Raw genomic sequence first — 82977 nt, 5'->3', positions numbered from 1 at the left:
GTGGTGAGGTTCGCGTTGGCGATGCCCATGAAGGACAACGGGCCGGTGAGTTCGGCGACAAGGCCGATCTTGATGGGTTTCTGATCCATTTGATTCTCCGATTCTGGGTTTTCTTCGGTTCTGCTTCCAAGGTGTTTCCGGGGCGCCGCTGCCGGACGGCAGGCGGCGCGCGGCGCGGAGGTCAGGCGTCGTAGTGGCCGAGCAGCAGTGCCGCCTGCGGCTTGCCGACATGGCCGGCTTCCTGCAGGATCGCGGGGACCTCCGGATCCGACACGAAATTCCTCCAGCCCTCCGCATCCCAGTCGAAGATCGCCCACACGCGGTCGGGCTCGCTGGGGTCGCGGAACACGGTTGCGCCGTTCGAGCCGTGCAGCCGGCGCTTGTCGGCGCCCTTGGTCGAAAAGATACGGATGAAGCGGTCGACGTCCGCCACCTTCGTCGTTGCAAGCAGCATTGGATTGCCCTCCTGTCGGTCGCGGCCACCATTGGTCGTCGACACGATCACGATGCGCGCCTCGCGGCGGGCGCACATGGGGTGTATTCCCTATGCCTGCGTTTCGCCCGGTCGGACCAGGCCGTGCTCGACCGCATAGAGCGCGGCGGCGGCGCGTGTGGTCACGCCGATCTTGGAATAGACGCTCTCGATATGATGGTCCGCGGTCTTGGGCGAGATATCCAGCTTCCGCGCCGCCTCCTTCGCCGTAAGGCCGGCGGCGATCAGGCGCAGCACCTCGATCTCCCGTGGCGTCATGCCGCCGAGCGCCCGGGGCGGCGCCCGGCGCGACGGCTGCCCGGCGAAGGACAACACGGCCTCGGCGGCGTCGGGGCAGATACAGCCGTCACGAACAGTTGCGCGCAACTGTGTCGCCGCAGCGTCGCTGGATAACGCCTTGCGGTGCGGCCGTTCCTCCCGCGACGTCTGGAACGCTTCGGCGGCCGCCAGGATCCTCGCCGCCGGCGACAGGTCGGAACCACTGACCTTGCGGTGATAGCCCGATCCGTCCAGGCGTTCGTGATGGCGAAGCACCAGCCCGGCCATAGCATCGCCCTGGCGACCGAACGAGGCCAGCGCCCGCTCGCCGTAATAGGCGTGCAGCTGAGCGGCGTCCCGCTCACGGACCGACAGCGGACCGTTGCGCATCCAGGTTGCCACCGGCACCACCAGTTCGCCGATGTCATGGATGCAGCCCGACCAGCGCAGCGCGCGGACGTCGGCGGCCGGCAGCCCGATCCCTGCCCCCGCTCCCTCGGCCAGTTCCGCCACCATCCGCGAATGGCCTTGCGTGAACGGCATGCGCATGTCGATCATGTCGGCGATGGCGAGGAAAGCCTCGTCACAAGCCGCTTCGTCCAGCGTCACCGGCGGATCGGGCTCCAGCGCCAAAATCGTCTCGCGGTCGACGGTCGCGCCGATGCCTTCCATCAGCGCCGTGGCGTTAGTGGAGACGAGCCGGGCCAGTTCCGCCTCGTATGGACCATCGCACCGGCTTGCGATGGTTTCGGCCATCGCGTCGATGCCCACGGCATCGCTGAGCGCAATGGCATCCTGCGCCAAAGTGATCAGGCGCACGGCCGGCAGGACGTTCTGGCCGCTCAGCCCGCGCGGCAGGCCCTTGCCGTCCCAGCGTTCGTAGATCTGTCCAAGATTGCGCCGGATCTCGTCGGACAGGCCCAGCCGCTCGCCGATCCGCTGCGCTACCTCGCAATGCGCGGTGAGGACCGGGCGGGCCACGGTAAGCGCCTGCGACATCGCGGCCTCGATTGCCTTGGCCTGCGCGTCGGGATCGAGATCGTAGTAGAGCCGCTTAAAGGCCTGCACGAAGACCCTGCCCAGTTCCGCACGGTTGCCCATGTCGAGACCGACGAGATCCTGACGGAGCGCGATTTCGTCGCCGAAGGTGGCCGACAGAAGGTCGGTGTCGGCATTGCAGCCGACATAGCGCAGCATCGACTGGTGGTAGGCATTGCGCCGAATCTCATCGGAAAGGCCGGCAAGCTCGGCGATCCGCATCGCAAGCACGCAGGATTTCAGCGCGAAGTCGCGAGAATGGCCAGTGGCAAGGTCCGAAGCATAGGCGAGGACCATCATGAAGTCCGCCCGGCGCATCGAGACTTCTGTCATCGCACACTCCCAATCCGCACACATGCTATCCCGGCGCGCCCCTAACACCTAGGGCAAAAGTCGCAAGCCGCCTGCTGCACAAAAGCAGCGACCCGTTTGGGGCCGTAAACGGACTGTCGGCTTTGCGCTGTGGTATGCCGAAAAGCGACATTTCAGGCTGGCTGGATTGGCGTCGAAAGCGGCGCGACCTCTTGTTCCAGCGCCCACTTGACTTGGTGCAATGGTCGAGAAATCTGGCTGTAGGATTTTCCTCATATTTCTAGAACTTCTGCCCATGCCAGGCGTAAGCTCCGCTTAACAACAACGGCAGTTTTTTCGGCGTTTACAATGTCCGGCCGAAGTCGGAAGTTGCCCTCAACAAGAGCATGTCCGCCGGTCGTGCCATCGCCAGATCGCCGCCGCCACGCATGCCAACGGAGGGTTTTCCTTATGAACAAGAAGCAGATGAAGCTCGGTCTCTCCATGCGGTACATGGGATACCATGTTGGCTCGTGGCGGCATCCGGATGTACCGGCGGATGGCGCCTCTCTCTTCCAATCGTTTCTGGAAGTGGCGCAGACAGCCGAACGCGCCAAGTTCGACATGCTGTTCCTGGCGGACGGTATAGGCGTCCGGCTGGACGACAAGCCCAAGGGATCGATGTGCAGATCGCGCCACAACGTGGAACTGGAGCCGCTGACGCTCCTTTCAGCCTTGGCCCCTCTTACCCGCAACATCGGCCTGGTAGCCACGGCGTCGACGACCTACAACGAGCCCTATCATATTGCGCGCAAATACGGCTCGCTCGACCAGATCAGCGGAGGCCGCGCCGCCTGGAATGTGGTGACCTCCTGGTCGGATCAGGAGGCTTGGAACTTCTCGATGAGCAAGCAACTCGATTACGACACCCGCTATGAGCGCGCGCACGAGTTCGTCGAGGTGGTCACCGGTCTCTGGGACAGCTGGGACGAGGACGCGTTTCTTCTCGACAAGGAATCCGGGGTCTTCTACGACGAAAAGAAAATGCATGTCCTCGACCACGTAGGCAAGCATTTCTCCGTCCGCGGACCGTTGAGCGTCCGACGCTCGCCGCAGGGTCGGCCGATCCTGGTGCAGGCTGGCGTATCGGAGCCCGGTCAGCAGATCGCGGCCCAGTACTGCGACATGGTCTTCATGGCCAAGAACGACCTCAAGTCCGCTCAGGACTACTATTCTTCCGTCAAGGACAGGTTGGAGCACTTTGGTCGCAAGAGGAGCGACCTCCTCATGATGCTCGGCCTGACACCCATCGTCGGCCGCACCCGCGAGGAAGCGCAAGAGAAATACGAACAGCTCGAGGCGCTCATCGATCCGATCGTTGGCCTTTCGATGCTCTACCGATCGTTTGGCGATCTTTCGCATCTGCCACTGGACGGCCCGGTGCCAAAGCCGGACCTTGACAAGGTCGGCCTCAGGAGCAGCGCTCAGATGTACTACGACCTCGCCCAGAAGCAGGGCCTGACAATACGTCAGCTCTACAAGAAGATCGGCATGGCCCAGGAGCACAAGACCATCGTCGGAACCGCGGCCGACGTCGTCGATGAGATGGAGTCCTGGTTCGAACAGGGTGCCGCCGATGGCTTCAACATAACGCCGAGCCTTCTCCCACACGGCATCAACGACTTTGTCGAACTGGTTCTGCCGGAACTGCGCAAACGCGGCCGTTTCCGCGATGAGTATGAAGGACGAACTCTCCGCGAGAATCTCGGCCTCCCGGTTCCCGCCAGCCGCTACGAGGGCAAGCCTCCCTTGGATGAGCGTCTCGCCAGCTAAGTTTGATTGGACGAGAATCGGATATGCAAACGAACACCAGCCAAGACACGCTCTTTACTGAGGACGCCGCTCGCCAGCCGATCGAGGAGGGCGATCCAGCGAACGATAGCCGTCTCTTCCGCAGGTGTCTCGGCCTTTACGGGACAGGTATTGCGATCATCACCACGGAGATGGAAGAGCAGCGGGCCGCCGTCACCGTCAACTCCTTCGCTTCCGTGTCACTCGATCCGCCGCTGGTGCTTTGGTCCATTAGTCGCGCCTCACGCAGCTATCCGTTGTTCACGAACAGCAAGCGCTTTGCCGTAAACATCCTCGCCTCGACGCAGATGAATGTCTCCAGACATTTCTCGAGCAAGGTCGAGGACAAGTTCGCGGATGCCTCATGGTCGACTGGCGAGTTCGGCTCCCCCTTGCTTCACGGTTGTCTGGCGCACTTCGAGTGCGAAACCTACTCGCAGGTCGAAGGCGGCGACCATACGATCCTGATCGGTCTTGTGCGCCGCGCCAGTCGCTTCGAGGGGGAGCCGCTGCTTTTTGCCCAAGGCCAGTACAGCGTCGCCTACTCTCACCCGGAGGTTTCGCCATCGCCTGAGGTCGGCGGCTTGACGCCCGAGACTTCCACCGAGGGAACGATCATTCCTCAGATATTCGAAGCGCACCATCTCCTTTCGGCCGTTTTCGACGAGCACCGCCATGCCGAAGGTCTCGATATCTCGGTGGCCCGGGTGATTGCCTGCGTATACGACATGCCGGGCCTGAAGACGGACCAGGTGGCGCGGGTCACATATCTCGGTCAGCGGGACACGGAGGACGCCTTGGCCACGCTTGTTGAGCGCGGGATGCTCGTCAGCTCGGCCGACGGCCAGTTGATCCTCACCGAAGCCGGGCGGCATAGGCGCGAGGCGATCCGGACGCGTTGGCAGAATTTCCAGAAAGATCAGCTGGAGGGCATACCGGAGGCGGACATTCGCGCCACCCTCCGAACTCTCTCGAAGCTGATTTCCCAGAACCGACCGGCGAGATGATGAACTGGGACTACATTGTCATAGGTGCGGGTTCGGCGGGCTGCGTGCTCGCCAACAGGCTGAGCGCTGACCCGTCGACAAAAGTACTGCTGCTGGAGGCCGGCGGCAGCGACAAGAGGTTGAACATCATCATGCCCGCGTTGGCGTTCAAGGCGATGGCCGACGAGCGCACCAACTGGAAGTTCATGACCGAACCGGATCCGACCCGGAATAACCGCCGGGACATGATGCCCCGTGGCAAGGGACTCGGCGGCTCCAGTTCGATCAACGCGATGTTCTATGTCCGCGGAAACCGAGGCGACTACGACCATTGGGCGCAACTGGGGAACCGGGGCTGGTCCTATGACGAAATCTTGCCTTATTTCAAAAAGGTCGAGGGCAACAGGGACGGCGTGACCGATATCTACGGTAAGGACGGCCCGGTTGTCATCAGCGCTGTCCGTAAGCCTCCCAAGCTTGCCTACGTCTTCGTCGAAGCCATGAAGGAACTAGGCTATCCGCACAATCCCGCCTACAACGCCGAACCCACCGACGGCGCGGCCATCATCCATGTCACGCAGCACATGGGGACTCGTTTCAGCGCGGCCAGAGGCTACCTTGACCCGATCAAGAAGCGGCCTAACCTGAGGATCGTAACAGGCGCGGTGGTGCGCAGGATCGTGTTCAACGGACGCCGCGCGGCGGGCGTCGAGTTCGATGCCGGTGGCAAGACGCGGATTGAGCAGTGCGTCGGCGAGGTCCTCCTGTCAGCGAGCGCGGTCAATTCGCCGAAGCTCCTGATGCTCTCCGGCATCGGTCCGCAGGAGCAGCTTCGGGAGCACGGCATCGAAGTGCTGCACGACAGCCCCGGCGTGGGCCGGAACCTCCAGGAGCATGCCAGCACGCAAGTGAAGGCCTACGTCAACGTCAAGACCGCGAACCAGGAGTTCAACCTCCTGGGAAAACTGAAATACGGCGCTCAGTTCCTCCTCGACCGCTCAGGTTACGCCACCTACACCTACACGGGCGTAGGTCTCATCAGGACCAGACCAGAACTCGAATATCCCGACATCCAGTACCATTTCGGGGCCTTTTCGGCGAACTACACCCATGATGGCATTGAGATGCAGAAGGAGGCCGCGATCAATCTCCAGCCCAACGTCAACAATTCGCGAAGCCGGGGCTATCTCGAATTGCGATCGGCCGACCCATACGAACAGCCCAAGATTCAGCTGAACCTTTTGAGCGACCGCTACGACATCGAGACGTTGATGGCTGGCGGCAGGATAGCCCGCGCCGCGCTGAACTCGAGAGCGTTCGCGCCATACGTCACCGGCGAGTTCAAGCCTGGCAAGGATGTGCAAACGGACGATGAGTGGATCGCCTATATGCGCGAGAACGCGAGCGGCAGCTACCATCCGTGCGGCACATGCAAGATGGGCATCGACCCGATGGCCGTCGTGACACCGGACCTCAAGGTCATCGGCGTGGAGGGCCTGCGCGTCGTCGATTCCTCCATCATCCCGCAGATACCGAGCTGCAATCTCAATGCCATCAGCATGGCGATCGGAGAGAAAGGCGCCGATCTGATCCTTCAGAAACAAGCCGCCTACGCGACGGCATGATTTGACAGGTGATTGGGGCACGGAAGCATGACCGCCGCTCCAGTTTCGAGTGATCTGACAAATGACCAAAGAGCCCGTGTCAAAGACCTTCGTTTTCTACATCGTGCCCGAATTCACCATGCTTGCGTTTGCGTCCGCGATCGAAGCGTTGCGTTTGGCGAATGCGGTCATGGGGGAAGAAGTCTATCGATGGCGGATCGTCACCGTGGACGGTAACCCCGTGCGATCCAGCTGCGGATTGTCGGTTTCACCTGATCGCTCTGTTGCTGCAGAGCGTTCGAGCACACGAGCGGAGCGGTCGAATATGATCGTGGTCTGCACGGGCTGGCACGTCGAGCATGCGGTGGACAAATCTGTCGCGGGGTGGCTGCGCCAAAGCCGGAATTTCGGCATTCCCGTGGCGGGAATCTGTACAGGTGCGCACATCCTCGCGAATGCTGGAATGTTGGCTGGGAGGCGCTGCACCATCCACTGGGAGAACCTTCCAATCTTCAGAGAGACGTTTCCGTCTGTCATTGTCGGCAGCGGCCTCGTCGAAAGCGACGACGACATCCATACCTGCGTTGGCGGGACGGCCTCCTTCGATATGATGCTCCACTTTATTGAAAAGGACTGCGGCCGACGAGTGGCGCTGGCGATATGCGAACAGGCAATTGTCGACCGTATAAGGGAGCCGTTTGAACGGCAGCCCAGTCCGTTGAGGACATTGGGCAGCGTTAACCCGCTTGTGCTGTCGGCCGTTCAGTTCATGGAAGACAGTATCGCGGATCAGACGGGTATCACGGCGGTGGCGAGGCACATCAACCTTTCCCGTAGGCAGATGGAGCGTCTTTTCGCCAGAGAGCTCGCGACATCTCCCTCCCGCTACTTTCTCGAGCTTCGACTGGATCGAGCACGGCTGATGCTCCTGCAATCAAACATGGCCATCATCGACGTGGCCGTAGCGTGCGGCTTTGTCTCAGGGTCCCATTTCGCCAAGTGCTACAAGGCATTCCATGGCGTCTCCCCGCAGCGGATGCGAACGCAGCGCCCACGAAGTGCCTACGTTCCTTCTCTCGGACGGGCTGGATCGCGCGCATCTTTGGGACGCATGGTATGACTGAACGCGCTCGACCGGTCCATTGCCGCGGAGCGCACTGGTCTACCTGGCGGCAATAGATCCGCGATGGTCGTTTTCTGCTCGGCTAACGTCGATCGCGTCGTCAACCGCGGCCGGGCTGTGACGGACGCGAAACACAGCGGAAAGGAGGCTGGCTCAATGGGAACCATAGTCGGAATCAGCGGTAATTTCAGCCGCCCTTCGAAGACCCGGAGAATGGTGGAGACGATTGTCGACGCAGCGGCGAGAGAATTGAATTGGGGCTCCCAGGTCTTCGACCTGGTGGATGCCGGACCGTCCCTTGGCGCCACTTTTGGAAGGAAGAACGCGCCGCCTGAAATCGACAGAATTTGGATGGCGATCGAAACATGTGATGCACTCGTGGTCGGGTCACCGGTGTACAAGGCATCCTACACAGGCCTGCTGAAGCATCTGTTCGATGTGCTGGACATGAACGCTCTTCGCGAGCGTCCGGTTCTGGTCGCCGCGACCGCCAAGGCACCGAGCCACGAATTGATGATCGACCACCAGTTTCGACCCTTGTTTGCTTTTTTTCGAGCGGTCGTCGTACCCGGGTCTGTCTATGCGCTGGACCACGATTTCGGGCCGGAGAACGAACCGACCGAGGGACTGCGTCAGCGGATCGCGGCGGCCGTGGGAACGCTTGTCGCCGCGGTGCGCTGAGCTCGAATGCTGGAACGGCTTGGCTCAGCCTTCATGAAGTCCGCCAATCGCTTTGACCTCGAGGAATGCCTCGAAACCGAATTCCCCGCATTCGCGACCGTTGCCCGACTGCTTGAAGCCTCCGAACGGCGCGGACGCATCCCAGGCCGGGTGGTTGATCATCACCTGTCCGGCGCGAAGTTTCGAGGCGACGCGTTTGGCCGCGCCGAGATCCTTCGATTGCAGATAAGCGGCGAGGCCATAGGGAGTGTCGTTGGTGATCTCGATCGCCTCATCGACGCTGTCATAGGGGATGAGGCTGACAACCGGGCCGAACATCTCCTCTCGAGCCACGGTCATCTCCTCCGTCACATGGCCGAACACCGTCGGCCTCACGAAATATCCTCGGTTCAGCGACGACGGCCTGCCGGACCCGCCGGTCACGAGGGTTGCGCCTTCCCGATCCGCGGATTCGATCAGAGAATTGACGCGCTCGAACTGTCGTTCGTTCATCACCGGGCCGAGCATGGTAGCCTCGTCGTTCACGTCGCCGATAATCACGGATTCGGCCGCCCGCTTCGCGATCCCGATTGCCTCGTCGTGCAGTTGCCGAGGCACGAGCATGCGCGTCGGCGCGGTGCATGACTGGCCCGCGTTGCGGTAAGCGCCGAGAACTCCCTTGGTCACGGCCGGCTCCAGATCGACATCCGGCATCAGGATGTTGGCGGAGTTTCCGCCGAGTTCCTGATGGACACGCTTGACGGTGTCGGCGGCGTTCCTTGCGACTTGAACGCCTGCACGGGTGGATCCCGTGAATGACACCATGTCGACATCCGGATGGCTCGACATCGCTTCGCCGACCGTGGGCCCGTCACCGTTGATCAGGTTGAAGACGCCGGGCGGCACGCCGGCATCGTGGAGCACTTCGGCAAACAGCATCGGGCTGATCGGCGCGTATTCGCTCGGCTTCAGCACGATCGTGCAGCCGGTCGCCAGCGCCGGCATTACTTTCGTGACGATCTGGAGAACCGGGAAGTTCCATGGTGTGATGAGAGCGCAGGCGCCGACCGGTTCGAACGCCAACAGCGTCCGGCCGGCCAGCCGCTCGAATTCGTAGTGCTCGAGAATGCGGATGGTATCGGCTATGTGCGCCCTCGACCCGGCGATCTGGGCCTGCCGCGCGAATGTGATCGGCGCGCCCATCTCGAGTGTCGTCAGTTGCGCAAACTCCTCGGCGCGCTCATCGAACAGCGCAAGCACGCGCCGAAGCATCTCCAGGCGTTCCTCGCGCGAAGAGTGACCATAGGTGCCGAAGGCTTTCCGGGCAGCTACGACTGCCGCGTTGACGTCCTCCGTTGTGCCCATCGCGATGCTTCCGGCGGGTTCTTCCGTCGCCGGGTTGATGACGACCCTCTGCGGCCTGTCTCTTGCAGGAACGAAGCGGCCGTCGACGTAGAAATGGTCGAGATACTTCAAGATCTCTGTGCCTCTTTGATTGCTCCTGCGGCCGCCGGCGGAAGGGCATGCCGGGGGACCAATGCCGTGAAGACGTCCTGCATTTTTATCAACCCGGCCGGAATGCCGTCCCTGACGACGACGAAGGTCTTGCTGAGATCGCCTTGCGAACGCGCCATCACCGTTTCGAGATTGTCGTCCACATCGACCTGCCCCGATGTGCCGGACTTGACGATGATACCCGGCACCATCACAGATTCCGCACGGAGCACGCGTGCCCGATTTATGTCGTTCACGAACTTCTCGATGTAAGCGTCGGCTGGATTGAGGATGATGCTCTGCGGCTCACCTTGCTGGACCACCACGCCGTCTTTCAGGATCACCAGGTAATCGGCGATCTTGAGCGCTTCATCCAGGTCGTGGGTGATGAAGACGATCGTCTTGGAAAGCTCTTCCTGAAGTTCGAGCAAAAGGTTCTGCATGTCCGTTCGCATGAGAGGATCAAGCGCTGAAAACGCCTCGTCCATAAGCATGACATCGGAATTGGAAGCCAGCGCTCTCGCGATTCCCACGCGCTGCTGCATGCCACCGGAGAGCTGGTGCGGATAGTGGTTCTCGAACCCCTTGAGGCCGAGCCGCTCCAGCCATTTGATCGCGTTGTGATGGGCATCCAACGCGCTGTCGCCTCTGACGCGTTGCGCCATCTCGACGTTCTGGAGAACCCGCATATGCGGCATCAGAGCGAAGTTCTGGAACACCATCGACATCCGAAACCTGCGCAGCTCCCGGAGCGCTGCCCCAGCGAGGCCCGCCACATTGATGCCGTCGAGGAGGATTTCGCCGGCGGTAGGCTTGATGAGGCCGTTCAGATGGCGGATCAACGTAGACTTTCCCGAACCCGAAAGACCCATGATCACGGTGATGTCGCCGCGGCGTATGTCAACGTTTATGTCCTGAAGCCCAATGACATGGTTGTGTTTCTCCAGAAGCTCGGCCTTGCTCATACCGCCCTGGACCTTGGACACCATGGACTGCGGATCGGTACCAAAGATCTTGTACAGGTTCCGGATGGAAATCTTCGGTTGCTCGGTCAACGGCTTTCTCCCCGGGGCTGGAGCGTTCCATTGACGCGTGCCATCGAGGCCTTGCTCACCCTGTCGAAATTGATGGCCAAGAGCACGATGCCGAGGCCCGCGACCAGTCCGACGCCTAGTTCGAGGTTGTTGATGCCGCGCAGGACGAGGACGCCCAGCCCCGGAGCCGACACCAGAGATGCGATCACGACCATCGAAAGCGCCATCATGATTGTTTGATTGACGCCCGCCATTATGCTCGGAAGCGCCAGCGGCATCTCCACCTTCGCCAGCTTCTGCCAGCGGTCCATGCCAAAGGCATCTGCGGCTTCGCCGACATTGCCGTCAACCATACGGATGCCGAGGTTCGTGAGCCGAATTACCGGAACGACGGCATAAAGAATGATGGCAATCCCGTAGAGCTTCGACTCGGTGACCGAGAAGAGGAAGATCAGTGGAATGAGGTAAACGAAGGACGGAAGCGTCTGCAGCATATCGAGGACAGGCAGCGAAAGCCGCTCAAACCGGTTGCTCTTCGCCATCAGTATGCCGATTGGTATGCCAATCAGGATGCAGATGAACGTGCAGGTGAAGACGATTGCCATCGTCTGCAGCGCGTAATGAAGGTGGTCGATGAAGCCAAAGAGCAACAAAGTCGTGGCGACCAGGACCAGGATGGACCATGACCGGGATACGAAATAAACAAGCAGCAGAAGCGCGATCACCAGCGCCCACCACGGGACGACTTCGACCACCCTGAGTGAGAAATCCAGAAGCCATGACAGTGGCTGCGTCAGCGGATCGAGCACCGTCTTCAACGCCACCCGCACGTGGAGGAAGCTGCTCTCGATGCCGGCAGTGAGGTCCCTGGTGCGCGGCACGGCGCGACAGGCGTCATGCAGTGCGTCGAGCGAAGGGAACGGAGCGTCCGCCGGAGCCTGCCCGCCCGCATTGGCTTCTTTGCTCTTCTTGAGCAATTCGGCCATGCTCATCGGACCTGTGGTGTCCGAGGCATCGCACCACCCACGAAGTCCGAGCTGATTGAAAAGTCCGTCGTAAAAAGCCATGGGGCGCCTTCAGTCTGGTGTCGGATTGGCGCGCAGCGCGATGCCATCTCGAAACCCAGGATCCACAACAACGGCGATGGGTTCGCAGACAGTATCTGCCCGCGAACCCGGAACGTTACTTCACGATGGCGGTAACCTTCGCCTTGGCGTCCTCGGACAGCCAATTCGGCCAAACGTCCTTGTATTTTGTCAGAAAATACACGGCTGTCTCGTCGGCGGTTGCTTTCTTGTCTTCCTGCCAGGCAAGAAGCTCGTTCATGATCTGGTTGGTGAAGCTCACCTTGCTCATGAGCGCGACCAGTTCAGGGTTCTTGTCATAGAAAGGCTTCGACATCGTGGTCAAAACCGTGGCCTTCGGCCAACCGGTCTTGCCTGGGGTCGGGCAATTGGCCGTGGCGTTGCACTTCGCCTTGTCCTTGTCGACGGGCCCCATGTCGACCTCTACCATCTTGTACTTTCCGAGGACCCCCGTGGGAGCCCAATAGTAGCCGAACCAAGGCTCCTTCGCGGTGTAGGCCGCGGCGATCGAAGCAGCAAGCGTCTCGCCTGAACCATGGTTGAAAACCTCGATCCCATGCTTCTCAAGTTCGAAGGCTTTGATCAGGTTGTCATTCGAGGTGCGGCAACCCCAACCGACCGGGCAATTGTTGAACCGGGCGCCCACGAGCTTCGGGTTGGCCAGGATGCCGTCGAGCGTCTTTAACTCGGGATGGGCTTCGGCGAGATAATCGGGTATCAGCCACGCATCGACGCCACCGTCGGAGAGAACGTCGCCCACCTTGACGATTTTGCCCTCCTTCTCGAGCTTGTAATAGATATCCGCGACGCCGGGCCAGACTTCGGTCAGGATGTCGGGCTGTCCCGTTTCGGCGAGCGAAGTGAGCGCCGGAACCGTGGAGGTAGGCACCTTCTTCACCGTGCAGCCATAGCCCTGCTCCATCAGGAAGCTCGAAACGGCGGTCACCACGGCGGCCGAGGCCCAGTTCATTTCGGTGATCGTCACCGTGCCACACGCGGCGCTGGCGGGCGATGCGCCTGCCAGAAAGCTCGCGCCGATCATGCCGACTGCTGCAAGAAGAGATTTCATTTCATTCCCCTTTGGCGAAGTTATGCCTGACCATTCGCGGCGAGCGGCATTGCTGCTGCCTCCCCGCGGCGCGCGATCAGGTCTTTTTTCGGCTTATTAAGCAGGAGGCAGATTACGTCCCGGCGGACAGTTGGCAAGTTGCTTAATTCCTACGCAATGGGTAAGCTGGGCTTTATGCAAAAACTTCGCCACAAGCTGCCGCCGCCCAATCTTCTAATCACCTTCGAGGCCGCCGGACGTCAGCTTAGCTTTACCAAAGCGGCGTCGGAGCTGAACGTTTCGCGTGTCGCGGTCAGCCAGCAGATTCATGCCCTGGAGAGATTTCTCGGTGTGCCGCTGTTCGAACGGCTGCAACGTTCGGTTCGGTTGACAAGGACAGGAGAGAGGTATCACCGCGCCATCTCCGAGGTCCTTGAACGAGCGCTGCGCGCGACGCTCGAAATCAGCCGGCGCTCCGACACCAACGTCGTCAATGTTGGCGCCACGCCGGGTTTCATGACCTATTGGCTATCACCGAGACTCGGTGAGTTCAGGGCGATCCACCCCGACATCGAACTGAGGTTTATCGTCTCAGACAGCAACTTGCAGTTCGAGGACAACATGGACCTCGCGATCCGGTACGGCTCCCCACCGTTTGATGACGCCGAGACGACATTCCTTGTTCGGCAAGAGATAAGTCCTACCTGCGCCAATACATTTCTTCCCGCGGGCACGATGCTCGAGCCGTCCGAACTCCTGACCTATCCCCTCATTCACCTGGAAGGTCCATATGACGAACATACCAGGTGGTCGACTTGGCTACGTGTTCACGGACTCGATTTGGCAAGAGCGAAGGCCGGAATAACCGTGAATTCCTATACGAACCTGGTTCAGGCCGCGCTCGAAGGTCAGGGATTTGCCTTGATCGGCCCGCCGCTGGTTCAGAGATTCCTCTCGAACGGGACGCTCATTCAACCCGTCAATGCCAGGCCCGTGATCCGTCATGCTTTTCACCTCTTGCTTCCCCGGCTATCAATCCCGTCCGCTGCCGCCCAGGCCTTCGCGGATTGGATCAAAGGTTCCTTCCCAGCGAGGAAGGCAGGCATTGAGGGGACGATTGAATTGGAGTGAGCCCAAGGGCCCGTCGCAGACTGAATTGCTGAAATTTGTATCGGCAGATCTAGAAACGACAATCAAAGTGGACGGCGTATCGCAGGAGGACGCGCTCGGCCGCCGGTCGCCGCGATCCCCTTCCACTTCGTCTGGTGGGCCTCAGGAGCCCGCCATAAGTCAACAAAATCAAAGCAATGCGCGGAGTTCGCCACCCTGGATCTGGCTAACGGAAGCAAGAAATATGCACTAAGTCATTGATAAATAACGGTCATGGTGGGCCCGGAGGATGTATAAAAATCTTTGATTTTATTGAGTTTCTCGCGGACGAAAATCAGAAATCCTCCCGTATCGTCCCGTATGGTCCCGTGACGCAATACAGTCGACTTTAGCTAACCCCGTCCTTTGCAAACATACGCGGCCTTTGAAGCCATAATCTAAAATGACCGCAATGGGCCGGGTAGTGTGCTGAGAGTTCTGCAAATTCGCTGCGAGAGGGCGGTCATGGCAGGCTGGTGATTGTTCACGTCACCGATTCCCGCGAAGGAACGCCACCATGACCAAGACTGAAGATAAATCCGCCATAGCCGCCGTCAAAGACATTCTGCTTTCGAACCCGGATGGATTGCACGAGGTGATCCGTGCGGTGATGCAGGAGGTGCTCGAGGCCGAGATGGACGAGGCGCTGGGTGCTTCGAAGAGTGAGCGCACGCCGGAGCGGCTCGGCTATCGCTCTGGCTATTACGGCCGCACCCTTGTCACCCGTGTCGGCAAGCTTGAGCTGCGGGTTCCGCAGGACCGGGCGGGCCGCTTCTCCACCGAATTGTTCGAGCGCTACCAGCGTTCCGAGCGCGCCTTGGTGGCCACCCTTGCGGAGATGTACGTGCAGGGCGTGTCGACCCGCAAGGTGAAGGCGATCACCGAGGAGCTGTGCGGTCATGCCTTCTCCGCCTCGGCGATCTCGGCCATCAACAAGCGGCTGGACGAGAGCCTGAAGGCCTTTGCCGAGCGGCCGCTTCAAGAGCCCTTTGCCTATCTCATCCTCGACGCTCGCTACGAGAAGGTGCGTGAAGCCGGCATCGTCACGAGCCAGGCGGTGCTGATTGCGGTCGGCATCGACTGGGACGGGCGGCGCCAGATCCTGGCTGTGGAGATGGCCAATCGCGAGAGCCGTTCGGCCTGGAAAGACTTTCTCGTGGCGCTGAAGGCGCGCGGCCTCAAGGGCGTCGAGCTGGTCGTGTCCGATGACCATGCCGGCCTCGTCGCGGCAATCGGCGAGGTGATCCCGGAAGCTGCCTGGCAGCGCTGCTACGTGCACTTTCTCAGGAACGCGCTCGATCATCTGCCGAGGAAGCATGGCGACGACTGCCTGCAGGAGCTGCGCTGGCTCTACGACCGGCGCGATCTCGCCGAGGCCAACGCCGATCTCGCCGCATGGCTGTCCAAATGGTCGGGCCGCTATCCAAGGCTGACAATGTGGGTGGAGGAGACCATCGAGCGCACGCTGACCTTCTTTTGCCTGCCGCGCCAGCACCACAAGCATCTCAAGTCCACCAACATGCTCGAACGCCTCAATGAGGAAATCCGCCGGCGCACCTATGTCGTACGCATCTTCCCCAACGCCGAAAGCTGCCTGCGCCTCGTCAGGGCGCTGGCCGTCGAGACCAACGAGAACTGGATGGAGGCCAACCGCTACATCAACATGGACGACCTGCGCGAGCACAAGAAGCTCGCTCTACGCCAAGCCGCATGACCAGCAACAGGGCCGCCCCTTTTTGCAGAACTTGACGCACACAACCGGGCCATGAGCGGACAGTCAGCTTTCGGGTCTTGGCGATTGGATAACTGCCGTGCGCGGCGGGCACTTCCGAATGGCAGGAAGCGCCCAATTGAAGACGTTCAGGTAGTCAATCCATGGTCCCGAAAGCAGCCAAAGCGCGCTCCCGACACCGTCGCGATAAAGGCTCGCAGGTCGGCCAGCATCAGTTCCGGCTCTTCCAGCGCGGCGAAATGCCCGCCCCGCGGCATGTCGGTCCAATGCACGATGTTGTAGGTTTTCTCCGCGAACGAGCGCGGCGGCGGCAAGAACACCGGATCAGGAAAGGCCGCAACGCCGGTCGGCACCTGGATGCGGGTGCCGGCCGGAAGCATCAGCGACCCCTCAATCCGGCTGCCGTAGTAGATCCAGGTTGCAGTCACGAACGATGCCGGCGCGATGTAGAGCATGATGTTGGTGAGGAGTTCCTCCTCGGAAAACTTGCTCCATATGTCCGGGGCGCCATCGGCGGTTGTCGGAAGATCGGCCCACTTGCCGAACTTTTCGAGTATCCAGCCCGCCGCTCCGACCGGGCTGTCGGCCATCGCGACGCCAAGCGTCTGCGGACGTGTTTCCTGCTCGTGAAAGTAGGCCCTCTCCCAATCGGCAATCGCGGCCCGCTTGGCGGCGAAGGACTTCTCCTCGTCGGTCGTCGGAGCGGCATCCTCCGCACGCACGGTCATCATGTTAATATGGATGCCGAGCAGAGCGTCCGGTCGATCATGCGCTGCCCAGGCCGCGATGCCGTGGCCCCAATCGCCCCCTTGAACGAAATACCGCGCGTCGCCGAACAGTTGGATCATCAGCCCATGCACGAGCGCAGCAGCCCGCCGCGGGCCGATCGGGCGCGTGATCGGGTTGGAGAACGCGAAGCCAGGAAGCGAGGGGACGACAACATCGTGCCCGTCCGCTGCGAGCGGCTGCAACAGCCGCTCGAACTCGAGATACGAGCCCGGCCAGCCGTGGAGAAGCAGTACGGGCGGCTTGGAGCCGTCACCCTTCACATGAACGAAGTGGAGGTGCTCGCCTTCCACGTCGGCCGTGAAGTTGGGCAGCGCGTTAAGGCGCCGTTCGACCGCACGCCAGTCGTAGCTGTCCCGCCAATAACCGGCGAGTCGCTTGAGGTCATCAACCCCGACCCCCGCCGACCAGCCTCCCGCATCCGGCAGCTGGCTCCAGTCATAAGCCTCGACCTTGGCTCTGATCGTGGCGAGCCGTTCGTCAGGAATGTTTATTATGTAGGGTGAAATCATGATGTTCTCCGCTTAAACGGCTGACGACGTTGACCGCCGAAGGGTAATACCGACTGAACTGAAAGCTGCGCACAACGTTTCCTGAAACGCCATCCTTTTTGCGAACGGCGCCACGGCAAAACGTCTGCTATGCAGGTCGGCGTTGCCGTAGGCGCAATGTCCGCTTTGCACCCTTTCCGGACTTCCCCCCAAGGCCAGAACAAACGTCCGCTTTTAAGATCTCCAACGGCGCATTCGAATGACCGATTTAGGCGCATTGCTGACGGGCAGCAGGGGCCGAAAGCGGGGCCGCCCGCTCGCTGCCGCTACGAGCTTAGAACGGCTTAGAACCAAGGCGGGGAATCTCTACGAAGTCGCCCCAGCGTCTTCCAACATCGCGAGGAATAACCGGTGTTTGTCAGGCACACCTTTGAGCACGCGCTCGCCCTGATCTGAGAAACGGAGGCCTGAGCCCGCTACCAAGTCCCTCACGGTCTGAGAGGTCAAAACCATTCCCCCCTCCGCTGAACTCATGATTCTTGCTCCCGTGTGGATAGCGAGGCCTGTTACGTTGGCCCCAACAATCGCACATTCCCCGACGTGGACACCCGCTCGAACGTCGATCTCAAGCTGCTTCACCGCGGCGGCAATGGTGAGGGCGCATCGTACCGCCCGCGCGGGTCCGTCGAACAGTGCCAAGAAGCCATCACCGGCAACCGTGAACTCCTCGCCGCGGTAGCGTGCGATTTCCTTGCGCACGATGTTGTAATAAGAGGTCAGCGTATTGCTCCATGACTGATCCCCGTCCCTCGCCAATTGGTCCGTCGATGACACGACGTCGAGGAACAGTATGGCGGCTAGTTTTCGGTCAGACGCAACCTCCGGCGTCACACCGGTCAGAAACGACTGAATGTCAGCCAAAATCGTATCCATATCCTTGGCGACAAAGGTGTGTGTGTCCCCGGGATACTCCTTCATCTCTGCTTGAGGTATGCGCCGCGCCATGTCGCGCGCGGCTTCAACCGATGCAACCGGATCCTGAGTCCGGTTCATGACCAGCGTTGGGACTGAAATCGTGGGAAGGATGTTCCGGATATCGATGTCCCGGTTCATCGCTTCGTAGGCTGCATGCGCGGACGGGCTTGCAGCGGCCCTCATATGACGAGCGAAGGCATCGACCACCGTTTGATCGACAGTACGCCCGAGCCCGACTCCTGCTCCACGGATGTATTCGTCTGAGGGGCCGTTCTCGGCCATATCCTTGATAAGCTGATCGTACGCCTCGGACGACATGCCCCATGGGTGATCATCCGAAGTACACCAACGAGCTTGCGTGCCCCAGACGATCAGCGATCTCACGCGGTCCGGGTTCAAGGCAGCGAACAAGCTCGTCATCGAGCCCCCCTCCGAAACACCGAAAAGGCTGGCGCGCTCCACCTTCTCCGCATCTATCACCGCCCGGATGTCGTCGGCCCGTTCCTCAAGTGTCGCCATTCGGATTGGGCGATCGGACAGCCCCGTTCCACGCTTGTCGAACTTGATGACCCGGCAGAACGCCCCAAGCTTCTCGAAAAACAGAGCGCGAAGTGGCATCTCCCATTCCAGATCGAGGTGGGATGCCGTTCCCGGTGCCCAGACAAGGTCAACTGGACCACTGCCCCAGACCTGATATGCGATGGCCACGTCTCCACTTCGCGCGTACTTCGTTCGGGGTGTCATCTCTTTGCCTTTTCGTGGAAAGGGGACACTTACTCACGCTGAGTCGCGGCCCCGGCGATCTGCAAATGTTGGCCCGCTCCTTTCGTCTTCCGGAGGGCGTTCGACCTGCTGTAGTGTGGCATAAGTTACCTTAGGTTCCCACTACATCGGGGGGTTTCCTCCAACGTAATCGATGGCAACGTCTGCTTTCAGGCGGTGTCAGAGCCTACTTAAATGGCCGACTTGCGGGCGCAAAGCGGTCGTTCAGTATCCGCAATGCTCAAAGCGGCCTCGGTTAATTGCGCTCTTGCGTTGAGGGTCCCCGCTCCGCGTCGACCACGCTGCGTGGAGACAGGCAAATTGCAGTCCAGTGGTTAGACGATTAGAAATTAAACTTATCGGATTCGGCTCAAATCCACGGCAAACACCCCCGCTCTTCCATTCAGGGAACCGTCATTGGCGAATAGTGTTCGGGAAACGAACCAATCCACAGAAATATTTTGTTGGTATTTTTGTTGGTTCGAGCTGCCACGAGACGATAGTCAACTATCTGGAAACAAAACCAAATTTCCTGTACTTGGATTCCGCCTCTGGCACCATTCCTTTTTTGTCCAGCCCGGAAGCTCCGGTTCTAGGCAGTGCGAAAGGGAGTTGGCACGCAATCCGTGTCTATCCCCGCATGATGCGATAGACAGTTGCATCACCCTCCACACCTCGAAGAGGCGCGTCAAAAGGCACGACACGAAGGCCGGCAAGCATTTCGCTAACCCCGGGCGCGGAATGGAGCGCCTCGGAAATGCAGACCTGTCCGGCTTCCGCCAAGGACTGCACGCGCGCGGCGACATTCACGGTCTGGCCGAAATAGTCGAGGTTGTCGTTGAGCGTCACGGCAATCGACGGTCCACAGTGGGCACCGATCTTCAGGATGATCCCCGGCCCGTCATGGTCGCCGTTGAAGCGATCGATTTCTTCAAAGATGTGGAGTGCAGCCGAAATTGCATCCGACGGCTGCGAGAATGCAGCCATCACCGCATCCCCAATCGTCTTGACCACCGCTCCGGAATGTTGCTGAACCGCCGCGTTGACCAGAGCGAAATGCTCGCGGACCAACGCATAGGCGTTGAGGTCACCCAGGCGCTCATACATGGCGGTCGAACCCTTGAGGTCCGTGAACAGGAAGGTGATCTGCCGGATACCGAGCCCCTCCTTCTCGTCGACACGTTCGGACCGGAAGAGCTGGCGGAAGGTTTGCCGCGCAAGCAGCGCTCCACCGGAAACATAAGGGTCGAAATCGAGCGCCGGCTTGTTAGTCAGCGCGACAAGCTCGGGCGGCCAGTTGATGGCAAGCAACGAACCTCGCACCGGCCCCCTGTTCGTTACCTCGATGACAATCGGACCAGGTGGCACGGCGGGCAACGCCGGCAAGAAGCGTTTGCCGTCATAATCAATCTTCAGAAGCGTCGGCGCCAATGCCGGATCACCTGATATCGGCACAGCGAATGCGGCCTGCGTCTGCACGTTGACGCCCGCAAGGGCGCCCGGTCCGAGGTCGGCGCGGAGCGCTGTGGTGGTGCCGGGCGGCAGAAACGTCATGCCCCGAACGAAGCCGCGCAGAACGTCAAGAAAGCGAAGCCCTTGTCCCGGTAGCCGCCCGTCAGGTCCGAAGTGGAGCTTCCAGTGAAAATCCTCGACAGAGAGCGACTCGGGATCATGGTGCGGCAGGCGGCGCAACTTCGGTGATATCGAGAAGGTGACCTCGATGAAGTCGTCGAGGTCGGTGTCGCCAGACACGTCGCACAGGCCACAGACGTAGTGGGTCTTCAGCGTCCGCAGGGCGCCGAAACTATCGAGCACCATCCCGGACTGGGGACAGAGCACATCCCAACTCATGTCGAACAAGCCACAGCGGGCGGCATGAAGGAAGAGGTCGATTGCTTCAGGCTCGGCAATTGCGCGGTCGCGAGCAAAGGCCAGCGGATTAACACGATAGAGCGAGTAGTCGTCGGCGCTCCTGATCAGCGTCTCGAATTTCGAGATGACGCGTGGACTCCAGGCTCGCGCCTGCTCCACCTTGGTCATCTTGCTTTCGAGAAGACGATCGTTGACTACCGTCACGTCGGATACCCAACCTTGCCTCGCGACAGCCTACTAAAAAACCAGCGCGATGCGAATGGGATTGAGTTTCTTTGTTGTATGACAGTCTTGACAGAGCAGTGCTGCCATCCGATGCCGTTATCCGTTTTCGACGTTCCGAAGCTCGATGATCCAGGACAATGCTCCCGTAAGCGTTGTGGTACCGATGGCCAATGCCAAGCAAACCATCGGCGCAACGCTTGCCAGCACCCGCCGGCAGATTTACCTGGCGCCGGAGATGGTTGTAGTGGACCACGGCTCGAGGGACGGATCGGGTTCGACGCCCGATGTCAGGCTATGTTTTGGGACTCTTGTTCTCCCTTCGAAGCAGGCGCGGGTAAGATAGCGTGGCGCATAATCCCTTGGTTTCAATAGTGGTTCCTGCGCACAACGCTGAGGCAACGCTGGCGCGCGCACTCGATTGCCTTCTCGATCAGGAAATAGCGGATTGGGAGGCGATCATCATCGATGACGCCTCCACGGACCGCACCCCCGCGATCATCGGGCGTTATGTGGAGCACGATGCCCGATTTCGCACGTTGAGCTCTTGCGCGCATAGCGCCGCCGGCGCGCGCAATAGCGGGATTTCGATGGCGCGCGGCCAATGGCTCATGTTTCTGGATGCGGACGATTGGGTGGATGCCAGCTTTCTTGCGAAAATGCTGGCCGCACTGAAAGCCGCTCCCGATGCGGTGGCCGCCTATTGCGGTTCTCGGCGCGTGATGCCCGACGGCGGACTCACCCCATCGAGCATCGCAACGGAAGTTGCGATCCAGCCCTTCGAAACATTCGCCCGCCGGTGTGCCGTCCGCGCTCACGCGCTGCTGGTCGACCGGAAGACTATTGTCGAGTTGGGCGGTTTCGATGTGTCGCTGCGCACTTGCGAGGACTGGGACCTGTGGCAGCGCCTCGCGCGTCTCGGCAAACGTTGGCTGATGGTCGACGAGCCGCTCGCTTTCCATCGGACCAACCCCAACGCACTCACCAGCAATTCGACGCAGATGCTGGCAGATGCGGAAATCGTGATCGCCCGCGGCTTTTCTCCTGATCCGAGGGTCAGGCACCCAGCATCGGCTCACGCCAATGGAGCGATCGACGCGAACGGCCGCACCGCTGCCGAAGCATTGGCGTGGTTCGCGCTATGGAACGCCGCGTCGGATTGTGGCCGCGGATCGCGCTCGATCAACCCGCAGTTCCTGCGCGCACTCCCGGCAGGACGTAAATGGGTGCGTGAGATCGCCAAGGTGGTCTTAGATGGCCTTATGGTAGGAAGCCTATCGGTGCCAGCGCAATTGGCTGCCAGGTGGGACAGGTTCGGCGGCGCCCTCACCGAATTGGTCATCGAACTCGGCAAGGTCTGGGACGACCCCGCAGCGGGTCGCCGTGTCCAGTATCACCTTGAGCAAATGCTTCTTGACTTAGACGACCTTGCTGCGCCGCGCAGATTGGCGCGGACGCTCGGAATTCGCGTCGAAGCTCGAAATCCGACCGCGATCGAATTGCCGGAAGGAATCGATCAAATTTATGCCTATCTGATGGTCGATGGCCGTATCGAGGCTCGCGTGCAGTTCGGCGCACTCGGGAAAGTGACAAGGCGTCATTGGATTGAATTGGCCTCACAGGGCGGCGGTGCCGACAAGTCAAACAGGTTTGCAGCCAACGCATCGTTGTCCAGAGCGGAACGCCGGTCTGATCGGGACAGCCACTTCGGCAAACTCGCGCTATTGGCCGCGGAAGCGCAGGGGCTGGTTCGGTCGAGCGCCGAACCTGCGGAGCCACTTGCAGCACCGCGCCGTAAACACGCCGCGGATGACCACGATAATGATCGCACGTCGTTCTGGAATCGCCATTTCGCGACCGAGGACCCCTGGAACTACGGTTCACCCTATGAGCAGGAAAAATATGAGCGCCAGCTCGAGATTCTGCCTGCCGGTCCCATCGGACGGGCGCTTGAGCTGGCCTGCGCGGAGGGCCACTTCACGCGGCAACTGGCGCCGCGAGTGGGCCATTTGACCGCAACTGACATCTCCAACGTAGCCGTCGAGCGGGCGCGCGCGCGATGCAGCGATCAGCCGAATGTCGAGTTCGGCGTACTGGATTTCTCCGCGGACACGCTTCCGCGTGAGATGGATCTGATCGTCTGCTCGGAAGTGCTCTACTACCTGGATGATCTCGCCGAGTTGCGCCGCGTCGCCAGAAAACTTGTTGAGCCGTTGGCGCCTGGCGGCAGTCTCATCAGCGCACACGCATTCGTGCTCCGAGACAATGTTGAAAGGACGGGCTTCGACTGGAACACATTCGGCGCACAAGCGATCTCGGAAACGCTGGCAGCGACCGAAGGCCTTGTCCTCGAGCAATCGATCCAGACCGAGCTCTATCGCATAGACCGCTTCCGCCGCCTGTCGCCAGACGACGTGGCGACGGAACCGATGATTGATCACGTGCCAATCCGTGCGCCCATCGGTATCGGGGTCGCGCGAAATATCGTCTGGGGCGGAGCACGGGCCTTGCGCCGCGACGTCGCGCGTACCGAACGGCGGCAGCGTATCCCCGTCCTCATGTATCACGGCGTCTCCGATGATGGTCCGGCAGCGCTCGCCCGTTTTCGGCTCACGCCCGCGGCATTCGCCAGCCAGATGGCATGGCTGCGCGCCAATGGCTTTCACGCGATCATGTCCGAGCAGCTGGAATGGTCCATCGCCAACCGTCAACCCTTCGCTGGCCGCCCGGTGCTCATTTCCTTCGACGACGGCTTCCAGAATTTTGCCGACCACGCCTGGCCGATCTTGCGCGCCAACGACCTGACTGCGGAAGTGTTCCTGGTGACGGACTTGGTGGGTCAAAGTGCGCAGTGGGACGCCGTCAGCGGTCCGCCAACGCAACTTATGGACGCCGGAACGGTGCGACGCCTCGCGGGCGAAGGTGCGTTCTTCGGAAGCCATCTGGCGACGCATCGCGCAATCGATGGTCTGTCGACCTCTGACTTGGCCGCCGAACTCTTGCGCTCTCGCATGTTCATCGAACGGTGGACCGGTCGGCCAATCGCGTCGTTCGCGGCGCCCTTCTCTGTCACCGACCGACGGCTTGGACGGCTGGCCAGGGAGTGCGGTTATCGGATCGGCTTCGGCGGCAGACACGGGCCGGCGAACCTCGAGTCCGATCCCATCGACCTTCCGCGCATCGAAATTCGTGGGGATCGCTCGCTCGCCGACTTTGTTGTCCGTCTCGAGGCCGCGCTCGAATGAGCGGTGAACTTGTCAGTCGGGTGCGTGCTGCCACGAGTGCGCGGGCATCGCCATTCTGGCTCACCGAGGCCTTGGTTCCGCTTTTTGTTCAGCGTCCTGCCCGTCACCTCGTTTGCAAGCCTATTGGGCGACTTGCGACACGGCCGACATCAGCTCCTGCGGGTTCGGCGCCGTAAACATGTATCGCCCACCCTCTGGAACCTCCGTGAAGCTCCAGCGGACCACCCCCTGCCGGTCGAGTAGGAACTGACCGATCAGTTGTCCGTGTCCGGTTGCCATCATCTGCTCGTCGGCTTCCGTCACTTCGTAATGGTCCTTCTTGTCGAGGAATTCGCTGGCCGCAAAAGGATCCATTGGACCGGGCAACTCGCCTGGTAAGTCGACCCGCATATCCTTTGCCGCTGCCATCGAGACCTTGTACGGCCAGTTCGTCTCGTCTTCGGTGAATTCGAGATTGGGCAGTCCAAAAGCACGATGTGAAGCGCGTTCAGGGTCGGAGGCCGCAAGCAGATTCGGCATCGGGTGGTAGCGGAAATAGAGACGCGCCCGCTCGATCGGCGTGTTGACCACCGTCAGGCTCCCCACGCCCTTTTCGCGCAGCTCCGGATCAAGTCGCGCCTGGGCAGCGATATGGCGCCGGCAAAACGCACAATGCAGACCTCGAAACAGGCCGACCAGCACCGGTCTTTGTCCGCGAAAGTCGTCAAGCGCGATCTTGCCTTCCTGGGTAATGGCGTCGAGCACCACGTTAGGCGCACGGTCGCCCGGTTGAAGTGGTATCAAGTCACTATGCGCCGACATTTCCAACCTCCCGCCCGGCTAGTCGAGAAAAGGCAGCACCACAAGCGCTTCCGGGTCGAGCCCGTGCTGGGCGCATATGCCCTGCGCCAGGGAAAAGTAGCGTTCGGCCTCGGCCAGATTGTCGAGGTCGAGATTAAGCGTTGCGAGACCATCATAGCACGGAAACAGCAGTTGGGGTTCGCCCGTTTCGCGGGCTACGTCGAGTGCTTCTTGGAACAAGCCAACCGCCAGTTCCGGATGGCCGCTGCACTGGTGGATCTGCCCGAGCACGATCAACGGCACCGGCAGGTGCTCGCGCTGGTCGAGCGCCCGGTCGATCTCGATGGCCTTCTCGGCAGCAGGCACGCCCTCCGTTGGACAGCGATCCGTGAAAGTACAACAAGCGACCGCCAGATTGGCGAGGAGGCGCGCCTGGAACCCCAGATCACCAACACGACGAGCCACTTCAAGACCGCGCCGACAGACCTCTATCGCCTGTGCAGGATTGATGGTCGTGTAAAGCACGCCGAGATTGGTGTAGCCGCGGCAGGCCGCGCCCAGTAGACCGGCGGCTTCGGCCAATTCAATGCTACGCTCAACCTGACGCACCGCTTCAAGGTTTCGCCCAAGGCGAGCCAGCGCAACAGCCTTGGTGTTGAGCGCCTCAGCGGTCACAAGAGTGGCTTCACGCCCTACCTCGGAGACATGCTCCGTTGTCAGAGTGCGTACGCTATCCAGCGCCGCGTCTGCCAATGTCGCCGCAAGAGCGTGATCTCCGCTTCGGAACGCGTGTCGGCCACGTTCTTGCCAGAGATGCGCCTGCTCGATCGGCGCATCCGCTCCATCGAGGAGCGCTGCCGCCTCAGCATAGCGGGATTCTGCCTTGTCCCGCTTGCCGATATCCCAGAGCAGCCGACCGATCTTGCGCAAAACTCGCGCCGAGGCGACACGATCGGCTGACTCGCGGTACGCCTGCAACACCGTCTCGTAGTGATGGTGCGCGATCTCGCGGCGGCCTGCCGGGCCGCTCAAATCGGCAATGCGCTCTGCAATTGCCAGTTTGAGCGGCGTTTGCCCGGTCGCATCCAACGCAGTCAGTGCTCGCTCGTAGAAACGAAGGGCGTCGTCATTGGCGTATATCATGCGAGCGCGATCGCCCGCCTCCTGCAGGTAGTGCGCGCCCTTCTCCCGCTCGGTGCTCTGTGCGAAATGATGACCGAGCACGGTCAAATCCTCGAGCCGTTCCGGCTTGTCGCCGCACAGTTGCTCCAAGGCAGCACCGACCCGCCCGTGAATGTCGGTCCGGCGTTGCAGGAGCAGATTCTGGTAGATCACGTCCTGCAGCAACGTTTGCGTAAAGCGGTAGCTTTGCGACGAGACTGAGCCTGATCCGGCAACCTCCTCGATGATTTCCGCATCGCAGAGCAATTCGCAGCCGGCTTCCAGGCGGCCGGGGTCGGCCGTCACGGCTTTCAGAAGGGTCGCGTCGAAGCGCGGGCCGATCACCGCGGCCTCCTGGGCCAACCGGCGCACCTCTTGGGGCAGCCGGTCGACCCGGGCAAGCAGCATTGCCTGGATAGTGGCGGGAATGCCGGTTGCAAATTCGCCTGTCACAGTCCGCCATCGCTGGCCCTCGCGTATCAGCACACCGCGATCGATAAGCCCGCGAACGATCTCCTCTACAAAAAGGGGATTGCCGCCTGCGCGCTCGAGGATCTGGTCGACAAGCCCTCCTGCGGACTTTACCCAGCTCTCGCCGAAAAGCGCCGCCAGCAGTCTGCGTCCGTCGTCACTGTTGAGCGGCGAAAGCCTGAGCGCTGTGTGACTGACCCGACTTGAGTCGAGCTGGTCGTTGTCCGGCGCCGGACGATGGGTGACCAGCAACATCAACCGCGTGCGTTCCAACCTGTCCATCACGAAACGGAGTGCCTCGAGCGACACGGCGTCGGCCCAGTGCAGGTCTTCGACGACAATCAACAGCGGCGACAACGCAAGCCGCCGTTCGACGATTGTACGGACTGCGTAGAGAATTTGTCGCCGCAGTTGCTCGGGCTCGACATGCTGCAAGGTGGCATCGGGGTCGCCAAGGCCGAGCACATGGTAGAGCAAAGGCATCAGCCGCCTCGCCTCCTCGCCCTGCAGGCCGAGCTCGGCAAGCAAACCTGCGAGCTTCCCCCGCATTTCGTCCCCATTGTCGTTTTGCATCATCCCCGCAGCGCTGCGCACCACCGCGCCCAAGGCGCCAAATGATTGTTCGCCCAGCGGTGAGCACGTGGCCTGCCGCACCGCGACGTTGCGAAAACGATCCTCGTCGCCGACGCGGGCGACGAACTCCTTCACCAGTCGCGATTTCCCGATACCGGCTTCTCCGACGAGGCGGACAAGTTGGGCCGCGCCGCCGCACGCCTGGTCAAGGCACGCCAGCATTCTATTGAGCTCCGCACCACGACCTATTATCGGCGCGCTAAGGCCGAGCGCCTCGAGCCCGCGCGCGGCACGCGGCGCCGCCAGCGGTGCATCCAGTCGATGGACGAGCACACTGCCGGCCTTGCCGCGAAGCATGACATCCCCCAGCGACTCGTAAGAGAAGGCATGCCGGGTCAGCCTGTGAGTGAGTTCGCCTACCAGCACCTCACCCGGTGCGGCCAGCGATTGCAGGCGTTGCGCCGTATTCACTGTGTCGCCGGTCACCGAATAGGATTTGGCGGTGCCGATGCCCAATCCGCCAGTGACGACCGGACCGGTGTTTATGCCTATGTGGAGTAACAGTGGCGAGCCGGAGCTGGGGGCCCTTTCGCCGAGCCGCGCCGTCCGGGCCATCATGTCGAGCGCGGCGCGAAGCGCACGTTCCGGATCGTCCTCATGCGCGACGGGAGCACCGAACAAAGCGAGCAGTGCATCGCCGATGAATTTGTCGACGAAACCCCCAAAGTTTCGCACGGCTGCCGTCAATTCCTTGAACAGTTCGTTCTGCAGTGCCTGCATCACTTCGGGGTCGAGCTGCTCGCTGAGTGTCGTGAAGCCGCAAAGATCGGCGAACAGGACCGTTACGGTCCGGCGATCGGCGTCTGAGGCGGGATGGAGCCCATCGCCTTCGATGTTCGCAAGCAGCGACGGAGTTCGCGAAGGCGGCACAACGGTCCGGCTTGGTGCCGGAGCAGGCCTTTCGACGGCTTTCGCGGGCGCACCGACGCTTGTCCCGCATTTCGGACAGAACTCGAAATCAGGTGCGCAGAGATAGCCGCAATTGGCGCATGGCACGGGCTGGCGCCTTCCGCACTTCGGACAGAAAGCGAAACCGCCCTCAACCTCGAAACCGCAGCCCGAGCAGTCCATCGAACAGACCTCGCTAGGGGCCGTGACGGCGTAATCCCGCTACGCACCTCACGGCCGGGTATTCACACAAGGATGAACCTATAGCCGTCGACCAGCAAGCGGCAGCGCAAATGGGCATCGAGCGATCAGCGTGGGTCCGGTGGCAGAACGCTGCCGATTGCGGGCGGGCTCGCCCGGCCGATCTTGCGCCATCGGGAGTCTTCGCGGACCAGGTTCAGGTCGTCGGTCGTCTCGGCAAGTGTCCGCAAACGATATTGCCGGAGCAGTTCCGGGAAGAGCGCCCCTTCCGGCAGGCCGGCAAGCTGCTCGCGGACCGAGATCCTTTCATCGATGACCCGCATGCCCCAGGCATTTTCGCGAACCTGCAGCTCCGCAGCCAGATCGCGCTCTTCCGGCGCGTTTTCGTCCAGCGCAGCCAGCAGGATCGAGTGGAAAAGCGCTACGTAGCCAATCTGTCTCAGGCCACCCACAACCCGTACGCGTGGCAATATGGCAAGGACGAGGAACATCAGGAACAAGTTCGGCAGCAGCACGCCGTCCAGCAGCGCCTGCCTGAGATGCGGCCGCTCAAACGGGATGGAAAGACCATGTGGCCTGTCAGGCTCGATCAGCTGCCCGTCCTCGAGGACGAGCTTGCGCACGCGTTCCTCGCGGATGCCCCAGAAATAGTCCGTGGCATTGGGCAGGAATCTGCCAAATGGGCCCGATGCGGCCTCTTGCAAGGCACGTTCGAGACGCTGGCGCCTTGCGGGCTCAATGAGCAGCCTGGAAAGAAGGCTGCCGTCATATTCCAGATGCCGCGCCATGGCAGCCGCGGCGAGCCTATCATCGATGAAAACCGGCAGGGCCATGCCGGAACGATCCCAATCGGCGACCAGATCCTCATTGAGGGCTGTCAGCGCATCGGCGGCGGTTCCAAACACCTTGTCCTGGCTGGCAAGCAGTGTGCCAAGCCAGCGGCTGGCATCCTTTTCATCGCCCACAGCTTCGAGCGCGCGCTTGTTGAGGGAGACAGGACCGGCCACGCAGGCGCTTTTGCGGCACAGTTTGTGGCGTCCCATGCCAAACAGGTTGACCTTGTCGTCGCCGACATCGAGCCATCCTGGCCCCTCCCGGCCGATTGTCTCCATGGTCATCGTCGTTCCCATGAAGTTGACGAAGGCCGACAGCCCGTTTTCGACCGCGCCGAGCCAGGCAAGCAGGAGGGCATCGAAGGTGATCCGGTCCATCAGAAGCAGGCAGTGCAGGCCGGACTGAATCACCGGTCTCTGCTCGAACTCTTCGAGGGCCTTGCCGATCTCCTCAGGCTGCATAATCACGCCGAGGCGCTGACGCAGGACGTCTCGCAGGATCGAGCGGGCAGCGATTGCCGGGCCCGATGCAGGCCTTGCCACCGGCCGCCACAGATGGCGGGCGTAATCGGAAACCGGTGCATTCCAGTTCTGCTCGATGTCGCGCGCGACTTCCGGGCAGAGCAGCGACAGCACGGCCAGAATTTCCATCGGAGGCGTAGGGGTTGGGTCAACTACGGCGGTCATTGGTCCCGTCTAGCGGCTTGCGGTGCAAACACCAACGGGGACCAGACTTCCTGAAGCGCTTGGCCCACGCAACTCGGTCAAATGGTGTGAGACGAAATTAACCGTATCCTACGGAGTCCTCCATCAGCAATCACCTGTTCGCCGACTCGGCACGAATTGTCAGATTGGCTGAACAGCCAAGGCCAAACAGCGGATCTCAGAACCGCAGCCGGGCCATGCTCAGGAGGTCGTGGTACTGCCCGTCGGTAAAACCGGCCTTCACATGCCGACCTTCGACCTCGAAGCCGTGGCTCGTGTAGAGACGGATGGCCGGTTCGTTGTCGGCATAGACGGTCAATTCGACCCGCTTCAGAGCGCGCCAGTTGTCGGCCACGTCAAGCAGCGCCTCAAGTATGGCAGAGCCGATGCCCTTGCCGACAAAGGCATCGTGAAGGCCGATATTGATCTCGCCGATATGCGAACGGCGCGGCGAACCCTGCATGACCAAGCTGCCGTGGCCGACGACCTTGCCCTCCAACTCCGCAACGATCCAGGTGGTTTCCTGGCCGGACTTGGCGATGCGCCGCTCCACCTGCTCCACCCTCTCGAAGGGCATCCTGAGCGTGCCCGAGCGGAAGCCCGGCATGTTGAAGATGGCGCAAAGCGCCTCCGCATCGCTTGGCCGGACAGGTCGGAGCCGCGGCTGGATTTTCTCGGAGGGTGGCGAGGTCTTGCTGGTCATGGCGTTCCCGGCGAAGGCAATCGGCCCGGCACGATGCACCCTACGTCACCTGAAAATCCAGCGGTCTCTGCAACCTATGATGCCGATTGCGAGCTGAAATACCGGGAGGCGGCGTAGAATTTGAAGACGCCGCTGAGGCCGATCCAGCCGAAAAGGGCGAGCCAGCACAATGTCCCGGTCGCCCTCCAGTCGATCCGGTGCACCGCAGCGTCGGTGATGACGAGGCCAAGGATGGCAAGCAGGCCAACCAGAAACTGCGCCAGGCCGAGCACCAGCAGCTCCTCGCGCGGCGCGCTTCTCAAGACGAGATATATCCCGCCCGCGCCGGCGAGGAAGATAGCGCTGTAGACCTGAGCGTGGAAGGCATCGACCGGCCATGGCCAGAAGCTGCTGAATGTCAGGGGAAACAGCAGCAGGCCGAGGCCATAGATCCCAAGGATCGCCGATTCCACCGGCAGGTAGCCGCGCCATGCGGGGTTCAAGGTCACGCCTTTTGCAGAAGGACGGGCCCTGGCCCGCCACAGGAACAGCCCGGATACCGCGACCGAGGCAAGATAGACCAGAAACCAGAGCCAGGGCGCTTTGCGCTCGAAGTTGAAATAGCCGAGATTGATGAACGAAGCCGCCGACACGATGACGGTGAAGATGAAGGCCATGACGAGCACGAGCCGGCCGGGCGACCAGCGATTCCAGAACAGCAAAGCCGCCATCACGACCATTTCGGCGGTGTAGAAGCCACCGAGGAAGCGGGCGTTGAACGGGGTGACGGCCCAAGGCCAGCGCGGCTTGACCAGCACGGGCGCGAAAAACAGGCCCGCGCCTACGATCAGGACGATGATGACCACCACAGAGAAAAGGCGCAGGGCCGCGGGAAATGGCGGGTTTTCGGATGTCGGCATGGGAGGGAGCCCCAAAGATGATGCCCATGGACCATCATAGTGCCGCTTGCGGCCGGTGAAAATCGGCCGAGTGGAAATTGGACTGTCACCAAGCCTATCTATTCGAATGGCCGCGCGGTTCGTTTCGAAGTAAAATGGAGCAGTTGGACCAAAGAGCGGTCCGGCTAACACGCCTGGGGCGCATTTTCCGGAGCCTGTACGATGAACGAAGGTCAGGATCTGTTCTCGCTTCTGCGGCAATCGACCGATGTCGATCCACAGGCAATCGACGCGATCGAGCGAACCATCGCGGAAGGCAAGGACCGCGAACTTTGCCGCATCAATGCGCTAGCCTTCGCCAGCAAGCATGGCCTCGGGGAGGAACGCGCCATAGGCGCCTTTCTCCATGCGGCGCGGGTGGGCATCTTCGACATTTCCTGGAATGTTCTATGCCCCGGCTGTGGCGGCGTGCTCGACACCAACGCCACGCTGAAAACCCTGCAGAAGGACGAATACACCTGCTCGCTGTGCGCCGAGGGCTATTCGCCGACCCTCGACGAGATGGTCGAGGTGACATTCACCGTCAGTCCCCGCGTGCGCAAGATTGCCGCCCACAATCCACACGAACTGCCGTTGGTGGAATATTTCCGCCAGATCTACTGGGCGTCCGGCGTCGATCTGCCGGAAGAGGATTTCGCCAAGACGATGGAAGCGTTCTCGCTGGAGGATATCGAGCTTGCGCCCGGTGAAAGAGCTGTTCTGCCCGTGCAGCTTCCGTCCGAATTCATCATCGTCTTCGAGCCGGTCACCCATTCAGTGCAGTTCATCGACGTCAAGGGCGAACCGACAAAGGAGCGCCGAAGCCTGTCCTTGGTCTTCGACCGCGAGCATATCCAGAGCCAGACGCTGGAGATGCAACCCGGCCCGTTGCGCATTTCGCTGGAAAACAGGACCGACACCCGCGTGCTGCCGACGGTCTTCATCGCCGGAAAGGAATTGCATGATCTCCTGGGCAAACGCCGGCCCTTCCTGACCGCCAAGCGCCTGCTCACCAACCAGACGTTCCGCGATCTCTATCGCACGGATACGCTCGACATCAACCAGCGCCTGAAGATCACCAGCCTGACCTTCCTGTTCACCGACCTGCGCGGATCGACCGAGCTTTACGAGCGGGTGGGCGACCTTTCAGCCTTCGATCTCGTGCGCGAGCATTTCCAGGTTCTGCACGAGATCGTCGCGGCGGAGGCAGGCGCGGTGGTGAAGACGATCGGTGATGCTGTGATGGCGACCTTCGCGACGCCTGATCGTGGGATTGCCGCGGCCCTCAGGATGCGCGATGCAATGCGTGCGCTCAATGAGAAGAGCGGGCGCGAGGATCTGCTGCTCAAGATCGGAGTCCATGCCGGCCCTTGCATCGCCGTATCTATGAACGAGCGACAGGACTATTTCGGCCAGACGGTCAACATTGCTTCGCGGGTCCAGAACCTAGCCAACGCACAGGCGATCTTCGCCACTCGTGCGGTGGTCGACGACAATCTCACCGCCGATCTGTTGCACAGGAACGCGCTGACGCCAGTGCCCCATGAGGTCTCGCTGCGCGGCATCGAGCGGGAGATAGCGGTCTATACGATCCCCTGAAGACTTCTCGCCCTTTCACACGCGCCTGCAGATAAAATAACGATCGGTGGGCACCGAGGGCGGCGGCGGGAGGCGTTGCAACTGCGGGTGATCGAGCGGCGTGCCGCTGACCGCGATGCCGCCGACGCGAAGCAGGCGCACGGTCAGATCGGGAAGCCAGGTAGCGGTCACTGCATCGAGATCTTCATAGCCGGTGCCGATATCGGCGTGAACAAGGGCGGCGTCGATGCCAAAGAACCTGCTCGCCGTCTCGCGTATTTCGCCGAGCACGAGGTTTTCAGCTTCGGGAATTGAGCTGGCGTGTGCGGCAAGTGCGCGGTCGAACGCCACGATCCGGCGTCCGGGCAAGCGCTCGCGCAGATGGTGGAACGTCCGGCCATTGCCGAGGCCGAGCTCGATCACCGGCCCCTCCATCTTCGCCACCTCGGCGCAGACCTGATCGAGGATATCGCGCTGTGCCGTCATCCTGCGGATGAAACTATCGAGGCGACTCATATGCGATTGTACGTCCTGAACCAGTCGATGAAATCAGCAACGCCCGGCGACCAGAACGGTTCGCGGGTGAAATCCGAGGGCGACTTATTACACCCCGATCGAGCATCGCCGCATATAGAGGCCAACGATGAACACTGCAACAACCGAACGGGCTGCCCGAAAAGGATCATACCGGGTGGAGTCGCCGGCCCGGCGCTCGGCGGCATAGCGATGTCGTCACTTGTAGGGGTCTGCGGCGTCCCGCAAGCCGTCGCCGAGGAAGTTGAACGCCAGGATGACGAGAATGACGGGCAGGATCGGCAAAAGCAGCCATGGATAGAACGCGATCACGCTGACGCTGCGCGCCTCGGTGAGCAGGATGCCCCAGCTGGTTATCGGCGCCCTCAGGCCGAGCCCGAGGAAGCTCAGCGCCGTCTCGCCCAGGATCATGCCGGGTATGGAGATCGTCGCCGTCGCGATCAGATGCGACATGAAGCCGGGAATGAGGTGACGCCGGATAATGCGGCCGCTGCTGGCGCCCATCAATTGCGCGGCCAGAACATAATCCTCCTCGCGCAACGCCAGAAGCTTTGAACGCACGGCCCGCGCCAGTCCGGTCCAGTGGAGCAGCCCGAGGATGACGGTGATGCCGAAATAGATCAGGATCGGACTCCAGGTTATCGGCATGATCGCCGCCAGAGCCAGCCACAGCGGAATGCTGGGGATCGATTGCAGAACTTCGATTATGCGTTGAACGATCAGGTCGAAGATACCGCCGTGATAGCCGGCCAGTCCGCCGATGACGATGCCGAGGAGGAAGCTGAAAGCGATGCCGACAAGGCCGATCGTCAGTGAAATGCGTGCGCCATAGATGATGCGCGAGAGCACATCGCGCCCCAGCCTGTCGGTGCCGGCCAGAAAGAGCTGGCCGTTTTCGGCCGGGCAGACAAGATGCCTGTCACCTTCGATCAGGCCCCAGAACCGGTAACTGTCGCCCTTGCAGAAGAAACGGATGCGCTGAACATCGTCCTTTTTGTCGATGTAGTTCCGCTTGAGCGTGTCCATATCCAGCGTCATCCGGCGGCCATAGACGAACGGCCCGACGAACTGGGCGTTGTGGAAAAGATGCACCCGCTGCGGTGGCGAATAGATGTAGTCCATGTTGCGCGTGTGCAGATTGTAGGGCGCCAGGAACTCGCAGATCAGTATCCCGAGATAAAGCGCTGCCAGGAATATGCCGGATATAAGGGCAAGCCGGTGCCGTCGGAATTTCCACCACATCAGCCGCAATTGCGACGCCTGAAAGACCTTCGACTGCTCCGCCGTCATCGCCTCTACCGACTGTAAGTCGAAGGGCGCGATGGAAACGTAGTGTTGCAATGGGGCACCCGGAGCGGGCAGCGGCGATTGCGTGTTCATTTGGTGCTGCCGCCCTGCAAACGAATTCGTGGATCAAGCAGCGCCAGCGCCAGGTCGGAAATCAGCACGCCGATGACCGTCAGGAAGGCGAGGAACATCAGGAACGACCCTGCCAGATACATGTCCTGGCTCTGCAGCGCCCTGATGAGCATCGGCCCGGTCGTTTCCAATGACAGCACGATCGCCGTGATTTCGGCGCCGGAAATGATGGCCGGCAGGATGGAGCCGATGTCTGAAATGAAGAAATTGAGCGCCATGCGCAGCGGATATTTGACCAGCGCCTTGAAGGGGTGAAGGCCTTTGGCGCGCGCGGTCACGACATATTGCTTGTGAAGCTCGTCGAGCAGATTGGCGCGCAGCCGCCGGATCATGCTTGCCGTGCCCCCGGTGCCGATGATCAAGACCGGGATCCAGAGATGGGCGAGGATTGACTTCGCCTTGGCCCAGCTCATCGGCTCGCCGAGATATTGCTGGTCCATGAGATGGCCGATGGACGTGCCGAACCAGATGTTTGCGAAATACATCAGGATCAGCGCCAGCATGAAGTTTGGAATGGCAAGGCCTAGAAGGCCGAACAACGTCAGGCCGTAGTCACCCCAGCTGTATTGATGCGTGGCGGAGTACATGCCGATCGGAAAGGCTATGAGCCAGGTGAAGATGATCGTGACGAAGGAAACCAGCACGGTCAGCCACATTCGGTCACCGATGACATCGCGAACCGGCAGCTCATATTCGAAGGAATAGCCGAAATCGCCGTGCAGCATTCCGCCGACCCAGTAGAAGTAGCGAATGACCGGCGGCTTGTCGAAACCATACTCCTTCCGCATCATCTGGATGCGATCGGAATCCACCGCTTCGCCCTGAGCCCGAAGCTCGGAAACATAGCTGTCGAAATAGTCGCCCGGGGGAAGTTCGATGATCGTGAACACCAGCGCCGATATGACCAGCAGCGTTGGAACCATCACGGCGATGCGCCAGACAATATATCGAAGCACGCTCAGGACTCTCCAAGCCAGAATGTGTCCGGCATATAGACACCGAAATAGGCGGTCGGGTCGTAGCCGTAGAGCGCCTTGTCAGGCAGATTGCGCAGCCGCGAGGACGCTAGAACCGGCTGATGCGTTCCGTTCACCGTGCCGATCGAAAACACCTGATCGGTGTAGATCGACAGCATTGAATTCCAGATTTCAGCGCGCTCCGTGGCTTCGGTCGATTCGTTCCAGCGCTTGAGCAAAGCCATCAACTCGACCACAGGCGGAAGGTCGGGCGCCTCGCCGACCGTGCCGTGAGACAAGTAGTGAGCACCCCAGAGCGGCCATTGCAACTGGTCGTCGATGGTGGGGGCCAACTGGTACGGGTTCATGTCGGCGGTCGGCACGCCATTGTCGATGCCCGACCAAATCGACATCATGATCTCGCCACCAAGCGCGCGGCTGCGGAAGATGTCTCGCTGCGAAGTCCGGACGAACAGGGCGATGCCGACCTGCCGCCAGTGATCGGTGATGAGTTCGAGCGCGTCGGTTTCCAGCGTGCTCTCGCCGGCCGTTTCCACGATGACCTGCGCCGGGCGTCCATCGGGAAGGATCCGCAGACCGTCATCGTCGCGCGTCTTAAGCCCGACCTCGTCGAGCAGGGCGTTGGCCCGGTCGGGATCGTGGGCGACCCAGGCTTTCGCGAATTCCGGCCGGTAGAGCGGGCTCTCCGGCAGGACAGTATCGGCACTTTCCTGAGCCAATCCGTAGAAGACGGCCAAATTGATCTCGCGCCTGTCCACTGCGAGCGAAAGCGCGCGGCGCACGCGTACGTCGCGAAGAAGGCCACGCCACACCGGGTCGGCACAATTCAGATTGGGCAGCAGCGCCAGCCGCGAACCCTGTGTGCGTTTCCACAGATGCATCTTCACCGGGTAGCGCTTCTCCGCGTCCTTCAGGAAGGCGTAGTCGCTGAAGTCAATTCCCATGCATTGCAGGTCGCTCTCGCCCGCACCGGTCTTGGCGGAAATGATCGCCGACGAGCTGACATTCATGACAACCCGGTCAATGTACGGCAGTTGCCGGCCATTCTCGTCTATTCGATGAAAGAACGGGTTCCGCTCGAAGACGAACTGCTCAGCCGGCGGCTTGGTTCGGTTCCGCCAGGGATCGAGCGTCGGCAGTTCCGGGTTCTCCGGGCGATACTGCCGCGACATGCGGATATGCAGGAGCGTCCATTTCTTGGCCCTGTTCTCCTCCATCAGGCCGGCGAGCCGGAACGGATCCTGGTATTTCTTGTGGAACTGCTTGAGATAGGCGGCCGGCAGGACAAGCGATAGCGGTGAAGCAGCAGCGAGCTTGGGCAGGAAGTCGGGATTGGGCGCATCCCAACTGTAGCGCACCGTCAACGGATCGACGATCTCAAAGCGCGGCGGCTTGCCGTCCGCCAGCAGGGCCGGGGCGAGCCCGCCTTGCGAAAGCTCATCGTTCAGCCAGACATCTTCCCAGCAATAGCGAAAATCCTCCGGCGTCAGCAGGCTGCCGTCAGACCATTTATGTCCTTCCCGTATCTTGAAAGTGAAGACCCGATCATCCGATACGTCGAAACTCTCGAGAATGTCGGGCTGCAGGTTGAGCTTTTCGTCATAGCCGACCAGGCGAGCATAGCCATAGATCGTCATCAGCCGGATATCTTTCTGGGTGCCGATAATCGTGCGCAGCGTGCCGCCATACTGGCCGGGCTGTCGGCCCATCGCAGCGAGATTCACCACGCGCGGGCTCTTGGGCAAGCGTTTGGCGAGTGCCGGCAGCGCCAGGGCCTTCAGCAGCGGCTGAAGAAATTCCGGCTCCAGATCGCCGGCGCGCAACGTGCTCGGCACAAATGCCGAAGCCATGAGTCCAAGGACGGTGCGCCGGCTGATCAATGGCGCAACTCGCTGAAATCGGCCGAACGCCGGGCCAGCACGAGGTGGCCGCCGCCAAGATCGAGCGGCGACAGCATATCCTCGCTGCCCTCGTCGCGGAATTGCGGTCCCCATGCGCTGGTGTCGGAAGCGCCGCTGAGCTTCAGCGTCCTGAAATCCATCGGCCTGTCGAGATCGGGGAAAGGCACTGCGGCGACCAGTGAGCGCGTGTAAGGGTGGATCGGTTTCCTGAGCAGGATTTCGCGCGGCGCGAGCTCGACGATACGCCCGCCGCACATCACCGCGATGCGGTCTGCCATGTAGTCCACCACCGCCAGGTTGTGGGATATGAACAGGTAGGTCAGACCCAGTTCCTTCTGCAGGTCCTTCAGAAGGTTCAGGATCTGCGCCTGGACAGAGACGTCGAGCGCCGAAACCGGCTCGTCGCAGATCAGCAGTTCAGGCCCCAGCGCCAACGCGCGCGCGATGCCGATACGCTGACGCTGCCCGCCGGAGAAACTGTGCGGGTAACGCTTGATGAAGCGCGGATCGAGCCCGATTGCCTGCATCAGGTTCTTGACCATGGCGAGTCGGGACGCGGCATTGCCGCGTTGATGTATTTCCAGCGGCTCGCTCAAGATGTTCTCCACCGTCATGCGCGGTGAAAGCGACGAAACCGGATCCTGGAAAACCATCTGGATTTTCGCGCGTAGCATGCGCAGGGCGTCTGCCTCGCCTTGCAAGACGTCGATCGGTCCGTCGCGGCCGTTGAAGATCACAGAACCGCCGCTGGGAGTGACAGCCCGCATGAGGATCTTGCTGACGGTGGTTTTGCCGGAGCCGCTTTCGCCGACCAGGCCCAGGCATTCACCTCGCTTGATATCGAAGCTCACGCCGTCCACGGCGCGAACAGTGGTTTGATGATCCCCGCCGAACCATCCGGACTTGCGGATGGTGAAGGTCTTTTTCAGATCCTTGACCGACAGCAGGATGTCGTCCGGCCCCTTCGATGCCGGCGCCGTCTGCTTGCCGAGCAGGTTCCCGACATTCACCGGCACCTCGCGGAGCGCCTTCAGCCTTTCGCCAGGCTTCAGGTCGAAATGCGGAACGGCCGCCATCAGGCCCTTCAGGTAAGGGTGGCCTGGCCGGCGGAATATCGCCTCGACAGGTCCCGCCTCCATGATCTCGCCATGGTACATGACCACCACCTCGTCGGCGACATTGGCGACCACGCCGAGGTCGTGCGTGATCAGCAGCATCGCCATGTTCAGCTTGGTCTGAAGCCCGCGCAGCAAGTGTAGGATCTGCGCCTGGATGGTGACGTCCAACGCCGTCGTCGGCTCGTCGGCGATCAACAATGCGGGCCGGCAGATAAGCGCCATGGCGATCATGGCGCGCTGACGCAACCCTCCCGAAAGTTCGAAGGGATACATGTCATAGGCGCGCTTGGGGTTGGGAAAGCCGACAAGGCTGAGCATTTCCTCGGTCCGCGCCTTGCGCTCCGCGCGAGCCATGGGCGTATGAATCTGCAGGGATTCGCTGACCTGGTTGCCGATCGTGTGCAGCGGCGACAGCGATGTCATCGGCTCCTGAAAGATCTTGCCGATGCGGCTGCCTCTCAACGCCCGGATTTCGGGTCCATCATGCGGCATCTTGAGGATATCCTGCGTCGTGCCGGGTTTTTCGGGATCGGAAAACAGGATACGGCCGCGAACATGGGCTGTGTTCGGCAAAATGCCCATCACGGCCTGACTCAGAACCGATTTTCCGGAACCTGACTCGCCCACAAGCGCGGTAACCTTGCCGGGCAGGACGCGAAGATTTGCGCGCCTGACGGCATGCAACGGTCCCCCGATAATGGCAAAGGAGATGCCAACATCTTCGATCCGCAGTAGATCAACACCCAAATTCATTCTCACACCAGCCCCACTCTGGCGGGTCCCAGAAAGCGAGACTAGCGCATTGCCAGCCTAGAGCAACTTGGATTCGAAACGGTCGCCGGTCCCCTGGCGGAACGGGTGACCGGATGCATGCCAAAGGCGTTCGGATCGGATCGTGGCGGTTACTGAAGCTTCGTCGGGTCGCCCGCCGACAGCCGCCCGGCATCGCGATGAAGCAGCATGACCTGCTCGGCGTCCGATCTTCGGTCGTAAATCGGCTCCAGCGTACCGTCTTCATCGACTGCGAGAGCACCCGACAAATCGGGTGAAAGCACCGTCAGCTTCTGCTTGATGCCAACCAGTTCTTCCTTGCCGAGCGTCAACCAGCCGTTGGCGCCGCAATAGCTGGCGAAGTGTTCGCTGGCGAGAACGCTGTGGGGATATTTCTTGGTCAGGGTCTGGAGGCGCTGAACCTCGTTTACAGCCGCGCCGAAGACAGAGAATGTAAGCCGGTCGGTAAGCCCGACATTGCCGAACATCACATTGCCGACATGCAGGCCGATACCAAATTTAATGTCGGACAACGCCTTTTCCTTTCTGCGCAGATTGAGATCCATCATCCGCGCGGTGGCCTTATGGGCTGCCGCGAGGGCAGCCTGGCAGGCGATCTCGGACTGTGAGCGGTGCCTTTCGCAAGGGTAGACGGCAATGAAGCCATCGCCGATGAAACTCATGATCTGCCCGCCGTTGCGATTGAAAGGTGCAGCAACGGCGTCGAAAAACTGGTTCAGCGTATCGATATAGATTTCGCGACCGGAGGTTTCGGCAAGCTTGGACGACCCACGCATATCGGCCATGACCAATGCGGCCCGGATTGTATCGCCCTCGCCGCGCTTGATCTGGCCGTCCAGCACGCGCCTGCCGGCGTCGCCGCCGAGATAGGTGGTCATCATGTTGTCGGCGAGCTTGGTGAGCACCGCCATCTTGGTGGCGATAGCGAGATGGCTCTGGATGCGCAGCAGCGCCGAAATCATACTTTCGCTGAAGCCTGCGGCGCTGTCGGTGGACCAAGACCCCATCATGCCCTGACTGGTGTTGCCGCTGAAGGGATGGACGAAAGCCATGTAATCAGTGACGCCCATAAGCTGCAGGTCATCGAAAACAGGAAACTCCGACAGCACCGACGGGTCGAGTCGACGTCGCAGATGGTCGAGCTTATTGCTGAGCAGATGGTAGTATGGGCTGGTCAGGAATCTGTCAGACGGCGCGCCGGCCTGCTTGCGGAAGCTTTCTACTTCGATGCCTTGGCCGCGAACCCAGGTGAAGCCAAGCGCGTCATAAAGCGGATGAAGCATCGAGAAGCTCAAATGCACCCGCTTCAGCGGCAGGCCGGCAGCAGCCAGCCGTTCGCAAAAGCCATTTACCAATGTTTCCAGGTCGTTGCCCGCCAGTGCCGAGTGGGTCAGCCAATCGGCAACCTTATCCATGAGAATGGTGGAAATTTCTGCTTGCGATGTGCTCATGCTATCTCGAAACCCGTCGAAGACGGAGCCATTATCCTCTGATCTGTCATAACACAGTCCGCCAACGACCCAGCGATAAGACACCCGAAGTCAACGAGGCCGGCTTCGGCGGCAAAAGCGGCGAAGAATTTCCCGGATGACTATCCTTGCTGCCAAGGAGAAGGCGTAAATGCATCTGTGTTTATGGCGTTATGTGGCGAGGCAGCCGGCGGAGTGCAACCACGATCCTGACACTGGGCAAAAAATTCGCCGGCTCAGACGCCGTCAGGCCTTCACCACCGTCTCTCGGACCAGCCCGAGGCGGCCAAAAACATTGCGTGTGTCGACGATCAGAAGGGCGTGATCGGCGATCGCCTGATAGTCGATCGCGTCGTGGTCGGTTGCAACGACGACAGCATCGAAATCCTTCAAGGCCGCCTCGCTCAATTCGACTGACCGACGCCCCTTGATCGCCATATGCTCCCGTGTGGTCGGAATTTCTCTAACGTGCGGATCGTGGAATTCCGCCTTGCCGCCCCATTCCTCGATGAGTTCAATGAGTCGCAATGAAGGGCTTTCGCGGATGTCGGGCACATTCTTCTTATAGGCGAGCCCAATGATGAGAATGCGCGAGCGGCTGAGCGCCTTGCCGCAGCGCCGATCCAGCGCCTTCGCCAGCTCATCGACCACATGACGCGGCATGGCCGTGTTGATCTCTGCCGCCAGCTCGATGAAGCGGGTCGGCAGTTCGTATTCGCGCGCCTTCCACGTCAGGTAGAATGGATCGATCGGAACACAGTGCCCGCCAAGTCCGGGACCAGGATAGAAAGGCATGTAGCCGAAGGGCTTGCTCTTTGCCGCCTCGATCACCTCCCAGATGTCGATGCCCATTGCGCCGAGCACGACCTTCAACTCGTTGACCAGGGCTATGTTGACCGAGCGGAAAATGTTTTCTGTCAGCTTGACCGCCTCGGCTGTCGCTGTGGTGGAAACCGGGACGACGGTCTTGACCACGCCTTGGTAGAAGGCCTGTACGAGCGCCGCCGCTTCAATGCCGTCACCCGCCACGACCTTGGGGATCGTCGCGACTTCAAAGCTGCGGTTGCCGGGATCCTCGCGTTCGGGCGAGAAGCCGAGGAAGAAGTCTATGTTCGACCGCAGGCCGGTTTCTTCCAGTATGGGCTTGATCACGTCGTCGGTGGTGCCGGGATAGGTGGTCGATTCCAGCACGATCAGCTGGCCGAGGCGCAGATACTTCGCGATGGTGCCTGCCGTGTTCCTGACAAAGGAGAGATCCGGCTCGCGGTTTTTCGTCAGCGGTGTCGGAACGCAGATGATGACGACATCGCAGTCGGCCAGTTCGGCAAAGTCCGCGGTGGCGCGGAACCGTCCGCTCGCCACCTGGCCGGCAAGGGCCGTCGACGTCACCGCCTCGATGTAGGAGTGGCCATTGTTCAGGCTCTCGACCTTCTGGGCTTCGATGTCGAAGCCGGAAACCGGGAAGCCGGCGCGTGCGATCGCAACCGCCAGCGGCAACCCGACATAGCCCAGTCCGATCACGCCGACTTGCGCAGCGCGCGTCGAAATCCGGTTCAGTAGACTGTCATATGTCGATCGTGAGGCGTCCAAAAATCTGCTTTCCGCCAATTCGGACAGGCTGTCCGCTTCCATGACGAGGCCACCCGTCCCAAGTACGCCGAGGCATATTGTGGAAAAGCGATTTCCGCAAGCCGTCGTCAGACCGGCACCTTCGCCTTCAAGCTCGCGGCAGCCATCGCATAGCCGCCGGCCGCACCATCGATGAAATGAAGGTGATCGCGCTGCAGCGGCGAAGCGACGAGGCATGTCATCAAGGCCGATTTCTGGCGGTGCAGGCCATAGTTGCAGATGCCCGCCTCTTCCGCCTGTCTCAGCCGGTTCTCGATCCGTCGCAAGACGTCCTCGTCAACGTCGATGGTCATCTTCAAGCCATCGTCGAACTTCCGGAAATCCGAATTGCTGGCGACGTCGCGTTTGTAGATCTTCGGATCGAACCTACCGATGGTCCAGCCAAACCTATCGGTGACAGCCGTGAGCGTCATCAGGAACACAACCCACAACTTCGCCAGCCACCGCCGTCCCGCCGGCGCCGTGGCCCGCGCCTCGATATCGAGGCCGGCGGGCAGTAGACTATAGTTCGGCCCGTCCGCCGGCACCGGGTGGCCATCGCGTTCCTGCCTGCCGGCAAGGGCGATGATGTCGGAAGCCAGAAACTGAAAACCGCGCGAATCGCGCGATGCTCCCGGTACGGCTATGATCGAGACGATTTCGCCATGCCGGGCTTCGATCGGGTTCCAGCGGCAGGAGAGGCCGGTCAGATCCGGACGTGCGCCGGCCGGCGCCGGATCGATGCGATAGCGCCCCGCCTTCATCTCGGCTTCCGCCCAACTGCCGCCGCCGCCGGCGAACATGGCATAGAGAACTGCTTCGGAGGCCTGGAACCTCACCACGCGAACGTCGAGGCCTTGCGCTCTTATGTCCTCTATCGGCACGATTGCGGCGCGCAAGATCAGGTCCAGTTCTTCCGCCACCCATCTCTGGACAGCGGCAAGCGCGTTGCGGGTTATCTCCAGCGCGGAGCCGGGAAACGCCACGAGCGCGCCGTCGCCGCCGAAGACAAAAGGAAGATCTTGCCGACCCAGCGCATTGAGTACAGCCGAAATGACGCTGGCGCCGGCCATATTGACGGTTTTATAGCGTCCGGCCTCGATCGCCTTGGTCGAGCCGACAATGTCTGCGGTCGCCAGCGCCCAGCCATCGGGGAGAGGCCGATAGTTGTCGATGTCGGCAACGCTTTCGAACTTTGCCAACACCGGCAAAGAAGCAACGAACGGGTCGGACGCGACAGCTGTTTCCATGGACATCAGATAGCACATTCCACTGCTTGAAGAGTGAAGTCGATCATGCTTCGAAATTGACTTGCGCCGGCATTCCGATGATAGGGTCCGGCGATGCGAATTGCCTTTTACGCGCCGCTGAAGTCACCCAATGATCCCGTTGCCTCCGGCGACCGCCAGATGGCGCGGACGCTGGTCAAGGCGTTGGAGCATGGAGGGCATAGCGTCGAGCTTGCATCCGAATTGCGCTTTTATCTACGCGAACCGGAGCCGAGAAGTTTCGATGCGCTCAAGATCGTGGCGCGAGAGGAAACCGCGCGGCTGACAAGGCTTTGGGATTGTGACGGCAAGCCCGATCTCTGGTTCACCTACCATCCCTATTACAAGGCACCCGACCTGATCGGACCCGAGCTGGCGTCGGCCTTTGCTGTCCCCTATGCAACAGCGGAAGCCTCCTATTCGAGGCGGCGTAACGCCGGTTTATGGGCCGATACGCAGGCGTTGGTGGCGCGAGCCGTCGGACAGGCAGCGCTAAACATCTGCTTCACACAGAGAGATCGTCAGGGACTTGCAGACGCGATTCCCGGCGCCGCTTTCGGCATGCTTTCGCCATTCATTGACACGGCGGCATACCGGGAAATGCCGGCACGGGGTTGTCCGACCCGCCTCGTTACCGTCGCCATGATGCGCCCGGGCGACAAAGTCGAAAGCTATCGCATGCTGGCGCAAGCGCTCGGTCCGATCAGCCACCTGCCCTGGACCATGTCGGTTGTCGGGGACGGGCCTGCCCGTGACGAGGTCAAAGCGCAATTCGCCGGCTTGCCCGCCGATCGTATCCAATGGCTCGGCGCGATTGAGCCTGCCGCCGTGCCGGATGTCCTCTACGGTGGCGGGATTTACGTCTGGCCGGGTTGCGGCGAGGCCTATGGCGTTGCCTATCTTGAAGCACAGGCGGCCGGCCTTCCGGTGGTGGCTCAAGACATCGCCGGCGTTCCGGAGGTCGTGCGGGATGGCCAGACCGGGATTCTCACCCCGCCGGGCAATGTGGGGGCGTTCACCTCCGCCATTGAAAGGCTTCTGGTCCGTGACGCCGAAAGAACCATCATGGCTGCGGAAGCCAGACGCTTCGTCCTCGCGGAACGTTCCCTCGATGCTGCGGCGGCGCGTCTGGCCGCACTCCTGGCGAAGATCCCGGTGTCATGACGTCCGATCAGATTTGGCAACCCTTGGTGGAAGAACTGGCGTGCCTGCAACGGATGGACCGTAAGGCAGAGTTCTGGCTGCGCGACGATGATGCCGTGGATCCGACGCCTGCGCTTGATCGGCTGCTCGACCTCACCGGTCAATTCGCGGTTCCGGTCACTCTCGCCGTCATTCCGGCCCTAACCGACGAGAAGCTTGTCGTCCGGCTTGACGAAGCGTCGCATGCCACGGTCGCAATCCATGGCTGGGCGCACCGAAATCATGCGCCAGAGGACCAGAAAAAGCAGGAACTCGGCGCACATCGGCCACGCGAAGCGGTGCTCGATGATCTGGCTCGCGGGCTGTCGCACGTAACGGGCCTGCACGGCGCACGTGCCGTTCCGATGCTGGTGCCACCCTGGAACAGGATCGACGCCGGCTTGGTATCCGACCTTGGGTCGGTAGGATTTGCGGCATTGTCGGTCTTCGGACCGCCGCAACCGGCTTCACTGGCGGTCATCAACAGCAATGTCGACATCATGGATTGGCATGGCACGCGCGGTTGCCGCGACCATGGCCTGTTGGTTCAGGCTATCATCGCGCAATTGCGGCATGCGCCCGGCGGCGGCGAACCGGTCGGCCTGCTCACCCACCATTTGGTCCATGATGAATCGGCCTGGCTTTTCCTCGAACGGCTGTTCACGGTGACCGCACGGACTGAAGCCTGCGCATGGCTTCCGATCAAAACACTGATCGGGCGCAGCGCCGGTAGACCAATTCCAGGAAAAGTGTGAGCGGTTTTCCGTCCGGAATTGCGTCAAAACAAGAAGATAGAGGAAAATAGCTCAGCGCGCTTTGCGCGATGAGGCCGGAAATTCGAGCGTCTGGCCATCCCGCGCGGCAAAAGCGCCGGCAAACCTCACCTTGGCCAATTTCTCGATCTCGTCCAGTTCATTGTCGGTGCGTGCCGGATCGTGGTGAAACAGCGCAAGCTTCCGCGCACCGGCCGCCTCGCAGAGCTTGACGCCCTGTTGCCACGTCGAGTGCCCGTTTCCACGGCGGTGTTCCATTTCCTCCTCGGTGTAGGTGCAATCGTAAATGACGAGGTCGGCATCTTCGATCAGGCCGAGCACCGCCTGATCGAGCTTGCCCGGCTCATGCTCGGTGTCTGTGATCACCGCCACGACGCGGCCGCCCCATTCGACCCGGTAGCCTATGCAGCCGCCCGGATGGTTGAGACTGCCCGTTCGGACCACCACCCCTTCGCGCGGCCGAAGCACGTCTCCGGATACAAAATCGCGGCAGTCGATAGTTGCCTTGCAGATATCGAGCCTCACCGGAAACCACGGCGGCCGCATGAATTCATCGACCATCTGCCGGGTCGTCGTGCGTCCTGCTAGGTGGCCGGACCAGAGCCTAACCTTGACGCTCCGGTCATAGATCGGCTTGAAAGCCGGCAGCCCAATGATGTGATCGTAATGGCAATGGGTGAAAAACAGGTCGAAATCGGTCACGCCCGAGGCCTGAAGCGCCCTGCCGGCAGGCCGCAGGCCAGAGCCCGCGTCGAACAGAAGCGTATGCCTGCCGCATCGCATCTCGATGCAGATCGTGTTGCCGCCATAGCGGGAGAATTCTGGCCCCGATACCGAAATGCTGCCGCGGACGCCCCAAAATCTGACCAGGAAAACGTCGTCGTCCATGCTAGCCCTTCACAGTCCAGTCGCCCATGGTAGCCGGTGTCGTCACTACGGCAAGGATCAAGCGCGCGTCACTCGTTACTTGGCGCTCCGTGCGTCGATTAGATCCGCGGTCGTATGGCTCAGGCGATCGGCGAGGACCCGCACCATCTCGATGGTCATGTCAGGGAACTCCCTCATAAGCCTCAGGAAATGATCCTTGCGGATTCTCAAGGCTTCCAGCGGACTTGCGGCTTTGACGGTGGCAGTGCGATTGCTGTTGCACAATATGGCGATCTCGCCAACGATCGAATTTGGCACCAGTTCGGCAACTTTTATCGGTCCGCTGTCGGAATCGACCAAAATATCCGCCTTGCCTGAAAGGATGACATAGGCGGCGTCTCCCTCGTCGCCCTGCCGGAAAAGAATCTGGCCGGCGCTGTAGCTTACGCGATCGGATGTGAACGCAAGCAGCTTGAGCTTTGCCGGCTCTATGCCGGAGAACAAGGGAACGCGTTGCAGCATTCCAACCTCATCCTTGAGCAGCATTGTCGCAAACCTTCCCAACATTCACGCCTGCGAGACTAGAACAACCGACGCCCAGATGGAATCAAATCTGCTTGCGGATAGCGGGACGAACCACGCGAAACGTGGCGAGCCCGATCAGCCGAAAACCATAATCCCTTGACCTTGCGGTAAGTTCCCACCGGCAGAATGATCCTCTCTGAATGTCCAATGCTCTATGACAGCAGTTCCTTGAAAATACCGTCCCCTGCCAAAAGTCCCTCGTGTGTTCCGTCTTCCACCAAACGACCCGAGTCGAAGACGACAACGCGATCGAACATCATCGCCATTGCCGGATTCGTCACGACCCACACAATTGCCGGCGAATGGCCGTCGCGTCTGGCTTCCTCGAGCACGTTTTGCAGCACCTTGTCCTGTACGCGCTGGTCGAGCGCAGACAGCGGCCGGTTGAGGATGAGAAAATCGGGACGCTTGAGCAGGGCCCGGGCAACATCGAGCTTCTGTCGCTGTCCACCGGTCAGCCGCCTGCCGCCGGCGCCGACGTTGAAGTCCAAACCGACATCCAGCAGTTCGGCATAAAGCCCCAGTTCATCGAGAATGTCATAGACGATGGAGCGTATTCGGTCCGGCGCGTCGGGGTGGTTGCTGCCCAGACGCCCGAACAGGACATTGTCCATGACGGTAGCCGCGGCAATGTATTTGGCAGGATCGTACCGTTCGACCGCGTTTTGCAACTCGGGCGGCAGGTCTTCATAGAACCGGTTGCGTGCGGCGACGATGTTGTTCATCAATTCGTCGCTCAGCAGGCCGAAGCGATGCCGGGGCTCGATATAGGCAAAGCTCAAGGTGACGATCATGGCGCGGTCGCTCTCCGAAACCGTCTCGTAGGGACGGTTCTTGAGCCGTTGCAGCAAGGTTTCGTAGGCGGGTATCTCCTCGGCGCTCATGAAGGTGAGTTGCTGGAAGAACGGGTGATCGGGCGGCAGGTCGGCAAACAGCTCGATCGCCTGTTCGGCGATCTCCATGCCCATTTCGTAGAGCGTGCGATCGAGGCCGGCTTGCCTCAGCACGGAAGCAAAATAGGGATTTGCCGCCAGAGCCCTGTCGGCCAGATCCGGGCCGGCGGCAGCGCCGAAGAGCAGGTTCTGGCCGATCGTTGCTTCCTTGTTGTAGGCGCCCGGTTCGAAAGGAACCACCAGTCCGCTCAGCCCTTCGTGTTCCAGCCGGGCTCGCAGCGCCGCGCGCAGTTCGACGATACGCCTGGCAAGCTCCGTGTGACGCGTGAGGTCGGCCGAAGAGCGCAAGCCAAGATCCAGAATGTCGCGTGACAGAACAACCGCGTCGAGCACGCGGCGCACGGCTTCAAAGAGGTCGTGCGGGCCGGTAGCGCCGGCGGAAGCATAGTTGATCCAGTCGCTGTGGATATCGAGATCCGGATTGCCCGACCGGCTCGCCTCGCTGATGTTCCAGCGGCGCTGGTCTGCGGCGACACCGTCATAAGTCACCGATGTCAGCGGCGCATGCTTCAACCCGTAGAGCAGGTTGTCGCGGAGGCTTGCCTGGAACAGGAAAACATCCGACGAGGCATAGGACATGCGCCGGCCGGTCACTGCCTCAGGGAGTTCAAGCAGGTCGTCGGCGCCCGAAGCGACCCTTCCGCCGTTCGGCCAGTTCAGTCGCGCGAAGGCCTCCGCAAGCGCCTCCGCGCCACCTGTTGCGGTGCTGACCAGCGCCACCGTCTCGCCCGGCTTGACCTGGAGGGAGACACGGTCAAGGAGCATTGCACCGCCATCGTCTGCCATGGACAGGCTGATCGCCGACAGCGGGTTGGTCATCGGACCGGGATCGTCGATCGTCAATGCCCCGATTCTCGGCGCAATGAGACCCTCGACCGTGAACTGTTCAACGACCTGCTGATATTTGACCTGGACATCCTGCCGGTCCTGATCCCAGTCGATCAGTTCCTTCATCGGTCCAGGCAGGTCCTTGTAGGCGCCGATCACGGCCACGAGCTGGCCGACGTCCAGCCGGCCCTGGATAACCAGATACCCGCCGACCATGTAGAACAGAAACGGCGTGACCTGCGCGAGGAAATTGTTCAGGAACTTCACCATGAATTTCCATTGGTAAAGATCGAAGCGGATCTTGAAGATGAGCCCGAGCCGGGCAGCTATGTCGGCGCGCTCGTAGTTTGATGTATCGTGGACGTGAACCGCGCCGATGCCGTCGACGATTTCGCCAACGCGGCCCGAAAGCGCGCGCGCCGTCAACTGCCGTTTGCGCCCGAGCACGATCAGCCGCCGCCGCATTCGCGGGATGAGCACGATCTGGATCGCCACGATCACGGCCGCTATCATTCCGAGCCAGAAGTTCTGGACCAGGATGAACAGCATGGCCGTCAGCGCCTGGCCACCGAGCAGCACCGGCTGCAGGAAGGCATCGCCGATGAAGCCGCCCAGCGGCTCGACCTCGTCCTTCACCATGGTTGCCACTTCGGCGGATTTCACACGCGTGAAGTAACGGGGCGGAAACCGCAGCACACGATCGACCAGATCGAAGCGGATACGCCGCAGCATGCGTTCGCCGAGCCGGCCCTTGTAGGTGTTGATGTAGAGTTTGAACAGGCCGTTGATGACGACCAGCAAGAGGAACACAAGGCTCAGGGCAAACAGCGTCGCCGTGCGGTCGAGCTGAAAACCGGAGAAGAACTGGACCTCTCCAATGAACGGCAAGTTATAGTGGAGCCTCATGAATGACTGGGTCGCGCCCGGTTGCTCGAAGCCTCTACCTTGGATCGGGCCGTTGACGATCAGCTTCGGCAGGTCAAAGGACATGAAATACGGGATCATCGAAAGCAAGACGATAATCAATATCCAGAGCTGCTGCTTCTTGGTGTGCGTCCAGATATAGCGGGCTAGGCTGGCTTCCATATGCGACTGCGGACCTTCAGTTTAAGGAACAAAGTAAAAGTACCAGCCGGTGAACGGCGCATCGGCAATCATCGCCGGCGACACGTTCGAAGCCTGCGAGGCGGCTTGGCGGGGCAAGATTGCGTTGTGTCGCCCGAAATCCCAACGTACAAGGCGAATATGATGGATGTTACGCAACCGCGCAATGCCGGCATGGACGGGCACGAGCAGGCCTTGGACCTCACGCGGGGGATTGCTGCCTATGTCAAACACCCTCTCGTGGCAGGGCTGGCGCGTGTCATCGCCAAGCATCCGAAGGCCGACATCGCCAACGCCTTTAACCACAAGCAGGTCGCCTGCAAGATGTGGGCGCTCAACAAACTGTTCGAAAGCTGCGGCGGCCGGTTCGGGCGCATATGGGTTGTGGGTGGATGGTACGGTATATTGCCGGCAATGCTTTTCAACGACGCCCGCTTCGACGTCGCGGCGGTTGACAGCATCGACATCGACCCCGAAGTCGCGCCGGTCGCCCGGACCCTCAACCGGGAAGCCGGCGACCGGTTCCGGGCGCTGACGGCAGATATGTACGCAGTCGACTATGCGGCCGGGCCGTCCGACCTGATAGTCAATACGAGCTGCGAACACATCGCAGATCTGCGCGCCTGGCTTACCCTGCTTCCGCGGGGTACGAATGTACTGCTGCAATCCAACGATTATTTCAGCGAGCCGACACACATCAACTGCGTGGCTTCACTCGCAGCCTTCGAAGCAATGGCGGCGCTACGGGAGATGCGGTTCTCCGGCGAACTGCCGACAAAAAATTATACGCGCTTCATGCTGATTGGAACTGTTTAAGCATTTCGCCCAAAAGCGCGTAGCGGTTTGGACAACGACATGCATCAAAACAAAGACTTAAAGCGCGTCGACTGAATCCGTTTCAGCGCGACGCGCTTTAGGCTCCGCCGTCTGCTTGATCATGTCCTTTTTCCGAGACCGGACCCCATTTTTAGGGACCATGTTCGATGCCGCTCGCGCAGGATTTGCGCCGAGTGACGCGCCCCTTCCAGATCGAGACGATGCGCGGATGGCGTCGGTGCCACAAGCGCCTGTTCGATCGCCTGCGCCAAACCTTCGGGCGTCAGGTCCTTTTCCATCAGCACCGTTGCAAGACCGAGTTGTTCGAGCATCAGGGCGCGAACCGTCTGTTCGGTTTCCCCGCCGGCTGCAAATGGAACAAGCAGGGAGCGACAACCCGCGCGCAGGACATCGCAGACCGTGTTGTAACCCGCCTGCGAGACCGACAGGCGGGCGCCCGTCAGCAGGCTGGCGAAATCCTCGCGGAACCGGAAGATGGACAGACCCGGCGTGGCATCGCGTGCGATCGCGTCAAACTCGTCTTTCGGCAGGTTTGGGCCGGTGATCAAACACCATTTCCAGCCGTTGTTGGCATTCCGCGCCGCTGCGACGGTGGAGCTGACAAGGCTCTTTCCGGCAGCTCCGCCGCCAACCGACACCAGCACATCGAAGCGCTCGGAGGCCGCGGGCGGTGGCGGCGCAGCAACGAGGCCTGTATAGGCAACCTCGGCCCTGATCGCCCCAGCCAGTGGAAATGTCTTGTCGATGGTTGCGAAAGCCGGATCGCCGTGGACCATGACAAGGTCGAAATGCCTGTTGATGAGATCGACCGTTTCCTCGTTTCGGCCCGGCTTGACGCGTTCCTGAAGGATATCACGGACGGAGGTCGCCAGCAGCGGTCTGGGCGACGTCGCGTCGATGGCCTCGATCAGCGGCAAGAGTTCGAAACGCATCTGCCGGCGTCCAAATGGAAACGCCTCGACGATCACGATATCGGGCCTGCAATCCCGGAATGCCTGCAGCAGCATCTCTGAACGCCGCTTCTTGAAATCGTCGTCGATGGGTTTGCCCTGCAGGTCGACAAGTCCGGAAAATCCTTCATCGCCGGAGGTGACAGGTGGCAGGGTTACAGTTTTTACCCCTGGTCCCGGAAACCCCGCGATCGGCGCGCCGCCGGTCACGACGGTTACGTCAAACCCGTCATCGACCAGGGCCGCTGCGATGCGGCTGGAGCGCGCGAGATGGCCGATGCCGAGCAGGTGCTGGACATAGAGGAAAGCGCGCAGCTGCTTCAATCGGCGGCCCGCCACTCGCGCTCGAACAGTTCCTTGAGCTGTCCAATGCTTGCCATATGATCGAAATTGCCGCGCACGCGCCGCTCCGCGGCGTCGCCGAGACGGGCGCGCAGCATGGGATCACGGATCAGGCGCTCCAGCGCCTGTGCCAGGGCAATTGGGTTTTCCGTCGGAACCAGCAGCCCGGTTTCATCCGGCGATAAAAGCTCCGGCACGCCGGAAATATCGGTCGACACGCAGGCAAGCCGCTGGCTGGCCGCCTCCACCAGAACATTCGGCAGACCGTCCCGGTCGCCATTCGCGGTGATCCTGCAGGCCAGGGCGAAGATGTCGGCGCGGCGGTAGTGCTCAAGCACCTCCTCCTGAGCAAGCGCGCCCTTCCAGGAGACGCGGCCATCCAGTCCGAGCTTTTGCGCCAGCGCCTTGAGCCGTTCCAGGTGCTCGCCGCCGCCGATATGCTCGAAACGCCACGCCAAATCGCCAGGCAAGAGGGCAAGGGCCTGCAGCAAGGTATCGTAACCTTTCTTTTCAACGGCGCGCCCGACGCTGAGAATGATGACCGGTTCGTCCGGCGCCGAGCCGTCATGCTGCTTTCGCGCCTCGCCGAAACTGCCGAAGCGATCAAGGTCGAGCCCATGATAGCTCAGATGCACGGACGACTTGCCGTTGGCGAGTTCTTTCAGACGGTCGAAACCGGTTTTCGTGCAGGTGACCGTCCAGCGCGCGGAGGAGAGCTTGCCGGCCAGATCCCAGTCCGCCGAAGTCCAGATGTCCTTGGCATGGGCCGAGCAGCTCCACGGCAGGCTGCGAAGCTGGCTGGCATAGCGCGTCACCGATGCCGGCGTGTGCGCGAAATGTGCATGCAACCATCCCGCGTCTTCCGGCCATTCGGCCGCCAGCACGAGCGCTTGCCCGAAGCGGCGCACGCGATTGCGCGTAAAGTCGCGGGGGAGATCGGCAGCCAGCGATCCGAGCGCGCGCCAGAGGCCCGGCCGCAGCAGATAGGCGAACAGCGAGCGAACCACGCGCAGCGGCTCTTCATGCAGATATTCCGGCAGATAATGGACGGGCGCTTTGATCTCGTCATGCACGGGGTGGCGTTTTGCGTCGGTCGGCCGCCTGAGCGCGACGAGTATCAGGTCGAACCCCGCGCGCTCCAGACCGAGCAGTTCCTGCGCGATGAAGGTTTCCGACAGCCGTGGATAGCCCTTTAGAACCACGACGATCTTGCGGCGTCGCAACTCAGTTCATTCCTTCAATGACCGAAAGGTGAGGACTGGCCCGCCGGTCGAGCAGTTCCGCGACGATTTCGGAAATATGGGGCAGCCCTTCCAGCCTCAGATGCGGATTGCTCTGGGATGGGCGGGGCCGGTCCGGCAGCATCACCAGCGCATCGGCAAACCGCTGGGAATCCTTGGCTTCTTCCGGCAAAAGCATCTCGATGAGGCCGAGTTCGGCTGCGCGCCGAGCGCGGATCAATTGCTCCTCCCGAGGCTCGGTGCGCGGCACGATCAGCGCCGGCTTGTCGAAAGACAGTATCTCGCAATAGGTGTTGTAACCGCCCATCGCCACTACCGCCTTGGCCCCTGCAATCAGGTCTTCCATGCGGTTGTCGAACTCGATGATCTTGATATAGGGGATCTTGGCCCCCTTCTTGAGCAGCTTGTTGCGCTTGCGTGCCGGCATGTAAGGCCCAAGCACGATCAGCGCCCTATGCTGCAATTGCGGGTCCTGCTGATAGGCATCGATGACGTCGTGGATCAGTTCCGCGCCGTCACCGCCGCCCCCGGTGGTAACGAGGATATACTCGCCCTCGGGCCGGTGGCCGGGCAACTCGATCCGCTGCAGGCTCCGTTGCAGGAAACCGACGAACCTCATCTTTGCCCTGACAGCCGGCGGCACATCCAGGCCGGTCAACGGATCGTAGAAATCCGGCGGGCCATAGGCCCAGACCTTGTCGTAGAACAGGCCTATCTTGCGCATCACATCCCTGCGTGCCCACTCTGCTTCGAGCAGATGCGGCGCATCCATGACCTCGCGCAGACCAAGCACGAGCGTGGTACCCCGCGTCTTGAGGTAGGACAAAGTATCCTCGATCTCACCGCGCAGGCCGAGCGGTTCCTTGTCGACGATGAAGATATCCGGCCGGAAGGTCTCGGCCGTGTGGCGGATGATCGACTGCCGCATCCTCAGCGTCTCATGCAGATCGATATCCTTTTCCAGCGAGGTGTACTCGCCGTTGCGCAATTTGATGACGCTGGGGATCTTCACGAAGTCGACGCGGGCGCGATAGTCGAAGGCACCGGCGATAGGCGCGCCTGAAATGATCAGCACCTGAAGTCCGCGGAAATCCTCGACCAGCGAATGCGCGATCGTCCGACAGCGCTGCAGGTGGCCGAGCCCGAACGTGTCGTGGCTGTACATGAGAATTCGAGCGTCTTGTGCGTGCTGGGTCATTGTTGAACGTCTTTTAGAATTCTCGTTTTGAGGACCGTGGGCGACCCGGAATTCGAAACCATCCTCGCGGGTCTACCGACCTGCTTTGAACATGAGGACGCAATTTTTTCAATTGTATTACTCAACGTCTGCCCAGCTGCCATGCGCATCAGATGCAATCCCCAGCGCATCAGCCTCGTCGGTCTTGTTGCGCCGTGCGCGGCACAGAGCCTGGCGTCGACGATTGTGCTTTCGAGCTTTGCCTGAGCGAAAGAGCTATGTCCTACTTCAATTGATGTATGCCTCCTCTTCAAGCATATGCTAATAAAGGCATTTGCAGGAGGATGCTATGCCGTCCTTGAGGTGGGCTGCTATTGTCGCTCTTGCCGCGACGCTCAACAATGCGACACCGACCATAGCCGCCGAAGCAGTGGGCCAGGCAGTCGTGATCAAAACTGCCGTTACCGGCGCAAGCGGACCGCTGGAAGTCAAGTCACCCGTTCATCGGGACGAACGGATCAGTACATCCAATTCCGGGCTTGGCCAGTTCGTGTTCCTGGATGGCACCAAGCTGGCGGTGGGATGGGGTTCTTCAGTCGTCATCGACAAGTATGTCTTCAACGATGATAATTCGGTGAAGAAGCTTACCATCCGCGCTGCCAAGGGAACGTTTCGCTGGATAAGCGGAAGCTCGCCTTCATCCGCCTACCAGATCGTGACGCCTGCGGGCACGATAGGCGTGCGGGGAACAGCATTCGATGTCCATATCGCGCCCAACGGCAAAACCGCCGTCGTGCTCCTGAAGGGGACGGCCCGATTCTGCGGCGGCGCCGGATGCAGGGAACTGAAGCGGCGCTGCGATTGTGTGGTCGCGACGCCATCGGGCGCAATCACCGACGTTATCAAGGTCAATCGATCCGTGCTCACCACACTCGGCACCTCGCGGGCATTGCCGTTTCTGACCGGCAATCAGCAGCTTTCGGGAAGCTTTGGCGCAATCGGCGGAAATTGCGGGCTTACGGCTGCCATTCAGCAGGAACATACGCCGCGGCCGCAGCAGCGCAACTCACCGGCGCCACCCAGTCCGGGCACGCCCAATCCGCCGAGCCCGCCGGAGCCGCCGCCGAAAGGCGAGGTGGATGACGGCAACAATGGGCATGGAAATGATCCGGGTAAGCACGATCCCAGCAATCCCGGAAGATCCTACGGTCCTGGCAAGAAGGGATAGGGCAAGGGCGGTGGCAACGGCAAGAGCCACGGATAGCCGCTCTTTTTCTTGGCGAGTCCGATATTCGACTTCGCCGCCCGGCCGGGGCTAACTCGCCTCTACGTCGGGGTGGACGACATCATTGCCCTTGAACAGTAGCGAGTCATGTGGTCGACCTCCCTGTATGAACGCAGGTCAGGAACCGGAGCCGAATTGTTGCTCCGCATAGCCGGCATTCACTTCCACCGCCGCTGCCGCCCGTTTGGCAACAAAATCATCCGCTCTACGAGCTATCCGGCCATAGAAGTCCTGCAAGCCTGCCGGCAGGCTTGCAGCCTTGGCTTTGGCCGCCGCGATGATCTTTCGGCTGCCTGGCAAGCGCGATTGCAACGCCTCGACGAGCTTGCCGTGGAGAAGCCGCAATTCCGCAAAATCCGGCGACGACGCAACATTTTCATCGCCGACGACGGCACTGATTCTGGTCCTGGAGCTCTTTCCCTTGAGCTCCAGCGATCCCGCGTCGAGCAAGGCCCAGCCTGGCAGTGATCTTACTGTGTCGTCGGACGCGAGGATGTCGAAACTCACCGTCTTGCACGCTGTCTCGATACGCGCTGCTATGTTCACCGCGTCGCCAACGGCCGAATAGTTGAATCGCGACTCCGCACCCATGTTTCCGACGCAGGCGACGCCGGTATGGATTCCGATACCGATGCGAACCGTCTGCCCGGCCCCGAATCCGAATGCATCGCTTTCGTTGAGGCGGGCAATCGTCTCGCGCATGGCCAATGCCGCGCGAACGGCCTTGGCAGGATGGTCGGTGACATCGACCGGGGCATTCCAAAAGGCCATGATCGAATCGCCGATGAACTTGTCGAGTGTGCCTTCATTGGCGGTGACATGACGGCTGAGCGCGTCGAGAAGCGTGTTCAGAAACCGCACGACAGCTGTGGGCGGCAGTCTTTCGCTGATCTCGGTGAAGTTTCGCACATCGACAAACATCACGGTCAGCTCGCGGTCGTCTCCGCCAAGACGAAGTGCGTTGCGCGTGTGCTCGATGCGGTAGAGAAGCGATGGCGACAAATATTGGCCGAAGGCCCGCCGGATCGCGCGCCGCTCCCGATCAGTCACCAGGAAGCGGAAAGAGGTTGTCGCGAAATGCGTGATCGTGCCCATGACGATCGGCGCAAACGGGTCGAACAGCAGTCCCGCAAGCGAAAAGGCGAGCCATGATGCGACGAGCGCCAGGCCCGTGATCGCCAGGCCGCAGGCGAGCGCAATCGCGGGGCTTACGAAAATCGTGAGAATCACCAGAAGGATGCCCAGCATCGCGATCGACGCGATTTCCAGCCCGTTTGCCCAGTCGGGCCGCGACAGATAGTGGCCGGACAGTACCTGTTCAACCATCTGCGCGTGGAGCGAGACGCCCGGCACGTTCTCACCGAGTGCCGTGACACGAATATCCTGAAGCCCGGCGGCGGAAGTGCCGACAAACACGATGCTGCCGTCGATCGCGGCCTTTGTTTCAGGCGAGACGCCGTCGGGTGCGAGCACGTCCTTCGCCGAAACATACCGTTCCGCCCTGTCGGGACTGACATAGAGCCAGAGTTCGCCGGCCGAGGTTACCGGGATAACGAAGTCGCCGATCTTGACGGAGGTCATTATGCCCTGCCGATCCGGCGCGCCGGCAATGAGATAGGTGGAGGCGCCTTGCGCTACCCTCATGGCCTCGAGCGCAAGATCCGGATAAAGCTGCTCGCCATCAGTCAGAAAAAGTGGAGTTGCCCTCACAACAGCGGTCGACCTGCCCGGATTGAGGCTGATATGCCCGATGCCGGCGGCATTGGCCTCAAGCTGCGGCCGCAGCGGTGTGGCTGCCTTGATATGGGGAGGAGCATCGACCGGGCTTTCGCCCGTAAAGGCGATGCCAGCCTTCATTCGCGGACGATAGTTCCCTTCGTTGGAGATGCCGTAACCCAGGATAACTGGTTTGCCGGCGATCGACCGGGCGAAGATCTCGTCGTTGTCGGGCAGGCGGTCGAGCACGGCAGGATCGATGCCTGGCACGTCGCGGACAACAGTGCGAGGCGACAGACGATCAGGCTCGGCGAAAAGGATGTCGAATGCGATGGCTGCCGCACCAAGCTCCGTCAGTTTCTCGACCAGAGCCGCCATGCGATCCCTGGGCCACGGCCACTGCCCGAACTGCTGCAATGAGGCCTCGTCGATGTCGACCACGCGGACGGGCATCGACTCGAAGTGGCGAGGTGCCAGCCTCTGATATTGGTCGAACGTCGCTTCGCGGGCCAGTCTCAACGGCTGCGGGTCGCGCGCCCGGACAATTGTAAGCGCCGCTACCAGCGACAAGCCCAGGATGACGCCGGCCAACTGGGCGCGTGTCATGACTTCTGCACCGGTTGCTGTGCTGCGTGTCCTTCCTGCATGGTCCCGCCCCGGGAGGTAGGTTTCGAGCCTCAAGGCTAGGCTGCATTGTTCCCGGCGAATGTGCAATCACCAACCTTACCGCCCCAACGGAGTAGCGCAGTCCCAGCGCTGACGATTTTCCGCAGCCAGGAAGAACCGAGTAAACACTGGGGCTACGAATCACTGCGTCGTCGCATCGCCCCTCAGTATCGTCTCCAGGTCGTCGGGCGGCGGTTTGTTCGTGTTCCCCTCAACCGCCGCAATGGGCGCGCTGACCGTCGTTGCCGCGGCGTTGCCGATCGTGTCGACTGTGCCGGCAACGACCAGGCCCAGCTCGTCGCCAAGGCCAACTTTCGAATCCGTCAGGGTTTGACCGGATGCCAGTTGCGCCCCCAGGAGCTGCACGATTTCAGGACTTTCGGCAAACTTGCTGTGGTTCAAACGATCCGCGGTCTTCACGTCAGTCAGATCCAGAGCTGTTATTCCGGCCGCCTGCAGCTTCGATTTGTACGGCTCCTTTGACGGATCGGCCTGCCCCACCCTATCGACATTGCCCGCGATCAGACGCGAAACGGCAAGCGCCCGGTCGTCCCGCGAGACGGTGATGGTGAACTTCGGCTTTTTCGGTCCGAGCTCGGTCCACTGGCGGCCGAAGACATCCACGTCCAGATCGGGAGATGCCAGGATGACGTTCCTGATCTTGGGCGAAACGCGCCCGTCCTCCAACGCCATCTGCCTCAATGATTCCATCGCGAGCCAGGTGCCCATAGAGTGCGCCATGACCGTGACGTCCGTCACGCCGCGGTCGTCAGCCAAGGCCTTCAACGTCCGCTCGAATGCGGTGCGTGAAAAATTGGTGCTTTCCTTGTCGTAGTTGTAGCCGAGAACACTGGCGCGCGACGGCCATGTGAAAAGGATCGGCACGACCTTTGCCCGCGAGTCATGCACGAACTGCGCGAAGCGAAACACCGAATCCTCATACCTGTTGTTAAAGCCATGCACGAAGACGAGAACATGGCCGTTCGAATTATGAGAATGCAGCCATTTGTGAGCTTCGGGAATCGACAGATTTTTCGCGGCAACGACGGCGAAATCCTTCCGGGGATCGGGCGGCAGCTTTTTCGGCCATTCGACCGTGCCGGGCGCACGGTTCGGCGGGATTGAGATGGTGAGGTCGGTCAAGGAAAGTGCCGGGCTGCGCTCGCCCGTGAACAAGGTCGCCGGGTCGCCGGAAGGCTTGCGGCTGGTCGCAACCAGCATCGTCACATCCGAGGCCGCCGGCGAGACCAGGCTCGCGGGAATCGGCGTAAGAACGCCCTCGGGCTCTGTCGCGCACGCCGTCAGCGCAAGGAAGAGAGCCGATATACTTCCTACGGCGTGCCTGCGTAACGGTCTAGACCGCGCCATTGCTTACCCTTTGTGGATGCCTTCACGCGCTGACATCGGCCGAGCACAAGCACGCTCCCCTCACGACGAACGCGCGATGCAACGAAAGCCAAGGTGACAGGTGGACGTATCCACGGGCTGCGCCATGCGAGCGGCCGGGCGGTAACGCCGGCAGTAGCTGGGGGCACACAGGAAGGACCCGCCCTTGGTGACCTTGCGTGGAATTTTGATGTCGGGCGTCAGCGGGTCGTAGCTCGCCTCGCGCTCGCCGCCGCGCGGATTGGTTATCGTGCAGCATGGGCTCTCGATTCGGCGGTGCTCCTGGTACCAGTCGACAGTCCACTGCCAGACATTGCCGGCCATGTCATAGAGGCCATAACCGTTTGCCGGAAACGAGGCGACGGGCGCGGTCCATTCGTAGCCGTCCTCGCAATCGTTGCGGAATGGAAACTCGCCCTGATAGGTGTTGGCCATATGCTGGCCGCCGGGGGTCAGTTCGTCGCCCCATACGAATTCGGCGCCCTCCAACCCGCCGCGCGCGGCGAACTCCCATTCGGCCTCGGTCGGCAGCGCCTTTCCGGCCCAGTTCGCGTAGGCTTCCGCGTCCTCATAGGCAATGTGCACGACAGGATGGCTTTCGAGCCCCTTGAGGCCGCTGGCGGGCCCGCGCGGATGCCTCCAGTTCGCGCCCCGGACGTAAGCCCACCAGTTGTAATGATTGCTGCGATCGATGCCGCGTGGAGGCCTGACGAACAGGGCTGAAGCCGGAGCCAATGAATCGACGCTGGCTCCGGGATAGTCAGCCGCATTTGCCGGGCGCTCGGCCAGCGTAGCGTAGCCGGTCGCCTCGACGAAGCGCCTGAACTCGGCGTTTGTGACCGTCGTGCGATCCATCCAGAAGCCGCCGACGACGACGCGGTGCGCCGGCGCCTCTTCCGGATAGTGGCCGTTCGAGCCCATCAGGAACTCGCCGCCGGGGATCCAGAGCATATCGCCATGCGACGAGGCTGCCGGCTTTGCGGCAAGTCGTGCCTCAGTCATCGGGCGGCCTCGTCTGAACGGCAGAACTCATCTGCCTTTCAATCTCCCGCGGCAAACATATCTTCCGGGCTTGGCGTCACCAACGGTGTGAAGTACGTCAACCGCACGGCTTCCATCAGCAACAGCGGAGGCTTCATCTGGGTTGCGAGTTCCGTAATCCTTGCCTGCAACTCCTTGACTTTATCCGGATTTTTGTCGGCCAGATTGGTCGCTTCCGATTTGTCCTGCGCCAAATTGAAAAGCTCTATCTTTTGCGGCAACGCTGCTGCCCATACCAATTTCCAATCGCCCTCACGCACCGCGCCGGCCATCGGATCAACGTTGTAGACAATCTCAGTGCGCGGCGAAGGTTTGCCCTCGCTGATGGCCGGCCACATATCCATGCCGTCCAGCGGTTTGTCCTTGCCAGGCTTGGCACCGGCTAGCCCGGACAGCGTTGGCAACATGTCAACGACGTGCATAAGGCCATTGAAGACACCAGGCTTGATCTTGCCGGGCCAGTTCATGAAGGCAACCGAGCGGGTGCCCCCTTCATAGATAGTGCCTTTGCCGTCACGATAGGGGCCGTTATCCGCAGGCAGCTTGCCGTTTACCTTCGTGTCCCCCGTAAACATCGAGTTGACGACGCCGCCATTGTCGCTCATGAAAACGATAAGAGTGTTGTCGCGAATCCTCTTCTTCTCGAGGGCGGCCACGACGTTTCCCACCTCGTCATCGATCACGGAGATCATGGCGGCATAGGCTCTCCGGTTCTCGTCCGGGATATTCTTGTACCGGTCGAGATACTCCTTCGGAGCCTGGAAGGGCGTGTGGGGCGCGGTGAAGGCGAGGTAGAGAAAGAGGGGCTTTTTCTGATCGTGCGTGTTGATGACCCGGACGGCCTCCCGACCGAACAGGATGTTGTCGAAGCCCTGCTCCTTGATCGGCTTGTTGTTTCGGTACCAGTCCGCGATCCCGTGCGAAGCATGTTTGAAATGATCGATCTCGCCGACGGTTGCCCCGTAGAATGAATCAAATCCACGTTGTTTCGGCCAATAATCCGTCTTGGCATGGCCAAGATGCCATTTACCGCTCATCGCCGTTCGATAACCGGCATCTTTGAGGACTTGCGGAAGAAGGGTTTCGTCAAGCGGAAGGCCATAGGTCCCCGCAGCAGGGACAACGCCAACCTGCATACCATAGCGTAGCGGATAGCGGCCGGTCATCAGGGCGCAACGCGTTGGTGTGCACATCGGCTGCACGTAATATTCCTCGAGCTTCGCCCCTTCTGCTGCAAGCTTGTCGATGTTGGGCGTCTTGATGTCCGAGCCATGGTAGCCGACATCTTTCCAGCCCTGATCGTCCGTGACGATGAAGACGATGTTGGGTCGCGATGGCTCGGCCGCCACGGCCTGAACACCGGCAAGGCCGGCAAGCGCTCCTGAGAGGCCGGCAGGAACGGCAAATCGCGAAACGGCAGCCGCCGTGCCGGCCATCAATGCGTCGCGCCGCGTGATTTTGTTGCTTGTGCCGGCTTCAGCCGGGAAGTCTCGATCGATACTCATACTCTCCGCCCTTCTCCCCTTTGGGTAAATGCTTTTGGGGTATCAACGTCACTCCTCCCTGAAGGCCGAAGCTTTCAGGACCTGTGTTTCTGTTTTCCGACCAGTAAGCACACCGGTGTCGGACAGCAGCCGATGGCCTCTCTGCCATCACTTGGCAGTCCAGCTAAACGCAAGCGCCACGAACCAACCACTCCGTCTCAATCCTTTATTGGACCGAGAATTTATACGTGAAACCCAGCATCGGTCCCTGCTGGGTGAGTTTATTCACGAAACCGTCGTGACTATAATTGTCGTGCACGGCCCGATAGCCGATAAACATCGACGTCTTTTCGTTGAATTGATAACCGGCGCCACCCATTACGTCCCACATGGACTTGGACCCCGCGCCGAAACCACCGACCAGGCCCCAGCCGGCAAGGTAGATTCCGTTACCGACATCGGCCTTGAATTTGGCGCCGATCACCGGATCGACCCATGTATCGCCGTCGCTCGCCGAAGTGCCGTCAAGCGCGCCGCCGTGGAATTCGAAACGGTTGTCGGCCGACCAGAGGCGCGCGCCGGCCACCAGATCGAAATTGGTCCCGTCCTGATAGTACAGGCTGTAACCGCCAAGCGCCGTCCCCATGAAAGTGCTCACCGTCGCATCGATGTTTGAAGCGAGGATTCCCCGGGGGGTGTCTATGTCGGCGTTGAGCCTGGCGTAGACTATGTCCGTGCTGATGGTGAAACGCCCGTTGCGGGCTTCCGTAATCCCCATGAAGCCGAATTTGAGATGCTGCAGCACATCGCTGAAGCTCACATCGACATCCTGAGGCGGGAATCCGAAGAGGCCGCTTTCGCCGTTGATTCCCGATGCCCACAGATACGGGGCGACAGTAACAGTCCAGCCTTCATCCTGTTGCTGCTTGGTCGCGTCTGCCGCAAACGCACTGGCCGCACAAAGTAGAGACACCGCTGCCGTTCCCAAGGCGGCGGAACGAAATTTGTTCATGAGAGTCCCCATCTTTCCTCCCTGTAGCCCACTTGCTGGTGGCGAAGACACCGCTGTGAACTATGCACCGAGTCATATTCGATACGGCATCGGAGACTAGATGAAATCTCGCTTTGCGCTAGGTCAATTCGGCGGCCATGCAGCGGAACTTGACGGATCAACATATCAACGTCTTGCGCCATTCGCTCCTCCGGTCCCGGCGCTGCACGATAATCATGGCAAAGACGCTCGATGTTCTCGGCGAACCCGTCTGAACCATATCTATTTCGTCCACAGTCCCCACCAGCCGTGCGTCGGCCATATTTTGCGCCGATTGATCTCGCGCAATTCGAATTTAAGGTACACCTAATACAACCGTCCCGCTATCCACTTTGCGCAAAGGACGTATTTTTGACCGCCTGGCCTTCATCGCCTTCGTACAGGGACGTGCTGCTTGGCCCTGACGACCTGACCAGCGCCGCCTCCGGTCTGCCCGTGAAGGTCGACAGGCTTTCGACCGGCTGGCTTCCCTCGCGCATCCGGCAAATCCAGTCCCCCGGCAAGTGGGCGCTCGACCTGCCCGAATTCAATTGCGCCTTCCGCGCCAATGGCGGTTTCGATCCAGGCTCCGTGGCGTTAGTGGCCATCGAGCGGGCCTGTGGGTCGACGATATGCGGCATCCCGCTCGAAGACGACTTGGTCCTGGCAATCCCTGCCGGCACGAGCGTGACGGCAACGGTCCGGCCCGGCCTCACCTACGCAGTCGCCATTGTCCCGACCTCGACCTGGATGGAAATCCAGTCGGTTGCCGCGGGAATGGTCCTCGAACAGATCAGCGATCGCCCTACGACAGTTCGGCTCACCGCCGGCGAAGCGCAAACAATCCGAAGCCAGATGAAGTCGATGGCAGACCACCTTGCGACACTTGCAAGCGATTCGGTTCTGCCAAAGCAACCGCCAGATGCATTCGTGGAATACCTGGGAGTGGTGGCTGACGCCTTCGCGGGCGCAGATAGTCGTGAGACCGGGACAGCCGGTTCCGCGAGTCATCATTTTAGACAAGCATCGGCAGCCGAGGATTTCATTCGCACGCACATCCGGGAAGACATACCCATTGTTCGACTGTGCAAGGAAATCGGCGTCAGCCGGCGACAGCTCGAGTACGCCTTTCGCACCACATTCGCTGTAACTCCGCTCGAATTCATCAGAGCGCTCCGCCTCAACGAAGCCAGACGGCTCCTTACCACTGCCCGTGCAAACGGCTTGAGCGTTACAACGATCGCAATGGATGTGGGGGTCAACCATTTGGGCCGCTTCGCCGCCAACTATCGCCTGTTCTTCGGTGAGTCTCCCAAGGAAACACTCCAGCGCGCCGGAAGATCGTGACCAGGGCACAGTGCAGTCCTCGAAATTGCGCCCCCGTCATCGATGGAATTTGCGCAATCCGGATAGAAGTCGCATCATCAAATTAGTATATTCTAAAATAGTAAATGCATTGCCCCTGGCCCGCTGGGCCAGAGAACAAGCCCGGTTTCGGGTTCGGCTCTGGGTTGCGTCGGACGCATGGTTGCATCGGACGCGAATCCAAACGCACGGAGTGGTGAGTTTCTGGGAGGACGCAAAATGACAAGATTTAGCTTGAGATTGACCGGCGCCGCCGGAATCGTCATCGCCTTGATGTTTGGAGGGCTTGTCGACGCCGTTACGCCCTTCGCCCCTTTCGTCGGCGACGCACAGGCGCGAGTTGGTCGCCCACTCACGCCAGGCAGTGTAGCAGGGGTTGCGAGGCGGACCACACGCCGAACGATCCGCCGTTCGACTGTCTACGTGAGCAGGCTGCCGGCGGCGTGTGTGAAGACTTCGATCAACGGCACCGTGCTCTGGCACTGCGGCAGCAGCTACTATCAGCCCTACCAAGGGCGCTATGTCATCGTCTATATACATTGAATGGCAAGCTGCCCCGAATTAATGATTCGACGATTGGGAGCCAGGAACCTGGCGCGCCCGACACGACATCTCGGATTTCTGACCGCGATGTTTTTCCTGATCGCCAGGTCCCTCGTCTTTGGGATCGCCCTCTCGTTGGCTGGCCCGTCGCAGGCGCAGGCGCCGGCGACCGTCCCACCTGAAAGGGTCAAACAGCTATTCGAGCTTCTCGACGATCCGTCGGTGAAGGCCTGGATGGCCGAACAACGAAATCGGGACGCCGGGTCAACGGGAGCGCCTGCCAAGGCAGGAGCTTCGCCGGCCGCCGCATCGTCCGACGCCGTGGCCGCACCAGGCCAGATGAATACGATGGCGTCCTCGACGCTCGATCGGATCAAGCATCATATCGAAAGAATCGTGCGGACTTTGCCCCTGCTGCCAGGCCAGTTCGCGCGCGTTCGGGCAGAAACCATGGAGGATATGTCCGGCAGGCGGCCTGCCGGCGTGCTTTTGCTGATCGCAATGTTCATCGCTGCCGGCGTGGCGCTCACCTGGGCAACGTACAGGCTCACCCGTCCGTTTCGTCTTTGGATCATCGCGCAGCCGAAGGATACGCCCATTGGGCGGGCCAAGAAGATTGGTGGTCGCACGCTTTATTCCAGCCTGCTGATCGTCTCGTTCGCGCTTGGCAGCGCTGGCGCGTTCATGTTGTTCGACTGGCCAATGCTTATCCGCGAGATCGTGCTGACATTTCTGATGGCTGCAGTCGTTACAGCGGGTGTGCGCATGTACCTCGCAGCCATGCTCGTCCCTTCCTTCATGCAGGTCGAGAACGCCGTCGAGGTTCGTGCTTTGCCGATCACCAACGAGATGGCTGACCATTGGTTCTATTGGCTGCCCCGGATCGTCGGCGTCTTCGCCTTCTTCGGCGCCGCGTTTATCCTCTTGCCGGGTCTCGGCATCGATCAGGACGGGATGCTGGTCCTGTCAGTGGGTGCCGATTCCGCACTGCTGTTGCTCTTTTTGCTTGCCGTTTGGCGTCGGCCAAGAACGCAGCGAGACGGTGCGAACCAAGCGGGTCACACCGGAGCGACATGGTTTTTGACGGCTTACTTCGTCGTCCTGTTCCTGCTGCGCATCGCCGGCCTTCCCATATTGTTCTGGTTTACCTTCGCCGCATTCTTCCTGCCTTTGACAATCGTGCTGACGCAGCGCGGGGTCAATTTCGTCCTGCGGCCGGGTTCGGAAGATGCTGGCCGGCCTACGATCCCGGCGCTGACGATCGCTGTCATCGATCGCGGAATCCGGATGATTTTGATCCTGGCGGCGGCTTACGTTCTCGCCCGTGTCTGGGGTCTGAACATGCAGTCCATGCAGGACAGCAACACGACGACCACGCTCATATTGCGCGGCTTGATCAATATCGTGGTCATTGCCCTGGCAGCCGATTTCGGCTGGTCGATCATCAAAGCTTTGATCGAACGCAAGCTGGGCATCGAAACGCCGCACGCAGCGATCAGCGACGAGGAGATGCCGATCGTCGATCCGCAGCAGGCGCGGCTGCGCACGCTCTTGCCGATCATCCAAAACATTCTGCTCGCGGTGATCGTCGTCATGGCGGTGCTGATGATGCTCGCCTCAATGGGTATCGAGATCGGCCCGCTGATCGCCGGCGCCGGCGTCGTTGGTGTCGCTGTGGGATTTGGAGCACAAACCCTGGTCAAGGACGTCATTTCCGGCGTATTTTTTCTGCTCGATGATGCGTTTCGCGTCGGCGAATACATTTCTTCGGGCTCTTATGTGGGTACGGTAGAGAGCTTTTCGCTGCGCTCGGTGAAGCTGCGCCACCATCGTGGCTCGCTGTTCACAATACCTTTCGGTGAACTCGGGGCAGTCCAGAACCAGAGCCGTGACTGGGTTACCGACAAATTCAACATCACCGTCGGCTATGACACCGACATCGACTTCGCTCGCAAGCTGATCAAGCGAATCGGCCTCGAACTGGCGGAAGATCCCGAATTCAAACCCTGGGTGCTCTCACCGATCAAGATGCAGGGCGTACAAGAGTTCGGCGAGTACGGCATCGTATTGAGGGTCAAGGTCACAACCAGACCGGGAGGCGCCTTCGGTATGAAACGCAAATTCTATGTACGCCTCCGCCAAGTCTTCAAGGAGCAGGGCATCGAACTCCCGTTCCCGACCGTCCACGTCGAAGGGCTACAGAACCCACATGGGGCAGAGAATGCGCCGTTGGAGATCACACCCGAGTTAAAAATCGCGGTCGCGCAGTCGCACACCAACCGGCGCAGAAAAAAAGCTGGCACAGCGGAGTAGGAAACTGTGCCACCGACCGGTCACAGCGCGGATCGCCAACCGGCGCTGCCGTGCGCGCCATAGCGAGCCGGCGGCCGCGGCCGCACAGCCCAAGACCTTGGCAAGAACTGCCGGGCAGGTCGCATTTCCCTTCCTTCAATGCTCGACCGGCCTCTGTCCCGACGACCCAACGCAGTACGAGCTGCTCCGGCTGGAAAAGCACTCCGACAACACACCTGTGCTGACCGGCAGCCGACAGATGGATCAGGCACGACTTCTAGCGCGCTCGGCCGTGTCGTCCGTCTCCACATCAGCTCCGTTCGAGATCAATGCTCTCATCATATCGGCGCGGCTGTCGATTGCGGCGTCGATATCGGTGGCCAGCTTGTGGTTCTTGTCCAGCATACGCTGCATGGCTGAATCAGGAATAGCGATCACCTCGCTAGCTTCGTCCGCCACGAGGCTCACCGGGCTTGGTGTCCCGCGAAAAATCTGGCGGATGGCAAACATCTGCCCGGGCGACAGCCGATCAACGACGCGGGGGCCGCTGGGGGTATCGATCGCAGTCGAGAGGCTGCCGCTAAGCAGAATGTAGAAAGCGGTGGCGGGCGCGCCGTGTGCGAGCAATAGTTCACCAGGCGCGTAGCGTTCGATCCGCGACGCTTCGGCAAGCTCCTCGATACCGGTCACCGGGCCGCGCAGTGCACCGCTGTTGACGATCAACCGAACTCGCTCCTCGGCCGTCACTCCCCAGTCGAGCGCACCGCCAATCACTTCGACGACCTTGCCGTCCCCGGTCCGCATGAGGGAGATGCCGTGTCGCGGCAGAACGTGCCAGATGCGGTCGAGAAGCGTGTTGCATGCACGGCCTATCTTGCCCGGCTCGTCCACCAACACACCCACTGCATAGCGAATACCGCCGGCAGTCCATTCCGCGACCTGGCAGCTGGCGCTGTCGGGACCGATGCTCTCTGGAATGCTTCGCGCGGCCTCGGTCAAGGCAGCGATAACCTGGTCCGGAGGATAGGCCGAAGGAACGACGATCGACGTGCCTGCCCCGAACGGTTGCCCATTTCGCACGATCCGCAAGGTGTCCCCTGCAATCTTCGAACTCGGCACGGCGATCCGCTCCCCGCCAGCTTCCAGAGTCACGGCACGCCAGTCGACCTGAACGACCTTGGCGTAGCCCTGGTCGAGACGCAGCCAGTCGCCGATGGCGAAATGTCGGCCGGAGAGCACGATGAGGCCATTGGCGAGACCGCCGATCACGCTTTGTAGCGCCAGCCCGAGGACGACCGATCCGACGCCGAGCGCGCCGAACAGCGTCGTAAGCTTGATATCCCACACCGTGGAGATGATGAAGGCGCCGCCCACGATGACGATGAAGACTGCGCCGAGCTCGTGGAAAAGCCTGGGCGCCTGAGCCCGTCCATCGACCGCACGTCTCGCCGCCAGGAGAACGGTCTGCCCGATCAGCAGGACCGCATAGAGCACGAGTATGCCGACAATGGTATCGATGACCTTGAAGGCTACGCCGTCGGAAGGGAGCGACGAGAGCTTATGGATCAAGACCCATAAGGCGACAGCAGGCAGAACGGCATTCTGGATCACCTTCAGCGGGCGGGTGGTTTCGGAGCCCTCCATGCGCCGGGTGACCTCGGAAAGGACAAGGGTGACGAGAGGATAGCCGAGGACGACAACGGCCGCCCACGCGAGAAAGCTGGACCACGGGATGTTTGTCATGACAATCACATCATGCAGCCGCGGTGACAGACGACGCCGCAGCGATGGGGCCTTGCCACGTATCCACGGCCTCGGCCTGGTTGATCGGGATGGATGGCTTCTTCACGAAGCCATCCGCATCCGGCAGTTGCTCCAGGACCGGCTTCGTGATGCGCACGGAATTGGCATCGGCGTCGAAGACGATGCGGCGTGCCGTGAGCACCGTCAGGCCCCACATGCTATAGACCGTGCGTTGCTGGCCGACGAGGCCGACTTCCACGTCGCCGAGCGCGACCGCGGCCTTGACCGTGAGCGGTATGCTCCAGTTACGGCTGTGGCGCTCCGCTATCTCGGCCACCGCCGCGATGAAGGAAAGGATTCGCCGCGCACCATCCAGCCGAGGCGTCGAGAGTCCGCAGGCGGCAATATACGTTTCGCCGAACGAATGGGTTTTCTCCACGCCGGCGTCCAACGCCGCCTCATCTATGTCGCTGATCAGTTCGTTGACAGCCTTCAACGTGTCCTGTGTCGCGTCGGTAACAAGCACGTTGATACCGTCGATATCGATCACCGTGACCGCGACGTTCTTGACGACCTCGGCCACCGATTCCTCGCCCATTTTGATCCGCTCGGCGACGATTTCGGGAAAGACGTTGCGCAAGAGCGCTTCATACTCGCCGGTCTTCTGGGCGATCTTGTCGCTGCGTGTGGCAATCTCGTCGGCCATGGTATTGAACGCGCGACTGAGTTCGCTGAATTCGTCGCTGCCGTTGACGGGAATTCGTGTCTTCTCGTCACCGGCGGCGAGTCGATTGACTCCGGCCAGCACTTCACGGATTGGCCGGGTGAATGCACCTGCCGCAAAAAGTGAGACAAGGGTGAGGACGGCGGCGGCGGCCGCCGCGACCTGGACCACGCGCCGCCGGAACTCGCTGACAGGCGCGAGCGCCTCCGCGACATCCATCTTGGCAAGAATGGCCCAGCGTGTCCCCAGGACATCGATCGGTGCCCAGGAGGCCAGGACATCGACACCGCGATAATCTTGGAGGATGTCCGTTCCTGACTGACCCCTGAGCGCCTCTTCGGCGGCCCGGCTATTGTCGGGTTGGTTCAGAACCGCGGAATTGAAGCGGCGGATGCGTTCGATGTCCGCATCACTGATGCCGACTCTGCTCAATGCGGCAAAGTAAGAATCGGGAGTTTCCCTTTGAAAGCGCGAGCCACTGCGCATCCTGTGGTCCGGGCCGACGAGAAAGGCTTCGCCGGTTTTGCCGAGACCCACATCCGCCCATCGCCCGTTCGAAGTCATGACGGCGTCGAGATCGTCTTTTGAGACTTCGGCGATCAGTATCCCGAGCGTTTGCCCATCGCGAATTATTGGCACGGCTATGAAAGCGGCTGGGGCGAGAAGGCTAGGTGGATACGCCCTGAAGTCTTCCAGTACGACGGAACCGTCTGAGGTCCCGTCGCGCAAGGCCGATGCAAACGCGCGGCCGATGCCCGACTGCGCGAGCGGACCGTCGACGACATTACTGCCGAAATCGATGCCTTTATAGATCGTGTAGACGACCGTGCCGGTCTGCGCATCGACGAGCATGATGTCGCTGAGATTGCTGGCTTCGGCAGCCCGCGTGAGGAAGGGATGATAGCGTTCGTGCGCAATGTCGTAGGACGTTCCAGTCCCGGCGGAGAGCAACTTCTGCTTCTCGTCGACGGGAAAGCTGTTGCGAGCGATGTAATCGGTCTGGAGACGCAGCGCCAACGGATCGGTCGGCATATAGGAGGCGGCGCTCAACTCACCTTCGACCAAGCTCTCGATCTTCGGCAGGTAATCCTTTTCATAGAAGGACAAGAGCTCGGGCGGCGGCTCGTGCTCGCCTTGCAATGTCTTGTATCCGCTGGTGAAGGCGACCATGGCGTCGATCGTGGCAGGAGCTCGCGATAAGACAACGAACTGCCGCTCAAGCTCTGCGAAGTAGCGCTCCACCTCGGATTTCTTGCTCTCCCTTAAAGTCGTCAGCTGACCAAAGATCGATGCACCCAGTGATTGGGATCCACTGCGATCGGCGACAAGGCCGGTCGCGGCCGTGCACGCAATGCCGCCCAAAAGCAGGATGGCTAGCAGCTTGGAGCGGATGGACAATCGGCGCAGCATGGCGAGCTCCCACAGGTGCTGGAAGTTTCATTGCCTTCAGACCAAAACCTCCAGCGACATGGCTTTCCAAAGCCAGACAAGAATGGCGGACAGGATCGCTATGACAATCACGGCGATTCCGACACCAATGATGATGGTTAGATCAGCCATATCCCTGCCTCTCCATTCGAAGACTATTGCAAGCGGCCGTCTCCGCTCTTGTCGGCCGCGGCGAAGTCCTTCATGACCCGGTTCATGAATTCCTCCCGACCGACGCGGCCGTCCCCATTGATATCAGCCGCTGCGAGCTGGTCCGCGCTCAGGATGTTGGCGGTCTCGGCCTGGCTGAGAGAGCCGTCATCGTCGGCGTCCAGCTTTTCGAAGGCCTTTGTCATAAAGGACTGATACTCCTGCCGGTTCACCGCACCGTTGCCATTGGCATCGAGTTGATCCTTCTGGCCCTCGTACATAGCCTCCTGCGCCGTGCTCGCGCCGGTGCAAAACAGCAGCAGGGATGCCGTCATCGCGATTGTGGCTCTCATCGTCTCGTCCCTTTCTTGTCGTCTCATTGGCAGGCAAGCTGGTTACCGAGATAGCCGCCGCCGCCAACACCGACAGCCTCGGCGAGGACGCGACCGCTGCCGCCGCCAATGGTGCTGCCGATCAGGGCACCGACGACGGCGCCGCCGACCGTTCCGGCGATGCAGCCGAATTCTGAGTTGTGCTCTCGAACGGTCGAATCCGATGAGGACTGGCACGCCGTAAGCGCGAAAGTGCCCGAGAGCACGATTGCCACGATAGATCTCTTCATTGCTTTCTCCGGCTACGATGGTCGAAAGGAGCGCGCCGGACCGGGATGGCGCCTGCTCTGCAGCAGACGACAGACGGATCACGCACTCAGCGGCTCAGGCCAGCTTGTGGGGAATTACTTGGTCAGGGCGAATAAGCCGACAGCCCGGCCAAGCGAGTATCGTTGTCCCTCTCCGTGCATCGCTCGATGCCCGCCCACCAGAGATCGCAAAAGTTGCACAAGAATCCAGCTTAGGGCAAGAGGGAGAATGATATTATCTCAATCCACTTTGTCTAACATTTGTTTTCCAGGCTCCATCACAGCGAATTACATATTCTCTTGCTAAATTACCGGATACTTCAATTTTGCGGATGGGCGGTTTATTGGGCGCTATAGCAGAAAGACTCTCCACGGCGACAAAGCGAATGCGAAGACTGCAAGATCTGATACACGAGCAAAGCGCCGGCGAAACTGCAGCGAGATAACCGCGCAGCCGGAAGTTTCGGGTTGCGGAGCCGTCAGCCGCTGGCCGACCCGTCAGCAAGTCCACGCCTATGGCGCGCCCCTAGGGAGGGGAGTCCATCGCGCGGGCATCTGCAAACAGGCAACGGTGACTGTAGCCCCTATCCGGTCAAGCGGGATGAGCTCGTGCTGTTTACACCCGAGAGCGCAGCAATCACGGCGGCAGTGACCTCGGCGGTGCGCGCTGAGCCGCCAAGGTCCGGGCTGAGATATTCGCCTCGATCGGTGACGGTTTCAATCGCCGCCATAAGGCGACGCGCCGCAGGCTGCTCGCCGAGATGATCAAGCATCAGGCTTGCCGTCCAGAACGAACCGAGCGGATTGGCGACGCCCTTGCCGGTGATATCGAAGGCTGAGCCATGGATAGGTTCGAACATCGACGGACGACTGCGCGACGGGTCGATGTTCGCCGTCGAGCCGATACCGAGCGAACCACCAAGTGCGGCCGCCAGGTCGGACAGGATGTCGGCATGAAGGTTGCTTGCCAGAACCGTATCGACGCTGCCGGGTTTGTTGACCATGCGCTGTGTCATGGCATCGACCAGCATCCAGTCGACGGTCAGGCCGGGGTAGCCGCGAACCACTTCGCGCACGACCTCGTCCCAGAGCACCATGCCATGGCGCTGCGCGTTCGACTTCGTAACGACGGTCAAGAGCTTGCGCGGGCGCGACATGGCAAGGTCGCAGGCAAACCGGGCGATCCGCTCGGTGCCGGCTCGGGTGAAGACAGCGACGTCCATGCCGACCTCGATCGGCAGGCCGCGATGGGCGCGGCCGCCGACACCCGCATATTCGCCTTCGCTGTTCTCGCGTACGATCACCCAGTCTATCTGCTGGCCGAGTTCAGGCCGCAGTGGGCCGGTGAGGCCGGGCAAAAGGCGCGTCGGCCGAACATTGGCGTACTGGTCGAACCCTTGGCAGATGGCCAGGCGCAAACCCCACAGCGTGATGTCGTCCGGCAGGTTCGGGTCGCCGACCGAACCGAAATAGATCGCATCGAAGTCCTCGATCTGAGCCAGGCCGTCCTGCGGCATCATGCTGCCGTTGCGGCGATAGTAGTCCGAGCCCCAATCGAAGCGCTTGAACTCGAAGATAAGGCCCGGTTCGACGGCAGCCAAAGCTTCCAGGACTTTGACGCCGGCTTCGACGACCTCGGGGCCGATGCCGTCACCGCCGATCACGGCGATCCTATGCAAGGACATTTTCAGCTTCCTTCTCGATGGCAGCGACGATGGCGCTGGTCATTCCTTCGGTGTTGGTGGTTCCGCGTATGTCGCCCGTGCGCGTTCGGGCCGCGCGAGCACGGCTGCGGTCGCTCTTGCCATGATCGATGATGCGGTGAGCGCCTCGGTTGTGGCCGAGCCATTCCAGCAGCATGCGGGTGGATTCGATCATCGCATAAGGATTGACGATATAAGGCGAAGGCCCCGCCATCGCCATGCCGAATATCAGCCCAACGGCGAAGGGCATTTCCCACTGCACCATGGCGATCGCCACGCCGTAGCTGCCGAGGCCGTAGAACACCGAATTGCCGAAAGGGGCGTAGTCGGCATAGCCGCCGATGATGTTCCAGCCTTGCGCCAGCACGGCAAGCAGCAGCGCGTTGATGCCGAACTGGACCAGAACATGGCGCCGAAGGAGGTCCGATCCCGGAGCTTTCCTTCACCGATCTGGCCTCCCTTCGTAAGCCTGTCCTAGCAGTGGCGCCGGCAGGACGATGGTCCCGGTTCACGCAACGCTCTGAGCCCTCCAGCGCATCTATCGCGCAGCCTGCCTGCTTAAGCTCGGATCGTAAATTCTCCCGGCTTTGATGCCGATCAAGGGGGCTCGCGGCCTTCTTCGCTATCAAATCGTGATGATCGAGAACTCAGCCTCCCCAACGTGGCGCGGCGTGGGCGAGCCCTATTTGTCGCGACCGGCTATCGAGGTGCTGCAGGAATGCTGCTCTCGGCCTACCGAGCTGACTTCGACCGCGACGCGCAACGGGCTTTCGCGCCTCGGACCAAACACGTTCGCCGATCATCGGCGAGAACAAGCGCTGGCGGTCCTGTTGCGGCGGTTTCGCAATCCGCTGGTTCTGGTCCTGATCGTCGCGGCGATCGTTACCGGTGTTGTCGGTGAAGGCCGCGAGGCCGTCATCATCGGAGCAATCATCCTAGCGAGTTGCGGTCTCGGCTTCAGTCAGGAATACAGCGCGTCTCGCGCGGTCGACGCGTTGAAGCAGCGCATCACGATCGCCCATGCCCTGGTCTCGGAATGGTCGAAGAGGCTCTTCTTCGAGCACGACCGGCACCACCGGGGACCACGCCGGCGAGCAAGGCATGGCCGAGCGACAGTCCCGGGCCTGATTGAGGATGCCCGTTCAGCTGGTCACCGACAGGGTGCGTTGCCCTTATCGGTTGGACCGGAAATGGAGGCGACGGAGGCGCATCGAAGGTGAGCAGAGTTTTCGCGACAATTGCGCGGCGCTTCATCCCGTTTGAGCCGATGGCCGACGTGATGCGCCCTGGCGAGAAGTTTCCCGGCTTTGTCCGGCGCGCCAGCGGCATGCATCAGGTCTATGTCAGCGTGATCGCAATTTTGGTTGCCTTGGCCAACTTTATCCCCATCGACCTGCAGAGACGGATCGTCGATGTGGCGATTGCCGACAAGAACGTACGGGCGCTTCTGGCGCTCGGCAGCCTGTATCTTGCGGCTATACTCCTGCATGCGGGGCTGAAATACGCCCTGATCGTCTATCAGGGCTGGGTCGGAGAGAGCGTGGTGAAGACGGCCCGCGACCAACTCGCTGTCGTCGCCACGCAGAGGTCCGCGCGCGAGCATGCAAGGAGTGGCCAGACCGCCGGCATCATCGGCAACGAGATCGACTATGTTGGCGCATTTGTCGGCACCAGCATCTCTGAATGCGTAGTCAACATCACGATAATGATCTCCGTCATATCTTACATGATCTACATGCAGCCGGTGATCGCTCTGGTCAGCGGCGTGTCACTTCTGCCGCAGATCCTGCTTGCGCTTTACATGCAGAAGGACCTGAACACACTCGTGGAACGGCAGGTCGCGCTGGTCCGAAAGCTTGGCAACCAGGCAGTCAATTCCTTCGCCAGTCACTCGACGAAGCGCCGAGCAGCCTTTCGCACCATACGCACGATCTTCAGCAACCGCATCGAATTCTATTTGTTGAGGTTCGGGCTGAAGACGTCAATGAATGTAGCCAACGCGATGGGGTCGCTGATGGTCCTGATCGTTGGCGGCTATCTTGTGATCCGCGGGCAGACGACGATCGGCACGATCGTCGCCTTCATTTCGGGCTTCCAACGCTTGTCGGAACCCACGGGAGAACTTCTCGACTTCTATCGCGACTATTCGCAAGCGAAAGTGCAATTCCGGATGATCATCCAGTGGGTCGACGGCGATCATCCCGCGCAGACCGGATCGCCCATATCTGCCGGGGTTTCAGGGCTCACTTAAACGATGAGGCGTACTGCACTGCTGGGGCCGAAGTGGAATTGCAGCTTTCCGGCTTCGTAACTAACATTCAGACGGTTAAAGCGTGTCGCGATCTTTCAGATTCGCTCCCTGCGCTTTAAACTATTGATTTTACGCATGTCTTTGTCCCGAAACCGGGTCCCACTTTCGGGAGACATGCTTTAACCTGCCGGTTTGGGGTCGTGAACTGACCCCATCCTGACATTCATTCCTCGATCGTTACGACAGGTCGCCCGCGCTCGACCCGTCCGATCACTCTAGCCGACGGATAGCCACGCGCGACGATTGTCTCGGCCAGTGCATCGGCGTTGTCACAAGCGATCAGCAGCCCACCGGAAGTCTGCGGGTCGGTAAGAAGATGACGCCGCCACTCCGGCATGCCATTGGACAGCCGCACCGCATCGCCGTAACTCGCCCAATTGCGGCGCGATGCGCCAGTGACGAAGCCTTGTTCCGCGAGTGATGCGGCCTGTGCAAAGACGGGAACGTCTTGGTCGCGGATCACGAGTGCGCAGCCGGAGCCGCGCGCCATCTCGAGGGCGTGTCCGATCAAGCCGAAGCCGGTCACATCCGTGATCGCATGCACGCTCGCGTCCAAGGCGAGGTCGGCCCCGATCCGATTGAGAAGGGTCGTCGAAGCAATCATCTCTTCATAGCCGCCGCGCGGTAACGCCTGCCTTTTGATGGCTGCGGAATAGATTCCGACGCCGAGTCCTTTGGTCAGGATCAAGGCATCTCCCGGCCTGGCTTCCGAATTGCGCCGGATGTCCGCCGGCCGGCAGGTGCCGATCACGGCAAGCCCATAGATCGGTTCCGGCGTGTCGATCGAATGGCCGCCAGCGACCGGTATTCCGGCGGTGGCGCAAATATCGCGGCCGCCATTCAGGATTTCCCGCACGGTGTGTGTCGGCAGCTTGTCGAGAGGCATTCCGAGGATGGCCAGGGCCATGATCGGACGTCCGCCCATTGCATAGATGTCGGAGAGGGCGTTGGTCGCGGCGATGCGGCCGAAGTCGTACGGATCGTCCACCATCGGCATGAAGAAATCGGTGGTCGCGAGCACGCAGGTCGTGTCGTCGATCTGCCAGACCGCGGCATCATCTCCGGTTTCTGTGCCGACAAGGAGCTGCCGAAAGGGATTTGATTGCGCCTGCTCTGCGAGAAGTTGCTGCAGGACCGAGGGCGCCAGCTTACAGCCGCAACCGCCGCCATGAGCAAGGCTGGTCAGGCGCGGAGGTGCTTCGGTGATATCGCCCCGCAACGCGGGAGCCGTTTCCAACACCACGCCACACTGTAGTGTCACATTCCGAAAAGCGTCAATCGCATTTTCCTGTGCGAACCATTTGCCGACTCCGATCTGCGCTCTAAGTGTTTGACATTGCGCCAATTCGGCTCAAAATGGCGTGCATATCCTTGGTTCTGGATGCCCCCAATGGGCATGGAATTCGGGAGGAACTCCAGATGAATCTTGAACTCTCACGGCGCGCGTTGCTGCAGACGGCAGGCGCGGGTCTCGCCGGCACGGCGTTAGGGGCTTTCGGCTTCGCCGACATCGAGGCCGCGCATGCGGCGGCGATCCGGTCCTTCAAGCTCGCCAACACGACCGAGACGCGCAACACCTGCCCGTACTGCTCGGTGGCCTGCGGCATAATCCTGTATTCGAAAGGCGATCTCAGGAAGGGCGAAAAGGCCGACATCACTCATATCGAGGGCGATACCGACCACCCGACCAATCGCGGCACTCTGTGCCCCAAGGGGTCCGCTCTGCTCGGTTTCGTGAAGTCTCCGACCCGCCTGCAGCATCCGATGGTCCGCAAGCCCGGGTCCGACAAGTTCGAGCCGATTAGCTGGGAAGACGCGCTCGGTCGCATCGCCCGATTGATGAAGGACGATCGCGACAAGAACTTCGTCGCGAGGAACAATGATGGCGTGACGGTCAACCGGTGGATCTCCACCGGATTCCTTGCCGCCTCGGCTTCGACCAATGAAACCGCGTTCGCGACCTACAAGGTGGTGCGCAGCGCGGGAATGCTGGTGTTCGACAACCAGGCGCGTGTCTGACACGGCCCGACGGTGGCGAGTCTCGCCCCAACATTCGGCCGCGGCGCAATGACCAATTCCTGGACCGACATCAGGAATACGGATCTTGTTGTGATCATGGGCGGCAATGCCGCGGAAGCGCATCCTTGCGGCTTCAAATGGGTCACGGAAGCGAAGGCCAACCGCGGCGCCAAGCTTATCGTCATCGACCCGCGCTTCACGCGCTCGGCTTCGGTGTCGGACCTTTACGCACCGATCCGCCAGGGAACGGACATCGCCTTCCTGCTCGGCCTGATCAACTACTGTATCCAGCACGACAAGGTGCAATGGGACTATGTGAAGTCCTTCACCAACGCGACCTATGTCGTCAAGGAGGGTTTCACCTACAAGGACGGCCTCTTCTCCGGCTATGACGAGGCGAAGCGGGACTACGACAAGTCCAGTTGGGACTATGACATAGGTCCGGACGGCTTTGCCGTCGTCGACGAGACGCTGCAGAATCCACGCTGCGTCTGGAACCTCCTGAAGAACCACGTCTCCGTCTATGCGCCGGAGATGGTCGAGCGCATCTGCGGCACGCCGAAGGAGAAGTTCCTGAAGGTGGCCGCGATGGTCGCGGAGACCTCTTCGCCGACCAAGGCGATGACGTCGATGTACGCGCTCGGCTGGACCCAGCACTCGAAGGGCTCGCAGAACATCCGCGCCATGGCGATGCTGCAGCTTGTTCTCGGCAATATCGGCATTCGCGGAGGCGGCATGAACGCGCTTCGCGGCCACTCCAACATCCAGGGGCTGACCGACCTTGGGCTGATGTCGAACCTGCTGCCCGGCTACCTCACGCTGCCGACGCAGAAGGAGCCGGATCTGGCGGCCTACATGTCGACGCGCGGTTTCAAGCCGCTGCGGCCGAACCAGATGAGCTATTGGCAGAACTACAAGAAGTTCTTCGTCAGCTTCCAGAAGTCGATGTGGGGCGATGCGGCAACGCCGGAGAACGACTTCGCCTATGACTACCTGCCGAAGCTCGACTTGCCGGGCTACGACCTGCTGCGCGCTTTCGAGCTCATGCACCAGGGCAAGATGAACGGCTATTTCTGCCAGGGCTTCAACCCGCTGCAGGCGGCCCCGAACAAGAAGAAGGTGATCGAGTCCCTTTCGAAGCTCAAATTCCTCGTCATCATGGATCCGCTGGACACGGAGACGGGGCGGTTCTGGGAGAACCATGGGCCGTATAACGATGTCGATCCGACGAAGATCCAGACGGAAGTCTACCAGCTGCCCTCGACCTGCTTCGCCGAGGACGACGGCTCGCTGGTCAATTCAGGGCGCTGGCTGCAGTGGCATTGGGCCGGCGGCACCCCCCCCGGCGAAGCCAAGCGCGATACCTGGATCATGGCGCAGCTTCATCTGCGCCTGAAGGAGCTCTACGCCAAGGAAGGCGGCGCTTTCCCCGATCCGATCGTCAAGCTCAACTGGCCTTATGCCGATCCCGGCGATCCGAAGGCCGAGGAGCTGGCCCAGGAGATCAACGGCCGGGCACTCGCAAGGGTGACCGACACGGCCGACCCGACGAAGGTGCTGGCCGAGGCCGGCAAGCTGCTGCCGGCCTTTGCCGCGCTGCGTGACGACGGCTCGACCGCCTGCGGCTGCTGGATCTATTCCGGCTGCTTCAACGAGAACGGCAACAACATGGCAAGGCGCGATACGTCCGATCCGGACGACGCCGGTTTCTACTCGAAATGGGCGTTCTCATGGCCTGCCAACCGCCGCATCCTCTACAACAGGGCGTCGGCTGACCTCACTGGAAAACCTTGGGATCCGAGCCGCAAAGTGATCGCATGGGACGGCCAGAAATGGTCGGGTTACGACGTACCTGATATTGTGCCGACCGCGAAGCCCGATCAGGTCGGCCCGTTCATCATGAACCCGGAAGGCGTCTCGCGTCTCTTTACCCGGGGCATGATGCGCGACGGACCGTTCCCGGCCCATTACGAGCCGTTCGAGTCGCCGATCGTCAATCCGGTCGCGCCCAAAGTCCGCGGCAATCCGGCCGCCCGTGTATTCGAGGGCGACATGGCCCAGTTTGCCGAAGCGGCTTCCAAGGAGTTCCCCTATGCGGCGACCTCGTACCGCCTGACCGAGCATTTCCACTTCTGGACCAAGCACGTCATCGTCAATGCGGTGATGCAGCCGGAGTTCTTCGTGGAGATTTCGGAACAGCTGGCGGCCGAGAAGGGGATCACCAAAGGCGGCTGGGTCCGCGTCTGGTCGAAGCGCGGTTCGGTCGTGGCGAAGGCCATGGTGACCAAGCGGATCAAGCCGCTCACCTGCGACGGCAAGATCGTCCATATCGTCGGCATTCCGCTGCACTGGGGCTTCACCGGAGCGGCGAAGAAAGGCTTCGGCCCGAACATGCTCACTCCCTTTGTCGGCGACGCCAATATCGAGACGCCCGAGTACAAGGCGTTCCTGGTCAATATCGAGCCCGCACCAGGGCCGGTGGCATAGGAGGAGCGAGCGATGTTCCCTCCCCTTCCAAACCCTTCGACAACGGACACTGCGCCGCGTCTTTCCGAGAAGGACCTCATCCGCCGCTCGGCGTCGACCGTGCCTGCCCCCGAGCAGCGGTTGACGGAAGTCGCCAAGCTCATCGATGTCTCGAAATGCATCGGCTGCAAGGCCTGCCAGACGGCCTGCATCGAATGGAACGACACGCACCCGCCGGTCGGCGTCTTCGACGGCGCCTTCGAGAACCCTCCCGACCTGACGCCGGACATGTTCACGCTGATGCGCTACAGCGAATGGGACAATCCCGAGACCAACGAGCTCGAATGGCTGATCAGGAAGGACGGCTGCATGCACTGCGCCGATCCGGGCTGCCTCAAGGCCTGCCCGGCGCCGGGCGCGATCGTGCAGTATTCGAACGGCATCGTCGATTTCGTCCACGAGAACTGCATCGGCTGCGGCTACTGCATCAAGGGCTGCCCGTTCAACATCCCGCGCATCTCCAAGGTCGACCACACGGCCTATAAATGCACGCTCTGCTCAGACCGCGTCGCGGTCGGCCAAGGCCCGGCCTGCGCAAAGGCGTGCCCAACCCAGGCGATCGTCTTCGGCACCAAGGACGAGATGAAAGGCTGGGCCGCCAAGCGCGTCGAGGACTTGAAGTCGCGCGGCTTCGCCAATGCCGGCCTTTACGATCCGCCGGGCGTCGGCGGGACACATGTGATGTATGTGCTGCATCATGCCGACCAGCCGGAACTCTACTCGGGCTTGCCGAAGGACCCGAAGATCAGTCCGCTGGTGGAGGCATGGAAAGGTGTGACCAAATATGCGGGCCTCACGGTCTTGGGCGTGGCGGCCGGCGTCGGCTTGCTTCACCATTTGATCATGGGACCCAACAGGGTGTCCGAAGCGGATGAGGAGCACGCCGAAGAGCTGACGGAAGGCGACAGCCATGGCCGCCGATGACGTGAAGCCGAACGAACAGATCCATCCCGGCAAGCCAGTTATCGTAGATCGGTACACGGTGGGCGCGCGGATCAACCACTGGATCACGGCGGCCAGCCTGATCCTGCTCGCCCTGTCCGGCCTTGCGATGTTTCACCCGAGCCTGTTTTTCCTGTCCGGCCTTTTCGGCGGCGGCCAGTTCACGCGCTTCATCCATCCATGGATCGGTGTCGTGCTCTTCTTCAGCTTCCTCGGGCTGTTCCTTCGCTTCTGGAAGGCCAACCTGTGGCAGCGCGAGGACGGAACGTGGCTCGCCCGTTTCCGCGACGTGCTGGCCAACCACGAGGACAATGCTCCTGAGGTCGGCAAGTACAATGCCGGCCAGAAGCTCGTCTTCTGGTCAATGTCGGTGCTGATTGTGATCCTCATCTCCAGCGGATTGGTGGCTTGGGATCAATATTTCGCCCAGTATACGACAATCGATCAGAAGCGTGTGGCCATACTTGTCCACTCCATCGCGGCGGTGGCCATCATCGGCGTCTGGATCGTCCATTTCTACTCGGCCATCTGGGTGCGCGGCACCATCCCCGCCATGACGCGAGGGCGGGTGACCGGTGGCTGGGCCTGGCGGCATCATCGCAAATGGCTGCGGGAACTCGTCACCAGATCGAGCAAGGGAGCAGGACCCTCGGGATCGAAGCCCGCCGGATAGAGCGGGCGCTGGCGGGATGACTTTTCCGCCCTAGTTCTGTGTTTGCGCATGATTTTGTGCGCCGGTCAGGCAGCCACGTGGCCCGTGCGGTTCGTGAGGTTCGAATGCCAAGACAGATCATTCCGGCCGGTTCGGACCCCACCGCCATCGGCGAAGTCTCTGCCCCTCCCTTTGCTCGCCTTCCCGAGCCTTCGCTTCTGTTTTCTCGCCGCGCTGAGCGGTGGAACGCGCTGGCCGCGGGCCATGAGCTGGGTCCCTATCTTCGCTTCCTTGCCGCTCTCGCCGATGTGCAGCATCGCATTCAGGAAGGCTTAGC

General features: G+C 61.0%; 64 protein-coding genes and 1 pseudogene. 25 read left to right on the top strand and 40 right to left on the bottom strand.

Translation table 11 applies throughout. The features are described from left to right. A partial coding sequence (locus EOA29_RS42130) for a hypothetical protein (protein WP_210213100.1) occupies positions 1-194 on the top strand: 194 nt, incomplete at its 5' end. Here the strand turns inward: EOA29_RS42130 and EOA29_RS00940 are convergent. Together EOA29_RS00940 and EOA29_RS00935 are read right to left on the bottom strand one after the other, a co-directional pair. Beyond that, complete coding sequence (locus EOA29_RS00940; RefSeq protein ID WP_245464810.1) at positions 182-532, bottom strand: hypothetical protein; 351 nt, start codon at positions 530-532, stop codon at positions 182-184. The genes EOA29_RS42130 and EOA29_RS00940 overlap by 13 nt on opposite strands. 12 nt (positions 533-544) lie before the next feature. Further along, positions 545-2122 carry an HD domain-containing phosphohydrolase gene (locus EOA29_RS00935; RefSeq protein WP_127220073.1) on the bottom strand — a complete coding sequence of 526 codons (1578 nt, stop codon included), beginning with the start codon at positions 2120-2122 and terminating at the stop codon, positions 545-547. Positions 2123-2551: 429 nt separating this feature from the next. On the opposite strand from EOA29_RS00935, the gene EOA29_RS00930 reads away from it, so the two are divergent. From EOA29_RS00930 to EOA29_RS00910, 5 genes are all read left to right on the top strand, one after another. Beyond that, a complete protein-coding gene (locus EOA29_RS00930) occupies positions 2552-3913 on the top strand; it encodes an LLM class flavin-dependent oxidoreductase (RefSeq protein ID WP_126090163.1) in 1362 nt (453 codons plus the stop codon). Positions 3914-3936: 23 nt separating this feature from the next. Then, positions 3937-4938, top strand: a complete 1002-nt coding sequence (locus tag EOA29_RS00925) for a flavin reductase (RefSeq protein ID WP_126090164.1) — start codon at positions 3937-3939, stop codon at positions 4936-4938. Further along, positions 4938-6542 carry a GMC family oxidoreductase N-terminal domain-containing protein gene (locus EOA29_RS00920; protein WP_126090165.1) on the top strand — a complete coding sequence of 535 codons (1605 nt, stop codon included), beginning with the start codon at positions 4938-4940 and terminating at the stop codon, positions 6540-6542. Before EOA29_RS00925 ends, EOA29_RS00920 begins: the two co-directional genes overlap by 1 nt. Positions 6543-6603: 61 nt before the next feature. Next, positions 6604-7641: a GlxA family transcriptional regulator gene (locus EOA29_RS00915; RefSeq protein WP_126090166.1), complete on the top strand. Its 1038-nt coding sequence runs from the start codon at positions 6604-6606 to the stop codon at positions 7639-7641. A 159-nt stretch (positions 7642-7800) separates the two neighbouring features. Beyond that, positions 7801-8325 carry an NAD(P)H-dependent oxidoreductase gene (locus tag EOA29_RS00910; RefSeq protein WP_189350363.1) on the top strand — a complete coding sequence of 175 codons (525 nt, stop codon included), beginning with the start codon at positions 7801-7803 and terminating at the stop codon, positions 8323-8325. A 24-nt stretch (positions 8326-8349) separates the two neighbouring features. Here EOA29_RS00910 and EOA29_RS00905 read toward each other — a convergent pair whose 3' ends face one another. From EOA29_RS00905 to EOA29_RS00890, 4 genes are all read right to left on the bottom strand, one after another. Further along, a complete protein-coding gene (locus EOA29_RS00905; RefSeq protein WP_127220072.1) occupies positions 8350-9780 on the bottom strand; it encodes an aldehyde dehydrogenase family protein in 1431 nt (476 codons plus the stop codon). After that, positions 9777-10853: an ATP-binding cassette domain-containing protein gene (locus EOA29_RS00900; RefSeq protein ID WP_127220071.1), complete on the bottom strand. Its 1077-nt coding sequence runs from the start codon at positions 10851-10853 to the stop codon at positions 9777-9779. The genes EOA29_RS00905 and EOA29_RS00900 overlap by 4 nt, the downstream gene beginning before the upstream one ends. Continuing rightward, positions 10850-11656 (bottom strand): ABC transporter permease subunit, encoded by an 807-nt coding sequence (locus EOA29_RS00895; RefSeq protein WP_245468326.1) that lies wholly within the window; start codon positions 11654-11656, stop codon positions 10850-10852. Before EOA29_RS00895 ends, EOA29_RS00900 begins: the two co-directional genes overlap by 4 nt. Positions 11657-12014: 358 nt before the next feature. Continuing rightward, on the bottom strand, positions 12015-12986 hold the full coding sequence (locus EOA29_RS00890) for an ABC transporter substrate-binding protein (RefSeq protein WP_126090171.1): 972 nt from the start codon (positions 12984-12986) through the stop codon (positions 12015-12017). Positions 12987-13142: 156 nt separating this feature from the next. Between EOA29_RS00890 and EOA29_RS00885 the strand changes: the two genes are divergently transcribed. After that, positions 13143-14096: a LysR substrate-binding domain-containing protein gene (locus EOA29_RS00885; RefSeq protein ID WP_245468321.1), complete on the top strand. Its 954-nt coding sequence runs from the start codon at positions 13143-13145 to the stop codon at positions 14094-14096. A 535-nt stretch (positions 14097-14631) separates the two neighbouring features. Next, positions 14632-15828 (top strand): IS256 family transposase, encoded by a 1197-nt coding sequence (locus tag EOA29_RS00880; RefSeq protein ID WP_127220069.1) that lies wholly within the window; start codon positions 14632-14634, stop codon positions 15826-15828. A gap of 146 nt (positions 15829-15974) precedes the next feature. Here the strand turns inward: EOA29_RS00880 and EOA29_RS00875 are convergent, their stop codons facing one another. The 3 genes from EOA29_RS00875 to EOA29_RS00865 all read right to left on the bottom strand — a co-directional run bounded on the left by EOA29_RS00875 (position 15975) and on the right by EOA29_RS00865 (position 20936). Further along, complete coding sequence (locus EOA29_RS00875) at positions 15975-17144, bottom strand: epoxide hydrolase family protein (protein WP_095818177.1); 1170 nt, start codon at positions 17142-17144, stop codon at positions 15975-15977. 345 nt (positions 17145-17489) lie between these two features. Then, the gene (locus EOA29_RS00870) at positions 17490-18806 is read right to left on the bottom strand and encodes an adenylate/guanylate cyclase domain-containing protein (protein WP_189350365.1); all 1317 of its coding nucleotides are present in this window, start codon (positions 18804-18806) and stop codon (positions 17490-17492) included. A 684-nt stretch (positions 18807-19490) separates the two neighbouring features. Continuing rightward, on the bottom strand, positions 19491-20936 hold the full coding sequence (locus EOA29_RS00865) for an adenylate/guanylate cyclase domain-containing protein (RefSeq protein WP_127220068.1): 1446 nt from the start codon (positions 20934-20936) through the stop codon (positions 19491-19493). A gap of 145 nt (positions 20937-21081) precedes the next feature. Here EOA29_RS00865 and EOA29_RS00860 point away from each other — a divergent pair, with 145 nt between their 5' ends. Further along, on the top strand, positions 21082-21300 hold the full coding sequence (locus EOA29_RS00860; protein WP_127220067.1) for a glycosyltransferase: 219 nt from the start codon (positions 21082-21084) through the stop codon (positions 21298-21300). A 1-nt stretch (position 21301) separates the two neighbouring features. Further along, positions 21302-24199 (top strand): trifunctional glycosyltransferase/class I SAM-dependent methyltransferase/polysaccharide deacetylase, encoded by a 2898-nt coding sequence (locus EOA29_RS00855; RefSeq protein ID WP_127220066.1) that lies wholly within the window; start codon positions 21302-21304, stop codon positions 24197-24199. Positions 24200-24319: 120 nt separating this feature from the next. On the opposite strand, the gene EOA29_RS00850 is transcribed toward EOA29_RS00855, so the two are convergent. The 5 genes from EOA29_RS00850 to EOA29_RS00830 form a co-directional block, all read right to left on the bottom strand. Next, the gene (locus EOA29_RS00850) at positions 24320-25000 is read right to left on the bottom strand and encodes a peroxiredoxin-like family protein (RefSeq protein ID WP_127220076.1); all 681 of its coding nucleotides are present in this window, start codon (positions 24998-25000) and stop codon (positions 24320-24322) included. An 18-nt stretch (positions 25001-25018) separates the two neighbouring features. Beyond that, positions 25019-28315, bottom strand: a complete 3297-nt coding sequence (locus EOA29_RS00845) for an adenylate/guanylate cyclase domain-containing protein (RefSeq protein WP_127220065.1) — start codon at positions 28313-28315, stop codon at positions 25019-25021. Positions 28316-28440: 125 nt separating this feature from the next. Then, positions 28441-29853 carry a hypothetical protein gene (locus tag EOA29_RS00840; protein WP_127220064.1) on the bottom strand — a complete coding sequence of 471 codons (1413 nt, stop codon included), beginning with the start codon at positions 29851-29853 and terminating at the stop codon, positions 28441-28443. A 196-nt stretch (positions 29854-30049) separates the two neighbouring features. After that, complete coding sequence (locus tag EOA29_RS00835; protein WP_127220063.1) at positions 30050-30574, bottom strand: GNAT family N-acetyltransferase; 525 nt, start codon at positions 30572-30574, stop codon at positions 30050-30052. A gap of 74 nt (positions 30575-30648) precedes the next feature. Continuing rightward, positions 30649-31473, bottom strand: a complete 825-nt coding sequence (locus EOA29_RS00830) for a hypothetical protein (protein ID WP_127220062.1) — start codon at positions 31471-31473, stop codon at positions 30649-30651. Between the two features lie 201 nt (positions 31474-31674). Here EOA29_RS00830 and EOA29_RS00825 point away from each other — a divergent pair, with 201 nt between their 5' ends. Continuing rightward, on the top strand, positions 31675-33090 hold the full coding sequence (locus EOA29_RS00825) for an adenylate/guanylate cyclase domain-containing protein (RefSeq protein WP_126090190.1): 1416 nt from the start codon (positions 31675-31677) through the stop codon (positions 33088-33090). Between the two features lie 15 nt (positions 33091-33105). Here EOA29_RS00825 and EOA29_RS00820 read toward each other — a convergent pair whose 3' ends face one another. The 8 genes from EOA29_RS00820 to EOA29_RS00785 form a co-directional block, all read right to left on the bottom strand. Continuing rightward, complete coding sequence (locus EOA29_RS00820; RefSeq protein ID WP_126090191.1) at positions 33106-33585, bottom strand: class I SAM-dependent methyltransferase; 480 nt, start codon at positions 33583-33585, stop codon at positions 33106-33108. Between the two features lie 216 nt (positions 33586-33801). Continuing rightward, positions 33802-34983 carry an ABC transporter permease gene (locus EOA29_RS00815; protein WP_127220061.1) on the bottom strand — a complete coding sequence of 394 codons (1182 nt, stop codon included), beginning with the start codon at positions 34981-34983 and terminating at the stop codon, positions 33802-33804. Further along, a complete protein-coding gene (locus EOA29_RS00810; RefSeq protein ID WP_126090193.1) occupies positions 34980-35978 on the bottom strand; it encodes an ABC transporter permease in 999 nt (332 codons plus the stop codon). Before EOA29_RS00810 ends, EOA29_RS00815 begins: the two co-directional genes overlap by 4 nt. A 2-nt stretch (positions 35979-35980) precedes the next feature. Next, positions 35981-37879, bottom strand: a complete 1899-nt coding sequence (locus tag EOA29_RS00805; RefSeq protein WP_127220060.1) for an ABC transporter substrate-binding protein — start codon at positions 37877-37879, stop codon at positions 35981-35983. Then, complete coding sequence (locus EOA29_RS00800) at positions 37876-39771, bottom strand: ABC transporter ATP-binding protein (protein WP_127220059.1); 1896 nt, start codon at positions 39769-39771, stop codon at positions 37876-37878. Before EOA29_RS00800 ends, EOA29_RS00805 begins: the two co-directional genes overlap by 4 nt. Positions 39772-39920: 149 nt before the next feature. Beyond that, a complete protein-coding gene (locus tag EOA29_RS00795) occupies positions 39921-41261 on the bottom strand; it encodes an adenylate/guanylate cyclase domain-containing protein (RefSeq protein WP_127220075.1) in 1341 nt (446 codons plus the stop codon). 264 nt (positions 41262-41525) lie between these two features. Beyond that, entirely contained in the window at positions 41526-42869 is a 1344-nt protein-coding gene (locus tag EOA29_RS00790; RefSeq protein ID WP_127220058.1) for a nucleotide sugar dehydrogenase, read from the bottom strand. 107 nt (positions 42870-42976) lie between these two features. After that, positions 42977-44137, bottom strand: a complete 1161-nt coding sequence (locus EOA29_RS00785; RefSeq protein WP_126095634.1) for a DUF3095 domain-containing protein — start codon at positions 44135-44137, stop codon at positions 42977-42979. Positions 44138-44230: 93 nt separating this feature from the next. Between EOA29_RS00785 and EOA29_RS00780 the strand changes: the two genes are divergently transcribed. Together EOA29_RS00780 and EOA29_RS00775 are read left to right on the top strand one after the other, a co-directional pair. Then, on the top strand, positions 44231-45319 hold the full coding sequence (locus tag EOA29_RS00780) for a glycosyltransferase family 4 protein (RefSeq protein ID WP_127220057.1): 1089 nt from the start codon (positions 44231-44233) through the stop codon (positions 45317-45319). Next, positions 45316-46092, top strand: a complete 777-nt coding sequence (locus EOA29_RS00775; protein ID WP_127220056.1) for a polysaccharide deacetylase family protein — start codon at positions 45316-45318, stop codon at positions 46090-46092. The genes EOA29_RS00780 and EOA29_RS00775 overlap by 4 nt, the downstream gene beginning before the upstream one ends. Positions 46093-46143: 51 nt before the next feature. Here the strand turns inward: EOA29_RS00775 and EOA29_RS00770 are convergent, their stop codons facing one another. The 3 genes from EOA29_RS00770 to EOA29_RS00760 all read right to left on the bottom strand — a co-directional run bounded on the left by EOA29_RS00770 (position 46144) and on the right by EOA29_RS00760 (position 50429). Next, positions 46144-46998 (bottom strand): MBL fold metallo-hydrolase, encoded by an 855-nt coding sequence (locus tag EOA29_RS00770; protein WP_127220055.1) that lies wholly within the window; start codon positions 46996-46998, stop codon positions 46144-46146. A gap of 75 nt (positions 46999-47073) precedes the next feature. Continuing rightward, the gene (locus EOA29_RS00765; RefSeq protein ID WP_126090201.1) at positions 47074-47523 is read right to left on the bottom strand and encodes a cyclic nucleotide-binding domain-containing protein; all 450 of its coding nucleotides are present in this window, start codon (positions 47521-47523) and stop codon (positions 47074-47076) included. 191 nt (positions 47524-47714) lie between these two features. Next, positions 47715-50429, bottom strand: a complete 2715-nt coding sequence (locus tag EOA29_RS00760; RefSeq protein WP_127220054.1) for an ABC transporter ATP-binding protein — start codon at positions 50427-50429, stop codon at positions 47715-47717. Between the two features lie 162 nt (positions 50430-50591). Between EOA29_RS00760 and EOA29_RS00755 the strand changes: the two genes are divergently transcribed. Continuing rightward, the gene (locus EOA29_RS00755) at positions 50592-51263 is read left to right on the top strand and encodes a class I SAM-dependent methyltransferase (protein WP_126090203.1); all 672 of its coding nucleotides are present in this window, start codon (positions 50592-50594) and stop codon (positions 51261-51263) included. A gap of 119 nt (positions 51264-51382) precedes the next feature. Here the strand turns inward: EOA29_RS00755 and EOA29_RS00750 are convergent, their stop codons facing one another. Genes EOA29_RS00750 through EOA29_RS00740 form a run of 3 tightly spaced genes read right to left on the bottom strand, consistent with a single transcriptional unit; the run spans position 51383 to position 55015 of the window. Further along, a complete protein-coding gene (locus tag EOA29_RS00750; protein WP_126090204.1) occupies positions 51383-52558 on the bottom strand; it encodes a glycosyltransferase family protein in 1176 nt (391 codons plus the stop codon). Further along, on the bottom strand, positions 52555-53799 hold the full coding sequence (locus EOA29_RS00745; RefSeq protein ID WP_126090205.1) for a glycosyltransferase: 1245 nt from the start codon (positions 53797-53799) through the stop codon (positions 52555-52557). Before EOA29_RS00745 ends, EOA29_RS00750 begins: the two co-directional genes overlap by 4 nt. Before the next feature lies 1 nt (position 53800). Continuing rightward, the gene (locus tag EOA29_RS00740) at positions 53801-55015 is read right to left on the bottom strand and encodes a glycosyltransferase family protein (RefSeq protein ID WP_126090206.1); all 1215 of its coding nucleotides are present in this window, start codon (positions 55013-55015) and stop codon (positions 53801-53803) included. A 36-nt stretch (positions 55016-55051) separates the two neighbouring features. On the opposite strand from EOA29_RS00740, the gene EOA29_RS41055 reads away from it, so the two are divergent. Then, positions 55052-55261 carry a hypothetical protein gene (locus EOA29_RS41055; RefSeq protein ID WP_189478783.1) on the top strand — a complete coding sequence of 70 codons (210 nt, stop codon included), beginning with the start codon at positions 55052-55054 and terminating at the stop codon, positions 55259-55261. Between the two features lie 82 nt (positions 55262-55343). After that, complete coding sequence (locus tag EOA29_RS00735) at positions 55344-56222, top strand: FecR domain-containing protein (RefSeq protein WP_126090207.1); 879 nt, start codon at positions 55344-55346, stop codon at positions 56220-56222. A gap of 174 nt (positions 56223-56396) precedes the next feature. Here the strand turns inward: EOA29_RS00735 and EOA29_RS00730 are convergent, their stop codons facing one another. From EOA29_RS00730 to EOA29_RS00710, 5 genes are all read right to left on the bottom strand, one after another. Beyond that, positions 56397-58601, bottom strand: a complete 2205-nt coding sequence (locus tag EOA29_RS00730; RefSeq protein ID WP_127220074.1) for an adenylate/guanylate cyclase domain-containing protein — start codon at positions 58599-58601, stop codon at positions 56397-56399. Between the two features lie 201 nt (positions 58602-58802). Then, positions 58803-60029, bottom strand: coding sequence for an alpha/beta hydrolase (locus tag EOA29_RS00725; protein WP_126090208.1), 1227 nt, complete (start codon positions 60027-60029; stop codon positions 58803-58805). A 60-nt stretch (positions 60030-60089) separates the two neighbouring features. Next, the gene (locus EOA29_RS00720) at positions 60090-61049 is read right to left on the bottom strand and encodes a formylglycine-generating enzyme family protein (RefSeq protein WP_189350369.1); all 960 of its coding nucleotides are present in this window, start codon (positions 61047-61049) and stop codon (positions 60090-60092) included. A 38-nt stretch (positions 61050-61087) separates the two neighbouring features. Beyond that, positions 61088-62593: an arylsulfatase gene (locus tag EOA29_RS00715; protein WP_126090209.1), complete on the bottom strand. Its 1506-nt coding sequence runs from the start codon at positions 62591-62593 to the stop codon at positions 61088-61090. Positions 62594-62798: 205 nt separating this feature from the next. After that, positions 62799-63584 carry a hypothetical protein gene (locus EOA29_RS00710; protein WP_127220053.1) on the bottom strand — a complete coding sequence of 262 codons (786 nt, stop codon included), beginning with the start codon at positions 63582-63584 and terminating at the stop codon, positions 62799-62801. Between the two features lie 390 nt (positions 63585-63974). Here EOA29_RS00710 and EOA29_RS00705 point away from each other — a divergent pair, with 390 nt between their 5' ends. The 3 genes from EOA29_RS00705 (at position 63975) to EOA29_RS00695 (ending at position 67823) form a co-directional block, all read left to right on the top strand. After that, complete coding sequence (locus tag EOA29_RS00705; RefSeq protein WP_189350371.1) at positions 63975-64949, top strand: helix-turn-helix domain-containing protein; 975 nt, start codon at positions 63975-63977, stop codon at positions 64947-64949. 237 nt (positions 64950-65186) lie between these two features. Then, entirely contained in the window at positions 65187-65510 is a 324-nt protein-coding gene (locus tag EOA29_RS00700) for a hypothetical protein (RefSeq protein WP_126090213.1), read from the top strand. A gap of 87 nt (positions 65511-65597) precedes the next feature. Next, on the top strand, positions 65598-67823 hold the full coding sequence (locus EOA29_RS00695; RefSeq protein ID WP_126090214.1) for a mechanosensitive ion channel family protein: 2226 nt from the start codon (positions 65598-65600) through the stop codon (positions 67821-67823). A gap of 243 nt (positions 67824-68066) precedes the next feature. Here the strand turns inward: EOA29_RS00695 and EOA29_RS00690 are convergent, their stop codons facing one another. The 6 genes and pseudogenes from EOA29_RS00690 to EOA29_RS00665 all read right to left on the bottom strand — a co-directional run. Then, a complete protein-coding gene (locus tag EOA29_RS00690) occupies positions 68067-69545 on the bottom strand; it encodes a mechanosensitive ion channel family protein (RefSeq protein WP_127220052.1) in 1479 nt (492 codons plus the stop codon). 10 nt (positions 69546-69555) lie between these two features. Next, entirely contained in the window at positions 69556-71679 is a 2124-nt protein-coding gene (locus EOA29_RS00685) for an adenylate/guanylate cyclase domain-containing protein (RefSeq protein WP_127220051.1), read from the bottom strand. A 173-nt stretch (positions 71680-71852) separates the two neighbouring features. Beyond that, positions 71853-72182 carry an EF-hand domain-containing protein gene (locus tag EOA29_RS00680; RefSeq protein WP_245464814.1) on the bottom strand — a complete coding sequence of 110 codons (330 nt, stop codon included), beginning with the start codon at positions 72180-72182 and terminating at the stop codon, positions 71853-71855. Between the two features lie 41 nt (positions 72183-72223). Continuing rightward, positions 72224-72469 (bottom strand): glycine zipper 2TM domain-containing protein, encoded by a 246-nt coding sequence (locus EOA29_RS00675; RefSeq protein WP_126090217.1) that lies wholly within the window; start codon positions 72467-72469, stop codon positions 72224-72226. Between the two features lie 602 nt (positions 72470-73071). Beyond that, positions 73072-74172, bottom strand: a complete 1101-nt coding sequence (locus EOA29_RS00670) for a tartrate dehydrogenase (protein WP_127220050.1) — start codon at positions 74170-74172, stop codon at positions 73072-73074. A gap of 259 nt (positions 74173-74431) precedes the next feature. Further along, a pseudogene (locus tag EOA29_RS00665) lies at positions 74432-74596 on the bottom strand (branched-chain amino acid ABC transporter permease); the annotation flags it as partial. A 229-nt stretch (positions 74597-74825) separates the two neighbouring features. Here EOA29_RS00665 and EOA29_RS00660 point away from each other — a divergent pair. Together EOA29_RS00660 and EOA29_RS00655 are read left to right on the top strand one after the other, a co-directional pair. Further along, a complete protein-coding gene (locus EOA29_RS00660; protein WP_126090218.1) occupies positions 74826-75410 on the top strand; it encodes a cation-transporting P-type ATPase in 585 nt (194 codons plus the stop codon). Then, on the top strand, positions 75407-76441 hold the full coding sequence (locus EOA29_RS00655; RefSeq protein WP_126090219.1) for an ABC transporter ATP-binding protein: 1035 nt from the start codon (positions 75407-75409) through the stop codon (positions 76439-76441). Before EOA29_RS00660 ends, EOA29_RS00655 begins: the two co-directional genes overlap by 4 nt. A gap of 223 nt (positions 76442-76664) precedes the next feature. Here the strand turns inward: EOA29_RS00655 and selD are convergent, their stop codons facing one another. Continuing rightward, a complete protein-coding gene (gene selD / locus EOA29_RS00650; protein ID WP_126095638.1) occupies positions 76665-77708 on the bottom strand; it encodes a selenide, water dikinase SelD in 1044 nt (347 codons plus the stop codon). 212 nt (positions 77709-77920) lie between these two features. Here selD and fdnG point away from each other — a divergent pair, with 212 nt between their 5' ends. The 4 genes from fdnG to fdhE form a co-directional block, all read left to right on the top strand. Continuing rightward, positions 77921-81007: a formate dehydrogenase-N subunit alpha gene (fdnG, locus tag EOA29_RS00645; RefSeq protein WP_127220049.1), complete on the top strand. Its 3087-nt coding sequence runs from the start codon at positions 77921-77923 to the stop codon at positions 81005-81007. 12 nt (positions 81008-81019) lie between these two features. After that, positions 81020-81970, top strand: a complete 951-nt coding sequence (gene fdxH / locus EOA29_RS00640) for a formate dehydrogenase subunit beta (RefSeq protein WP_126090222.1) — start codon at positions 81020-81022, stop codon at positions 81968-81970. Next, positions 81957-82661 carry a formate dehydrogenase subunit gamma gene (locus tag EOA29_RS00635; RefSeq protein WP_126090223.1) on the top strand — a complete coding sequence of 235 codons (705 nt, stop codon included), beginning with the start codon at positions 81957-81959 and terminating at the stop codon, positions 82659-82661. The genes fdxH and EOA29_RS00635 overlap by 14 nt, the downstream gene beginning before the upstream one ends. Before the next feature lie 77 nt (positions 82662-82738). Then, positions 82739-82977, top strand: a 239-nt coding sequence (fdhE, locus tag EOA29_RS00630) for a formate dehydrogenase accessory protein FdhE (protein WP_210213099.1), incomplete at its 3' end; no start/stop codon positions are given.

Origin of the sequence: Mesorhizobium sp. M1E.F.Ca.ET.063.01.1.1 (assembly GCF_003998155.1) — a bacterium.
In the GTDB taxonomy this organism is placed as follows: domain Bacteria; phylum Pseudomonadota; class Alphaproteobacteria; order Rhizobiales; family Rhizobiaceae; genus Mesorhizobium.
Note: the sequence above shows the minus strand (reverse complement) of the source record. Positions and strands in the feature narration are given on the sequence as shown.

Coding starts and splice junctions, on each gene's coding strand:
- EOA29_RS00940 (WP_245464810.1), bottom strand. CDS start 532: ATGTGCGCCCGCCGCGAGGCGCGCATCGTGATCGTGTCGACGACCAAT.
- EOA29_RS00935 (WP_127220073.1), bottom strand. CDS start 2,122: ATGACAGAAGTCTCGATGCGCCGGGCGGACTTCATGATGGTCCTCGCC.
- EOA29_RS00930 (WP_126090163.1), top strand. CDS start 2,552: ATGAACAAGAAGCAGATGAAGCTCGGTCTCTCCATGCGGTACATGGGA.
- EOA29_RS00925 (WP_126090164.1), top strand. CDS start 3,937: ATGCAAACGAACACCAGCCAAGACACGCTCTTTACTGAGGACGCCGCT.
- EOA29_RS00920 (WP_126090165.1), top strand. CDS start 4,938: ATGAACTGGGACTACATTGTCATAGGTGCGGGTTCGGCGGGCTGCGTG.
- EOA29_RS00915 (WP_126090166.1), top strand. CDS start 6,604: ATGACCAAAGAGCCCGTGTCAAAGACCTTCGTTTTCTACATCGTGCCC.
- EOA29_RS00910 (WP_189350363.1), top strand. CDS start 7,801: ATGGGAACCATAGTCGGAATCAGCGGTAATTTCAGCCGCCCTTCGAAG.
- EOA29_RS00890 (WP_126090171.1), bottom strand. CDS start 12,986: ATGAAATCTCTTCTTGCAGCAGTCGGCATGATCGGCGCGAGCTTTCTG.
- EOA29_RS00885 (WP_245468321.1), top strand. CDS start 13,143: ATGGGTAAGCTGGGCTTTATGCAAAAACTTCGCCACAAGCTGCCGCCG.
- EOA29_RS00880 (WP_127220069.1), top strand. CDS start 14,632: ATGACCAAGACTGAAGATAAATCCGCCATAGCCGCCGTCAAAGACATT.
- EOA29_RS00875 (WP_095818177.1), bottom strand. CDS start 17,144: ATGATTTCACCCTACATAATAAACATTCCTGACGAACGGCTCGCCACG.
- EOA29_RS00860 (WP_127220067.1), top strand. CDS start 21,082: ATGATCCAGGACAATGCTCCCGTAAGCGTTGTGGTACCGATGGCCAAT.
- EOA29_RS00850 (WP_127220076.1), bottom strand. CDS start 25,000: ATGTCGGCGCATAGTGACTTGATACCACTTCAACCGGGCGACCGTGCG.
- EOA29_RS00845 (WP_127220065.1), bottom strand. CDS start 28,315: ATGGACTGCTCGGGCTGCGGTTTCGAGGTTGAGGGCGGTTTCGCTTTC.
- EOA29_RS00840 (WP_127220064.1), bottom strand. CDS start 29,853: ATGACCGCCGTAGTTGACCCAACCCCTACGCCTCCGATGGAAATTCTG.
- EOA29_RS00835 (WP_127220063.1), bottom strand. CDS start 30,574: ATGACCAGCAAGACCTCGCCACCCTCCGAGAAAATCCAGCCGCGGCTC.
- EOA29_RS00830 (WP_127220062.1), bottom strand. CDS start 31,473: ATGCCGACATCCGAAAACCCGCCATTTCCCGCGGCCCTGCGCCTTTTC.
- EOA29_RS00825 (WP_126090190.1), top strand. CDS start 31,675: ATGAACGAAGGTCAGGATCTGTTCTCGCTTCTGCGGCAATCGACCGAT.
- EOA29_RS00820 (WP_126090191.1), bottom strand. CDS start 33,585: ATGAGTCGCCTCGATAGTTTCATCCGCAGGATGACGGCACAGCGCGAT.
- EOA29_RS00815 (WP_127220061.1), bottom strand. CDS start 34,983: ATGAACACGCAATCGCCGCTGCCCGCTCCGGGTGCCCCATTGCAACAC.
- EOA29_RS00800 (WP_127220059.1), bottom strand. CDS start 39,771: ATGAATTTGGGTGTTGATCTACTGCGGATCGAAGATGTTGGCATCTCC.
- EOA29_RS00795 (WP_127220075.1), bottom strand. CDS start 41,261: ATGAGCACATCGCAAGCAGAAATTTCCACCATTCTCATGGATAAGGTT.
- EOA29_RS00785 (WP_126095634.1), bottom strand. CDS start 44,137: ATGGAAACAGCTGTCGCGTCCGACCCGTTCGTTGCTTCTTTGCCGGTG.
- EOA29_RS00780 (WP_127220057.1), top strand. CDS start 44,231: ATGCGAATTGCCTTTTACGCGCCGCTGAAGTCACCCAATGATCCCGTT.
- EOA29_RS00775 (WP_127220056.1), top strand. CDS start 45,316: ATGACGTCCGATCAGATTTGGCAACCCTTGGTGGAAGAACTGGCGTGC.
- EOA29_RS00770 (WP_127220055.1), bottom strand. CDS start 46,998: ATGGACGACGACGTTTTCCTGGTCAGATTTTGGGGCGTCCGCGGCAGC.
- EOA29_RS00765 (WP_126090201.1), bottom strand. CDS start 47,523: ATGCTGCTCAAGGATGAGGTTGGAATGCTGCAACGCGTTCCCTTGTTC.
- EOA29_RS00760 (WP_127220054.1), bottom strand. CDS start 50,429: ATGGAAGCCAGCCTAGCCCGCTATATCTGGACGCACACCAAGAAGCAG.
- EOA29_RS00755 (WP_126090203.1), top strand. CDS start 50,592: ATGGATGTTACGCAACCGCGCAATGCCGGCATGGACGGGCACGAGCAG.
- EOA29_RS00740 (WP_126090206.1), bottom strand. CDS start 55,015: ATGACCCAGCACGCACAAGACGCTCGAATTCTCATGTACAGCCACGAC.
- EOA29_RS00735 (WP_126090207.1), top strand. CDS start 55,344: ATGCCGTCCTTGAGGTGGGCTGCTATTGTCGCTCTTGCCGCGACGCTC.
- EOA29_RS00730 (WP_127220074.1), bottom strand. CDS start 58,601: ATGACACGCGCCCAGTTGGCCGGCGTCATCCTGGGCTTGTCGCTGGTA.
- EOA29_RS00725 (WP_126090208.1), bottom strand. CDS start 60,029: ATGGCGCGGTCTAGACCGTTACGCAGGCACGCCGTAGGAAGTATATCG.
- EOA29_RS00720 (WP_189350369.1), bottom strand. CDS start 61,049: ATGACTGAGGCACGACTTGCCGCAAAGCCGGCAGCCTCGTCGCATGGC.
- EOA29_RS00715 (WP_126090209.1), bottom strand. CDS start 62,593: ATGAGTATCGATCGAGACTTCCCGGCTGAAGCCGGCACAAGCAACAAA.
- EOA29_RS00710 (WP_127220053.1), bottom strand. CDS start 63,584: ATGAACAAATTTCGTTCCGCCGCCTTGGGAACGGCAGCGGTGTCTCTA.
- EOA29_RS00700 (WP_126090213.1), top strand. CDS start 65,187: ATGACAAGATTTAGCTTGAGATTGACCGGCGCCGCCGGAATCGTCATC.
- EOA29_RS00695 (WP_126090214.1), top strand. CDS start 65,598: ATGTTTTTCCTGATCGCCAGGTCCCTCGTCTTTGGGATCGCCCTCTCG.
- EOA29_RS00690 (WP_127220052.1), bottom strand. CDS start 69,545: ATGACAAACATCCCGTGGTCCAGCTTTCTCGCGTGGGCGGCCGTTGTC.
- EOA29_RS00685 (WP_127220051.1), bottom strand. CDS start 71,679: ATGCTGCGCCGATTGTCCATCCGCTCCAAGCTGCTAGCCATCCTGCTT.
- EOA29_RS00680 (WP_245464814.1), bottom strand. CDS start 72,182: ATGACGGCATCCCTGCTGCTGTTTTGCACCGGCGCGAGCACGGCGCAG.
- EOA29_RS00675 (WP_126090217.1), bottom strand. CDS start 72,469: ATGAAGAGATCTATCGTGGCAATCGTGCTCTCGGGCACTTTCGCGCTT.
- EOA29_RS00670 (WP_127220050.1), bottom strand. CDS start 74,172: ATGTCCTTGCATAGGATCGCCGTGATCGGCGGTGACGGCATCGGCCCC.
- EOA29_RS00660 (WP_126090218.1), top strand. CDS start 74,826: ATGATCGAGAACTCAGCCTCCCCAACGTGGCGCGGCGTGGGCGAGCCC.
- fdxH (WP_126090222.1), top strand. CDS start 81,020: ATGTTCCCTCCCCTTCCAAACCCTTCGACAACGGACACTGCGCCGCGT.
- EOA29_RS00635 (WP_126090223.1), top strand. CDS start 81,957: ATGGCCGCCGATGACGTGAAGCCGAACGAACAGATCCATCCCGGCAAG.